This window comes from Streptomyces wedmorensis (genome assembly GCF_000716445.1).
Taxonomy (GTDB): Bacteria; Actinomycetota; Actinomycetes; order Streptomycetales; family Streptomycetaceae; genus Streptomyces; species Streptomyces wedmorensis.
Genome location: NZ_JNWK01000060.1, coordinates 1 through 98,806, shown reverse-complemented (window position 1 = coordinate 98,806; position 98,806 = coordinate 1). Strand labels below are relative to the sequence as shown.

Sequence of the window (98,806 nt, the reverse complement as noted above, 5' to 3'; positions counted from 1 at the left end):
ATGCCCACAACGGGCGGGCGCACGGGCCCACAGCGCACGGCGCATCCCACAACGAGGCGGGGCCGCAGGCGCGGGGGTGGGCACCGCCCCAGCGGAACGGGTGGGCACAACGGCGGGCGCAACCCGCGGCGGGGGCGCGGGTGGGCACCGCCCCGGCGGGACGGTGCCCACGACGGGCGGGGCGCAGCCCGTGAGGGGGTTAGGAGAGGTGGGGGTGGAGGGCGGTGGCGGCGGCGTGGCCGTAGGCCTTGGTGAAGCGGTCCATGAAGTTGGCACGCGCGAGCGTGTACTCCTGGGTGCCCAGCGTCTCGATGACGAGCGTCGCGAGCATGCATCCGAGCTGCGCCGCGCTCTCGAGCCCGACGCCCCAGGCGAGCCCGGTGAGGAAGCCGGCGCGGAAGGCGTCGCCGACGCCGGTCGGGTCGACCTTGGCGTTCTCCTCGGGGCAGGCGACCTCGATCGGGGTCTCGCCGACGCGCTCGATGCGGACGCCGCGGGAGCCGAGGGTGGTGATCCGGTGGCCGACGCGGGAGAGGATCTCGGCGTCGGTCCAGCCGGTCTTGGACTCGATGAGGCCCTTCTCGTACTCGTTGGAGAAGAGGTAGGTGGCGCCGTCCAGGAGGGTGCGGATCTCCTCGCCGTCCATGCGGGCGATCTGCTGCGAGAAGTCGGCGGCGAAGGGGATCTCCCGGGTCTTGCACTCCTCGGTGTGGCGGAGCATGGCCTCGGGGTCGTCGGCGCCGATGAGGACGAGGTCGAGGCCGCCCACGCGGTCGGCGACGGCCTTCAGCTCGATCTGCCGGGCCTCGCTCATCGCGCCCGTGTAGAAGGAGCCGATCTGGTTGTGGTCCTTGTCCGTGGTGCAGACGAAGCGGGCGGTGTGCAGGACTTCGGAGATGCGCACCGATCCGGTGTCGACGCCGTGGCGGTCGAGCCAGGCGCGGTACTCGTCGAAGTCGAAGCCCGCGGCACCGACGAGGACCGGGCGGCTGCCGAGCTGTCCCATGCCGAAGCAGATGTTGGCGGCGACGCCTCCCCTGCGCACGTCCAGGTTGTCGACGAGGAAGGACAGGGACACCGTGTGGAGCTGGTCGGCCACGAGCTGGTCGGCGAACCGGCCGGGGAAGGTCATGAGGTGGTCGGTGGCGATGGAGCCGGTGACTGCGATACGCACGGTGGGGTGCTCCTGCGGGAAGGCGGTAATGACAGTTCACGCTACCCGTTGGGCGGTGCGCTGCCGAACAGTGGAAACTACCCCAGAGTAGGGCTTTTCTCCGGAGTGGTGGGGTGCATACGGTGCGCCCATGACCACCTACCCCGCTCCCCGCGAGCGACACGAGTCCGAGTTCAGCCTCGCGCAGCTGTGCGGCGACGGCGCTCGGATGGCCCCGCACTGGGTCGCCCCGGTCTCCCCCGCTCCCGCGCCGGTCTCGCCCGCGCTGATCCACGGGGTGGTCGTGCCGGCTTCCTCGGCGCGGCTGATCGACGCCACCGCCGAGTACGGCGGCTGACGGACGGAACCGTCCGCGCCTCCGCTCCGTCCCACCCCTGTCCGATCGAGACGAGGGAGCGTTGCGGTGAGCGGTACGGAGAACGTGCGGAGGCGACGGAACGTCCTGGCCGCCTCGGTGGCGGCGGGAGTGCTGCTGGCCGGGGGCGGCGGGGTCTATCTCGCCGCGACGGCGTCCGGCGAGGCCACTCCGTCCGGGGCGGGCGCGAAGGTCGCGGACGCGGCCGGCCCCCCGCCGCCGCTGCGCCTGGAGGGCGGTAGCGGCGGCGGTCCCGGGATCGCGCCGGGTGAACCCGATCCGGGCGGCGGTCCCAACGGGACCGTCTACACAGCCAAGGGTCCGCTCCCCCAAGGGCCCTCCTCGGCCGCGGTCCACCGGCCCGAGGGCCTGGTCACCTCGGCGGAGGTGACCAGGCTGGCCGAAGCGCTGGGCGTCTCCGGCCGCCCCGCTCTGGAGGGCGAGGTCTGGACGATCCGTCCGGAGAAGGACGGCTCGGGGCCGCGGCTCGACGTGGCACGGAAGGCACCGGGGAACTGGACGTATTCCTGGTACGACGGTGGTCCGGTCGGCGACACCTGCCTCAAGGGCAAGGCGTGCCCGCCGCCGGGTGAGGCGAAGCCGTCGCGCGGCGGTTCGCCGGTGAGCGAGGCGGCGGCGAAGGCGGCGGCCGCCCCGATCCTGAAGGTGCTCGGTCAGGACGACGCGAAGGTGACCGCGACGCAGGTCATGGACGGCTCGGTGCGGGTGGTCAACGCCGAGCCGCTGGTCGGCGGGCTGCCGACCTACGGCTGGTCGACGGGGCTGCACATCGGGCCGGACGGGCGGGCGGTCGCCGGCAGCGGGATGCTCGAGGAGCCGGCCGCGGGGGCCACGTACCCGGTGATCGGGGCGGCCAAGGCGCTCGCAGGGCTGAACGAGAAGTCGAAGGGCACGGGTCCGGTGGGGATCGGTGGCTGCGCGACGGACCCGCCGGCCGCCACGGACGGCGCCGTGAAGGAGGGCGGCACCGCGGAGCAGCCGACCGCGCCCTGCCAGTCGATCGTGGACATGGCGCCGCCGACGCAGGTCCCGGTGACGGGTGCGGTGTTCGGTCTGGCGGCGCAGGACGTGGCGGGTGAGCGGGTGCTCGTACCGGCGTGGCTGTTCACCGCGGACCCGGCGGACGGCGCGCCGTACACGGTGGTGGAGACGGCGGTGGCCCCGGAGCACCTGGCGCCGCCGGTGACGGCGCCGCCGCCGGCCGAGGGTACGGCGCCGGTCCGGCAGGTCGAGTCGTACCGGACGGAGGAGAGCGGCCGGAAGCTGACGGTCACCTTCTGGGGCGGGGTGTGCAGTACGTACACGGTCACGGCGCAGCAGACCCCTGAGCGCGTCATGGTCCGGGTGTCGGAGGCTCCGGCCGATCCCGACCGGGTGTGCGTCGCCATGGCGGTGGAGGTCACGAAGACGGTGGCGCTGGAGGACCCGCTCGGCGCGCGGGCGGTGATCGACGCGGCGAGCGGGGAGCCGGTGCCGCGCCGCTGACGGCTCCGGAACACACGTGAGGGCGGCGGCCCGGGACCAGGTCCCGGGCCGCCGCCCTCACGCGCGTACAGGCTTAGCTGAACGAGTCGCCGCAGGCGCAGGAGCCCGTGGCGTTCGGGTTGTCGATGGTGAAGCCCTGCTTCTCGATCGTGTCGACGAAGTCGATCGAGGCACCCCCGAGGTACGGGGCGCTCATGCGGTCGGTGACGACCTTGACGCCGTCGAAGTCCTTCACGACATCGCCGTCGAGCGAACGCTCGTCGAAGAACAGCTGGTAACGCAGGCCGGAGCAGCCGCCGGGCTGAACGGCGACGCGCAGGGCCAGGTCCTCGCGGCCTTCCTGGTCGAGGAGGGCCTTGACCTTGGCCGCGGCGGCGTCGGACAGGAGGATGCCGTCGCTGACAGTGGTCTTCTCGTCCGATACGGACATCTGCTTCTCTCCCGGTGTGTACGGAGACTGCTTGCCGACGGTTGCAACCGGCGGTGTCCCGGATTCATTCCGGGGCGAGCGGTGTTTCTCCTTTCATGCTCGCACACCATGTCCAGGAGCGCGGACAGCGAATTCGTCACATCGACACTATGGACATCGTCAACGTGACGTGAAGCGGTTATGATAGATAGCGTCATTTAGACGAAAAGGTTTCCCCGAAGACCCGAATGAAAGGGTGCGTGACGTGACCACCGCCCAGCCCCTGGATGTGCAGCCGACGCCGCTCGCCCTGCTCCTGCTCGGCCGCGAGGCCGACCCGAAGAGCGAGCGCGGAGTGGAGTGTCCCGGCGATCTGCCGTCGCCCTCCGACCCGGACCTGGTGGAGCGCGCCCGCGCGGCCAAGGAGAAGCTCGGGGACAAGGTCTTCGTGCTCGGCCACCACTACCAGCGTGACGAGGTCATCCAGTTCGCCGACGTCACCGGCGACTCCTTCAAGCTCGCCCGCGACGCGGCGGCCAAGCCCGAGGCCGAGTACATCGTCTTCTGCGGCGTGCACTTCATGGCGGAGTCGGCGGACATCCTCACCGGCGACGACCAGAAGGTCGTGCTGCCCGACCTGGCGGCCGGCTGCTCGATGGCCGACATGGCCACCGCCGAGCAGGTCGCCGAGTGCTGGGACGTGCTGACCGAGGCCGGCGTCGCCGAGCAGGTCGTGCCCGTCTCGTACATGAACTCCTCGGCCGACATCAAGGCCTTCACCGGCAAGCACGGGGGCACCATCTGCACCTCGTCCAACGCCGAGCGGGCCCTGAACTGGGCCTTCGAGCAGGGCGAGAAGGTCCTGTTCCTGCCGGACCAGCACCTGGGCCGCAACACCGCCGTCCGCGACATGGGCATGTCCCTGGACGACTGCGTGCTGTACAACCCGCACAAGCCGAACGGCGGCCTGACCGTCGAGGAGCTGCGTGCCGCCAAGATGATCCTGTGGCGCGGCCACTGCTCGGTGCACGGCCGCTTCTCGCTGGACTCGGTGAACGACGTCCGCGAGCGCATCCCGGGCGTGAACGTGCTCGTCCACCCCGAGTGCAAGCACGAGGTCGTCGCGGCCGCGGACTACGTGGGCTCGACCGAGTACATCATCAACACCCTGGAGGCGGCCCCGGCCGGCTCGAAGTGGGCGATCGGTACGGAGCTGAACCTGGTCCGGCGTCTGGCGAACCGTTACGCCAACCAGGGCAAGGAGATCGTCTTCCTCGACAAGACGGTCTGCTTCTGCTCGACGATGAACCGCATCGACCTGCCGCACCTGGTGTGGACCCTGGAGTCCCTCGCCGAGGGCAACCTCGTCAACCAGATCCAGGTCGACAAGGAGACGGAGAGCTTCGCGAAGCTCGCGCTGGAGCGGATGCTCGCTCTGCCGTAACGGTTCTCCATCGCGTACGACGGAAGGGGCGCCCCGCGAAGACCCGCGGGGCGCCCCTTCCGTCTGCCGTCCGGACTCAGTCCAGGAGATCCAGCAGGCCGGCATCCAACGGCGTGACGTCCGGCTGCTCCGGGATGTCCGTCGCGTCGCCCTTCTTGCCCTTCTCGCCCTTCGTCAGGGTGCTCTCGGCCCCCCTCTTCGCCGCCCTCTTCTTCGCACGGCGCTCCTTGCGGAGCTCCACCATCGCGTAGAGCGTCGGGACGAGGAGCAGCGTCAGCAGCGTCGACGTGATCAGACCGCCGATCACCACCACGGCCAGCGGCTGGGCGATGAAACCGCCCTCGCCGGTGATGCCGAGGGCCATCGGCAGCAGGGCGAAGATCGTCGCCAGGGCGGTCATCAGGATCGGGCGGAGCCGGTGGCGGCCGCCCTCGATCACCGCTTCGACGACGCCCAGGCCCTGCGCCCGGTACTGGTTGATCAGGTCGATCAGGACGATCGCGTTGGTGACGACGATGCCGATGAGCATCAGCATGCCGATCATCGCCGGGACGCCCATCGCCGTGCCGGTGATCACCAGCAGGCCGATGGCACCCGTCGCGGCGAACGGGATCGAGACCAGCAGGATCAGCGGCTGGATCAGCGACCGGAAGGTCGCCACCAGCAGCATGAAGACGATCGCGACGGCCGCGAACATCGCCAGGAGAAGGTTGATCTGGGCCTCCTCCAGGTCCTCCGTGGCGCCGCCGACGGTGGCGGTGGCGCCCTTCGGCAGGTCGAGCTCGCCGATCCTCTGCTTGAGGGCGTTGCCCACCGCGCCGGTGTCGTCACCGGTCGGCTTGGCCGTGACCGTCGCGGAGCGGGCGCCGTCGATCCGGGTCATGGAGACCGGGCCCGGGACCAGCTCGACGGAGGCGATGTCGCCCAGCCTTGCCGGACCGACGGGCAGGGCCTTCAGCTCGGCCAGGGTGGTGGCCGGCTTCGCCGAGGTGATGAGGACGTCGCGCTCGCTGTCGTCGAGGATCGCCTTGGCGGCCGGGGTGCCGCGGACGGCCTGGGCGACGATCGCGCCGAGCGAGGTGGTGTCGAGGCCGAAGTCGGCGGCCTTGTCGTTCGCCTTCACGGAGATGCGCGGGACGGACTGCGAGAGGTCGCTCTGGACGTCGGTGACGTCCGCCAGCTCGGCGACCGCGGTGCGGACCTGCTCGGAGGCCTGCTTCAGGACCTCCGGGTCGGCGGCCTTCACGACCACGCTCAGGTCCTGGTTGCCGAAGCCGTCGCCCGCGGCGATCGTGGTGTCGCCGATGCCGTCGAGCGCGCCGAGCGCCGTGTCGATGGCGTCACGGGTCTTCTCGTACGAGGCGGACTCCTCCAGGCCGACCTTGTAGGAGGCCTGGTGGGAGCCGGTGGCGCCGCCGAAGGCCGCCATGAAGCCGGAGGAGCCGACGGTGACCTGGTAGTCCTTGACGCCGTCGGTCTCCGCGAGGACCTTCTCGATCTTCTTCGCGGCCTCGTCGGCGGCGCTCAGGCTGGTGCCGGGCTCCAGCTCCTGCCGGATGTTGAGCACCTCCTGGTCGCCGGGCTCGAAGAAGTTCGTCTTCAGGAGGCCGCCCATGCCGACGGTGCCGGCCAGCACGGCGAGCGCGATGGCCACGCTGGTGAGCCGGCGCCTGGTCGCGAACCGCAGGACCGGCACGTACGCGCGCTGGAGACGGCTCTTCTCCTCCTTCTCCTCGGCCAGGCGGCGGGCCTGCTCCGGGTCCTCGGACGTGCCCTTGGGCGCGCGCAGGAACCAGTACGAGAGGACCGGGACCACGGTCAGGGAGACCAGCAGCGAGGCCAGCAGGGCCGCCGTCACCGTCAGCGAGAAGGAGCCGAACATCTCGCCGACGATGCCGCCGACCAGGCCGATCGGCAGGAACACGGCGACGGTGGTGAGGGTCGAGGAGGTGACGGCGCCCGCCACCTCGCGGACCGCGGTGAGGATCGCGCTCTGGCGCTCCTCGCCGTAGCCCAGGTGACGCTTGATGTTCTCCAGGACCACGATCGAGTCGTCGACGACCCGGCCGATGGCGATGGTGAGCGCGCCGAGCGTCAGCATGTTCAGCGAGAGGTCGCGGGTCCACAGCACGATGAGGGCGAGGAGGACCGAGAGCGGGATGGATACCGCGGTCACCAGGGTCGAACGGATCGACGCGAGGAAGACCAGGATCACCAGGACGGCCATGACGAGGCCGAGCGCGCCCTCGGTGGTCAGCCCGGAGACGGCCTTGGCGACGGCCGGTCCCTGGTCGGAGACGATGGTGAGCTCGGCGCCCGTGCCGAGGTCGCGGCGCAGCTCGGGCAGCTTCTCCTCGACCGCGTCGGAGATGGCGACGGCGCTGCCGTCCTTGTCCATGGTGGCCATGACGGCGAGGGTGGGCTTGCCGTTGGTGCGGGTGAGGGAGACGCGCGGCGACTCCTCCTGCTTCACGGTGGCGACGTCGCCGAGGCGGACCGCCTTGCCCTTTCCGGGAACGGCCGCCGGGATGCGCAGGTCCTCGATCTGCCGCAGCGAGGTGTAGCCGCCGCCGATCCGGATCGTGCGGGACTTGCCGGCCTCCGAGAAGGCGCCCGCCGGCATCGTGGCAGCGCCGGAGCGCAGGGCCTCGGCGAGCCTCATCGTGGTGAGTCCGGCGGCGGCGAGCTTCCGCTCGTCGGGGGTGACGGAGACCTGGAGGTCCTGGACGCCGCTGACGGCGACCCGGCCGACGCCCTCGATGCCCTCCAGGGCGGGCACGACGGTCCGCTCCAGCTGGTCGGCGAGGGCCTGCTGGTCCTTGTCGGACGCGGCGGCGAGGACGACGGTCGGCATGTCGTCCGTCGAGCCCGCGATCACCTGGGGGTCGACCGAGTCGGGCAGCTGGGCGCGGGCGCGGTTCACGGCCTGCTGGACGTCGGCGACGAGCTGCTTCGTCGACTCGTCGCCGTAGTCGAAGGAGGCCATGACGACGGCCATGCCCTCGGAGGCGGTGGAGGTGACCGACTTGAGCCCGTCGACGGCCTCGAGGTTGTTCTCCAGCGGCTCGACGACCTGCTTCTCGACCACATCGGGAGAGGCGCCCTGGTACGGGGCGAGGACCGAGACCATGGGGAGCTCGATCGAGGGCAGCAGTTGCTGCTTCAGCTGCGGGATCGCGATCGCCCCGAACACGATCGCGACGATGGACATCAGCCCGATCAGGGCCCGTTGCGCGAGGCTGAATCTGGACAGCCAGGACATGGCGGGGTCTCTCTTCTGTGGCGTACTCGTCGGCAGGCGGGAGCAGCCAGGACCCCGGCTCGATCCGCCGGGGGCGCCCCCGCCTACACGATCGGCCATCGGAGGCCGGAAGTCCTCGGCCCCCGGGTGCACTTCCTTATCCCGCGCGTACCGCGTCTGGAGTACGCCGTGGTGTCGGGTCACTCCACCCGCGGCCGTACCAGTCCCGATTCGTAGGCGGTGACCACCAGCTGTGCCCGGTCGCGGGCGCCCAGCTTCGCCATGGTCCGGTTGACGTGGGTCTTCACCGTGAGGGGGCTGACGTCGAGCCGCTCGGCGATCTCGTCGTTCGACAGTCCGCCCGCGACCAGGACGAGGACCTCGCGCTCGCGGGCGGTCAGCGCGGCGAGGCGTTCGGAGCGGGCCCTGCCGCCCTCGCCGCCGATGTCCACGCCCGCGCCCTGGGCGAGGAAGGTGGCGATCAGGCCCTTGGTGGCGGCCGGGGAGAGCAGTGCCTCGCCGGCGTGGGCGATCCGGATCGCGCCGAGCAGCTCGTCCGGCTCGGCGCCCTTGCCGAGGAAACCGGAGGCGCCGGCGCGCAGCGACTGCACGACGTACTCGTCGACCTCGAAGGTGGTCAGCATGACGATCCGCACGTCCGAGAGCTCAGGGTCGGCGGTGATCATGCGGGTCGCGGCGAGTCCGTCCGTGCCGGGCATGCGGATGTCCATCAGGACGACGTCGGGGCGCTCGGAGCGGGCGAGGGCGACCGCCTCGGCGCCGTCGGGGGCCTCCCCGACGACCTCCATGTCCGGCTCGGAGTCCACCAGGACCTTGAACGCGCTGCGCAGCAGGGCCTGGTCGTCGGCGAGCAGTACCCGGATCGTCATGTGTCCTCCCCCGTGCGGGACGTCACCGGCAGTATCGCCTGGACGCGGAAGCCTCCGCCGTACCGGGGTGCGGCGGTCAGGGTGCCGCCGAGCGCGCCGACCCGCTCGCGCATGCCGAGCAGGCCGTGACCGCCGGAGGCTTCGGGCTGCGCGGCGCCGGTCCGCGGGGCGCCGTTGTCGAGGACGGTGATCTCGACCGTACGTCCGACCCGGACGACGCTGACCTCGGCCTCGGCGTCCGGCCCCGCGTGCTTGCGGACGTTGGTGAGCGCCTCCTGCACGATCCGGTACGCGGCCAGGTCGACGGTCGCGGGCAGCGGCTTGTCGCCGTCGGCGCGGGTCACGGCGACGGAGACGGGGAGGCCGGCCTTCCGGAAGCTGTCGAGCAGTCCGTCGAGGACGGCGAGACCCGGGGCGGGTTCGGTGGGCGCCTCGGGGTCGCCGGACTGGCGCAGCAGGCCGACGGTGGCGCGCAGCTCGTCGAGCGCGGAGCGGCTCGCCTCACGGACGTACGACAGGGCCTCCTTGGCCTGGTCGGGGCGCTTGTCCATGACGTGGGCGGCGACGCCCGCCTGCACGTTGACCAGCGCGATGTGGTGGGCGACGACGTCGTGGAGGTCGCGGGCGATCCGCAGCCGCTCCTCGGCGACCCGGCGGCCCGCCTCCTCCTCGCGGGTGCGCTCGGCCCGCTCGGCCCGTTCACGTATCGCGTCGACGAACGCGCGGCGGCTGCGCACGGCGTCCCCCGCGGCGGCCGCCATGCCGGTCCAGGCGAACACCCCGAGGTTGTCCTGCGCGTACCAGTGCGTCGGGCCGAAGGCCATGGCGGCGACGGTGAGCACCGCCATCGTGACCAGGCCGACCCGCCAGGTGGTGGGCCGGTCGGTGCGGGCGGCGACCGTGAACAGCGCGACGACCGCGCTCATCGCGATCGGCGCCGGCCTGTTGTCGCTGACCAGTTCGAAGAGGCTGATCGTCACCGTGAAGCAGAGCACCGCGAACGGGTTGCGCCTTCGCAGTACCAGCGCGGCCGCCCCGGCGACCATGATCAGCACGCTCCACACGTCCGGCGAGTGGTCGCCGAACGTCGGCCCGTCCGGACTCCCGTGCGGGTCGGTGAACGACCCGGCGATCATGGAGACGAGCACGCCGAACGCCAGCACCGCGTCGAAGGCCAGCGGGTGGGCACGGAACCCGTCACGCACACGCACGTACGGGGTCCCGTTGGAGGAGCCGGTGGGGGTCACGGGGCACAACGGTACGGGGCGGCGCGCCGCGGGGGTACGGGGCGGGGTGCGGGCCGCGACCGGGCGCGGGCCGCGCGGCGCGGGAGTACGCGGCGGGAGTGCGGGCCGCGATCGGGCACCGCGCTCGGGCCCGGGCCGCGCGGCGCCGGCCACGTGGTGCGGCGCCGGCCACGTGGTGCGGCGCCGGCCACGTGGTGCGGCGCCGGCCACGTGGTGCGGCGTCAGACGCGCGGTGCGGCGTCAGACGCGCGGTGCGGCACCGGACAGGCGTGCGGTGCGGCACCGGACAGGCGTGCGGCGCCCGACGCGCGGCGGTCCCGGCGCCCTGGGGGCGGCGGGACCGTCGGGGAAAGCGGGTCAGCCCGGGATGAGGCCGTCGCCGGAGAGCATGGCCCGGACCTCGTCGAGGCTCGCGTCGGGAGCCGGGAGGATGAGCTCCGAGGGCTCCAGGGCCTCGTCCGGGAGGGGCTCGCCGAGTCGCCGGACGGCGTCGAGGAGGTCACCCAGCGTGCGCCGGAAACCGTCCTCGTCCCCCGACTCCATCTCCGCGAGCAGCTCGTCGTCGAGCCGGTTGAGCTCGACGACGTGGCTGTCGGCCAGCGTCCGCTGGCCCTCCCCCATGATCCGTACGATCATGACGCGTCCTGTCTGTCGCCTACTTCTCGAAACGCGGGTGGGACTGCTGGGTGCGGTCCTGCGGCGCGGCCGCGCCACCGCCCTCGATGGCCTGCTGCTGCGCCGACGGCCCGCCGGCCAGCTCGGCCTTCATCCGCTGGAGCTCCAGCTCGACGTCCGTACCTCCGGACAGCCGGTCCAGCTCCGCCTGGATGTCGTCCTTCGCGAGCCCGGACTGGTCGTCCAGGGCGCCCGAGGCGAGCAGCTCGTCGATCGCGCCCGCGCGCGCCTGGAGCTGGGCGGTCTTGTCCTCGGCCCGCTGGATCGCGAGGCCGACGTCGCTCATCTCCTCCGAGATGCCGGAGAAGGACTCGGCGATCCGGGTCTGCGCCTGGGCCGCCGTGTAGGTCGCCTTGATGGTCTCCTTCTTGGTGCGGAAGGCGTCGACCTTGGCCTGGAGACGCTGGGCGGCGAGAGTGAGCTTCTCCTCCTCGCCCTGCAGCGTCTGGTGCTGCACCTCCAGGTCGCTGACCTGCTGCTGGAGGGCGGCCCGCCGGGACAGCGCCTCGCGCGCCAGGTCCTCGCGGCCGAGCGCCAGCGCCTTGCGGCCCTGGTCCTCCAGCTTGGCGGACTGGCCCTGCAGCTGGTTCAGCTGGAGTTCGAGCCGCTTGCGGGAGGTCGCGACGTCGGCGACACCGCGACGGACCTTCTGCAGCAGCTCCAGCTGCTTCTGGTACGAGTAATCGAGCGTCTCGCGCGGATCCTCGGCCCGGTCAAGGGCCTTGTTCGCCTTCGCGCGGAAGATCATCCCCATACGCTTCATGACACCGCTCATGGGCTTCGCGCGCCCCCTTCTGACGGACTTCGGCTCCAGCTCTCCAACAGGTCCACACTACGGGCCCTGTCTCCATTACCGCACTGTTCGGAGCGGGATGCGCTCCTCCCCAAGGACGACTGCGCGCGGTCCTCCCTCCGGCCCAGGGTGTAGAGGGGTCTAGGGGGAGTCCCGGCTCGTCGCCTGCACGTACCACCCAGGACGCAGTCTGTTAGCGGATCGTTCCCGCCCGAGCTGGGGTCCATGCCCACCACCCCGTACCCTTGGGTTTTGTGTTCCGTAGCCGTTCGAAGGACGAGAAGGCCCCCACCGACAAGGTGACGGCGGACCTCTCCACCAAGCAGCCCCGCGACCCCGAGGCCCCCAAGGGCCGCCCGACCCCGAAGCGGAGTGAAGCGCAGACCCAGCGTCGGCGTGCCGCGACGGTGCCGACCGACCGCAAGGAGGCCGCCAAGCGCCAGCGCGAGGCACGCCGCTCCGATCTGGCCCGTCAGCGCGAAGCGCTGGCCAGTGGCGACGAGCGTTACCTGCCCGCCCGCGACAAGGGTCCGGTCCGCCGCTTCGTGCGCGACTTCGTCGACTCCCGGTTCGCGATCGCCGAATTCTTCCTGCCGATGGCCGTGGTGATCCTCGTGCTGTCGCTGTTCGGCAACGCCAACCGGGCCCTGCAGAACATCTCCCTGCTGCTCTGGCTCGGTGTGATCATCCTGATCGTCATCGACTCGATCGGCATCTGGATCCGGCTGCGCAAGCAGCTGAACGAGCGCTTCCCGAACGAGCCGAAGCGCGGTGCGATCGCCTACGGCCTGATGCGTACGCTCCAGATGCGCCGACTGCGACTGCCGAAGCCGCAGGTCAAGCGCGGAGAGCGGCCCTGAGCGCCGACAGCTCGGACAGCGGCGAACACACCCTCGGCGAGGGTGCTTTCGGCGCGGCCACCTCGGAGGCGGGCGGCCCCGTGCTGCCCGCCGTCGCACAGCCCGCCGGTCCCGGCGGCCTGCGCGACACCATCCGCCAGGAGATCATCGCCCGCCAGCTCGACGAGCAGATATCCAGCCGCTACCCCGTAGGGCAGCGGCTGCGGATCCTCGACGCCGGCATGGGGCAGGGCGCGCAGACGCTCCGCCTCGCCCGCGCCGGTCACACCGTGACGGGCCTGGAGGCCGATCCCGAGCTCCTCAAAGCGGCGCGCGACTCACTGGCGACCGAACCCGCCGGAATCCGCGAGCGGGTCCGGATGATCGAGGGCGACGGACGCGAGACCGGCGTCCACTTCCTGCCCGGCAGCTTCGACGTGGTCCTCTGCCACGGCGTCCTCATGTACGCGGACGAACCGGACGCACTGCTCGCCGGCCTCGCCCGGATGCTGGCCCCCGGCGGCCTGCTCTCCCTGGTCGTGCGAAACGCCGAGGCGCTCGCCATGCGGCCCGGCCTCGCCGGCGACTGGTCAGGAGCGCTCACGGCCTTCGACTCCGACGTGTACACCGACGACCACGGCGTGAAGGTCCGCGCCGACCGGCTCGACGCGATCACCGCGACGCTCTCGGGCATCGCGGCGCCGCTGCACGCCTGGTACGGGGTACGCGTCTTCACCGACGGCGTCCCCGCCGGGGCGGGGCTGCCGGCCGCCGAAGAACTGGAACGGCTGCTTTCCGCCGAGGATCGGGCGGGGCGGGTGGAGCCGTATCGCGGCGCCTCCGCCCCCTGAGCCCTGACCCGCACCCATTGCTCGGCGCGCACCGGGTGCGGGTTCAGGCGCGGAAGCCTGGGCCCGGCAAGGGGCGCCGCCCGTTGTGCCCACCCGTTCCGCCCCGGCGGAACGATTGCCCACAACGAGGCGGGGCCGGGGGTTGCGGGTGGGCACCGCCCCAGCGGAACGAATGCCCACAACGGGCGGGGCCGGGGGTTGCGGGTGGGCACCGCCCCGGCGGAACGAATGCCCACAACGAGGCGGGGCGCAGGCCCGGGGGTGGGCGTCCGCTCCGTGGAGCGGGCGCCCACCGGGGTCAGGATTCGGCGTTGAGGGGCATGGGGCCGTAGATCTTGGTGCCGTCCTCGGAGAGGGTGACCTGGTCGGCGCCGCCGCCGAGGAGGTCACGCCAGTGCTCGCCGATCCAGCTTTCGGCGTCGCCCTGGGTGGTGAACTCCTCGGGGGTCACCACCGGCTCGACCTGTGTGCCGTCGGACTTCTCGAACCGCCACGTCCATGCCATGTCCGCCTCCTGGCGCTCACCGGATGATCGGTTTCCTGCCCGCAGCGTAGCCGGGCGCGCACGCCTCGCGGTGGCGCGGGAGGATCTGAGGGTGGAACTGACTCTGCTCGGCACCGGAGCCCCGCTCGGCCTGCCCCGCCCCGACTGCCCCTGCGCCGTGTGCGCGCTGTCCCGCGGTACCCGGGTGCGGGCCGCGACCGCGCTGCTCGTGGACAGTGCGCTGCTGCTGGACCTGACCCCGGGCGCCGCGCTGGCGGCGGCCCGTTCGGGACATTCGCTCGTGGGTGTGCGGCAGGTGCTGCTGACGCATCCGCACGACGGGCCGGCGGTGGAGGTGCCGGCGGGGCTGCCGACGGCGGGCCGGGTGCCGGACGGCCGGGAGCTGACGCTGATCAGCGGGCACACGGTGCGGGCGGTGTCGATGGACTCCCCCGGCACCGGGTACGAGGTGACGTCGGCGGACGGCGAGCGGCTGCTGTACCTGCCGCCGGGCGGCGCTCCGGCGGGGCTGCCGGAGGACCACGGGGTGCCGTACGACATGGTGATCGCCGATGTGACGGGCCGGCCGGACGGACTGGCGCGGCTGCGGGCGACGGGGGCGGTCGGGACGACCACCGAGGTGATCGCGGTGCACCTGGACCACGACGCGCCCACGGGGGCCGAGCTGGACCGGCGGCTGGCGGCGGCGGGCGCGCGGGCGGTGCCGGACGGGACGACGCTGTACGTGGGCGAGTACCACGAGGTGCCGGACGTGCCGCGGCGGACGCTGGTGACCGGCGGGGCCCGGTCGGGGAAGTCGGTGGAGGCCGAGCGGCGCCTGGAGACCTTCCCCGACGTGCTGTACGTGGCGACGGGCGGGACCCGGGAGGGCGACGCGGAGTGGGCGCAGCGGGTGGACCTGCACCGGGAGCGGCGGCCGGGTTCCTGGCGTACCGCCGAGACCTGCGACCTCGTGCCCCTGCTCGCCGGGGACGGTCCGGCGCTGCTGATCGACTGTCTGTCGCTGTGGCTGACCGATGCCATGGACCGGGTGGGCGCGTGGGACGACGAGCGGTGGGCGGCGGGCGGGCAGACGGCGCTGCGGGAGCGGACGGCGGAGCTGGTGGCGGCGCTGCGGGCCACGGGCCGTACGGTCGTGGCGGTGACGAACGAGGTCGGCTCGGGTGTGGTGCCGGGCACGGCGGCGGGGCGCAGGTTCCGGGACGAGCTGGGCCGGCTGAACGCGGCCTTCGCCGACGAGTGCGAGCAGGTCCTCCTCGTGGTCGCCGGACAGCCGTTGGTGTTGCGCGGGTAGGGTGCGATCACCGATGGCCACCGGACAGGCCCCAGCTGATTGTCACAAGGCGGAACCCGTGAACCTGGACGACTTCTCCGATCTGATCGAGCGCCCCGACGGCGGGATCCGCCGTGACGCGGAGGAGCGCCGGGAGCGGCTGATCGTGCCGCCCGGCGCGCTGGGGCGCCTGGACGAGCTGGGCGAGTGGCTGGCGGCGGCGCAGGCGACCGTCAAGGTGCGGGCGATCGAGCAGCCGCGGGTGGTGCTGTTCGCGGGCGACCACGGGGTGGCCTCGCTCGACGTGTCGGGCCGTGCCGCGGGTACCGCGCACGAGCTGGTGCGCGCGGTCCTGGACGGGGCGAGCCCGCTGGCCGTGCTGGCCCGCTCGATGAACGTGCCGGTGCGGGTGGTGGACGCGGGTCTGGACTGCGAGCCGGAGCTGCTGCCCGCCGAGGTGGTGCGGCGCCGGGTGCGGCGCGGCAGCGGCCGGATCGACGTGGAGAACGCGCTGACGGTCGAGGAGACGGAGGCCGCGGTCCGGCTCGGCGTCGCGATCGCCGACGAGGAGGCGGACTCGGGCACCGATCTGGTGGTGCTCGGGGACCTGAGCGTCGGCGGGACGACGCCGGCGTCGACGCTGATCGCGGCGCTGTGCGGGACGGACGCCTCGGTGGTGACCGGCCGGGGCGGCGCCGGGATCGACGATCTGGCGTGGATGCGCAAGTGCGCGGCGATCCGGGACGCGCTGCGGCGGGCCCGGCCGGTCCTCGGCGACCAACTGGAGCTGCTGGCGGCGGTCGGCGGGGCGGACCTGGCGGCGATGACGGGTTTCCTGTTGCAGGCGTCGGTGCGGCGGATGCCGGTGATCCTGGACGGTGTGGTGGGTGCGGCCTGCGCGCTGGTGGCGCAGCGGGCGGCGTTCCGGGCGCCGGACTGGTGGCTCGCGGGCCAGGTGAGCGGGGAGCCGGCGCAGGCGAAGGCGCTGGACCGGATGGCGCTCAACCCGCTGCTCGACCACGGCGTCCATGTGGGTGAGGGAACCGGGGCGTTGCTCGCGCTTCCCCTCGTCCAGGCCGCGGCGGCGTTCGCCGCGGAGCTTCCCGAGCGTCCGGATCCGGCCACGTCGGCCGCGTCGGACGACTCCGACGGGGAGCACTGAGGGAAGAGGGACCGCCCGGATCCGGAGCGGCGGCGCGCCACGCGCGCGGCCGCCTCCGGCGCCCGGGCGCGGCGAGCGGTGCCCCATATGATCGCTTTTCATGGGAGAGGTCCGCTTGTCCGCCGAAGCAGCGCCCCGGGGCAGCACCGTCCGTTCGCGCCGCGGCGCAGCGTTCGCCGTCTGGTACCTGCGCGTCGTCACGTTCATCAATTTCCTGAGCGCCGTCTGGGTCTCGTTCGGACAGGACCTGCGCCGGCACAACGAGGACGACTACTTCACGCCGTACATGCTCACGGCGGGCTTCGCCTCGGGGGTCTTCACCCTGTTCCTGGCGATCACCATGCGGCGCCGCAAGCGGGCCGCGTGGATCCTCAACATGGTGCTCGGCGGCCTCTTCCTGCTGCTCTTCGCGCTCGTGATGGTCTTCCCGGAGATCCGGCGGCACGCCCAGAACTGGATCTCGCTCACCCTGACCGCCGCCTTCGTCGTGGCGCTGCTGCTCGGCCGCAGGGAGTTCTACGCGAAGGGCGACCGTTCCAACCCGTGGCTGGCCGCGGCCGTGGCGGTCGGCGGACTCCTCGTCACCTCGCTGCTCGCCGCCGTCCTGGTCACCGTCACCAACACCTCCACCGGCCACTCCACCTTCCTGGAGCGCTGGCGGTACGGCGTGCTGCGGCTGATCACCCTGGCCGCCGACGACTCCCGCATGCCCGGCATCTCCACCCCCGGCTGGGTCGACGTCACCATCAACGTGATGTCCACGCTGCTCCTGTTCGCCGTCCTCTTCGCGGCGTTCCGCTCCCGGCGGGCCACCGACCCGCTGACGGAGGAGGACGAGGAGCGGCTGCGGGCGCTGCTCGACAAGCACGGCGACCGCGACTCGCTCGGCTACTTCTCGCTGCGCCGGGAGAAGAGCGTCGTGTGGTCGCCGAGCGAGAAGGCGGCCGTCGCCTACCGGGTGGTCGGCGGGGTGTCCCTCGCCTCCGGCGACCCGATCGGCGACCCCGAGGCCTGGCCCGGCGCCATCGAGCCCTGGCTGGCCGAGGCCCGCGAGCACGGCTGGATCCCGGCGGTGATGGGCGCGAGCGAGGAGGCCGGCACCATCTACGCCCGGCACGGCCTGGACGCCCTGGAGCTGGGCGACGAGGCGATCGTGGAGACCGACGAGTTCACCCTGGACGGCCGGGCGATGCGGACGGTCCGGCAGGCGTACAACCGGGTCAAGCGGGCCGGGTACGAGGTCCGGATCCGACGCCACGAGGACATTCCGGCCGACGAGACGGCCGAGCTGCTGCGCAAGGCCGACGACTGGCGGGACGGGGCCACCGAACGGGGCTTCTCGATGGCGCTGGGCCGGCTCGGCGATCCGAGCGACGGCCGCTGCGTGATGCTGGAGTGCACCGACGAGCAGGGTGAGCTGCGGGCCGTGCTGTCCTTCGTGCCCTGGGGCCCCAAGGGGCTCTCGCTCGACCTGATGCGCCGTGACCGGGAGTCCGAGAACGGTCTGATGGAGTTCATGGTCATCGAACTCCTCCAGCGGGCCAAGGAGATCGGGATCACTCAGGTCTCACTGAACTTCGCCATGTTCCGCTCCGTCTTCGAACGTGGCTCGAAGCTCGGGGCGGGACCCGTGCTGCGGATGTGGCGTTCGCTGCTCAGCTTCTTCTCCCGCTGGTGGCAGATCGAGTCGCTGTACCGCGCCAACGCCAAGTACCGACCCATCTGGGAGCCCCGATTCATGCTCTTCGAGAAGAGTGCCGACCTGCTGCGCATCGGCCTGGCGGCCGGTCGGGCCGAGGGCTTCCTGGAGGCCCCGGGCCTGCCGAAGTGGATGCACCGCAGGCATCTGGAGAGCGGGCGTTGAGCGGGGGCCTCGCCCGGTTCGCCCGCCGCGAGTGGGGGCCGCTGTTCGGCACCGTACGGGCCGCCCTCGTCACGTCGGGGTGGCGTGCGGTGCCGATGACGCTGGCCGCCGTCTGCCTGACGGCCGGGTTCCAGGTCGTGCAGAACCAGGACTGGGGCTACCAGCCGGTCCAGGACATCGGTTCCGTACGGGCCGAGGACCCGCTGTGGCTCGCGCTGCTGCGGACTCCGCTGTCGCTCTTCGTCCCCGCGCTCGACCTGCCCGTGTGGGGCGCCCTGGCCCAGGTGCTGCTGGTGTTCGGGATCGCCGAGATCTGCATCGGGCGGTGGCGGACGCTCGGCGTCGCCTACCTGGCGACGCTGGCCGGCACGCTCTACGCGCGCGTGGGCATCGCGCTCGGCCCTGACGGCCCGCTCGGGCTGCCCGCCACCGACGCGCAGGTCGTCGACACCGGCCCGTCGGCGGCCGTGGTGGGTCTCGCCGTGTACGTCTGCCGGCGGTACGGCGCCCGGTGGACGGGCGCGCTCGTCGTGCTGGCGATGGTGGTCGAGGTGGTGATCAAGCCGAACCTGGCGGGCAAGGAGCACCTCGCGGCGATCGCCGCCGTCCTCGTCCTGATCGGGGTCCAGGCCTGGCGCGGGCGCGGTCAGGACGACGGGGGCGTGCCCCGCCCGGGCACCCGCTCCTGGAAGCCGCCGATCACGTCCTGAAGGCGGCGGCGGACCTTGGTCCACCGTTTGTCGTGGCGGTACGCGCGGATCGCGGCCCGGGCCCTGGCCTTGTGGCGGCGGGCGTAGAGGTGCCGGGACCACCAGGAGCCCGGGCGGGCCAGGCGGACGGCGCCGACGATCGCCACGAACGGGATCAGGGTCCCGATCACGGCGAGCCGGACCTTCCCCTTCACCAGGGTGACCAGGACCAGGGCGAAGTTGAGCACGAGGGTGAGGATGAAAGTGGCCCGGTCCTGCCGCTCGTCCGCCGTCATGTCGTTGACGCCGAGCGGTGAGAAGCCGCTGAGCGCGAGTCCCACCAGGGCCGCGGTGAGGACGACCACCTCGACGCTCTTGCGGCCCTCGTCCGTCCAGTACACGTCGTCCAGGTGGAGGATGAGCGCGAACTCGTCGAGGACGAGCCCGGCGCCGATCCCGAAGACGACGGCGAAGACGGCGCCGCCCACGCCGTGCCGGTCGCTGCCCACCGCGCCGAATCCGCCGATGACGGTGAGGACGACGCCGGGTACGACGTGATGGATGTGGAGCCCTCCGGAGGAGACGTTCCGGAACGGGCCCTTCCCCGCCCGGATGAGCCGGGTGACGGTGCGGGTGACCAGGAATGTCAGGACGAAGGAGGTCAGAGCGAGCAGCATCGGGACCTTGCCCGGCTCGACGATGTTGCGGGAGAACCAGTGACCCATGCCACCCCGTTCCGATATGCGCGGTATGCGCAATCTACCGTCCGGAGGCGGCGATTACCCTGCCCGGATGGACGGCCTGCGTTTCGCCTTCGGCACCCTCACGGTGTTCCCCGCCCGCATCACCCGCTGGGACCGGGACGCGGCGCGCGCCGGCATGCTCTGCGCCCCCGTGGCCGGGCTGACCGTCGGGCTCTCCGCCGCCGCGCTCGGCGGCGCGTTCCTGCTGCTCGGTTCGGGCCCGCTGCTCGCGGCCGTCGCCGCCACCGCCGTCCCCGCCGTGCTCACCCGGGGCCTCCACCTCGACGGCCTCGCCGACACGGCCGACGGCCTCGGCAGCGCCAAGCCGGCCGAGGACGCGCTGCGCATCATGAAGCAGTCGGACATCGGACCGTTCGGCGTCATCGCCCTCGTCCTCGTCCTGCTCGCGCAGGTCGCCGCGCTCCACCGGCTGTACGAGCAGAGCTGGACGCACGGCACCGTCGCCGTCGCGCTCGCCGCCACCGTCGCCCGCCTCGCCCTCACCCACGCCTCCCGCCACGGCGTCCCCGCCGCCCGCCCCGAGGGCCTCGGCGCGATCGTCGCCGAGACCGTCCCGGTCCGCTCCGCCACCCTCGCCACCGCCCTCGTCCTCACCTCCTGCGCCGCCGCCGGCCTCCTCTCCTCCCCCTACGACGCCCTCCGCGACGTCCTCGCCGCCGGCGCCGCCCTCTGCGCCGCCGCCCTCCTCCTCCGCCGCTGCGTACGGCGGTTCGGCGGGGTCACGGGCGACGTCTTCGGCGCGGTGGAGGAGACGGCGGCGACGACGGCCCTGGTGGCGCTGACGCTGGGGTGACCGTTCCGTGACCCGGTGGACGGGCAACCATCGGGACGGCCGGCGGGTCACAGGACCATGATCAGAAGCCACGCCCGTACCGCCGCCGTCCTCGCCACGGCGTCCCTGCTCCTGACCGCCTGCGGCGGGGGCGGTGACTCCCCCGACGCCAAGCCCTCGTCCGCCGCGCCCACGGGGCATCCGGTCTTCGACCAGAAGCCGGACCGCCAGCTGTTCCACGCGATGCGCCGGACGCAGAAGGCGGGGAACGCACGCTTCGTCCAGACCCTGTCCTTCGGCTCGAAGGCGAAGGGCGACGCGGTCCGGACGACGACCGGGCGCATGGACTTCACCGGCGGGCGCGGCCAGGCCGACGTGGTCTGGAAGGTGCCCAAGGGGGTGTCCGGGGAAACCCGGGGCGTCCTGCTCGGCCGGACGCCCGGACGGGGGGACGGACCCGCCTCCGTCGGCTATCTGGTCGACGGTCAGCAGATCCACTACCGGGCCGCCTCCTCGGCCTACTGGATCCGCTACGCCTCCGGCGACACCACCCGGTCGAGGACGAGCGACGCCCTCGACCACCTGCGGGGCACCGAGGCGCCCATCGGCGGCACGCTCCTCGAAGGGGTGGGCGGAGCGGAGGCGACCGCGCAGAGCCCCGCGGCCGAAGGCCGTACGTACCGGGCGACCATGCCCTTCAGCGTGCTGCGGGCCGTGTTCCCCTCCGACCTGGGCGACGAGCTGACCGTCGACGAGTCCACGGGCCACGCGCAGCCGGGGGTGCCGCTGACGGTCACCGTGGACAAGGAGGGCCGGATCACCCGCGCCACGGCCGATCTCTCCACGCTCCTCCGGAAGGACGGCGCCTTCGCCGGGTTCACGACCCTGACCTCGGACCTCACCCTCACCGGGTACGGCACCTCGGCACCGGCCATGACCCCGTCCGGGACCGTCCGTACGGCGGCCGGGAACGTCCTGGCCATGTGGGACGTGAAGGACGGCGGCTGCGTCGACTTCGACTCCGGTCAGCGCCTCGCGCACATGGTCGTGACCGTGGACTGCTCCGGTCCGTACGACGCCCGCGTCTTCACCCGGATCCCCCTGCGCGAGGGCACTTCGCCGGAGGACACCCAGGAGCGCTCCGACACCGCCTGCGCCTTCGCCCACGACGTGCGGAGGCCCGTGTGGCTGCCGAAGGCGACCGACATCTGGGCCTGGTGGACCCCCGCGCCCAAGGGGCACCCCGGGAAGGACGGGGTGACCTGCTACGTGACCACGAAGCGCGGCGACTCCTAGCAGGGCTTGCGCCACACCCCGAGGTCGTACTTCTTGAGCATGGAGCTGAGGCCCAGCGCGCGGGCCTGGGGGCAGAACTCGTCGGTGTCCAACTCGTATTCGACGTGGAAGACGGCTTTGCCGGCGGTGACGAACGGGGTGAGGCGGCCGCATTCGTCGTATTCGGCGCACTGCTCGTTGACGGCGAAGTCGAAGTCGGGCAGGAGCTGGGGGATCTGGTCGAGGTCGTTCTTGAGGCCGACGGCGAGCCCGCGGTCGTGGGCGAGGCGGGCGATGAGGCGGTTGTAGCGGAGTTGGTCGGCGGCGGTGAGGGGGAAGCCGGTGGGATTGCGGTAGCCGTCCATGTTGTCGGGTTCGACGGCGTCGAAGCCCTTGTCCCGGCACATGTCGAGGCGCTTCGCCATGAGGGGTCCGAGGACGTCGGTGCGGCGGATGTCGAGCCAGCGCTCGCCGTCCCAGCCGTTGCCCTTGCCGAGCAGGGCGGCGGGGAACTTCGCCGCGTCGGGGCGGAAGTCCTCCCAGGCGCCGGTGGAGAGGTAGCAGATGACCTTCCGGCCGCGCGCCCGCAGGTCCGCGACGGTGGACGCGGAGTGGTCGAAGCCGTCGATGTCGTACACGGGTACGTCGACCGCCGGGTCGAGGCGGCCGCTGAGCTGCCACTGCCAGGCGAGGCCGGGCTTCGGCCGCCAGCGCCCGCCGTCCGTCGGCTTCGGGTCGGGCTCGGGCCCGGGGCTCGCCGTACAGGCCGTGGCGAGCAGCAGGAGGCCGGCGAGCAGGGGGATCGCGCGTCTCATCGGGCGGGCTCCAGGAGGTGCGGAAGGGTGCCCCACGGGTGGGCGCCGGTGCCGGGCACGGCGCAGTGCACCGGGGTGGCCGGGCGGACGCCGGGCGGGGCCGCGTAGACGAGGTGGCAGTAGTGCGGGGCGACCGGGAGGTCGAGCGCGCGGTACGTGTCCCAGGGACCCTCGAAGGTGACGAGGAGGTCGGCCTGGGCCTCGTATCCGGCGTCCGGGTGGGCGCCGTGGTTGAAGACGAGGGTGGCGGCCCCGGCGGCCCGCGCCGCGACCGCGATCCTGCGGTAGTGGACGAGCGCGCCGGGCGCGGTCGCGACCTGGTCGAGGAAGGCCCCGTCGGCGCCGTACCAGTCGCGGTGGCGGAGCAGGTCGGTGACGACCTCGCCGTGCGGGCGACGGCCGTAGGCGGTGTCCGCGTAGCCGAGGACCCGTACGCCGGCCGCCCGCAGGCGCCCGGCCGCGTCGGCGAACGCCGGGTCGCGCGCCTCGCCCGCGCCGTTCGCCGGGTTCAGGACGACGCCGTAGAGGAAGGGCGCCGCGTCGACGAGTGCCGTCCAGGCCTCGGGGCGCTCGGCCGGGTGCTCGTAGTACGGCACCAGGAGGGAAGGGGTCGTCACGGTCCGGGCCCCCTAGACGCGGTGGACGGTCGGTCGTACCAGCAGAACACAGCTCAGGACGGCCAGCAGCGCCGCCGCTCCCCCGGCCGCCAGCGGGCCCGCCGCCGGCACCGCGGTCTGGGCCGCCGCCGCGAGCAGGCAGACGCCGGCCGCGCTGAGGACCGCGCCGAAGGCCTGGAGCAGCAGGCCCAGCCAGAGCACGGTGCCGATCAGGAGCAGGGTGGCGATCCGCGGCGGCGTCGGCCACGACGCGTCCGGCCACACCAGGGTGGCGGCGAGCGTGAGGGCGAGCAGGACGGTGAGGTAGCCGCCGAGGCAGAGGACGAGGGTGCCGGTGACCGCCCGGCGGAACTCCCGCGCGGTGGTGAGCGTCCTCAGCCGGGTCAGGCTCTCGCCCCGGAAGCGGTACAGCAGCCACTCGGCGGGCCCCATCGAAAGGGTCAGCGCGATGACCGCCCCCGCCCCGCTCACCAGCGTGTCGCCCACGCCGGCGTGGAGGACCAGCAGGCCGCTCCCCAGGCCGAACAGGCCGTACGGGAGGGACGCGGCGGGCGCCGGCCCGCCGCGGCCCCTGGCGCCGCGCCGCGCGCCCGGCCTCACCACGAACGCGGCGCAGGCGACGGCCGCGGCCAGCGAGGCCAGGAGCAGCCCGGCGCGCAGCGCGTCGGGCAGGTCCCAGCGGAACGCGGGGAACGCACCGGCCAGCGGTGAGAGGGCGCGGAGCAGGGCCCGTTCGCGGCCCATCACCAGGAGGACGGTCGCGGCGGCGAGGTACAGCGACTGCCCCGCGGCGAACACGGCGGCCGGGGTCTCGCCGGGCGCCGCGACCGCGAGGGCGACGGCCGTCCCGGCGAGCGCTCCCGCCGGTGCGCCGACGAGCAGCGCGCGGGCGGCGGCGGCCCGCTCCCCGAGGCCCAGCCAGGTGTACGCGCGGTGCGACAGCGCCTGGTTCCACACCCATCCGGTGACGGCCCCGGCGAGGAGCGGGATCGTTCCGCCGGGCAGTCCGGCGCGGCCGCCCCCACCGGCCAGGAGCGGCGCGGCCAGGACGTACGCCAGTCCCGGCAGCGCGAAGACGAGCCCGCGCAGCAGGCAGCCCGCCAGTTCCGAGTGCCACGGCCCGTCCCGGAGCGCCGTCGGCTCCGGGTGGCGCCGCTCCACGCGCGCGTAGAGGTCCTCGGCGAGCGCGAAGGAGTCGGCCCTGCCGTAGGTGAGCCGGATGTGGTCGTCGGTCATCCCGTCGGACTCGAGGATCGCCGCGATCTCGTCCGGGTGCACCGCGACGGCGACGAACCCGTCGAGCCGTTCGGCGAGTTCGTCCATCGGATCGGCGGCGGGCCGCTCGTCGGCGGGCGGGGGGCCGGGGTCCGCGGACGGGTCGGCGTGGCCTTCCGCCGGCGGGGGTGTGGCCCGTGTCGCCGGGTGCTCCCGGCGGGGGCGGGGGACGGCGGGGAGGGGGGTGGCCGTCGTCGGGGGTTTCAGCCAGAGGGAGCCGCTCATGCCGGGGTGCCTCCGGGGACGAGGGCCGCGGAGGCACGGCGCGGGGCGGGGATGCTGAGGCGGAGGGGGGCGAGGGGCGGGGCGGGGCGCGGAGTGCGGGCGCCGGCCAGTTCGCGGTAGATCTGGCGGAAGCCGTCCACCGAGCGGTTGAGGGTGAACCGGTCGATGACGCGTTGCCGGGCCAGGCGGCCGAGTTCGGCGCGCCGTGCGCCGTCGCGGAGGAGTTCGGTGACGGCGGCGGCCATGACGGCCGGTTCGCGGGGCGGCACGACGATGCCGGTGTCGCCGACGGCCTCCCGTACGCCGCCGACGTCGGTGGAGACGGTGGCGCGGCCGCAGGACATGGCCTCGATGAGGGAGAAGGGGAAGCCCTCGCTGATGGAGGAGAGCATGACGACGCTGCCGGCGGCGTAGGCGGAGGGGACGTCCGAGACGCGGCCCTCGAAGGACACCCCGTCGGTGACGCCCAGTTCGGCGGCGAGCTTCTCCAGCCGGGTCAGGTAGTCCTCGTTGCCGGCGGGGACCGGGCCGAACAACCGGAGCCGGAGTTCGGGCAGTTCGGCGCGGCAGATCGCGTACGCCCGGACGAGGGTCTCCAGGTCCTTGATGGGGTCGACGCGTCCGCACCAGCTGAGGGTGGGGGTCTCGGGTTCGGGTCCGGCCTCGGGGAAGAGGGCGGGGTCGACTCCGTTGTAGACGGTGCGGATGCGCTCGGTGGGGGCGCCGCCGCGTTCCTCCCAGCGCCGGTTGTACTGGTTGCAGGGGGTGATCAGGTCGGCCTTGACGTATCCGAGGGTGTTGAGCTCGCGGTAGAAGCCGAGCATGAGGGCCTTGACGGGCCAGCGTTGCGCTTCGGTGCGGTAGCCGAGGTAGCGCTCGCGGAGGTAGATGCCGTGTTCGGTGAGCAGGAAGGGGACCCCTTCGAAGTGCTGCGCGGCGAGTGCGGGCAGCGTGGCGAGACCGCTGGAGACGGCGTGGGCGACGCTGCCGTCGGCTATCCGGGCGGCGAGCGGCCGCAGGGCGTGTTCCAGCAGGTCGGTGGCGGTGAGCGCGTCGTGGACGGTGGGCCGGGCCGCGAGCGTCGGCAGGTGCGGCATGGTCCAGATCCACATGAGGGAGCGCAGGGCGGGCTCGGAGCGGAGCGCGGTGGTCAGCCGCCCCTGCCGGGCGAGTGCGGCCAGTTCGTACAGGCCGGTGCCGAAGTCCCGGTCCGAGTCGGGGTCGAGGAGGGCGAGCAGGAGCCCCTCGTACGCGTCGAGGAAGCGGCGGCGTTCGCGCCCCCGCAGGGGCCGGCGCGCGCGTACGGGCGCGGCCGGTCCCTGCGGAAGTCCCCAGAGGGGGTACGCGGTGTGCCGGGTGACGTTGGACGGCAGCTCCCAGGTGACGGGTTCGCGGCCGCTGCCGGTGAGGGCGAGGATCTCGAAGTCGACCTCGGGCATGCCGCGGACGAGCTGGTCGCACCAGGTGCTGACGCCGCCGTGGACGTGCGGGTAGGTGCCTTCGGTGAGCATGGTGACGTGGCGGCCACGGCTCGGCATGTACGGTTCCCCCCAGAACGTGCTGGTCAGGCGGTCGGCAGCGTGAGTGTGACGGTGCTCTGGAGCAGTTCGGGCGCGGTCCAGGCGGAGCGTGTTCCGGCGTAGGGCGAGCCGAAGACGGCGCTGCCGAGGAGGAGCCGCTTGCGGGTGCCCTCGGGGGCGGTGACGGGCGCGGTGACGCCGGCGGGTGCCTTGACCGTGACCGTGCCGCCGATGCGGTAGGCGGTGACCTTGCCGGCGGCGAGGGCCTGGTCCCACGCGGTGCGGCGGCTCAGTTCGGTGCCCACGTCCCGCTGCGCCGGGTTCACCAGCGGCGTGTTGGCGGCGAACAGGGCCCGGTAGTCGGCGAGCACCCGGTCGAGGACGGGGTAGAGGAGTCGTTCCTCGGCGAGGTTGGACTGGTGCACGTAGTGCGGGCGGGGGTCGTTGCCCAGGACGTGGGAGAGCGCGGTGCGGGCCTCCTGCGGGACGATCCGGTCGGCGTAGCCGGTGGCGGTGTCGAGCGGGGCGGGCAGGCAGGTGGAGGCCGGGTTGGACTCGCAGATGCCGCTGCCGCCGTCGGCGCGCGAGGTGTAGACCCAGTTGTACTCGTCGGCCATCTCGGCGGCGGTGCCCACGTTGTAGTACACGTTCATGGGGTGGCGGGGCACGGTCTTCGCGGCGCCGACCGCACGCTGCTGCGGTTCGCGGGAGTTGTCGCTCGCGGTCCACTTGACGCCGTTGTCCGCGAGGGCGCCGGCGAGGTTGGGGTTGTCGACGGGCTGCTGGGGCAGGGTCCTCAGGCCGGAGTGCTCGCCGGTGACGAGTTCGCCGCGGTCGACGGAGATCCCCTTGCTCACGGCCCAGTTGTGGTTGTCGCGGATCTGGGCGGAGAGCTCGGAGCGGCTGACCCAGAGGGTGTTCCCGGCGGTGTCCTTCGCGCACTGCCAGGGGACGACGGTGTTGTCCTGGACGCATCCGAGGAAGGGGTGGGTGTAGGTGTGATTGATCCACCGGTACTGGGCGCGGTCGGCGACCAGCCGGTCGGTGAGCGGGTCGGTGCCGCCGTGCTCGGTCTTCCACTGCTCGCCCTGGCCGCCGTTGTAGACCATGTCGAGGGTGAAGCCGGAGGCCTTCTGCCAGGCGGCGGCGTACTGCGCGTCGGCGACGGTCATGCGGATCGGGTTCGCGCCCTCGCCGTCGTCGCCGACGCAGTCGAAGTCGCCGGGGGTGCAGTTGAGCGTGGCGTCCCAGCGGGCGTCGGGGGCGAAGACGTCGTCGACGTGGACGGAGAGGTAGTTGCGGCTCTGGCCGAGGTGGACGCCCTGGGTGAGCCATTCGACGATGCCGCGGGCGAGGGACCGGAACTGTCGCTGGTACTGGTTGTAGGCGAAGGTGACGACGAGTTCGCGGCGGCCGTCGGCGGCGTACTCGCCGACGAGGCTGGCCCGGCCGCCGTCGACGGGGATGTCGACGTAGCTGGTGTAGCCGGCCCGGGGGCGGCCCGCGTAGCCGTAACTCTCGGCGATCGCGGGGTCGTTGTCCTCGAAGGCGAGGGATCCTGCCAGGTAGCGGAAGGGGCCGGCCTTTCCGGCGGCGGTGACACCGGCGGTGGCTCCGTCGAGGACGCCGGAGTAGCCGCCCTGGTCGGTGTAGTCGAGGCCGACGCCGGGGTGCGACCAGGTGTAGGCGTCGACCTGCGGGATGCCGAAGGTCCGCTCGTACGCCTGGAGGGCGGTGTGCTCGGCGGAGTCGGGGCCGAAGGCGCTCTCGTGGGGCAGGACCACGCCCTGGTACTTGGCGCGGGGGCGGCCGTCGACCGTGTCGCTGAGGAAGGCCGCGTCGAGGACCGGCCGGTTCGGGTCGTCGAGGTCGATCCTGCGGTACGGGACGCCGGAGCCCTTCAGCTCGGCGGTGATCGCCTCGACCGCGCTGCCGCCGTCGTCGACGACGAGGACGGTGAGGTCGATGCGGGGCACCGTCGCGGCGACCGCCTGCGCGGACGGCACGACGGTGGCGAGCAGCGCGGCCGCGGCGAGCACCGCGACACGGGCGCCGCGGGGTGTGCCGGTGCGGGCGCGGTGAGCGGTTCTGGGCGCACGGATTCGGCCGGATTCCATCGAGTGTGTCCCCCCTCGCCAGGTCCGCCCGGAGCCGTCGCGGGATCGGGGGGACCTGTGGAGATGATGCAGATGATGCAAAGGCGACGGCGTCGTCCTTGCGTGAATGAGGCGAGTGTGGAGCAGGTCTCCGAGCCGGGAAGGTAAACATGAAAGAGACACCACGGATGAGTGAATCGCAGCCCCCGTGAGCGAACCGGCTGAGCGAGCGTAGGCTCGTTCTCGGCCCTCTTCGGGCCGAAATACGATGAGGCGGGCACGGTCGGCCCATCCCTCGACCAGCACAGAACTCAATGAAAGCGAGATTTCACCACCGTGACTGCTCTCACTCTCAGCACCGCCGGCGCGGCGACGCTGCGCGCCGACGTTGTCGTCGTCGGTGTCGCGAAGTCCGGCAAGACGCTCGTCGTCGCCCCGGGCGCCGAGGCCGTCGACACGGCCTTCGAGGGCCGGCTCGCCGCCGTCCTGGAGACCCTGGGCGCCTCGGGCTCCGAGGGTGAGGCGACCAAGCTGCCCGCCCCCGCCGGCGTGAAGGCCCCGGTCGTCCTGGCCGTCGGCCTGGGCACCGCCCCCGAGGACGGCGAGGCGTACGGCTCCGAGGTCCTGCGGCGTGCCGCCGGCACCGCGACCCGCACGCTGACCGGTGTGAAGAAGGCCGCGTTCGCGCTGCCGATCACCGCTCCCGAGGACGCCGCCGCCATCGGCGAGGGCGCGCTGCTCGGCGCGTACGTCTACACCGCGTTCCAGGACACCACCGACGCGAAGAAGCCGCTGGGCGAGGTCGCCCTGCTCGGCGCCAAGCCCCGCGACAAGGCCTACAAGGCCGCCGCGGAGCGCGCCCTGGCCGTCGCCGAGGAGATGAACCGCGCTCGCGACCTGGTCAACATGCCGCCCAACGAGCTGACCCCGGCCACGTTCGCCGCCGCCACCCAGGTCGCCGGCAAGGAGCACGGCCTCAAGGTCCAGGTCCTCGACGAGAAGGCGCTCGCCAAGGGCGGCTACGGCGGCATCCTGGGCGTCGGCAACGGCTCGGTGAACCCGCCGCGCCTGGTCCGCGTCGCCTACACCCACCCGAAGGCGGAGAAGACCCTCGCCCTGGTCGGCAAGGGCATCACCTACGACTCGGGCGGCATCTCCCTGAAGCCGGCCGGCCACAACGAGACGATGAAGTGCGACATGGCCGGCGCCGCCGCCGTCCTGTCCACCGTCGTCGCCGCGGCCCGCCTCGGCCTCGAGGTCAACGTCACCGGCTGGCTGGCGCTCGCCGAGAACATGCCGTCCGGCTCCGCCACCCGCCCGGGTGACGTGCTGAACATGTACAGCGGCAAGACCGTCGAGGTCCTGAACACCGACGCCGAGGGCCGGCTCGTCCTCGCCGACGCGCTGACCAAGGCGTCCGAGGAGCACCCGGACGCGATCGTCGACGTGGCGACCCTGACCGGCGCGATGGTCCTGGCCCTGGGCGACCGCACCTTCGGCATCATGGCGAACGACGACGACTACCGCACCGCGATCCACGAGATCGCCGAGGAGGTCGGCGAGCAGTCCTGGCCGATGCCGCTCCCGGCGGACCTGCGCAAGACCATGGACTCCCCCAGCGCCGACATGGCCAACATGGGCGTCCGGATGGGCGGCGGCCTGGTCGCCGGCCTCTTCCTGCAGGAGTTCGTGGGCGAGGGCATCCCGTGGGCCCACCTGGACATCGCGGGCCCGGCCTTCCACGAGGGCGCCCCGTACGGCTACACCCCCAAGGGCGGCACCGGCTCCGCGGTCCGCACCCTGGTGAAGCTGGCCGAGCGCACGGCGGCCGGCGAGCTCTGACCGCACCCGTGACAGGGACGGCCCCGGGCTCCGCGCCCGGGGCCGTCACCCTGCCCGGCCGACGGTCCCCCGCGACGGAATCCGTAGGTTCGTACGCCGTGCCGACCCCGCCGTACGGACGATCGGCCGTCTCAGAGCACGGCCCCGCGTCCCGCCACCCGCCAACAAGTGCGAAGATGGGTTCTCGGCAGGACAGGGCCCCCACCACAGGGCCGAAATAAAGCGGCCGAACACCAGCCGCCGCCCGGTCATCGAAGACCGGCGACGAGCGCACATGCATGGAGGACGTGACGTGGCGAACGACGCCAGCACCGTTTTCGACCTAGTGATCCTCGGCGGCGGTAGCGGCGGTTACGCCGCGGCGCTGCGCGGAGCGCAGCTGGGCCTGGACGTCGCACTGATCGAGAAGAACAAGCTCGGCGGCACCTGCCTGCACAACGGCTGCATCCCGACGAAGGCCCTGCTCCACGCCGGCGAGGTCGCCGACCAGGCGCGCGAGGCGGAGCAGTTCGGTGTCAAGGCCTCTTTCGAGGGCATCGACATCAAGGCCGTGCACAAGTACAAGGACGACGTGATCTCGGGCCTGTACAAGGGCCTCCAGGGTCTCGTCGCCTCCCGCAAGGTGACCTACATCGAGGGCACCGGCCACCTGTCCTCCCCGACCTCCGTCGACGTGGACGGCCGTCGCGTCGAGGGTCGTCACGTCCTCCTGGCCACCGGTTCCGTGCCGAAGTCGCTCCCCGGTCTGGAGATCGACGGCAACCGGATCATCTCCTCGGACCACGCGCTGACGCTGGACCGGGTCCCGGAGTCCGCGATCATCCTGGGCGGCGGCGTCATCGGCGTCGAGTTCGCCTCGGCGTGGAAGTCCTTCGGCACCGACGTCACGGTCATCGAGGGCCTGAAGCACCTCGTCCCGGTCGAGGACGAGAACAGCTCGAAGCTTCTTGAGCGCGCGTTCCGCAAGCGTGGCATCAAGTTCAACCTCGGCACCTTCTTCCAGTCCGCCGAGTACACCGACAACGGCGTCAAGGTCACCCTGGCCGACGGCAAGACCTTCGAGGCCGAGGTGCTGCTGGTCGCCATCGGCCGCGGCCCGGTCTCCGCCGGTCTCGGTTACGAGGAGCAGGGCGTCGCGATGGAACGCGGCTACGTCCTGGTCGACGAGTACATGCGCACCAACGTGCCGACGATCTCGGCCGTGGGCGACCTCGTCCCGACGCTCCAGCTCGCGCACGTCGGCTTCGCCGAGGGCATCCTCGTCGCGGAGCGCCTGGCCGGCCTGAAGGCCGTCCCGATCGACTACGACGGCGTGCCCCGGGTGACGTACTGCCACCCCGAGGTCGCCTCCGTCGGCATCACCGAGGCCAAGGCCAAGGAGATCTACGGCGCGGACAAGGTCGTCGCCCTGAAGTACAACCTCGCGGGCAACGGCAAGAGCAAGATCCTCAAGACCGCGGGCGAGATCAAGCTCGTCCAGGTCAAGGACGGTGCCGTGGTCGGCGTCCACATGGTCGGTGACCGCATGGGCGAGCAGGTCGGCGAAGCACAGCTGATCTACAACTGGGAGGCGCTGCCGGCCGAGGTCGCGCAGCTCATCCACGCCCACCCGACCCAGAACGAGGCGCTCGGCGAGGCCCACCTGGCCCTGGCCGGCAAGCCTCTGCACTCCCACGACTGACGCTCACGTCATCACAGGGCGCGACGACCACTTTCCGCAATTCGTTAGGAGCAACTGAAACCATGTCGGTTTCCGTAACCCTGCCGGCGCTCGGCGAGAGCGTCACCGAGGGCACCGTCACCCGCTGGCTCAAGGCCGAGGGTGAGCGTGTCGAGGCCGACGAGCCGCTGCTCGAGGTCTCGACCGACAAGGTCGACACCGAGATCCCCGCCCCCGCCTCGGGCATCCTGGCCTCCATCAAGGTCGCCGAGGACGAGACGGTCGAGGTCGGCGCCGAGCTGGCCATCATCGACGACGGCACGGGCGCCCCGGCCGCCGCTCCGGCTCCGGCCGCCGAGGCCGCTCCGGCTCCGGCCGCCGCCCCGGCGCCGGTCGCCGAGGCCCCCGCCGCCCCGGCCCCCGTGGCCGAGGCTCCGGCCGCCGCCCCGGCCGGCGGCGCCTCCGGCACGGACGTCGTGCTGCCCGCGCTGGGCGAGTCCGTCACCGAGGGCACCGTCACCCGCTGGCTGAAGTCGGTCGGCGAGACCGTCGAGGCCGACGAGCCGCTGCTCGAGGTCTCCACGGACAAGGTCGACACCGAGATCCCGGCCCCGGTCTCGGGTGTCCTCCTGGAGATCGTCGTCGCCGAGGACGAGTCCGCCGAGGTCGGCGCCAAGCTGGCCGTCATCGGCGCCGCGGGTGCCGCTCCGGCTCCCGCCGCCGCCCCGGCCCCGGCCGCCCCCGCCGCGGCCCCGGCTCCGGCCGCCCCGGCCCCGGCTCCGGTCGCCCCGGCCCCGGTGGCTCCGGCCGCCCCGGTCGCGGCTCCGGCCCCGGTCGCCGCCGCTCCGTCGATCGCTCCGGCCGTCGTGACCCCGGTCCCGGCGACCCCCGCCCCGGCTCCGGCCGAGGACGGCGCGTACGTGACCCCGCTGGTCCGCAAGCTCGCCACCGAGAACGGTGTCGACCTGGCGGCCGTCAAGGGCTCGGGCGTCGGCGGTCGCATCCGCAAGCAGGACGTCCTCGCGGCCGCCGAGGCCAAGAAGGCCGCCCCGGCCCCCGTCGCCGCCGCCGCTCCGGCCGCAGCGTCGAAGGCCCCGGCCCTCGAGGTCTCCCCGCTGCGCGGTCAGACCGTCAAGATGACCCGCATGCGCAAGGTCATCGGCGACAACATGATGAAGGCGCTGCACGGCCAGGCCCAGCTGACCTCGGTCGTCGAGGTCGACATCACCAAGCTGATGAAGCTGCGCGCCCGCGCCAAGGACGCCTTCGCCGCCCGTGAGGGCGTCAAGCTGTCCCCGATGCCGTTCTTCGTCAAGGCGGCGGCCCAGGCGCTGAAGGCCTTCCCGGTCATCAACGCCCGGATCAACGAGGACGAGGGCACGATCACCTACTTCGACACCGAGAACATCGGTATCGCGGTGGACTCCGAGAAGGGTCTGATGACCCCGGTCATCAAGGGTGCGGGCGACCTCAACATCGCCGGCATCTCGAAGAAGACCGCGGAGCTGGCCGGCGCCGTGCGCGCCAGCAAGATCACGCCGGACGACCTCGCCGGTGCGACCTTCACCATCTCCAACACCGGTTCGCGCGGCGCGCTGTTCGACACGATCATCGTGCCCCCGAACCAGGTCGCCATCCTGGGCATCGGCGCCACCGTGCGCCGTCCGGTCGTCATCAACCACCCGGACCTGGGTGAGACGATCGCGATCCGCGACATGACGTACGTCGCGCTGTCCTACGACCACCGTCTGGTGGACGGCGCGGACGCCGCCCGCTACCTGACGGCCGTCAAGGCGATCCTGGAGGCCGGCGAGTTCGAGGTCGACCTCGGCCTCTGAGCCTCGGCCCCAGTCAGTCCCCGAGGCGCAACGTAACGAGCCTCACCTGCGGCGCCCCCGCCCGGAAGTGTTTCCGGGCGGGGGCGCCGCCGTATTGTCTAAGGGTCAACACTCCCCGAGGAGCCTTCATGACCGTCCCCGTCGTCCACTCGCTGCGCGAACAGATCCGCGAGCACATCGTGGAGGGGATCGTCAGCGGCCGCTGGAAGCCGGGCGAGCGGATCGTGGAGCGCAGGATCGCGACCGAGCTCGAGGTCAGCCAGACGCCGGTCCGCGAGGCGCTGCGCGAGCTGGAGTCGCTGCGGCTGATCGAGTCGGCGCCCAACAAGGGCGTGCGGGTCCGCAACCTCACCGCGGCGGACCTGGAGGAGAGTTACCCGGTGCGGGCCGGTCTGGAGCAGATCGCGGCCGAGCTGGCCGCGACCCGGCTCGCCACCGACTGCTCGGCCCTGGAGCCGCACGTGGCGGCGCTGTACGAGGCGGACGCGACCTCGGACGGCACGGCGCAGGTGCGGCACACCGTGGCCTTCCACCGGGAGTTGGTGAAGGCGGCCGGGAACGGCGTCCTGCTGCACACCTGGGAGACGCTCGGCATCGAGGTCTTCACGGCCCTGTCGATCCGCTGGCTCGGCACGGTCCAGAAGTCGTACGCGGAGGAGCACCAGGAGCTCGTGGAGGCCTTCCGGCGGGGCGACCCGAACATCGGGGCGCTGGTGAAGGCACACGTGCTGGGCTGCGCCCCGCGAGCCTGACCCACGGTTTTGCGCACAGTGAGCGGGTCCATCCGCCGATGGGCCCGCTCATTCGTGCGAGTACCCCCTCAGACAGCGGCTCTCACCTGCGGAAACGGGGCGAAATCGCGGCACCGGGTGCCCTTTCCCCTGGCACCCTGTGCCGACTTTCTCGATCTGAAGAGGTTTTCCCCTTCAACCCTTTGATCGATCATCGATCGCCGGTTTACAGTCTTCGGCGGGCCGTCACCCGGCCCTTCGCCCTGTCCTGCCAGACAAGGCCCCCTTATCTCCACCCCCATCTGTCCGGAAGGCGGCGATCATGACCGATCCCGTAGGCAAGATTCCGAGCGAGCTCGACCAGCTCCCGGACCGTGACACCGAGGAGACCGCCGAGTGGGCGGCCTCCCTGGACGCCGTCACCAAGGCCGCCGGCCCTCACCGGGCCGCCTACCTGATGCGCCGTACGCTCCAGCACGCCGAGGGCGCGGGCCTCGCCCTGCCCAAGTTGCTGGAGACGGACTACGTCAACACCATCCCCACCTCCGCGGAGCCCTCGGTCGGCGCGTTCGGCGGCGACGAGGAGATGGAGCGGAAGATCACCGCCTGGAACCGCTGGAACGCGGCCGCGATGGTCACCCGCGGCTCCAAGTACGGCGTCGGCGGCCACATCGCCACCTTCGCCTCGGCGGCCTGGCTCTACGAGACCGGCTTCAACCACTTCTTCAAGGGCAAGGAAGCCGACGGTTCCGGCGACCAGCTCTTCATCCAGGGCCACGCCTCCCCCGGCATCTACGCCCGCGCCTTCCTCGACGGCCGCCTCACCGAGGCGCACCTCGACAAGTTCCGGCAGGAGTCCGGCGGCGAAGGCCTGCCCTCCTACCCGCACCCGCGGCGCCTCCCCTGGCTGTGGGAGTTCCCCACCGTCTCCATGGGCCTCGGCCCGCTCTCCGCGATCTACCAGGCGCGCTTCAACCGCTACCTGACGAACCGCTCCATCAAGGACGTCTCCGCGTCCCACGTGTGGGCGTTCCTCGGCGACGGCGAGATGGACGAGCCCGAGGCCACCGCGGCGCTGGCGCTCGCCGCCCGCGAGGGCCTGGACAACCTGACCTTCGTCATCAACTGCAACCTGCAGCGCCTCGACGGCCCGGTCCGCGCCAACTTCAAGATCGTGCAGGAGCTGGAGGCCCAGTTCCGCGGCGCCGGCTGGAACGTCGTGAAGTCGCTGTGGGGCAACGCCTGGGACGAGCTGTTCGCGCTCGACACCACCGGCGCCCTCGTCCGCCGCCTCCGCGAGGTGCCGGACGCGCAGGTCCAGACGTACCAGACCCGCGACGCCGCCTACATCCGCCAGGACTTCTTCGGCAAGGACCCCGCGCTCGTCGCGATGGCGCAGCTGCTGAGCGACGACAAGATCCTGGAGTGCTTCCACCTCTCCCGCGGTGGCCACGAGCCCCGCAAGGTGTACGCCGCGTACAAGGCCGCCGTGGAGTTCAAGGGCGCGCCGACGGTCATCCTCGCGCAGACCGTCAAGGGCTTCACCCTCGGTGAGGGCTTCGCGTCGAAGAACGCGAACCACCAGATGAAGAAGCTCACGACCGACGAGTTCAAGAACATGCGTGACCTCCTCGAGCTGCCGATCTCCGACTCGCAGTTCGTCGACGGCCAGGTGCCCTACGGCCACCCGGGTGCCGACGCCCCCGAGGTCCGCTACCTCCAGGAGCGCCGCGCGGCGCTCGGCGGCCCCGCCCCGGCCCGCCGCACCCACGCGATCGCGCCGCTGCCGGCCCCGGCCGACAAGTCGTTCGCCGCGTTCGACAAGGGCTCCGGCTCGCAGTCGATGGCCACGACGATGGCGTTCGTACGCCTCGTCAAGGACCTGGTCCGCGACAAGGAGACCGGCAAGCGCTGGGTCCCGATCGTCCCAGACGAGGCCCGTACCTTCGGTATGGAGTCGCTCTTCCCGTCGCTCGGCATCTACTCGCCGAAGGGCCAGACGTACGAGCCGGTCGACCGCGACCAGCTGATGTACTACAAGGAAGCCAAGAACGGCCAGATCCTCAACGAGGGCATCACCGAGGCCGGCTCGATGGCCGACTTCATCGCCGCGTCCACCGCGTACTCCACGCACGGTGAGGCGATGATCCCCTTCTACATCTTCTACTCGATGTTCGGCTGGCAGCGGACCGCCGACCAGATGTGGCAGCTCGGCGACCAGCTCGGCCGCGGCTTCCTCGTCGGCGCCACCGCCGGCCGCACCACCCTGACCGGTGAGGGCCTCCAGCACGCCGACGGCCACTCCCCCGTCATCGCGGCCACCAACCCGGCGGCGCTGACCTACGACCCGGCGTTCGCCTACGAGGTCGCGGCCATCGTCAAGGAGGGTCTGCGCCGGATGTACGGCGAGGCCGCCGAGGGCGAGGACCAGAACGTCTTCTACTACCTCACCGTCTACAACGAGCCGATGCCGCAGCCGGCCAAGCCGGCCGGGATCGACGAGGGCATCGTCAAGGGCCTCTACCGCTTCAACACCGCCGAGTCCGCCGGCATCGACGTGCCCGCGAACGCCTCGCGCATCCAGCTCCTCTCCTCCGGCACGGCCATCCACTGGGCCCTGGAGGCGCAGAAGCTGCTCGCCGCCGAGTGGGGCGTGGCCGCCGACGTGTGGTCCGCGACCTCCTGGACGGAGCTGCGGCGCGACGCCCTGGAGGCCGACGCGGCGCTCCTGCGCGGCGAGGAGCGGGTGCCGTACATCCGCAAGGCACTGGAGGGCATCGACTCGCCGGTCCTGGCGGTCTCCGACTACAGGACTGGAGCAGCAGGACCAATTTGATGAGGCGGGGGGGAGGGCCGGATTCCTCCCTTCTGCCCCCCCCCCCGCCCGGGGGGGGGCGGTCGCACGGTGTGAGCGTGCGCCCCTCCCCCCCCGCCTCATCAAATTGGTCCTGCTGCTCCAGTCCCGTCCGTCGATGACGGCGGCCGAGCTGGCCGCCGAGCTCGAGGTGTCGGAGCGCACCGTCACGCGGGACGCGCTGGCGCTGTCCGAGGCCGGGGTGCCGGTGTACGCGGACCGGGGCCGGGCCGGCGGGTACCGGCTGGTCGGCGGCTACCGCACGCGTCTGACGGGCCTGGCGCGCGGCGAGGCCGAGGCGCTGTTCCTGTCCGGACTGCCGGGCGCGCTGCGGGACATGGGCCTGGACGACGCGGCCTCGGCGGCCCGCCTGAAGGTCACCGCGGCGCTGCTGCCCTCGCTGCGCGACGCCCCCGCGAGCGCGGCGCAGCGCTTCCTGCTCGACGCGCCGGGCTGGTACCAGGAGCCGGAGACCCCGGAGTTGCTGCCGGCGGTCGCGGAGGCCGTCTGGGACGACCGGATGCTCGTCGCCCGCTACCGGCGCGGCGACCGGGAGGTGGAGCGGGACCTCGCCCCGTACGGTCTCGTCCTGAAGGCGGGCGTCTGGTACCTGTGCGCGCGCTCCGGAACGGCCTTCCGCACCTACCGGATGGACCGCTTCACGGCCGTCTCCCCCACCGGGGAGCACTTCGTCCGCGACGAGGCCTTCGACCTGCCGGCCTTCTGGGCCGAGCGCGCCGCGGAGTTCGCCCGCTCGATCCTGCGCGCCGAGGTCGTCGTACGGCTGTCGGACGCGGGGGCCCGCAGACTGCCGTACGTCACCGATCGCGCGGCCGCCGAGGAGGCCCTGGCGGCCGGGACGCGGGACGCGGAGGGCCGGTTGACCGCGACGCTCCCCGTCGAGAGCGAGGAGGTCGCCCTGTCCCAGCTGCTCGCCCTCGGCCCGGACGCCGAGGTGCTGTCCCCGGCCTCCCTGCGCGAGCGCTTCGCCGAGGCGGCGCGAGGACTGGCCGCGCTGTACGGCTGACACCCGGCGCCGCGCCGCCGGACGAACGGGCCCCGCCGGACGAACGGGCCCGCCGGTCGGGCCGGGTGACCGGAGGGGCCGGAACGGGAAGGAGCCGGAGGGGGCCGGAGGGGGCCGCCAGGGCGGACAGGGCGACAGGCCGACAGGCCGACAGGGCCGACAGGCCGACAGGGAGTGCCCTAGCGGTAGTCGGCGGCGTCGGGCTTTCCCGTCTCGCCGGCGATGATGAAGCCCCAGGCGTCCGGCCGTGACCCGTCCGCGTCGGTGAAGCCGTACTCGCGGGCGAGCTCCGCGCTGGAGGTCGACCGGCCGTTCCAGCGGTGCCTGTCGGGGTCGGCGGCGAGGGCGGCGACGGCCCGGCCCACGTAGACCGGGGACTCGGAGATCGCGAAGTCGGGGGTCTCGGCGAGGGCGTCGCGCCAGTTCTCCTCGGTGACGCCGAAGGCTGTCAGCATCTGCTCGGATCGGAGCCACCCCGGGGTGAGGGCGACCGCCGTGCCGCCGTACTCCTCCAGCTCCTTGCCGAGGCCGAAGGCCATCCGCAGCGGGGCGTTCTTGGCGAGGTCGTAGAAGAGGTTCTCGCGGAAGCGGGTGCCGTTGTACTCGGCGGTGCCGTCGGTGACCTCGACGACGAGTCCGCCCCGGTGACGGATGAGCAGCGGCAGCGCCGTGTGGGAGGTGATGGCGTGCGTCCGCACGCCGAGTTCGAGCATCCTGAGGCCGCCCGTGAGGTCGTTCTCCCAGGTCTTCCGGCCGAAGGAGAGCAGGTGCTCGCCGCCCCAGACGTCGTTGACGAGGACGTCGAGGCGTCCCTGCTCGCGGTCGACGCGCTCGATGAGGGCCTGGACCTGCCCGGGCTCCAGGTGGTCGGTGGGGACGGCGATGCCCTCGCCGCCGGCCGCCGTCACCAGTTCGGCGGTCTCCTCGATGGTCTCGGTCGCCCGGCCGACCTCGCTCAGCCGATCGCGGGTGGTGCGCCCCGTGACGTAGACGGTGGCCCCGGCGGCCCCGAGCTGGACGGCGATGGCCCGTCCGGCCCCCCGGGTGGCGCCCGCGACCAGGCAGATCCGTCCTCGCAGTGGTGTGGTGTCAGTCGTCATGGTGCCCAGGCTGACAGGAAATGACGACATCTTCTGTCCGGATTGATTTCGGACTTTCCGGGTGCGTCGCACTCGCCGGGGCAGGATGCTGGTCCCGTGATGGACGAGACCGAGTTCTGGGAGATCATCGACGCCAGCCGCGAGGCCGCCGAGGGCGACCCCGAGGAGCAGGCCGAGCTGCTCGTGGAACGGCTGACGCGGCTGGACCCCGACTCCGTGCTCGACTACGCGCGCCATTTCGAGGCGCGCTTCAACCGCGCGTTCCTCTGGGACCTGTGGGGCGCGGCTGCCGTGCTGTTCGACGGAGCGGGCGACGAGACGTTCGACTCGTTCCGGTGCTGGCTGATCGGCCAGGGCCGGGAGGTCTACGAGGGTGCCGTGCACGATCCGGACGCGCTCGCGGATCTGCTCGGCGACTTCGACGTCGAGATCGACGGGGACGGCGAGGAGATCGGCTTCGCGGCGGACGAGGCGTACGAGGCGCTGACCGGCGCCGAGACCCCGGAACTGGGGATCCCCGTGCCGGACAAGGAGCCGCTGGGCGCGCCACTGGACCTGCTCGACGACGACGTGCTCGCGGAGCGCCTGCCCCGGCTGTGGGAGCGCTTCGGGACGGTGTGAGGGCGGATCCAGGACGGCGTGGGCGGATCCCGGAGGAGGGGGTCCCGGGATCCGCGTCCGTGGGCCGGAGGCCGGCTCAGAAGTGGGTGCCGCCGTCGATGCGGACCTCGGTGCCGGTGATGAACTTCCCGTCCTCGCTCGCGAGCATCGCGACGACGCCGGCGACGGTCTCCGGGCCGGCGAAGCCCTGGCCGAGGGCGGGCGCGAGCTTGGTGAAGAGGGAGAAGTCGGTGTCCTCGGGCAGGCCGGGGCCGACGCTCTGACGGCTGGCGCCGGTGCCGTCGGTCATGCCGGAGGAGATGGAGCCGGGCTGGACGGCGGTGAAGCGGATGCCCTGCTTGGCGTACTCGGCGGCCAGCGCGTGGGTCATGGACTGGATGCCGCCCTTGCTGGCCGCGTAGGCCGCCATGTAGGGGTGCGCGAACATCGCGGAGGTGGACGAGAAGTTCACGACGGCGGAGCCTTCGCCCGCGAGCAGGGCGGGGATCGCCTCGCGGATCACGAGGAAGGTGCCGGTGAGGTTGATCCGGATCACCTGCTCGAAGGAGTCGAGGCTCGTCTCGTGGGTATGCGAGGAGCGCAGGATGCCGGCCGCGTTGACCAGGACGTCCAGGCCGCCGAGCGCCTCGACGGCGGCGGCGACGCCGGCCCGTACGGAGTCCTCGTCGGCGACGTTCAGGACGACGGTGGTGAGGCGGTCGGCGGCGTCGCCGGCCTTGGCGAGGGTGTCCTTGAGGCCGTCCTCGCTGATGTCGGCGGCGACGACCCGGCCGCCCTCCGCCAGCATGCGCAGGACGGTGGCCTGGCCGATGCCGGAGCCGCCGCCGGTGATGAGGGCGCGGCGTCCTTCGTAACGGGTCAGCTGGTTCATGGCGGCAACCTCTCGATGTCAAGCATGCGGAAGAACGCTGCCACCGTACGCCCGGGTGGCACGTTTTGCCACATCTGCACAACGTGCACTTCCGGCGTCCGCGGGCGTACGCTTCGTACGGTGAGCACCAAGCCCCCCTCCCCGTCGCTGACGGAGCGCCGCAAGGCCGCCACCCAGCTGGACATCGCCCGTGCCGCCGCCGAGCTCTTCACCGAGCGCGGCCCCGACGGCACCACGGCCGAGGACATCGCCCACCGGGCCGGGGTCGCCCTGCGCACCTTCTACCGGTACTTCCGCTCCAAGCAGGACGCCGTGGCCCCGCTGCTCGCGGGCGGCGCCGACCGCTGGCGCGAGCAGCTCGCGGCGGCCGGCCCCGAGCCCGGGACCGGCCTCCCGCAGCTCCTGGAGCGCTCGATCGCCGCGTCGCTCACCCCCGCCGACGAAGCGGGCGCCGAAGGCCTGCGCTGGACGCGCGGACTGCTGCGCGCCGCCGCCGAGGACCCCGCCCTCCGCGCCGTCTGGTACCGCGTCAACCAGGAGTCCGAGGAACGCCTCCGCGAGGTCGTCGCCGCGCTCGCCGGACCCGGGGCCGACCCGCTGGAGGTACGACTCGCGGCCGCGGCGGCCACGGACGCCATCCGGATCGCGCTGGAGAGCTGGGCGGAAACGGAGACGGAGACCGGGGCGACCGGGCCGGACGCCGAGGGGTCGCCGGCCGCCCTCGCGGTCCGGTGCCTGCGCGAACTGACGGGCGGGATGCGGCTGTTCGGCCCGGGCGTCAGCGAATGAGGGACCGGCCCATGAGGACGTCGTCCACGTACTCCCCGTCGATGAGGAACTCCCCCGGCAGCACGCCCTCGACGACGAAGCCCTCGGCCGCGTAGAGCGCGCGGGCCGGAGCGTTGCGGCCGAGCACGCGCAGCGTGATCCGGGTGGCGCCTTCCTCCCGCGCCCGGTCCATGGCGGCCCGCAGCAGCGCCCTGGCGACGCCCTGCCCCCGGGCGGACCCTGCGACGGCCAGGCCCTGGACCTGCCGGACGTGGGCGTTGACGGCGAGCGGGGTCGGCGCGACCACCCGCACGTAGCCGACGAGCACGTCCCCGCGCACCGCGACCAGGTAGTCCCCCGGCGGGTGACGCTCGTCGAAGAAGGGCGCGTACGGCTCCACCGGTGCGGGCTGCACGGCGTGGAGCGTCGACCAGGCCGCCCGGTCGAGCGCGGCGAGGGCGTCCTCGTCGTCGGGGCCTGCGGTACGTATCTGCGTCTCCGGCACGATCATGACGGCCACTGTGCCACCCGGCGGGCGATAAGGGCAGGATGGTGGCCATGCAGCGTTCCGCAACCCGCAAGCGTGTCGCCGTCACCGGCGCCTCCGGGCTCATCGGCTCCGCCCTCGTCCGCTCCCTGCGCGCCGACGGCCACGACGTCCTCCGCCTCGTCCGCCGCCCGGCCGAGACCGCCGACGAGGTCGAATGGGACCCGAAGCGGCTGTACGTCGACGCCGCCGGACTCGTCGGCGTCGACTCCGTCGTCCACCTGGCCGGCGCCGGGGTCGGCGAACGCCGCTGGAACGAGGCGTACAAGAAGGAGATCCGGGACAGCCGCGTGCTCGGCACGACGGCGATCTCCCAGGCCCTCGCCTCCCTCGCGAACCCGCCGGAGAGCCTCGTCTGCGGCACGGCGCTCGGCTGGTACGGGGACACCGGCGACCGCGCCGTCGACGAGAGCGCACCCCCCGGCACCGGCTTCCTGCCCTCGGTGTGCGTCGAGTGGGAAGCCGCGGCCGCCCCCGCCGAAGAAGCCGGCATCCGCGTCACGTACGCCCGTACGGGCCTGGTCGTGGCGCGCGAGGGCGGGGCGTGGGGACGGCTCTTCCCCGTCTTCCGCGCCGGGCTCGGCGGGCGGATGGGCGACGGCCGCCAGTACTGGTCCCACATCTCCCTCCACGACGAGGTCGCCGCCCTCCGCCACCTCGTCGACACCCCCTCCGTCACCGGCCCGGTGAACCTCACGGCCCCCGAACCGGTCACCAACCGCGAGGTCACCGCCGCGATGGGCCGCGTCCTGCGCCGCCCGACCTTCTGCACCGTCCCCGCCGCCGCCCTCAAGATCGTCCTCGGCGACTTCGCCCAGGACGTGCTGGGCAGTCAGCGCGTGCTCCCCGCACGCCTGTTGGAGTCCGGCTTCGACTTCGCCTTCCCCACCATCGACGACTCCATCCGCGCGGCAACCGGCTGACCTGGGGGGGGGTGGGCCACGGCCCCGGCCGGGCGCGCGGGGGCCGTGCCCGCACTCCGCCGCCGTCGACGGCACCGTGGGCCCCGGGACCGCGCGCCCTGGGGGCCGCAGGCCCCGGCGGCCTGGCAACGGCCGGCGTGCGCCTCGGCCGCACGCCCCTGTGCTCCCCCGTGCCGCAGGCACCCCGGTGCGCGCGGCTGGCACGCGTGGGAGCGCTGCCTAGGCTCGACCCGAACGGCGAACTCGGGCATTCCGGAGGCTCGTTGGGGGCATAGGCCTCCCACCGGCCGCGCCGACCTGGGGAGGGGCACGTGCTCAGCAGCGCAGACAGTGCAAGGACCGCACAGCGTACGGACGTCGTGGAGACCGTCGACGTCGTGATCGTGGGAGCCGGCATCGCGGGGCTCGCGGCCGCCCACCGGCTGACCGGCGCCGGACTCTCCGTCGCCGTCCTGGAGGCCGAGCCGCGGATCGGAGGCCGGCTGGCGACCGATGACGTCGACGGCTTCCTGCTCGACCGGGTGGGCCCCCTGCTCACCCTGTCCTACGAGGAACTGCGGACGATGCCGGGCCTCGACGGCCTCGCACTCCGCCCCTTCGGCCCCGGGGTGCTCGTGCACACCGACGGCCGCTACGCGCGATGGGGCGCGCCGCACCCCCGCCGGACCCCCGGCGGGGCCCGGAACGGAGGCCACCGGAGCGTGGGGGGAGCGTTCAGCGTGGCGCGCGCCCTCGCGAGCGCCCCCCGGCATCCGGCCGCCTCGCTCGACCAGGCGCGCCTCGGCGCGTCCCTCGTCCGGCTCGCCGCGACCCCGACGCAACGGCTCCTCGCCCGCCCGGACCGGACCGCCCGCGAGGCACTGACCGCGCGACTGCCCGCCCGGACCGTCCAGGGAGTGCTGCGACCCCTGCTCGCGGCGCTCCTCGCCGACCCGGACCTCGGCATGTCCAGCCGTCAGGCCGACCTCGCGCTCCGCGCCTTCGCCCGCGGCCGGCTCTCCGCGCCCGAGGGCGGTTCGGCGGCGCTCCCCGAGCGGCTCGCCGCCGCGCTGCCGCCCGGGACGGTCCGTACCGGCGTCCGGGTCACCGAAGCGTCCGTCTCCCGGGTCACGACCGCGGAACACGGAGTGTTCGGCTGCCGCTCGATGATCCTCGCGACCGGCGCCCGCACAGCCGCCGAACTGCTGCCTGGTCTTCGGACCCCCGCCTTCCACCCGGTCACGGTCCTCCACCACACCGCGCCGGTGGCACCCGCCTCCGACCCCACGCTGATCCTCGAATCCGACCCCGGCGGACCCGTCGCCCACACCGCCGTGATGAGCGCGGTCGACCCCGGTCGCGCCCCGGCCGGGCGGGCCCTCGTCACCTCGACGGTGCTCGGCACGCCCCCCGACGACACCGAGCGTCGGGTCCGCAAACACCTCGCCACGCTGTACGGCACCTCCACCGACGAATGGGAGCTCCTCGCCCTCCGCCACACCCCCGACGCCGTCCCCGCGATGCCGCCGCCGCACGACACCGGCCGCTCCGTCCGCCTCCTCGCCGGTCTCTACGTCTGCGGCGACCACCGCTCCGCCGGCACCGTCCGCGGCGCCCTCTCCTCCGCCCACCGCGCCGCCCACGCCCTCCTCACCGACCTCGGCCTCCCCCTCCACACCCCCGAAGCCGCCTGACCCTCCGGGGGGGATCGCCGCGTTGTGGCCTGCGCCCCTCGTTGTGGGCAATCGTTCCGCCGGGGCGGTGCCCACCCGCGCCCCCCGCCCGCCCTCGTTGTGGGCAATCGTTCCGCCGGGGCGGAACGGGTGGGCACAACGGACGGCGCCCCTTGCCGGGCCCAGGCTTCCGCGCCCGAACCCGCACCCGGGGTGCGACGCCGACCGGTGCGGGTCAAGGCGACAGGGGCGGAGGCGCCGCCAAGGGGCGCCGTCCCGTGCTCACGCGGGGGTGGGTGGGGATGCCGTCCCGTGCTCACGCGGGGGTGGGTGGGGGCGCGGGCACCACCCCGGGGCGCGGCCCGCGCCGGGGTGGGGGGTCAGCCCAGGGCGGCTACTCGGTCGCGGTAGGTGCGGGCGGCGGCGGCGTCGCGGTAGGGCTCGAGGCGGCGCTCGAAGTCGCGGACGTATTCGACGGCGCGGGCGGAACGCATCTCGGAGGCCTGTTGGGCGGCCTCGGCGCCGAGCGCGCAGGCTTGGTCGAGTTCGCCGAGGGCGAGCCGGGAGGTGGCGAGGACGACCCGGCAGAAGAGGCGGCTGCGGGCGAAGCCGGGGGCGCGGAGTTGGAGGGCGCGTTCGGCGTGCTGTGCGGCGGGCCGGTACTGCTGGAGGTCGCGGTGGCAGTGGCCGAGTTCGTCGGCGAGCTGGGCCTCGTCGAACATGCGGGCCCAGTGGGGGACCTCGTCGCCGGGCCTGGAGGCTTCGAGGGCCCGCTCGGCCCGGACGAGGGAGGCGCTGCAGGCGCGGGCTTCGCCGAGGACCGCGTGTCCGCGCGCCTCGATGGCGTTCAGCATGGCCTGGACGACGGGTGGCGCGGCGGGGCCGACGCCCTGCTGGGCGACGCGGGCGAGTTGCACGGCCTCGCGCCCGTGGCCGAGGTAGACGGCCTGGCAGCTCATGGTGAGGAGCACGTACGAGCCGTAGGCCCGGTCCCCGGCGGCCTGGGCGAGGCGCAGCGCCTGGACGAAGTAGCGCTGGGCGAGGCCGTGGGCGGCGATGTCGTACGACGTCCAGCCGGCGAGCCGGGTGAGGTCGGCGGCGGCGGCGAAGAGGCGGCGGCCGACGGACTCGCCGTAGGTGCCGCGCAGCATCGGCTCGGCCTCGTGTTCCAGGTAGCGGACGAGTGCCTGGCGGGCGTGGCCGCCGCCGTAGGCGTGGTCGAGGGTGCGGAAGAGCTCGGCGACGGAGCGGAGCGCGGCGATGTCGCCGCTGGAGACCCGCTGACCGGGGCCCCGGTCCGTACCGCGCTGGCGGGGCACGGAGAAGCGGCCCTGGGGTGGGACCCGGAGGTCGTTCGAGGGCGTGGCGGCGGGGGGCCGGGGGTCGGCCGGGGCGGGTTCGCCGCGCGCCACCCGGTCGTCGGCGCGGCCGATGAGCCAGTCACGGCTGGGGACGACGAGGCCCGCCGGGGTGAAGGCGATCTTGCGGAGTTCGGCGTGGCTGCCGGAGTCCTTGCGCCAGAGGCCGCTGACGATGTCGACGGCTTCTTCGGGGGTGGCGGCGAACTCCAGGCCCGCGTAGACGGGCGCGCAGGCGTCGAGGCCGAGGTCCTGGGCGGAGAGCCGGCGGCCGAGGCGGCGGGTGAAGACCTCGGCGATGAGCGCGGGGGTGGTGCCGCGCGGCTGCTGTCCGCGGAGCCAGCGGGTCACGGAGGTCTTGTCGTACCGCAGGTCGAGGCCGTGTTCCAGACCGAGCTGGTCGACCCGTCTGGCGAGGCCCGCGTTGGAGAACCCGGCTTCGGCGATGAGCGAGGCGAGCTGGCGGTTCGGGATGCGCTGCGGTGGTCGTTCCGTCATCAGCTGTGCGGTCTCCTGCCTTCCGGGTCCGGGCGGCATCCCCGTCGGACCCTCATGGAACGGCGCGAATTTAGCGGTCTCCACGGCCCGTACCGCCACCTTCGCCCCACATTCATCCGATCGTGTGAGGATTGACGGCATCGCTGACGTAGGTGTCCCCGGTCACCTGGCGGAGGGGTGTCCGCGTCGCCGCCGTACAGTGGCATGGGCGCGAATGACGCATGGTGCCGTTCCGGCCCGGGATGATCCCCGGTCCCCGGTCCGCGGCACCCAGGAGGAGGCATGGCCGTGAGTGAGCTGCGATTCGTCCGCCTTGGGTTCGGCGCGGAAGCCGTCGAGTACCAGGTGGCCTGGGACAAGCAGCGCGAGGTGCACGCCGCGCGGTTCGCCGACGAGATCGACGACACCTGTCTGCTCCTGGAGCACCCGCCGGTCTACACGGCCGGCCGGCGCACGGCGGAGAGCGAGCGCCCGCTGGACGGGACGCCGGTGGTGGACGTGGACCGCGGCGGCAAGATCACCTGGCACGGCCCCGGCCAGCTGGTCGGCTACCCGATCATGAAGCTGCCCCGCCCGGTGGACGTCGTCGCGCACGTCCGCCGTCTGGAGGAGGCCCTGATCCGCACGGCCGCCGAGTTCGGCGTGGAGACCTCGCGGGTCGAGGGGCGCAGCGGGGTCTGGGTCCTCGGCGACCCGGTCGAGCAGCGGCCGTCGTTCGGCGGGCTGTCGCTCGACTTCGACCCCCGGCTGACGGACGAGGAGTTCGACCCGCGGCTGAACGGCCCCGAGTACGCGCCGTCCAACGCCGGCCAGCGCCGTGAGGACCGCAAGCTCGCGGCCATCGGCATCCGGGTCGCCAAGGGCGTCACCATGCACGGCTTCGCCCTCAACGTGAACCCGGACAACACCTGGTTCGACCGCATCATCCCGTGCGGCATCCGCGACGCGGGCGTGGCCTCGCTGGCCAACGAGCTGGGCCGGGACGTCACGATCGAGGAGGTGCTGCCGGTGGTGGAGCGCCACCTGCGGGAGGTCCTGGAGCACGCGGAGCTGAAGCCCCGCGAGATCGAGCGCCCCGTGGAACCGGCCTCGGCCTGAGGACCCCGGGAGGAATCCCGAGGACCCCCGGGGAGGAATCCGGCGGACCCTCTGGAGGAATGCAGGGCCCTGGCCAGAGGTTGGCCAGACGTAGTAAGGCATGGGAACCAACGGCGTACCCTGGTGTGCGCCGAAGAATCGAAGCTACAGGAGCCGATGTGTCCGCAGTCGCCCCCGACGGACGCAAGATGCTGCGCCTGGAGGTCCGGAACGCCCAGACCCCCATCGAGCGCAAGCCCGAGTGGATCAAGACCCGCGCGAAGATGGGTCCGGAGTACACGAAGATGCAGGGCCTCGTGAAGAGCGAGGGCCTGCACACGGTCTGCCAGGAGGCGGGCTGTCCCAACATCTTCGAGTGCTGGGAGGACCGCGAGGCCACCTTCCTCATCGGCGGTGACCAGTGCACCCGGCGCTGCGACTTCTGCCAGATCGACACCGGCAAGCCCGAGGCGCTGGACCGTGACGAGCCGCGCCGCGTGGGCGAGTCGGTCGTCACGATGGACCTGAACTACGCCACCATCACCGGCGTCGCGCGCGACGACCTGGAGGACGGCGGCGCCTGGCTGTACGCGGAGACCGTGCGCCAGATCCACCAGCAGACCGCGGAGCGCGCCGACGGCCGCACCAAGGTCGAGCTGCTCGCCCCCGACTTCAACGCGGTGCCGGAGCTCCTCAAGGAGGTCTTCGACTCCCGCCCCGAGGTCTTCGCGCACAACGTGGAGACGGTCCCGCGGATCTTCAAGCGGATCCGCCCCGGCTTCCGCTACGAGCGCTCCCTCGACGTCATCACCCAGGCCCGCGACTACGGTCTGGTCACGAAGTCGAACCTGATCCTCGGGATGGGCGAGACCCGCGAGGAGGTCAGCGAGGCGCTCCGCCAGCTGCACGACGCGGGCTGCGAGCTCATCACGATCACCCAGTACCTGCGCCCCTCCGTCCGGCACCACCCCGTCGAGCGCTGGGTGAAGCCGCAGGAGTTCGTGGAGCTGAAGGAGGAGGCCGACCAGATCGGCTTCTCCGGCGTGATGTCGGGCCCGCTGGTCCGCTCCTCGTACCGCGCGGGACGCCTCTTCCAGCAGGCGATCGAGAAGCGCGGCGCGGTCGACAACGCCACCCAGGCGGTCTGAGGCGCCAGGCGCGACGCCACCGGCGTCACACGGGCCTTCCGAGCACCGTGTGAATCCGAGCACAAGTAGTTACTGGCCAGTAGTGGCCGAATCCGGTGCGGCCGGTACGGCCCCGCAGCTCAGCGGGGGCGTACCGGCCGCACCGGCGTTCCCGCCGTGACCCATCCGGCCGCATCAACGTTTCATCAGTGTTTGACCGCCGGGTCACGCCCTGGTAACACCGATCTGTGAGCCTGGATTCACTCACCGCCACCACCCCCTCGCATCCCCCCACCTCGTCTCACCCGCCATCGAGAGAGGACCCCGACATGCCAGCCGCATCGACGCACGTCCGCGTCACAGCGATCCCGTCCGTCACCGACGCCCTGAAGGCCGTGGAGGCACTGCTCCTCGGCGCCGGACAGCGCACCGCCCGGCGCAACGCCTGGAACTCCGTCCTGGAGGACCGCCGCCGCGCCAAGGACCGGGTCGAGGCCCAGCATGTGATGGAGGCCGCGTCGGGCCGCACCTCCCGGGCCACGTAAACTTCAGGACATGGCGAGGAAGGCAAACACGGGCAGCGCTGACGCTGCGACTCCAGGGCGACTGAAGCAGATCGCCCTCACGTACCAGATGACCCGGAAGGCCGACCCCAAGGTCGGTCTGGTCGTCGCGGGCGTGGGCATCGTCGTACTCGGTGTCCTCCTCGGGATCGGCTTCCTCATCGGTCATCCGGTCTATCTGGGCATCCTGGGCTTCGTCCTGGCGCTCCTGGCGGCGGCCATCGTGTTCGGACGGCGCGCCGAGCGCGCCGCCTTCGGACAGATGGAAGGCCAGCCGGGCGCGGCCGCGGCGGTGCTCCAGAACGTCGGACGCGGCTGGACCACGACCCCCGCGGTCGCGATGAACCGCAGCCAGGACGTCGTGCACCGCGCGGTCGGCCGGGCCGGCATCGTGCTGGTCGCCGAGGGCAACCCGAACCGGGTCAAGACCCTGCTGGCGGCCGAGAAGAAGCGGATGAACCGCGTCGTGGTGGACGTGCCGGTGCACGACATCATCGTCGGCGACGGCGAAGGCCAGGTGCCGCTGAAGAAGGTCCGCACGACCATGCTCAAGATGCCCCGCGTACTCACCGGCCCCCAGGTGACCTCCACCAACGACCGGCTGCGGGCCATGGGCGACCTGATGAGCAACATGCCGCTGCCGAAGGGCCCGATGCCCAAGGGCATGCGGATGCCGCGCGGCGGAAAGATGCGCTGACACGACCCATCCCATGAGGAAGGCCCCGGACCGAGCGGTCCGGGGCCTTCCTCATGGGCGTGACGGGGTGGGTTCAGATGCGGACCTGGACGGCGCCGGAGAGCCGGTCGTGGAGGCCGCGGCCGTCGCGGTCCCAGATGAGGGCCGGGAGGGCGAGGCAGACGAGCAGGGAGCGGACCGCCACGCGCCCCGGACCCAGCCGGCCGCCGCTCGCGGAGACGACCCTCAGGCCGAAGAGACGCTTGCCCGGCGTCGAGCCGACCGTGCCCACCGTCAGCACGCTCAGCACGAGGAGGATGCCGAGCGCCCAGTTGCCCGTCGCCTGGCTGTAGCCGTCGGTGACCAGGCCGTATGCGATCAGCATGCAGAGGGCCCAGTCGACGGACAGGGCGCCGATCCGCCGCCCGGGGCGGGCGATCGAACCGGGGCCCTCCTCCGGCAGCCCCAGCTGCTGACCGCGGTAGCCGAAGTCGACGCCTGCGTCCTCGGCCGCCGCGCGCGGGCCGGAGAGCCAAGATCCGAGTGCTTGCCTGTTGTCCACCCGACCACGGTACTGCGCCCGTTTTCGATCACTTCCGCCCGGGTACGCGTACGGCCGCGGCACGCACATCGGCACCCACCTCGGTTAACTTCGACGAAACAAATGGGTCATGCTTGAGAAATCCCGTCTGCCTATGGTCGGGTCCAGCGTGTGCCACCGCACTGGCCGCACGACCGAGCTGCAACCCCGCCCCTCCCCGGGCCGGGAGTAGGAGGAGTTGGATGTCCGAGAAGCACGGGTTCCAGAACGCCGACGAGGTCCAGAAGTTCATCAAGGACAACGACGTCAAGATGGTCGACGTCCGTTTCTGCGACCTTCCGGGCGTGATGCAGCACTTCACGATCCCCGCGACGGCCTTCGACCCGTCCGAGGAGCTCGCGTTCGACGGCTCGTCCATCCGCGGCTTCCAGGCGATCCACGAGTCCGACATGGCGCTCCGCGCCGACCTGTCGACGGCCCGCGTGGACCCCTTCCGCCGCGACAAGACGCTGAACATCAACTTCTTCATCCACGACCCGATCACGGGCGAGCAGTACAGCCGTGACCCGCGCAACATCGCGAAGAAGGCCGAGGCGTACCTCGCCTCCACCGGCATCGCCGACACCGCCTACTTCGGCCCCGAGGCGGAGTTCTACGTCTTCGACTCGGTGCGCTTCGAGACCTCCGCGAACCAGGGCTTCTACCACATCGACTCCGAGGCCGGCGCCTGGAACACCGGTGCGGAGGAGAACAACCGCGGCTACAAGGTCCGCTACAAGGGCGGCTACTTCCCGGCCCCGCCGGTCGACCACTTCGCCGACCTGCGCTCCGAGATCTCCCTGGAGCTGGAGAACGTCGGCCTCCAGGTCGAGCGCCAGCACCACGAGGTCGGCACCGCCGGCCAGGCCGAGATCAACTACAAGTTCAACACGCTGCTCGCCGCGGCCGACGACCTGATGCTCTTCAAGTACATCGTGAAGAACGTCGCCTGGCGCAACGGCAAGACCGCGACCTTCATGCCGAAGCCGATCTTCGGCGACAACGGCTCGGGCATGCACGTCCACCAGTCGCTGTGGGCGAACGGCGACCCGCTGTTCTACGACGAGACGGGCTACGCGGGCCTCTCGGACACCGCCCGCTACTACATCGGCGGCATCCTCAAGCACGCCCCGTCGCTGCTCGCCTTCACCAACCCGACCGTGAACTCGTACCACCGCCTGGTCCCGGGCTTCGAGGCGCCGGTCAACATGGTGTACTCGCAGCGCAACCGCTCCGCGGCCATGCGCATCCCGATCACCGGCTCGAACCCGAAGGCCAAGCGCGTCGAGTTCCGCGCGCCGGACCCGTCCTCGAACCCGTACCTCGCCTTCTCGGCGCTGCTCCTCGCGGGCCTCGACGGCGTCAAGAACAAGATCGAGCCGGCGGAGCCGATCGACAAGGACCTGTACGAGCTGGCTCCCGAGGAGCACGCGAACGTCCAGCAGGTCCCGACCAACCTGGAGGCCGTCCTCAACGCCCTCGAGGCCGACAACGAGTACCTCCAGGCCGGCGGCGTCTTCACCTCCGACCTGATCGAGACCTGGATCGACTACAAGCGCACCAACGAGATCGCCCCGATCCAGCTGCGCCCCCACCCGCACGAGTTCGAGCTCTACTTCGACCTCTAAAGCAGATCCGACCTGCGGGTAAGCAGGTCGAGCCGCTCACACGGAGGGGCAGGCCGGTGATCCACCGGCCTGCCCCTCCGTCGTGCTATCCCTCCACAGGTTCCGGGATCCGCCAGACGATCGGGAAGCGCTCCGCGTCCGGCAGGCCGAGCGGGCCGGGTGGGCCGATCTGCTTGATCAGGTAGCCGAAGACCATGTGGTGGGCGTCCTCGGACACCTCGTCCCAGGTCTCCGGCGACACGATCATGACCTCTCTCATCAGGCTCAGGTCCGACTCATTCTCGAGCATCTCCGCCCTGTCGTGCCGGTCCATCGTGTCGTCGGCCCGCATCGCGCGGATCGACTCGGCAAGGAGGTTGGGTTCCTTTCCGAGCCGGCGGCGGACTTCCCGGCATCCGTGGAGGAAGGCCCCGCGCGCGTCCATCGCCTCCCGGTCCATGTCCCGGTAGCCGTACGGGGCGCCCTCGGCGGCTCCGATGTAGTCGCCCTTCAGCGTGTGCAGCAGGACCCTCAGCGCGTGCTCGGCCCCCTGCTCCTCGACGAACCTGGCCATCGCCTGGACCCACATGTCCTCGGAGATGGCCGGTTCGTGCGGGGCCGCGAGCGCGGGGGCGATCTCGATGGCGCTGAACGGGTTGACCAGGATCCCCATGACCATCTCGGGCGTCCACGTGCCGTCCTCGCCGCCCCAACCGCTGTTGGCCAGTTCCTGGAACGACTTCAGGGCGCCCTTCTCCCCTTCACCGGCCGCCCGCCACAGCAGCAGGAAGCGCCCCGTCTCCGTCTCCTCGTCCCGGGGAGGGGTGCACAAGCCCGCCAGTACCAGAACGATGTCGTGCACCGTCTCCCAGCGGGGCATCTGCCTTCCGTTGAGCGTGGACCGCACGGTCTCGTGGCTGGCTCCTGAGCGCCCGTCCTCCCGCTCGCGGATGAGCGAGCTCACCGTCCGGAAACTCGGCCAGCCCGCCGCCCGGCGCAGTTCCTGCAATGCGTCGACCAGCTCCTGGTGATGGCCCGCCATCTGGGATTCGTCTCGGGTGCCCGCCACTCGGGTCCTCCTGATCGAAGCCGGCGGCAGGCGCCGGCCGGTGTCAAGTTTCACCGCCGCCCCGTGCGGCGCAGTCAGCTTCCGTCAAGTTTGGCACCGTGCCCGCGTATTCCTGACTAGTGGCCGAACGGCCAGGTGAGCATGGAAGGAAGGCCCGAGGACGACACCCGAGGAGTTCACCGCCCGTGCACATCCCTGTCTACGCACACGGCACTATCCGTGCCGCCGTACCCGCCCTGCCCACGGTCCGGCAGTTGGAGAGCCTGGACTGCTGCGTGTGCGGGGCTCCGTTCGGCCGCGACCTCGGGGCCGTCCCCCTCGGCCCCGACCCCGGGTCCGGGCCCTCCGGATGCCGCCCCTGCCTGAGGCGGCTGGTCACCCGCGCCCGGGAGGCCAGGGACGCGGCCCTCGCGCAGGACGCCGACCGGATCCGTCAGGATGCCGAGGCCTGGGAATCCGCCCGTGCGCATCACATCGCCCGCCTCGAAGCGGTCAGGCGGGCGGCGGAGGAGGTCGCGGAACTGGCCGGGAACGAGGAGATCCCGCCGCTGCGGCTCGCATGGCTGATGATATCGCTGGAGTCGGCCTGCGCCTGGATCCCCGACGCCCCGGAGTCGCCGCCCTCGGTCGATCAGGAGGACCGCCTGCTGTCGAGCGCGGAACTGCAGTTGGGCAGTGCCATGATCACGGTCCGCGAAGCCACGGCCGACAGGCTCGCCTATCACCTGATCAACGAGGCGCAGCCCGACGAGCCGGAGATGTGCGGGGAGATGGAGTGCCCCGAGGAGTGCACCGGGCGGCACGACACCTCGCACATCGACTGCGGGCCGGATGCCGTCTTCGAAGAACTCCAGGAGCACGGCATCACTCTCGATGCCCCGGGACCGGGCCCCCTGTCGCCCCGGCTTGCCGCGCTCTTCGCCCCACCTCCCCAGAAGGAATCCCCCTTGCTTCCAGGGCTGGAGGAGCGTGCCGGACCGGCACTCGCCGCACTGGGAGTCGATACCGACGATCCGGAGGCCCTCCTGAGCGCGGCGGCAGCCGGGCTGGTCGCCGATGTCCTGGCGAGCGGACCGCTGGACGCGATCCGTGAGGCGCCCGGCGGCCCCGGCGCCGGCGATGTCCTCGCGCAGAGCGTCGACTTGCACCGTCGGGCCCGCAAGGCCCTTGTCGCCGCCCGCGACGGCGGACCCGCACGGCTGGCCGCGTTCACCGCCGTCGCCACGGATCTGGACCTCCCGTGGGCCGGGGGTTCCCGTTTCACCCTGCGGTCCGCGTCCGGTCCCGTGAGCGAGTTCGTCCGGAACGTCGAGAGAGAGGTCTGGGTGACCGAGGAACTGGTACGTCGACAGGGCTGGCGCGATGCCCTCCTGCATCGGGCACTCTCGGCCTCCTCCATGGCCGCACACCGTTTCGGCATGCCCGGCTGGCCCGCCGCCGTCAGCGCCTCGATGGAGCGTCTCGCCTCGCTGGACCGGCAGGCCGCGCCCAAGGAGCTCGCCGATCTCCACGCCGTGGAAACCGCGCTGCTCCAGGGTCCTGACCGGCTGGGAGTGGAAGCCCTCGGATGGCTGGACCGTCATGCACCCCTCGGGTAGCGGCCCACGGCCGCTCAAGCGGACGTGCCGGCGGATGGAACGGAACGTGGAGGTCGGGCGGTGAGCTGGGATCGGGTGAGCCTGATCGTTCTCGCGTCGTTCGGTTGCGCCACCTTGCTGCTGACACAGATCAACGAGGTGCTGTCGAAGGTGCCTCCGATCATCCGCGCTTGGCGACGGGTCCAGAACGAACTGCGCCGCGGCCGCCCTGGCCGTTCGACTGCCGACCGGTCCGAACCGGAGGAGCCTGTGGAGGCACGGGACGAGCACTGAGCCGGTGAAGGCCGCCACTCCGGAGTTCCGGGGTGGCGGCCTTCGCCCTTCTCAGCCTCGGGTGAGGGTGAGGGGGGTCGTGTCGTACCGGGTGAGGGTGGCCGGGTAGTCGCGGTCGTCGACGGTGCTGTACGTGTTCAGGGTCGCGGCCCCGGGCTGGAAGGTGGCCGTCGGGTCGATGTTGCTCGGGAAGGACGTGGTCCACGGGACCGGGGCGCCCGGCCCGCAGGGGACGATCAGGTTCTCGTGGGAGCCGGTGGCGGCGGCTTTCTTCTGGGTCTGCTGGGCGCTGACGTTGAAGGTGACGTAGGCCGTCTTGTTGCAGGTGACCGTGCCGCCGACGGTGATCTCGCCGGTGCGGGTGTCGACCGTTCCGGCGGGGTTCAGGGCGATGTCGACCGCGAGGACCGGGGGCGGCTCGGGCATCCGGGCGTGGAGTTCGCCGCGTACGGGGAGGGTGGCGCCCGCGCAGGTGCGCTCGAAGGTGGCGTCGATCTCGCGGATGTAGCCGTAGGGGCCGTACTCGATGTGGGAGACGGTGAAGGATCCGGTGCCGCTCTCGCAGTAGCGGTCGCCCACGCTGAACTGGAGCTGCGGGTCCTCCGGGCGGGCCTCGGGCCAGCTGCGGGTGTCGGTGTACGTGAAGCCCTCCTGGAGCTTCTGGCCGTACGGGGCCGACATGGCGAGGTACCAGCGCTCGCCCTCGGGGGTGATGACCGTGGCTCCGGCGCCGGACTGGGAGGTGGGGCCCGAGATGTCGAACAGGTCGGTGTTCTCGGGGGTGAGGGTGCGGGTCTGCCCGTCGGAGACGTACTCGCCGGGGTCGCCGGAGAAGGTGAGCGATCCGGTCGCGGCCTCGTGGGCCTGCGCCGTGCCCGTCAGCGGGGCCGCCGTCACCGCGAGGGTCACCGCCGCCGTGAGGACGGCCGCCGCGCGGGCGAGGCGGGGGATACGGGTGGTGGTCATGGAGTGGTGCTCCTTGCCTTGTTTCCGTGTCTGGTGCGTGGACATCGGTGGCTGCCGCGGCACACCTGTCAGGTACCTGACAGGTGTGGGCCTGAGGGGGTGGCGGAATGATCTCCTTGGCAACACCCCGGAAAGCTAACAGGGGGCACTGACAACGGCCGCCACCCCCTCCTCTTGGGGGCGGCGGCCGTCGGTCGGTCCGGGCGCGGCCGGGGTCAGCGGCCGTAGCGGATCAGGGCGCGGACCATGCGGCAGGTGGTGTCGGAGGGCGGGTGGATGCCGATGGTCTCGGCGGTGGTGCGTATGGTCGTGTCGGTGGCCTTCGACGGGAGGTAGACGCCCGCGTCGAGGAGGGCGATGGCGAGGCGCATGGCCTTGAGGCGCCGGTTGTGCGTGACGTACCACTCGCGGGGGCGGCCCGCGGGAAGGGGCTTCCGCTGGAGGGGCTTCCAGGGTTCGATGGACGGCGTGCGGATCACGGCGAGAGCCATGGGCTACCTCCTGGCGAACGGTGGGATGGGGGCCCTCCCCGGGACCCTCACCTTCACCCCTTATTTTAGTGCCCCCCACTGACAATCGCCCCTGGCCAGATGGGGTTTAGGGGGTGGTGGAGGGAGGCGTGGGGGGTACCGTGTGGGGCATGGAGATCTGGATCAATCCCGCCTGTTCCAAGTGCCGCAGCGCCCTCACCCTGCTCGACGCCGAGGGCGCCGACTACACCGTCCGGCGCTACCTGGAGGACATCCCCTCGCCGGACGAGATCCGGCGGGTGCTCGACCGGCTCGGGCTCGAACCCTGGGACATCACGCGCACGCAGGAGGCCGCCGCCAAGGAGCTCGGCCTGAAGGAATGGCCCCGGGACGCGGCCGACCGGGACCGGTGGATCGAGGCGCTGTCCGCGCACCCCAAGCTGATCCAGCGGCCCATCATCACCGCCGAGGACGGCACGGCCGTCGTCGCCCGGACCGAGGACGCCGTACGGGACGCGCTGTCCCGCTGACACGGAACCACGACGTCGTGCTCGGCAACGATCTGCATCTGGACCTCGCCGCCGCCGGGAGCCGCCGCGCGGCGCTCATCGGGGCGCTCCGCGAGGCCGTACGGGACGGGCGGCTGGCCCCCGGGACGCGGCTCCCGCCGTACCGTTCCCTCGCCGCCGACCTCGGCATCGCCCGCAACACCGTCGCCGACGCCTACACCGAGCTCGTCGCCGAGGGATGGCTCACCGCCCGCCAGGGATCGGGGACCCGGGTGGCCGAAGGGGTCGCCGAAGCATGGCTCACCGCCCGCCGGGACCGCCCCGGAACCGGCGCGGCCGACACCCGAACGCTCCGAGCCGACGCCCCGGCGGCGGTGCCGTACGACCTGGTCCAGGGCAAACCCGACCCCGGCGCCTTTCCGCGCGGGGCATGGCTGGCGTCGGCGCGGCAGGCGTTGACGAGGGCCCCGCACGAGGCGCTCGGGGTCGGCGATCCGCGCGGCCGGATCGAACTGCGGAGCGCGCTGTCGGCCTATCTCGCCCGGGCGCGGGGAGTGCGGACCGGGCCGGAGCGGATCGTGGTCTGCTCGGGCACCGCGCACGCGCTGCGGCTGCTCGCGCGCGTCGTGCGGACGGGCACATGGGCGGTCGAGGAGTACGGGCTGCCGTTCCACCGGGGGCTCCTCGCCGAGGCCGGGGTAAGCACGCCGCCCGTACCGGTGGACGACGAGGGGGCGCGGGTCGGCGAGATCCCCGCCGGGGCGGGCGCGGTACTGCTCACGCCCGCCCACCAGTTCCCCACCGGAGGGCCGCTCCACCCCGAGCGGCGGGCCGGTGTCCTGGAATGGGCGCGACGCTCCGGCGGAATCGTCGTGGAGGACGACTACGACGGCGAGTTCCGCTACGACCGGCGGCCGGTGGGCGCCGTCCAGGGGCTCGACCCCGAGCGGACCGTGTTCCTCGGCTCCGTCAGCAAGAGCCTCTCCCCCGCGCTGCGGATCGGCTGGATGTGCCTGCCGACGGCCCTCGTGGACGGTGTCGTCGCGGCGAAGGGCGAACGCGAGCCGTACGCCTCCGCCGTCGAGCAGCTCACCCTCGCCGACTTCCTCGACTCCGGCGCGTACGACCGCCACGTCCGCCGCATGCGGCAGCGGCACCGGCAGCGCCGCGACCGGCTCGTGACCGCGCTCTCCGAGCGGGTGCCCTCGGTACGGGTCACAGGCATCGCCGCCGGACTGCACGCAGTCCTGGAACTGCCCGCCGGCACCGAGACCGCCGCGCTCGCCGCGGCGGCCCGGCACGGGGTCGCCGTCGAAGGCCTGGCCTCCTACCGCCACCCCGACACCCCGGACCCCACCCACCCGGACGGCCTGGTCGTCGGCTACGCCACCCCACCGGAACGTCTCTACGGCGCGGCCCTGGACGCCCTCTGCTCGGCGCTGGCGGAGGCCGTCGGCCCTCGGGGGTGACGGGTCGAGCAGGTCGGCTCGGAGGGGGGCGGCGGCGTGGTCGGGTGCGGGGTGGTCGAGTGCGGCGCGGTCAGGTGCGAGCGACGGTGCTTGGTCGGGTGCGGGCGGCGGCGCGGTCAGGTGCGGGTGGCACCGGCGCGGTCTGGTGCGGCGCGGTCATGTGCGGTCGGCGGCGGCGAGGTCAGGTGCGGGTGGCGGCCCGGTGCTCCGCCTCGGTCAGAATCTCGGTCAGCCGGAGGCCGAAGCGGGCGTCACAGGCGTGCGGCTCCCCGGTGCGGGCCGCGGTGACGAGGGCGTCGACGGCCGCGCCGAAGGCCCCCACCGCGCCGTCCCAGCGGGGCAGTTCGGCGCGGCCTCCGGTGCCGTACAGGGTGAGGGCCGCCTCCGCCGCCTCCGGCGGGGCGCTGAGGGTGAGCGTGGCGGTGCTGCTCGCGCCCGACGCGTGCCGCAGGACCAGGTGGTGGGTGTCGTCCGGGCCCGGGACGGCCGTGATGTCCGTGACGTCGCCGAGGATCGGCAGGTAGACCGAGAGGACGTGCGGGCCGACGTCCCAGAGGCCGCCCTTCTCCCGCCGCCAGGGGGAGGCCGCGTAGTCGCTCGTGGAACCCGGGCCGTAGAGCGAGCCCAGCCAGTGCGCCTCGCCCAGGAACCAGCCGCCGTCCGCCGCCCGCTCCTCGATCCAGCGGGCCGTCGGCTCCGCGAACCGCAGCGTGCAGAAGACCACCGAGGCGACCCCGGCCGCCTCGACCGCCTCGGTCACCGCGCGGGCCCCGGTCACCGTCGTGGCGACCGGCTTGTCCAGGAGCACATGACAGCCGGCCTCCGCCGCCCGCACCGCCAGCGGCGCCTGGACATCCGGCGGAAGCGCCAGGGCCACGGCGTCGCTCGCCTCGAAGAGCGCGTCCACGTCGTCGTACGCGCGGACGCCCGACGCGGCCGCGAGCCCGGCCGCCGCCTCGGGGCGTCTCCCCCACACCCCGCTGAACTCGACACCCGCGTGCCCGGCCAACGCGGGCGCGTGCGTCCGGGCGGCCCAGGGGCCGGTGCCGAGGAGTCCGATACGGGGCTTCGCGCCCACCTTCTTCGCCATGGCCCCAGTCTGCCGGTCCCCACCGACAACCGGACCGGCACCCCGTACGACCGGGTCGGGACCCAGTACGACCCGACCGGCACCCCGCACGACGGGACCGGGACCCCGTACGACCGGGTCGGGACGCCGTACGACGGGACCGGCACCCCGTACGACCCGACCGGCACCCCGCACGACCGGTCGGGACCGAGCCTCCCGCCGCGTCCCCTCGGCGAAATCCGATGGCGGCCCTCCCCCACGCCGGTGTTAGCGTTCCTCCGCCGGCCGCGGGACTCCGGTGCGACTTCCGGAACTGCCTCTGAAGCAACGTCTTCGCTGTTCGCGCCCTCATTCCCCGGCCGGCGTCCAGGAGAGGGGGAGCACCGTGTCCGAGCTCGTCGCCGCCGAGGACGTCCTGCTCTTCGTGAACGCCGCCGTGACGGCGACGGGTCAGCGGGAGTTCCGTTCGTCCGCCGAGGAGCAGCGGTTCTCGCTGGGGTTCCTCCACGAGTACGTACGGGTCAACTACCGGCCCGTGTACGCGGCCGCGCTGGCCCTGGACGTGAACCACCACAACGCCGCGCTGATCGTCGAGGGGCTGCTGCGCACCGCCGGTGAGGCGGGCGGGGCGGAGGAGAAGCGGGCCGAGGGCCGGCTGATCGCGGCGCGGCTCGCGATGCTGCCGCCGCAGCGGGTCTACCGGCTGTTCCGCGCGCTGCGGGCGGCCGGGGTCAACAACCGGCGCACGCGCGCGATCGTGCGCGGGTGGCTCGCGGCCCGCCCTGATCCGGCGCTGGACGCGGTGAAGTACCGGACCGGGGTGAAGGCCGCCGTGCGGCACGTCCACGGCCGGCCGACCGACCCGGAGACCGGTGACTTCCTGTTCGCTCCCGGCCGCCGCGTGCGGTACGGCAACGCCCTGCTGGACGCGTACCGCCGGGCGCACTACGAGCAGTCCGCGGTGTACGAGCTCCCGTTCACGGTCGCCGAGGGGTTCGCGGCGAAGCACGGGGTGCCGCGTGCGGTGTTCCTGGAGCGGATCGCGCCCCGGATGACCCGGCTCGAACGGCTCAGGACGGAACGGGCGTCGGGCGCGGGGGCCGAGCTGGCCGTGATGCCGCTGACCCGGCTCGCGCTGTACGTGCTCGCGCTGCCGTTCGGCGAGCGGGTCGAGCGCCGGGCGGAGCTCACGGCTGCGCTGCGCGCCTCCGCGCGGCGGGCGGCGGGACCGTACGCCGGGAGCTGGGGGCGGTTGACGGCGGTGCTCGACGACAGTTTCTCCTCGTCCGGTTCGGCGGTGAAGCGGCGCCGGCCGCTGGCCGTGGCGCTGGGCTGCCACTTCCTTCTGGAGGCCCTCGCGGCACCGGGGGCGTACACGGCGCTCTGGACCTCGGGCGGGGACGATCCGCTGATGGTCCGGCCGTACGGGCCGACGCCGCTGGGGACGCGGATCCTGGACGCCCTGGAGACGGAGCCGGAGCGGCTGGTGATCGTCTCGGACGGCTGGGACAACGCGCCGCCGGGGCTCGCGGGCGAGGTCCTGCGGGTCTGGCGCGCGCGGCTCGACCCGGGGCGGGGGACGAGCGTCGTCCACCTCAACCCCGTATACGACGCGGACGGCTTCGACGTGCGCCGGCTCGCGGCGAGTGTGCCGACGGCCGGGATGAGGGACGCGGAGGACCTGGCGGCGCTGGTGGAGATCGCGCAGTTCGCCGAGGGGCGGACCGGCTTCACGGAGCTGCGGGCGTATCTGGACCGGCGGGTGGAGCACTTCCTGACGGAGGCCGGGGCGTGACGGGGATCGATCTGACCGGCCTCGACGTGCGTCCCGCGCAGGTGTGGGGCGGGGTGCGGCTCGTGCCGCTGGTGCGGGCCGAGCCGGTGGCGGGGCTGCGGCTGGGCCGGGAGGTGTACGAGGGGTGGGGCGAGGCCTCCGTCGCCGTCGGCGACCGGACCGCGTACACCTCGTACATCCCGCACGGCTTCGTCGCCGACTGGACGGGGACGGGGGAGGAGCGGGCCGCGTACGGGACCCGGCTCGGCGGCGAGGGGGCGCCGCCGGGGATGGCCGTGCGCCGTCCGCAGCGGATGGCCAAGCGGCGCCGGGGCGAGCGGAGGCTGAGGTTCCTGCCGCTGCACCTCGCCCTCGAGGGATATCTGGCGCTGCACTTCGGCGGGCCTTCGGTGGTCTGGGACGACTGGTCGCGGGAGGCGCTGAGGCGCGGTCTGTCGCCGCGCGCGGAGGCGGCGTACGCGGGGTGGTCGGTGCCGGGGCTCGCCGAGGCGCTGCGGATCTTCGAGCTCCACCCGGGGCAGTGCGGCCTGCTCCTGTACGTGGCCGACGCGCTGGCCGCGGCCTTCGTGGTGCCGCACCCCGAGGACTACCGCCTGCTGCACCCGACGCTGGTGGAGGACCTGTACGGGGAGCTGGTGCACCAGTACGCGCACTACGGCGCCCCCGTGCCCGAGTTCACCGCGCGGATCCGGGACGGGGCCGGCGGCATCCGCACCCTCGCGGACCTGCGGGCGGCGGCGCGTGAGCAGGAGCGGGCCTGGGCGGTGGCGCACGACGGGCTGATGGCGCGGGACCTGCTGGAGACGCCGTACGCCTTCGAGCGGGTGTACCGGATGGGGTCGTTCGACCTGTACCGGTTCCTGCCGCCGTTCCTGCGGGGAGGGCAGGAGCAGCACATCGGCGAGCTGATCACCGACCACAAGGGGCGGACGGCGTACCTGAAGAGCTTCCGGCTGTCCGAGAACCAGATCCGCAAGGGCCATCTGCTGCGGCGGCTCGCCGCCGAGGACTGGCACCTCGGGCGGACGGCCGAGGCGCTCGGCACCTCGTACGAGGAGGTCGTGCGGCGGATCCGGGCGGCGGGGCTGGGCTCGCTGCTGGACGCGCACGTCGTCGCACAGCGGATCCGCGAAAATCAGGAAGGCTGAGTAACACGGGGTTCACAAACGGGCAACCGACGGGAAATCCCGTGTTGCGAAGCTGCGGTCGAACACAAACAGCGCAGTCAGCGCAGACACCGCAGCTTCTCGCAGTGCCGCGAGCCGCGACGGAACCCCGCAGCAGCACGCCAAAGGATGAGACCCGTGACCTTCAAGGCTGAGTACATCTGGATCGACGGCACCGAGCCGACCGCGAAGCTTCGTTCCAAGACGAAGATCATCGCCGGTGAGGGCCTCGCGCTCGACGAGCTGCCGATCTGGGGCTTCGACGGTTCCAGCACGAACCAGGCCAAGGGTCACGCGTCGGACCGCGTCCTCAAGCCCGTCTTCGTCTGCCCGGACCCGATCCGTGGCGGCAACGACGTCCTGGTGCTGTGCGAGGTCCTCAACACGGACATGACTCCGCACGAGTCCAACACCCGCGCCGCGCTGGCCGAGGTCGCCGCGAAGTACGCCTCCCAGGAGTCGATCTTCGGCATCGAGCAGGAGTACACCTTCTTCGACGGCACCCGCCCGCTCGGCTTCCCGGTCAACGGCTTCCCGGCCCCGCAGGGCGGCTACTACTGCGGCGTCGGCGTGGACGAGATCCACGGCCGCCCGATCGTCGAGGCGCACCTCGAGAACTGCCTCAAGGCGGGTCTCGGCATCTCCGGCATCAACGCCGAGGTCATGCCCGGCCAGTGGGAGTTCCAGGTCGGCCCGCTGTCCCCGCTCGAGGTCTCCGACCAGCTGTGGATCGCCCGCTGGCTGCTGTACCGCACCGCCGAGGACTTCAACGTCGCCGCGACCCTCGACCCGAAGCCGGTCAAGGGCGACTGGAACGGTGCCGGCGCGCACACCAACTTCTCCACCAAGGCGATGCGCGAGGGCTACGACGCCATCATCACCGCCTGCGAGTCCCTCGGCGAGGGCTCGAAGCCGCTGGACCACGTCAAGAACTACGGCGCCGGCATCGACGAGCGCCTCACCGGCCTCCACGAGACCGCCCCGTGGGACCAGTACTCCTACGGCGTCTCGGACCGCGGCGCCTCGGTCCGCATCCCGTGGCAGGTCGAGCAGGACCAGAAGGGCTACATCGAGGACCGTCGCCCCAACGCGAACGTCGACCCCTACGTCGTCACCCGCCTCATCGTCGACACCTGCTGCGAGGCCCTCGCCAAGGCCGGCCAGGTCTGATTCCCCGGATCCCCGGTCCGGTCCGCGGCCTGATCCGCGCCTGACCCGACCCTGATCCACGCACTCCGGAAGGGGCGCCCACCGTTCCACACGGTGGGCGCCCCTTCCGTCATGTGGGACGTCCGACACGGAGTCCGCTGTCGAAAGGCTCGTCGGAGGCATTCCCTTCTGGTTCAATAGGGATATGGCCAACATGAAGAACGACACCGCGACGGGTCGTCACGACCTCGAGCCGTTCTGGCCGTCTCGGCAGCATGACGACTTCGACCGGGTGTGTTGCCGCGCGATGAACGCGTCGGCCCTCTAAAGCCCTGATCGGTACGGTCCGATCCACGGCCTTCGGCCCGCGCGCATGACGACTGACGTACGACGCCTGTCCGTCCCTTCTCGCGCGAAAGAGCTGAGACCTCCATGGTGCACACCCAGATCGCTTCCACCGCTCCTTCTCTGACCCCTGTGCGGCCCGGTCGGCACCGACTGCGGGCCGTCGATCCGAACGAGGTCGTCGACCTGTCGCAGGTGGCGAGTTTCCTGCCGCCGGGGGCGACGCTGCTGCCGGCGCCGCAGCACGCGCTGCCGACGCTGCCGGGGCGGCCGCCGATGGTCGGGTACCTGGTGCTCGTACCGGCGGACCAGCAGGCGCAGTTGCCCGTGGCGCCGGTTCCCGCGCAGGCCGCCGGCGAGGCGGCGCAGGAGGGGCCGGTGAGCATCGACGACGTGCGGCGGATCGCCGTCGTGGACGGGGAGGCGCTGGACCTGACGTACTTGGAGTTCGAGCTGCTGGCCCATCTGGTGGCGCATCCCCACCGGGTGCACACCCGGGACCAGTTGGTCACGACGGTGTGGGGGTACGGGCACGTGGGCGACGGGCGCACGGTCGACGTGCACGTGGCGCGGCTGCGGCGGAAGCTGGGGGCCGAGCACCGCCACACGATCCAGACCGTGCGGCGGGTCGGCTACAAGTACACGCCCTGATCAGGCGGTTCGGCTGGACCTCGCCTTCATCCTGGCCACCAGGGCGAGGGTGAGGTCCACCGCGAGGAACAGCAGCAGGCTGAGGCCGAGCAGCGGGACGAACCAGCCGACGACGGCGGTCGCCGCGGCGAGCGGCAGCAGCAGGGTCACCGGGACCTTCCGCCAGGCGCCGCGCGCCACCGGGCGGCCCGGGCGGCGCAGCCACCACATGCGGTAGCCCCAGAGGATCAGCAGGATCAGGGCGAGCGCGAGGGCGGCGAGGGCCAGCTGGTTGAACAGGCCCAGGAAGACGCCGGTGTGGGCGTCGATGCCGATGCGGGTGAGCTTCGCGAGGAGCGGGTAGTCGGCGAAGGCGAGGCGGTCGAGGACCGTGCCGTCCGCCGGGTTCACGGCCACCGAGTCCAGCTGGAGCGGGAACTGGGTGTCGGTCTCCTTGACCACGTACCCCTTGCCCTCGGCGGGCAGGACGACCGAGATCCGCGGGCTGTCGATGCCGGCCGCGCGGGCCGCCGCCACCGCCTTGTCGAGGCCCATGTCGGCGCCGGGAGCGGTGGGGGCCGGGGTGTGGCCGGCGCCGTGGCCCTCGTGCTCCGAGGAGCCGCCGGCCGCGCCGTCGAGGGTCGCCGACAGGGTGGGCGTCGCGCCGCCCAGACCGTCCTGCACGGTGCCGATGTTCTCGCCCGCGTAGCGCGACCAGGTCAGGCCCGTGGCGGACAGCAGGACGAGGCCGGTGACCGCCCACAGGCCGACCGAACCGTGCCAGGAGAGGGTGCGGCGGCGGGACTTCGGGCCCCGCTCGGGCAGGAGGAGCGCGCGGCGGTTGCCGCGGCGCCGGCCGAGCCAGAGCAGCAGGCCGCCGAGCGCGATCACCCACAGCCAGCTCGCGGCGAGCTCACTGTAGTTGCGGCCGAACTCGCCGAGGTGCAGATCGGCGTGGAGGCCGTCGATCCAGGTGCGCAGCGGGAGGGCGCCGGAACTGCCGAAGCTGGGCAGCTGTCCGCGTACCTCGCCGGTGTACGGGTCGACGAAGACGGCGAGCGAGGTGCCTTCGGGGACGTCGGGGTCGGCCATCAGGACCCGGGTCGTCGCGTCGGGTTCAGCGCCGGGCCAGACGGCGGTGACGGTGCCGTTCGGGTTGGCCTCGCGGGCGATGTCCACCTGCCGCGAGAGCGGCAGGGTGGCGTCGCCGACGGGGACCTCCAGCTCGTGGGCGTAGTAGACCTTCTCGGCCTGGAAGGAGAGCGCGTAGAGCAGGCCGCTGACGGCGGCGACGAGGAGGAACGGGGCGATGAGGACGCCCGCGTAGAAGTGGAGGCGCATCACGAGGGGGCGCAGGGCGCTCCAGGTGCCGCCGGAACGACGGGGGGTGGGGGTGGGCTCCGCCGGTGGCGCGTCGGTGGTGTCCGGGCGCACGGGATCGTCGATGGTGGTCATGACGTGGCTGTCCTAGGAGTCGGGTGCAGACAGGGGAAAGGGACCCCCGGTCAGACGTGTGCTCCGAGGGCCGTGGCGCGGGGTGCGGACAGCCGGGGCGGGCCGCGCCGGGACAGGGTCTGCGCGAGGACCACGGCGTGCGGGCGGCGGGCGTTGCGGCGCCGCCCCCGGATCGGTCGACGCGGGGCGTCGGGCACCCGTACGCGCGCGAACAGCGGGCGCAGCGGTGTGAAGGCGTACGCGAGGGCGGTTCGGGCGAGGGTGAAGAACGCGGCCTCGCCGTGGGCCAGCCAGAGGCCGCACAGGAGTGCGGCGAGGAGGTGGACGGCGAGCATGCCGGCGCCGGAGGCCGGGTGGGCGGTGGCCGTCTCGGACGCGGCGGACATGGCGGCGGCGGACGTGGCGGCGGACGCCGTGTGATCGGTGGCCATGGCGGCCATCGCGTGCGCGTGCTCCATGCCGGGCATCGCGTGCGCGTGCTCCATGCCGGGCATCGCGTGCGCGTGCGGGAGGCCGTCGGGGGGCGTGTCCGTGGGCCGGGTCGCGGGGTGGGCGCCGGTGGTGGAGAAGGTCAGGTGGAGGGCGCTCTGGAGGACGAGGAGGGCGCCCGCGATGGCCGGTGTGCTCCTGCGGCGGCCGGCGGCGGCCCAGGCGAGGGCGGTCGTCGCGGCGAAGGCGGCGAGCAGGGTGGAGGCCGGGAGGTGGTGGGCAGACATGGACGAATGCCCCACAGCTGCCAAGGCGACGCACACCACCGCGAAAAGTGCGGCTCGCAGGGCGCGCAGGGGCGACCGGGCATCCGTCATCGTCCGCCATGGTGCCATCCCGGCCGGATGGCCGGATCGGCGCCCTCGGGAGCCGGTCCGGGCGGCGTCGTTTCCCCGGCGCGTTCCGTCGCCCTCGCTTCCCCGGCGCGTTCCGTCGGCGGCGTTCCGCCGGTGTCGCCCCCCCGGCCGCGCTCCCCCACCGCGTTCCGCCGGTGTCGTTCCCCCGGCGCGCTCCCCCAGGCGCGTTCCGTCGGCGGCGTTCCTCCCGTGGCGGAATCCTCCGGGAGCGGAACCCTCTCGTCTGGGTCGGCGCGGCCGGGCAGGCTTCGGGGCATGAGATTGCTGATGCTCGGAGGTACGGAGTTCGTCGGCCGCGCGGTCGTCGAGGCGGCGCTGGGCCGGGGTTGGGAGGTGACGGTGTTCCACCGGGGACGCCACGAGCCCCCGGCGGGGGCGGTGTCGCTGACCGGGGACCGGACCGCTCCGGAGGGCCTCGCCGCGCTCGGGACCGGCTCGTGGGACGTGGTCGTGGACACCTGGTCGGCGGCGCCGTCGGCGGTACGGGACGCGGCCCGGCTGCTCGCGGACCGGGTCGGGCGGTACGCGTACGTGTCGAGCCGGTCCGTGTACGCGTGGCCCGCGGCCGCCGGGCTCGCGGAGGACGGGCCGCTGGTGGAGGGTTCGCCGGACGACGGGGACGTGCCCTACGCGGAGGCCAAGCGGGGCGGTGAGCTCGCCGCCACGGCGGCCTTCGGACCGGAACGGACGCTGCTCGTCCGGGCGGGGCTGATCCTCGGCCCGTACGAGAACGTGGGCCGGCTGCCCTGGTGGCTGACCCGGATCGCGCGCGGAGGCCAGGTCCTGGCTCCGGGGCCGCGCGCCCTGACGTGCCAGTACATCGACGCCCGCGACCTGGCCGAATGGACGCTGGACGCGGTGGCGGCCGGGCTGTCGGGGCCGTACAACCTCGTGTCGCCGGGCGGGCACGCGACCATGGGCGAACTCCTCGACGCCTGTGTGCGCGTCACCGGCTCGGACGCGGAACTGCGCTGGGCCGCGCCGGACGAGCTGCTCGCCGCCGGGGTCGCGCCCTGGACGGAGCTGCCCGTGTGGCTGCCGCCGGGCGAGATGTACGACGCGATGCACACCGCGGACGTCTCCCGGGCGGTCGCGACCGGGCTGCGCTGCCGGCCGGTGGCGGAGACCGTCGCCGACACCTGGGCCTGGCTGCGGTCCGTCGGCGGGACCGCGCCCCAACGCCCGGACCGGCCGCCGGTCGGCCTCTCGCCCGAACGGGAGGCGAAGGTCCTGGCGGAGCTGGCCGCGTCCGGGGAGTGACCCGCCCGCTCGGACGGACCCGCTCCGATCTGCCCGTATCGGGGCGATCCACTACGGTCGACACGAACGTGTGCGAACCGGAGGAGTCGATGTCATGCCCGCCATCCCCGCCACCTCCGTAGCCAACCTCCGTGATCTCGGCGGACTGCCGGTCGGCGACGGGCGGGAGGTCCGCGCCGGGCGGGTCCTGCGCTCGGCGCAGCTCGACCGGCTGGATCCGGACGAGCCGGCGGTGGCGGCCCTGGGCATCCGTACGGTGGTCGACCTGCGGACGGAGAGGGAGCGGGCGGAGCGGCCGGACCGGCTGCCCGCCGACGCGCGGCTGCTCGTCGCGGACGTGCTGTCGGACCAGCTGACGGGCAGCGGGCTGCCGCCCGCCGCGCGTCTGAAGAAGCTGCTGGCCGATCCGGCCCTGGCCGAGGAGCATCTGGGCGGGGGCCGGGTGCGGGCGGCCTTCGAGCGGACGTACCGGACTTTCGTCTCCGGGGACTCCGCCCGCGCCTCGTACCGCGCTCTGCTGGGCGAGCTGGGCACGCCGGGGGCCGGGCCGCTGCTCTTCCACTGCTCGGCGGGCAAGGACCGGACGGGCTGGGCGGCGACGGTGGTGCTGTCGCTGCTCGGCGCGGACGAGGAGACGGTGCGGGCCGAGTACCTCGCGGTGAACCCGGCGGTGAGGCAGGCGTTCGCGCCGATGGTCGAGGGGTTCACCGCGCAGGGCGGCGACCCGCAGCTGGCGCTCGACCTGATCGGGGTGCTGCCCGAGTACCTCGACGCGGCGCTCGACGAAGTGGCGGTGCGGCACGGTTCGATGGAGAAGTACGTACGGGAGGGGCTCGGCGTCCCGGACGAGGTGACGGAGCTGATCCGGGAGCGGTTGACGGTCTCTCCGGCCTGAGTCCGCGCCCGGCGCCCCCGCACCGCACCGCCCGGGGCCGGGGTGACCATCGGAAGAATCGCTCGTTCTGCTGAACGTGAGCACCCAGGATCTCGTTCCCTCGCCCGTGGGTCCCGTCGACGTCGAGCAGGCCGAGGCCGCGCTCGTCGAGCGCTATCCGCGTCTCGTCCGCATCGCCTATCTCGTGCTGCCGCCGTCGCTCGGCCGCAACCGGCGGGTGCTGACCGCGCACGCGCTCGTGCAGCGCTCGCTGCCGCGCCGCCGGGTGCCGGGCCCCTCGGTGCCGGAGCCGCGGCGCGCGGAGGACGCGGTCGATCCCGGGTACGCGTACGTACGGGGCGAGGTGCTGCGGCAGGCTCTCGTCGCCGGGCAGCCCCTGCGGCGGTTCGCGCTGCCCCGGCGGGCGCAGTTCCCGCCGCTGCTCCCGCACGTGTGGGGCCTGCGGCTCTTCCCCCGGGTCGGCGGCGCCGACGAACTCGCCCTGGACCAGCAGCTTTCCCGGCTCTCGGGCCCCGGCCGCGCGGCCTACGTCCTGCGCGGCCTGGAGCGCCAGGGCGATCCCGAGGTCCTTCGCGTGCTCGCCGCCGCCGGTGTCGACGACCTCGCGTCCGCCCTGGCCGAGGCGGACGCCCTGGACACCCTGACCGCCCTGGCCGGTCCGGCCGCCGGGGCCGACGGCGACTACTCCGCGACGGGACCCGCGTCCAGGGTCGTCCCGGGCGGGTCCGGCGAGCGGGTCGGGGAGCAGGCCGGTCCGGGACGGGGCCGGGGCAGCGGGCACGGGCCCGGGACGGCGGACGTCCCCACCGGTGGCCCGGGGACGGCGGACTCCCCCACCGGCGGCCTCGGGCCGCTCGGCACCGGCAGCGGCCTCGGGCCGCTCAGCACCGGCAGCGGCCCCGGGCCGCTCGGCGCCGGCGGCGGTTACGGCCCGCTGGGGGCCGGTCGTGCCGGGCGGGTCAGTGGGGCGGCGCTGCTGGAGTCGGACGAGTTCGATCCGTGTGCGTTGCAGGCGAGGCCGACGGATCTGATGCGGCGGCGGCAGCACGGGCGGGCGGCGGCGGTGGCGGTGGCGGCGCTCGTGGTCTGCGGGATGCTGCTCGGGCTGCCGGGGGACGGCTGGGGAAGAAACGGTGCTGCTGCGCCGTCGTACGCGCGCAATCCGGCGGCCGAGGCGGCGCTGGACCCGGGAGCGGTCAAGCGGGTGCCGCCCGGGGCGTGGCCGGGTTCGACGCGGCAGGACTTCTCGGTGTGGCCCGCGCGCGGCGGCCTCACCGGGGACGGGACGCTGTTGCGGCGGGCGCTCGCCGTGTGGGCGCGGCCGGGGCTCTCGGTGCGGTCGTCGGCGACGCCGGGGACGCCGGTGGGGCCGCCGATGGGGCCGCCGCAGCTGCTGTTCGCCGGGGTGGTGGACGGGGCCCGGGTGGTGCTGTTCCACGACGGCCTGCGGGTGGTGCGGTACGCGGAGCCGACCGGTGGCGCGGCGGGGGCGGCGCTGGACTTCGCGCGGACGGACGGGGCCGACACGGTCGGTTCGGCGGCGCTGGTGGTGTCCAGGGCCTCGGGCAACGTCCGCTATCTGACGGCCCCCTGGGTGCGGGAGGCGGCGGTGCGTGACCTGCTGGCGCCCGCGAAGGAGCCGTGGCCGCTGGCCCGGGACGCGTACGGGGTGACGGAGCCGCTGCCGAGTCCGGCGGAGGCGAAGGGCTGCGCCCGCTGGAACACCCTTCAGGTGCGGGACGGTTCGGGGCTGCGGCTCCTCACGGACCTCGGCGAGCTGGCACCCGCGCGGCTGCTGTGGGGCTCGCCCGCGGCGCCGGTGGACGCGACGGGGCATGAGGCGCGGGAGGCGTGGGCGCGTACGGCGTGCCGGCTGACGGCGGTACGGGCGCACGGGGTGCGGTCGGTGAACGCCTGGCGGTTCGCGCGGCAGCAGCTGCCCGAGGGCGCCGGGCGCGGCACCTGGCTGTGCACGCGTGCGGAGACCTGGCGGGGTACGGGCGGCCGGGTCCTCGCCCAGTTCCTGGTCCCGTCGGCGAAGGTGCCGGCGGCGCTCGCGGCCCGTTCCGAGGGTTCGCCCGCGTGCGGGGTGCGGGATCCCCGGGTTCTGGCGGGCGTGTTGTGGCAGGCCCCGGGCGGCGGCTGGTACGTCCTGGCCGCGGGCAGCCCGGAGTTCACGGCCCTGGAGGTCTCGGGAGGGGTGAAGGGCCGTTCGCACGGCCCGGTCCTCGCCGTACGGGCGGAGGCGGGGGCGCGGGCGGACCTGGACGGCACCCTCGAGGACGGGAGCCGGCGGCGCGCCCTGCGGTGACCGTGCCATGGGGCGGGGGGAGGCGGACGTGGGGAGCGCGGGCGCGGCGCACGACGCACGGGCCGGCCGGGGCGGGCCGGGTCAGGGCACGCCGGGACCAGGGCCGTTGGGGCGACGCAGGCGCGGGTTCCGGGCCGGAGAGCCGCCGCGCGGTCGGGCGGGAAAAAGGCGGTGCAGGGGCCTGTCGCCGAGCCCTACCCCTCAGTACATTGACGTCATGTCTAATACGCAGCCTGCCCCGGTGGCGTCTGAACACGTCGAGCTCAAGGCCCGGAAGGTCTCCTTCGACTGGGAGGAGACCCCGCTCCACTGGGTCCCCGGCGACCCCTTCACCACGCACACCATCAACGTGCTGCACCTGCTGCTGCCGGCCGGTGAGCGCTGGTTCGTGCACGTCTACAAGCAGGCGCTGCCGCACATCACCGACGACCGGCTGCGCGAGGACGTCATCGGGTTCATCGGGCAGGAGGCCATCCACTCCCAGGCACACGACGACGTCCTCCCCCACCTGCGGAAGCTGGGCCTGGACCCCACGCCGTACACCGCGCAGGTCGACTGGTTCTTCGAGAAGCTCCTCGGGGACAGGACCCTGCCGCCGGGCCGACCGCGCCGCTGGTGGCTGATGGAACGGGTCGCGATGATCGCCGCGATCGAGCACTACACCGCCTTCCTCGGCAACTGGGTGCTCAACGCCGACGAGCTCGACCGGGTCGGCGCCGACCCGACGATGCTGGACCTGCTGCGCTGGCACGGCGCGGAGGAGGTCGAGCACCGCTCGGTCGCCTTCGAGCTGTTCATGCACCTCGACGGCGGCTACCGGCGCCGCGCCCGCACCTGGGCGCTCGCCTTCTCCGCGCTGGTCTTCCTGTGGCAGCGGGGCATCCGCTTCTTCATGGAGAACGACCCGAGCCTGCTCGACCCGAAGGCCTCCTTCGCGGACTTCGTACGCAGGGGCCGCAAGGGCGTACTGCCGTCGACCCCGGACATGCTGCGCTCGATACCCCGCTACCTCTCCCGCGCCTACCACCCCTCACAGGAGGGCGACACCGCGCAGGCCATGGCCTACCTGGCCTCCTCGCCCGGCGCCAACGGAGGCCGCTGATGCCCCGGTTCACCACCGTCGCCCTCGCCGCCGGCGCCGCGCTGCTCGTCCGCCGTGCCGTCCGCAGCCGGATGACCACGGCCCCGCTCTGGCCGATGCCCGCCCTCGACGAGCCCGTCTCCGGATACGGCCGGGGCAGCACCGTCCCCCGCAAGGTCCTCGTGACCGGCCGGGCCACGCCCGCCGAGGGGGTCGTCGAACTGCGCCTGGAAGGTGCGGGACTGCCCGCCTGGCAGCCGGGCGCCCACATCGACCTCGTCCTGCCATCGGGCCTCGTCCGGCAGTACTCGCTCTGCGGCGACCCGGCCGACACCGGTGCGTACACGGTGGCGACCCGCCTCATCGAGGAGGAGCAGGGCGGCCGGGGCGGCTCGCGCGAGGTCCACGAGCAGCTCCACGACGGCGTGGAGGTCGAGATCCGGGGGCCCCGCAACCGCTTCCCGCTGATCGACTCCCCCGCGTACGTGTTCGTCGCCGGCGGCATCGGCGTCACCCCGGTCCTCCCGATGGTGCGCGCCGCCGAGGCGGCCGGGGCGGAGTGGCGGCTCGTGTACTGCGGCCGGAGCCGGGCCACCATGCCGTACCTGGACGAGGTCGAGCGGCTCGGCCGCGACCGGGTGACGGTCGTCGCCGAGGACGAGTCCGGCCGTCCCGATCTGGGCTTCCTCGGGGAACTGCCGGACGGGACGGTCGTCTACTGCTGCGGCCCCGACGGGCTGATGGACGCGGTGGGCGCGGCGATGCCGGAGGGCAGGGCCGCGCGCTTCGAGCGGTTCTCGGCCGCGGCCACGACCGGCGGCACCGCCTTCGAGGTCGAACTGCGCCGGTCCGGGCGGACGGTGGCGGTGGCGGCCGACCAGTCGGTGCTCGAAGCGGTCCGCGAGGAGCTGCCGGGCATCACGTACTCCTGCCGGCAGGGCTTCTGCGGCACCTGTCAACAGCGGGTACTGGAAGGCGAGATCGAGCACCGGGACGAGCTGCTCACCGATGCCGAACGCGGCGACTCGATGCTGATCTGCGTCTCACGCTGCGCGGGGAAGCGGCTCGTCCTCGACCTCTGAGCGGGGCGTCACGGCAGGATCAGCCAGTCGAAGGCCAGTGCGGCGGCCAGGCCTCCCACCAGGAGCCATGTGGCCAGCCGTGTACGGCCGTTGCGGGACAGTTCGATCACGACGCCGCAGAGGATCATCGCGAGGCCGTACACGCCGACGACCAGGACGGACGTACGGCTCGCGAGGCGGATCACCAGGACCACGGCGAGGGTGACGAGCAGGACGGAGGCGGCGGCGACGCGGAGGCGGCGCGCCTGCTTGGGGGTGAGCCCCGAAGCGGAGTCGTCGTCGAGCTCGTCGAGTTCTCCGTCCTCGCCGGCCTCTTCGTCGTCCTCGTCGTCGTCTTCGTCGTCTTCGTCGCCCTCGTCGAGCGCCCCGTTCCCGGCGGCCTCGGCGGCCTCGTCGAGCTCTCCGGTCTCGTCGGTTTCGGCGGGTTCGGGAGCCTCGTCGGTCTTCGTGGCCGCGGGGGCCTCGGCTGCCGGGGTGTCCTGGTCGGAAGCGCTCATGGAGCAGGAGCGTAACGGACCCCGTTAGGCTGTTCGTATGACGACCGGGGTACGCCGCAGGATGGGCGTCGAGGAGCGCAAGCAGCAGCTGATCGGGGTGGCCCTCGAACTCTTCAGCCACCGCTCTCCCGACGACGTGTCCATCGACGAGATCGCCGCGGCCGCCGGGATCTCACGGCCGCTGGTCTACCACTACTTCCCCGGCAAGCAGAGCCTCTACGAGGCGGCGCTGAGGCGGGCGGCCGACGAGCTGGCGGCCAGGTTCGTGGAACCGCCGCAAGGTCCGCTGGGGGCGCGGCTGCTGCGGGTGATGGGCCGGTTCTTCGACTTCGTCGACGACCACGGGCCCGGATTCGCGGCGCTGATGCGCGGCGGGCCCGCGGTGGGCTCCTCCACGACGAACGCGATGATCGACGAGGTCCGGCAGGCCGCGTACGAACAGATCCTCGCCCACCTCGAGGTCGAGAAGCCCTCGGCCCGCCTTGAGTTGGTCGTCCGCTCCTGGGTGTCGCTCGCCGAGTCGACGGCGCTGCTCTGGCTGGACGGCCGGCGCGTCCCGCGCGCCGAGCTGGAGTTGCAGCTCGTGCACGACTTCGCGGCGCTCGCCGCGGTGAGCGCCGCGTACGACCCGGACATGGCGGGGATCCTGGTCGGGATCCTGGCCGACGAGCCGGCCGACGGCCCCTTCGCGGACCTGGTGGCGCGGCTGGCCGCGCTGGTCCCCGCGGTCGGGGCGACGCCGCCCGTCGTGCCCGATCAGCGCTTGCGGTAGGACAGGTCGAGGTCCCGGATCTCGGCGGTGAGACGGACTCCGTCCGCCGCCTTGAGGTAGGCGGGCAGCAGGTCGAGGACGGCCTCCGCGAGCTTCGCCTTCACCTCGTCCGTACGGCCGGGCAGCAGGGCGATCTCGACGTGTACGAGCACGTCGTCGGTCGCCCCGTCGGCCACGACCAGCTCCTCGACCTCCCGGAAGCGGGTCTTGCAGGCCTCGACCGTGGTGTCGACGGTCTCGGCGACGAGCGGGTGCAGGGCCAGCGCGAAGCCTCGCCGGTCGAGGGGCGCGGAGTAGTCGACGGTGATCTGCGGCATGGGGGTCACTCCTGGTGGGACGGATGTCTGGCCACACCTTTACGGTGATCTCCGTGACGACACAAGTGGCCTTCCGGCGTGCGGACGAGCGCGATCTGGACGTTCTGGTGGGGCTGTTCGACGGGGCGGCGCGCTGGATGGCGCGGAACGGGATCGACCAGTGGAAACCGGGTGGTAAGGACGCGGAGCACTTCCGGGCGCGGATCGCGGGCGGCGAGGTGTGGCTGGCGTCCCACGGGGGCCGGGTCGTCGGCGCGTACGAGCTGTGGTGGGAGGACCGGGAGGTCTGGGGGCCGCAGCCGCCGGTGGCGGGGTACGTGCACCGGCTGATGACCGACCGGGAGGCGGCTCCCGCCGGTGCCGGGCGGGCGCTGCTCGCGCACGCGGAGGGGCGGATCGCCGCCTCGGGCCGGACGCTGGCCCGGCTGGACCGCGAGACGCGCAACGCGCGCCTGGGGACGTACTACGAGGGCGCCGGGTACACGGCGCTCGCCCCGCTCCTGGAGAAGGTCGGCGCGGACGGCCGGCGGTACACGGTGACGCTGATGGAGAAGGCCCTGGCGTGACGGGTGTCACGCCAGGGCCCGCGGTCTTCGGGCTCTAGGAGGCCTTGAAGACCGCGACCGTGCGGGCCGGGACCGTGAAGGTGCCCGACGTCGGGTCGTACGCGGCCGCCTTCACGACCGGGTCGGAGCCGCCGGCCTGGACCGGGTGCAGGCGGTAGCCCTTCCCGGCGAGGTCGCCGACCTGCTGCGAGGTGCTGCCCGGCGTCGCGTTGAGGACGACGACCAGGTCGCCGAGGCGCATGGTGATCACGCCCGGGGTCTCGGCGGTGCCGGAGAGCGGGAAGGACAGGGCTTCCTGGACCCGGTCGGTCGTGGCCAGGGAGAACACCGGCTCGGTGGTACGGATCTTCTGCAGGTCCTGGTAGGCGGCGGAGGCGCCGTCGATCTGCTCGCAGCCGACCGTGAGGTTCGGGTTGACGAGCAGCGGCTTGCCGTAGGTCCACTTGGCCTTGTTGTCGGCGGCCGGGGGCAGGCCGCGGCCGAAGCCGTTGCCGTCGCCGCAGTCCCAGTGGATGGCGTTGAACCAGTCGCCGCTGTCGAAGGAGTTGCGGTCGAGGGACTTGGACCGCAGCAGGTCGGAGCCGGCCTGGGAGAGCGCCGGTCCCTGCGAGAGGGTGGCCGTCGCCATGGCGAGGACCTGCATGCGGGCGCGGTCGGCGGGGCTGGTGCCCGCCGGGAGCTTGAAGGCGAGCGCGTCGTACAGGGACTCGTTGTCGTGGGCGTCGGCGTAGGCGAGGGCTTCGCCGGGTGCGGCGGCGTAGCCGGCCGGGGCGCCGTTGTAGTCGACCTCGGAGCCCTTGACCGTGCGCCCGGAGGTGTCGGTGAAGGTGTACGAGGCGAGGTTGCCGCTCAGGCCGACCTTGATGAGGTCCTGGTAGTGCAGGAGGCGGGCCTTCTGCTGTTCCGGGGTGCCGTTGGCGGTGGAGGTGTTGGGGTCGGTGTAGAGGCCGGAGGCGAAGCCCTGGACGCCGGGGTCCTCGTCGAAGGGGCCGCCGCCGCGGACGGCGTCGCGGGCCCGGTCGGAGAAGGTGGCGATGCCGGTGCCGGCCATGTTCTTCTGGGTGGCCTGGACGAAGCGGGCGTCGTCGGCGACTTCGCCGAAGTTCCAGCCCTCGCCGTACAGGATGATCGCCTTGCCGTCGACGCCGTCCTTCTCGACGGTCAGGGCGTCGAGGGCCTTGCGGACGGCGAGGATGTTCTCCTTCGGGTGGTGGCCCATGAGGTCGAAGCGGAAGCCGTCCACCTTGTAGTCCTTGGCCCAGGTGACGACCGAGTCGACGACGAGCTTGCCCATCATGGCGTTCTCGGTGGCCGTGTTGGCGCAGCAGGTGGAGGTGGCGACGGAGCCGTCGGCCTGGAGGCGCTGGTAGTAGCCGGGGACGATCCTGTCGAGGACGGACTTGTCGGACTGTCCTGCGGCGACGGTGTGGTTGTAGACGACGTCCATGACCGTGCGCAGGCCGTCGCCGTTGAGGGCCTGGACCATCTGCCGGAACTCGACCGTGCGGCGGGTGCCTTCGGGGTCGGTGGCGTAGGAGCCCTCGGGGACGGTGTAGTGCAGCGGGTCGTAGCCCCAGTTGTAGGCGTCCTTGGCCGCGGCGGCCGCGACGCAGGCCTGCTGCTCCTCGGAGTCGGGGGCGTAGACCTTCAGGTCGCAGGCGGGGGTGGTCTGCGCGGACTTCTTCTCGGGGATGGTGCCGATGTCGAAGGCCGGGAGGAGGTGGACGTAGGAGGTGCCGGAGGCGGCGAGCGCCTTCAGGTGCCGGGAGCCTTCGCTGGCCTTGTCGGTGAAGGCGAGGTAGGTGCCACGGTGGTCGGCGTTCGCCGTGGGGTCCGCGATCGAGAAGTCGCGGATGTGGAGTTCCTGGATCTGGGCGTCCCGCAGCGGTACGGCGGCGGGCTTCTTCAGCTCCTTCCAGCCCTTGGGGGCGAGGCGGGAGTCGGTGAGGTCGACGGCGAGGCTGCGGGCCGAGTCGGTGGTGAGGGCGGTGGAGTAGGGGTCGGTGACCTTGTTCTCCACGATCTTCTGGACGGTGGGTGCCCAGACCTCGACGACGTACCGGTAGGGCTTGCCCGCCCAGTCGCGGGGGCCGGTGACGGACCAGACGCCGGAGCCGGCGTCGCGCCGCATGGGCACGGTCTTCCCGTCGAGTTCGAGGGCGACCGTCCGGGCGGTCGGGGCCCAGAGGGAGAGGGTGGGGCGGCCGTCGCGGAAGACCGGGCCGAGCTTCGCCTTCGTGGCCTTGGCCGCGTACAGGTCGTCGAGGACGCCGGCGGTCTGGACGCCGGTGGCGGCGAGGAGGGCGCCGTTGGCGGCGCGCTGGGTGGCGATGAGCTGACCGCGGAGGGAGTCGCGGACGCGGTCGGCGTCGCGCGGGTCGACGGTGAAGGCGGGGTACGCGGCGAGGTGCGGGTACTTCGCCTTCTGGGCGTCGCTCAGGGAGGAGGGGGTGAGCCGGAGCCACTGGCCCTCGGTGTTCAGGGCGCCGTCGGTGACGGTGATGCCGCCGTCCTTCGCGTACACCAGCTGCTGGCTGGTGGCGTCGGTGGTCTTCACCTTCCAGACGACGGTGTTCCGGTCGATCCACTGGGCCTCGGCCTTGGCGAGGTCGAGGGCGGGGGTGCCACCGACGGTCGGGAGCAGGTACTTCTGCTGTCCGGAGAGCGCCCAGATCTGGTGGCCGTAGGTGGCGAGGTCGAGGGACTGGTCGGTGGGGAGGTCCTTCTGGTCGCCCTTGTGGAGGATGTACGAGAGGGAGGTCGCGCCCTCGGTGAGCGGCACCTCGTACACGGCGCCGTAGGCGTCGAAGCGGGCCGGCATGAGCGGCCGGGACCAGTCGGTGGGCTGGGCGGCGCCGGTCCAGGTGTGCAGGCCCCAGCCGTCGTAGTTCCCGTCGGGCCGCTGGTAGTGGATGACGGCCTTGGTCTTGTCCTGCGGGGCGGGGGCCGGGTTCGTGTCGGACTGGCCGTCCTGGCCCTGGGTGATCCAGACCTCGCCGGTGCGGCCGAGGACGATGCTGCGCTGCGGGCCGTCGGCGGTGCCGTCCTTCTCGACGGTGTAGGCGAGGGCGGACGCGCCTTCGGGGACCTTGACCCAGGCGAAGGCGCCGTGGGCGTCGCGGCCGGTGAACGCGGCTTCCTGGCCGGCGGCCTTCAACTTCCAGCCGTCGTAGTTCCCGTCCTCGCGGCGGTAGTGCACGACGGCGTGGGTCCGCTCGACGGCGACCGGCTTCTCGGGGGCCGGGGGCGCTCCGGCGGTGGTGGCGGCGGTGGCGCTCGCGGTGCGTCCGGCGGCGTCGACGACGACGGCCTTGTAGCGCAGGGGGGTGCCGGCGGGGGCGGTGACGTGCTGGGTGACCTTGTAGGGGGCGTGGTCGGCGGTGCCGAGGGTCTGCCAGCGGCCGTTGCCGACCTGGGCGGCGAAGACGACCCGGTTCAGCTGTCCGCCGGTGACGTCGGCGGTGAGCTCGACGGTGCCGGTGGATCCGGCGGCCGGTGCCTTGAGGCCGAGGGCCGGTGCGGCGGCCGGTGCCGGGAGGGCGCGGTCGGCCTTGAGGACGAGGGAGGAGAGGGCGGGGACGGTGACGGTGACCTTGCCGTTCTCGGCGGTGACGGCGCCCTGACCCCCGTACAGGGCACGGAAGCCGGCGGAGTCGACGGGGACGGTGACGGTCCGCGCGGTGGTGGCGCCGTTGGTGGCGACGAGGTACTCGGTGCGGGTGTCGGCGTCGGTCCGGGTGAAGGCGTAGACGGAGCCTTCGGCGTACCGTTCCTGCTGGACGCCGTCGCGGAGGGCGGGGTGCTCGCGGGTCAGCTTCGAGAGCGCGGCGATCGACCGGTACACCGGGTGGGCGGTGTCGTAGGCGTCGGTGGCGTGGGTGCGGTCGGTGCCGAGCTGGTCGTCGTCGAGGTAGTCGGCGGCCCGGGAGGCGAAGAGGGGCTGGCGGGCGTCCTTGTCGCCGCCGGCTCCGGTGAAGCCCTGCTCGTCGCCGGAGTAGATCACCGGGTTGCCGCGGGAGAGGAACATCAGCTCGTTGGCGAGCCGGGTCCGCTGGACGAGTTCGGCGTCGGAGGCGTTCGGGTTGTCCTGCTTGAGGAAGGTGCCGAAGCGGCCCATGTCGTGGTTGCCGAGGAAGGTGACCTGCTCGTAGGCGTTGGCCTTGTCGGTGGTGTACCGGTAGTCGTCGGCGAAGACCCTGGCGAGGCGGTCGGCTCCGGCGCCCTGGGAGGCGAAGGCGCGGGCGGCGTCCTGGAAGGGGAAGTCGAGGGTGGCGTCGAGCCGGCCCCGGGTGACGTACGGGGAGGTGACGGTGGTGTCGGCGGAGTAGACCTCGCCGAACATGAAGAAGTCCTCGCGGCCCTGCTTCTTGGCGTACGCGTCGAGGGCGGTGGCCCACTGGGTCCAGAAGTCCAGGTCGACGTGCTTGACGGTGTCGATGCGGAAGCCGTCGATGTCGAAGTCGCGGACCCACTTCTCGTAGATCCTCTTCATGCCCTCGACGACCTCGGGGCGCTCGGTCCACAGGTCGTCCAGGCCGACGAAGTCGCCGTATTCGGCGGACTCGCCGACCCAGGTGGAGTCGCCCCGGTTGTGGTACATCGTGGGGTCGTTGAGCCAGGAGGGGACCTTGGCGTTCGCCTTCTCGACGGGGGTGTACGGGAAGGAGTCGGCGTCGACCTTTCCGATCGCGGTCCGGTCGTCGAAGGGCCGGCCGTCCTCGTCGAGGTACGGGTAGGCGCCCTTGGGGCGGTAGCCGTACTTCTGCTCGGCGTAGTCGACGGTGTCGGCGGTGTGGTTGGTGATGACGTCGAAGAAGACCTTCATGCCCTTGCGGTGGGCGGCGGCGATCAGCTTCTCCAGGTCCTCGTTCGTCCCGAAGTGCGGGTCGACCTGGGTGAAGTCGGTGATCCAGTAGCCGTGGTAGCCGGCGCTGGCGTCCTTGCCGGTGCCCTGCACGGGCCGGTTCTTGAAGATCGGCGCCATCCAGATGGCGGTGGTGCCGAGGCCCTTGATGTAGTCGAGGCGCTGGGTGAGGCCCTTGAGGTCGCCGCCCTGGTAGAAGCCCTTGTCGGTGGGGTCGAAGCCGGTCTGCGTCCGGCTGCCGGTGAGGCCGCCGCGGTCGTTGGAGGCGTCGCCGTTGGCGAAGCGGTCCGGCAGGACGAAGTAGAACTGCTCGCGGGTGAGGTCCTGGCGGGACGGCTGGGCCGCGAGCGAGCGGTCGGACGGCGGGGCGGGGGGCCGGGGCGCGGCGGCGGCGGGGACGGCGGGCACGAGGGCGGCGCACAGGGCGGCGGCCAGTGCGACCGCCGTTCTCTTGCGTGTCACGGGGTGCTCCCTGGAGGTACGGGAAGAGGGGGCCGCCCGGCGTGCGGCCGGGGCGCCCTCGTAGCGGAGCTACTGGGGCGTTTCGGCCGTGCGGCGAGCGTGCGTGCCGGGCGGGCCGGACCCGACGGGAATTTTCGGACAGGGCCTAGCTGCGGAAGGCGTCGTTCAGGACGATCTGGCCCGAGGCGGGGACGGTCGCGGTGCGGTTGGCGCCGGATTCCCAGGTGACGTTCCCGGCCGCGTCCTTGCGGATGTACTTGTACTCGAAGGACGTTCCGGCGGGCAGGGAGACGGTCAGCTTCCACACGGGGTAGGCGGCCGGGTCGAGCTTGAGGGCGGAGGCCGGGGCCCAGTTGCCGAGCTCGGCGCGGTTGCCGGTGACGTAGATGTTCTGGCCGACGACCGTGGTGGCGTTCACGTTGAACGAGGCGCCCGCGGTGGCGGGCGGCGGGGTCGTCGTGGGCGGCGTGGTGGGGGTGGCCCCGCCGCAGTTGGTGGCGTTCACGTGGAGGGCGACCGCGGTGTTGGCGGCGAGGGTGGCCGTGAACTGGCCGGAGGCGTTCACCGTCACGGCCGTGTTGCGCTGCACGTCGCAGTAGGAGCCGGCGGGCAGCGAGGTCTGGAAGGTGCGGGTGAGCGCGGAGGACTCGTGGTTGATCGCCACGTAGGCCTTGGAGCCGCGGCCGAACGCGATCGCGTTGTTGCCGTTGTCCCACCAGCCGGTGACGGCCTGGCCGCGGGCGGTGTTGCGGAAGGCGACCATGGAGGAGATCTCGCGCCAGGCGTGCTGGCACTTCCAGCCGTCGGTGTAGCAGGCGTTCACCTGGCCGCCGTTGGGCGGTCCGGCGTCCTTGTCGGTCCACTCGTAGCCGGAGTGGACGTCGGGGGAGCCGTAGGGCCAGGCGAGCATGAACACGGAGGCGAGGGTGTAGTCGGCGCCGTCCTTGTAGGACAGGGTGTCGCCGCCGCGCTCGGTGTCGTGGTTGTCGACGAAGACGCCGGACTGGCCGGAGGGCATGTGGCCCCAGGCCTCGCCGAAGTTCTTGAGGTAGGAGAGCTTCTCGCCCTGGAGGACGCGCTTGAGGTCGCGGGCGTAGCGGAACTCCTGGACGTCGCCGGTGCCGAGGTACTCGCTCGGGGAGACGGCCTCGCCGGCGCCGAAGATGGCCTCCTGCTTCCAGTAGGCGTTCGGGTTGGTCAGCCGGGACTTGATGTTCGCGAGGTCGGCGGCCGGCATGTGCTTGGCGGCGTCGATGCGGAGGCCGTCGACGCCGAGCGAGAGCAGGTCGTTGAGGTAGCCGGCTATCTTGCCGCGGACGTGGTCCTCGCCGGTGTCGAGGTCGGGGAGCTGGACCAGTTCGCAGTTCTGGACGTTGCCGCGGTCCTGGTAGTTGGAGATGGAGGAGCGGCAGTCGTCCATGTCGGAGCCGGAGTAGAGGCCCGGGTAGTCGTACTTGGAGAACGGGGTCCCGCCCGTTCCGGTGCCGGATCCGTTCGCCATGTGGTTGATGACGGAGTCGGCGACGACCTTGACGCCCGCCGCGTGGCAGGTGTCGATCATGTTCTTGAAGGCGGCGCGGTCGCCGAGACGTCCGGCGATCTTGTAGCTGACCGGCTGGTACGAGGTCCACCACTGGCCGCCCTGGAGGTGTTCCTGGGGCGGGGAGACCTGGACGTATCCGTATCCGGCGGGGCCGAGGCGGTCGGTGCACTCGCGGGCGACCGAGGCGAAGTTCCATTCGAACATCACCGCGGTGACGTCCTTCTCGCCGGGCGGGGTTGCCTGCGCCGGGGCGTTTCCCGTGACGGCCACAGCGGCGGCTCCCGCCACGAGGGCGAGTGCAGCGGCCACGGTTCTTCTGGCCATGCTTCCTCCTGTACGACATCGGTGTCGCAAGAAGTTGCCGAAAACTTCAGCAACTGTTTTCAGCCGTGACCGTACGAGTGCCCCGGCGCCCGGTCAACCCTCCGGACGCCGCAACGCAAGTTGTTACGAAAGGACTTGCGGCTCCCTGCCGGGCGGCTGCGCCGTGGAGCCGCGTACCACCAGCTCGGGCTGGAACACGAACTCCGTGCGCTGCACCGGGTTCCCCTCGATCTCCTCCAGGAGCGCGCCGACGGCGGCCGTCGCCATCGCCTGCACCGGCTGGCGCACGGTGGACAGCGGCGGGCTGGTGAAGGCGATCAGCGGGGAGTCGTCGAAGCCCACGACGGAGACGTCGTCGGGCACCTCCAGGCCACGGGCGCGAACCGCGCGGATCACGCCGAGCGCCATCAGGTCGGAGGCGCAGACGATGCCGGTGCAGCCCTCGCGGAGCAGGATGTCGGCGGCCGCGTGCCCGCCCTCGACGCCGAAGAGCGTGGGCCTGATGAACCGTTCGGCGTCCGCCCGCTCGATGCCGAGGAGCTCGTACAGCTCGGCGGCGAAGCCCTCGGCCTTGCGGCGCGAGGGCACGTAGCGGGTGGGGCCGATGGCGAGCCCGATCCGTTCGTGGCCCAGCTCGACGAGGTGGCGCACGGCCATCCGGGCGGCGGCCCGGTCGTCGGGCGAGACGAAGTTGGCGTCGATGTGCTCGTTGTAGCCGTTGATGAGGACGTACGGCACGCCCCGGGCGCTCAGCCGGGCGTAGCGGGCCGGGTCGGCGCTGGCGTCCGCGTGCAGCCCGGAGAGGAAGACGATGCCGGCCACCCCGCGCTCCACCAGCTGTTCGACGAGCTCGTCCTCGGTGGCGCCGCCGGGCATCTGGGTGCAGAGCACCGGGGTGTAGCCGTGCCCGGCGAGGACCTGTTCGACGACCTGCGCGAAGGCCGGGAAGATCGGGTTGGTCAGCTCGGGCACGACGAGCCCGACGAGGCCCGCGCTGCGGCGTTTGAGCCGTACGGGGCGCTCGTAGCCGAGCACGTCGAGCGCCGCGAGCACCTTGTGCCGGGTCGCGCCGGCCACCCCCGCCTTGCCGTTGAGGACGCGGCTGACGGTGGCCTCGCTGACGCCGGACTGGGCCGCGATGTCCGCGAGCCGCGGGGCGCCGTTCCCGGCGCCCCGCGGCAGGGGGATCGTCACACCGCCCACCAGACGGTGGTGTCGGCGGGCAGCTCCGCTTCGTCGTCGACGACGCGGATCTCCTCGCTGGAAAGGAGGTACCGGCCGGGCAGCGGGACGGAGATGGCCCGGCCGGTGGTGTTGGCGGTGCAGACGAAGCCGTCGCGGCGGAAGGAGAGCACACCCTCGGGTGCCTCCAGCCACTGGACGTCCTCGCCCGCACCGAGTTCGGGGCGCTCGCGGCGTACGGCGAGCGCGCTGCGGTACAGCTCCAGGGTCGAGCCGGGGTCGCCGGTCTGCGCCTCGACGCTCAGCCCGCTCCAGGTCGCGGGCTGCGGCAGCCAGGAGCCGCCGGCCCCGAAGCCGTACGACGTGCCCTCGACGGTCCACGGGATCGGCACGCGGCAGCCGTCGCGGAAGCCGTCCTGGCCGCTGGCGCGCCAGAACGACGGGTCCTGGCGGACCTCGTCGGGCAGGTCGGTGACGTCGGGCAGGCCGAGCTCCTCGCCCTGGTAGACGTACGCCGAGCCGGGCAGCGCCAGCATCAGCAGGGTCGCGGCGCGGGCGCGGCGCAGGCCGAGTTCGCGGTCGCCGGCCTCGCGGAGCTGGGTGCCGAGGCCCGCCGGGTTGGCGAAGCGGGTGGCGTGCCGGGTGACGTCGTGGTTGGACAGCACCCAGGTGGTGGGGGCGCCGACCGGGCGCATCGCGTCGAGCGAGGCGTCGATCACCGCGCGGAGCTCGGCCGCGTCCCAGTGGGTGCCCAGGTACTGGAAGTTGAAGGCCTGGTGCATCTCGTCGGGGCGCACGTAGTTCGCGGTGCGGTCGACGGTCGGGGTCCAGGCCTCGGCGACGAGGACGCGCTCTCCGTCGTACTCGGCGAGGACCTTGCGCCAGGTCCGGTAGATCTCGTGGACGCCGTCCTGGTCGAAGAAGGGCATCACGTCGTTGCCGAGCAGCTTCAGCTGGTCGTGGGCGCCGATGTCGGGCAGGCCCGCCGCCTTGACCAGGCCGTGGGCGACGTCGACGCGGAAGCCGTCGACACCCATGTCCAGCCAGAAGCGCAGGATGGAGCGGAACTCGTCGCGGACGGCCGGGTGTTCCCAGTTGAAGTCGGGCTGCTCCGGGGCGAAGAGGTGCAGGTACCAGTCGCCGGGGGTGCCGTCCGGGTTCTCGGTACGGGTCCAGGCGGGGCCGCCGAAGATGGACTCCCAGTCGTTGGGCGGCAGTTCGCCGTTCTCGCCCTTGCCGGCGCGGAAGTGGTAGCGCTCGCGCAGTACGGAGCCGGGCCCCTCGCGCAGGGCGCGCTGGAACCACTCGTGCTGGTCGGAGGAGTGGTTGGGGACCAGGTCGACGATGATCCGCAGACCCAGTTCGTGGGCCTCGCGGATCACCGCGTCGGCGTCGAGGAGCGAGCCGAACATCGGGTCGATGGCCCGGTAGTCGGCGACGTCGTAGCCGGCGTCGGCCTGCGGCGAGGCGTAGAACGGGGAGAGCCAGACGGCGTCGACGCCGAGGTCCCTGAGGTACGGCAGGCGGCTGCGGATGCCCTCCAGATCGCCCATGCCGTCGCCGTTGCCGTCGGCGAAGCTGCGGGGGTAGACCTGGTAGATCACGGCGTCTCTCCACCAGCCCGTGTGCGTGCCGGTGGTGGGGGCGTCGGCCGGGGTGGCGAGATGCTGGGTCATGTCTTCCCTGGAAGGTAAGGAGGTGCGTTCGGGCGGGGTGCTCAGGGCCGTCAGCCCTTGACGGCACCGGCCGACATGCCGGTGACCAGGTGCCGCTGGGCGAAGAGGAACACCAGGGCGGCGGGGACGGCGATCAGGACGGACGCCGCCGCCATCGGGCCCCACTGCGCGCCGTACTGGTTGACGAACTTCTGCAGTCCGCCGGCGAGGGTCAGGTTCTCGTCGCCGACCATGAAGGCCGAGGCGTAGGCGACCTCGCCCCAGGCGGTGATGAAGGAGTAGAAGGCGGTGACGGCGATGCCCGGCTTGGCGAGCGGCAGGATCAGCCGCCAGAAGGTGCCGAAGGGGGTGAGGCCGTCGACGTATCCCGACTCGTCGATCTCGCGCGGGATGGTGTCGAAGAAGCCCTTCATCATCCACGCGCAGAACGGGACGGCGATGGTCAGGTACGTGATGACCAGGCCGACCGGCTGGTTGAGCAGGCCCATCGACGACATGATGTTGTAGATCGGCACGATGAGGACGGCGACCGGGAACATCTGGGTGATGAGCAGCGTCCACATCAGTCCGCGCTTGCCGGGGAAGCGGAAGCGGCTGACGGCGTAGCCCGTGGTGGCGGAGATGAACACGCCGATGACGGTGGTGAGGCCGGCGACGAGCAGCGAGTTGGCGAACCAGGTGAGGAACGGGGTGTCCTTCAGCAGGTTCGTGTAGTTCTCGAGCGTCGTCTCCTTGAAGAAGTCCGTGGTGATCGCGTACTTCGCGGGCTTCAGCGAGGTCAGCAGCACCCAGAGGACCGGGAAGACGGCGATCACGGACGCCACGATCAGCGTCACGTGCAGCGCGACCGAGGCCAGCGGCGAGCGGCGGCCGCGCATCGGGGTGTTGGTCACGGCCTGGGGGGTGGGGGTCGTGGTGGTCACCAGACTTCTCCCTGCTTGCGGAGGACTCGCCGGTAGACCGCGGCGAAGAGCATCAGGAGGACCAGGATGAGCACGCCCCAGGTGGACGACTGGGCGAAGTCGCGCGGACTGACCTCGAAGGAGAACTTGTAGGCCTGGGTGACGAGGATCTGGGTGGCCTCGCCGGGCCCGCCCCGGGTGAGCAGGAAGATCACCGGGAACATGTTGAAGGTCCAGATGGTGGAGAGCAGGATCACCGTCGTCGACACCGAGCTGAGCCCGGGCATGGTGATGTGCCGGAAGCGCTGCCAGGCGTTGGCGCCGTCCATCTCGGCGGCCTCGTACAGCTCGCCGGGGATGGACTGGAGCCCGCCGAGGAGGGCGACCATCATGAACGGCACGCCGAGCCAGACGTTGGTCGCGATGACCGAGACCTTGGCCCAGGTGGGGTCGTTGAGCCACGGCACGGCGTCGATGCCGCCGCCGGCGAGGATCTTGTTGAGGAGGCCGTTGTCCTGGTTGTAGAGGAAGCGCCAGGCGAAGACGGAGACGAAGCCGGGCACGGCCCACGGCAGGATGAGCATCAGCCGGTAGACACCGCGTCCGGCGATCTTGCGGTTGAGGATGTTGGCGAGGGCCAGGCCGAGGGCGAAGGTCACCGACACACAGGACACCGTCCACACCAGCGTCCAGCCCAGGGTGGAGAGGAACTGGCTGCCCGTCAGCGCGTCGGCGTAGTTGTCCAGGCCGACGAACTCGTAGCTGGCCGGGATGTGGTTGACGCCGATGGAACGCTCGACGTTCCGCTCGTTGGCGTCGGTCAGCGACAGGAAGATGCCGCGGACCAGCGGATAGCCGATGATCACGGCGATCACGACGGTCACCGGGGCGACCATCGCCCACGCGTACCAGTGGGTGGAGAAGGAGCGCTTCGGCGCGCCCCGACGCTTGCCAGTTCCGCGGCTCCGGCCGCGGGCGCTCTCGCCCGCGGCCTTCACCACCGACTGGCTGGGGGTGTCCACAGCCATCAGCCGGCCTGCCTTCCTTCCTCTTCCTGCTACTTCCAGTCCTTCAGGAGCTTGCGGTAGCCGTCACCGGTCGCCTTGGCTCCCGCCTCCGGGGTGGTCTGGCCGGTGAGGACCTTGGTGTACTCGGTGACGAGCGGCGCGAAGAGGCTGCCGGTCTCCGGGATCCAGGGGCGCTCGACGGCCTTGTCGACGACCGGCTTGAAGAAGGTGATCATCTCGTTGGTCGCGACGTCCGACTTGATGTAGACGGACTGGCGGGTCGGGAGGAGGCTGAGCTCCTTCGCGATCGTCGCCTGGGTCTCGGCCGAGGTCATGTACTCGGCGAAGGCGTAGGAGGCGTCGAGGTTCTTCGAGCCCGCGTAGACGGCGAGGTTGTGACCGCCCTGCGGGGCGCCCTGGCCGGCGGAACCGGCCGGGACCGGGGCGATGCCCAGGTTGGCCTTGTCCGTGAACTCCTTGCCGGCGTAGGTGTCGGCGACCGCCCACGGGCCGTTGATCATCATGGCGACCTTGCCGTCCTTGAAGGCCGTCTGCATGTTGTTCCAGCCGTCGGTCGCGTCGGTCTTGGCCGCGCCCGAGTCCACCAGGTCCTTGACGGTCTTGAAGGCCTTCACGCCCGCGGGGCTGTCGACGGTGATCGTCTTCTTCTCGGCGTCGACGAGGTCGCCGCCCTCGCCGTACAGGAAGGAGAGGAACCAGTAGGCGTCGTCGCCGCGCAGGTAGAGGCCGGTCTTGCCGGTCTTCTGCTTGATCTTGGCGGAGACGGTCTTGAGCTCGTCGATGGTCTTGGGGACCTCGACGCCGGCGTCCTTGAAGATCTTCTTGTTGTAGAAGATGCCCATGGAGTCGATGACCTGCGGGACGGCGTAGGTCTTGCCCTTGTACTGGGTGGAGGCCGACGCCTGCTTGAGGAAGTCGTCCGCGTCCTTGAGGGCGGGGGTGCCGTCGAGGGGGGCGAGGTAGCCGAGGTCCGCGAACTCGGGGGTCCAGGCGACCTCGGAGCGGATGACGTCGGGCGCACCGGAGCCGGACTGGGCGGCGTTCTTGAACTTGTTCTGGGCCTCACCGAAGGGCACGTTGACGTACTTGACCGTGACCTTGGGGTGCTTCTTCTTGAAGTCCTCGGCGACCTTCTTGAAGACCTTGTCCTCGGAGCCGACCGTGGAGGTGTCCCACCAGGTCACGGTTCCGGAGAGCTCGCCCGAGCTCTTCGCGCCGCCGTCGGAACCGCTGTCGCTTCCGCCGCACGCCGCCAGGGTCACGCCCAGGGCCGCGACCAGCGCGGTGGCCGCTATGCCACGCCGCATGTGAACTCCTTCAGTGATCCCGGGGGGACGAGGGGCTGGAACCTTCCTCATGCGACCGCTCCCTCGCGGCGCTCCGGGTTGCCAGGAACGTAACAGGGATGAAAACGAGCCGAAAGAGCTTGCGGCGATTTTCTGCAAGGACCGGCGATCGTTACATCCGCGTGTCCCTAAGGTTGCCGATGGGCCGCTTGACAGGGGCGCGTATCGGGCATCTCGCACCCCGAACGGCCCCACAGGCCCCCGTCTCGCCTGCGAAAGACCCCCGCAAGCACTGCAAGGCCTTGCGAAACGGCTCGAATCCTGCGGTCCGGTCCGGGTGCGGGGGAACCGGTGGGAAATACGCGCTGTGACCGGTACAGTCCCTTCTCATGACCGCGCGGCTCTCCGACATCGCAGCCCAGGCGGGGGTCAGTGAAGCCACAGTCAGCCGCGTGCTCAACGGCAAGGCCGGCGTGGCGACGGCCACCCGCGAGTCCGTCCTCGCCGCGCTCGACGTGCTCGGATACGAGCGTCCCGTACGCCTCCGCCAGCGCAGCGCGGGTCTCGTCGGCCTCATCACCCCCGAACTGGACAACCCGATCTTCCCCGCGCTCGCGCAGGTCATCGGGCAGGCCCTGACCCGGCAGGGGTACACGCCGGTCCTCGCGACCCAGACCCCCGGCGGGTCCACCGAGGACGAGCTCACCGACATGCTGGTGGAGCGCGGCGTCGCCGGCATCATCTTCGTCTCCGGGCTGCACGCCGACACCACCGCCGACATGTCGCGCTACGACCGGCTGCGTGGCAAGGGCGTCCCGTACGTCCTCCTCAACGGCTTCTCCCCCAAGGTCCAGGCGCCCTTCGTGTCGCCCGACGACCGGGCGGCGATGGTGCTGGCCGTGACGCACCTGGCCGCGCTCGGCCACACCCGGATCGGCCTCGCCGTCGGACCGAAGCGGTTCGTGCCGGTGCTGCGCAAGATAGAGGGCTTCCAGAAGGGCATGGAGGAGCGGCTCGGTCTCGCTCCCGAGGAGTCCGAGCAGCTGATCCAGCACTCCCTGTACACCCTGGAGGGCGGGCAGGCGGCGGCCTCGGCACTGATCTCCCGCGGCTGCACGGCCGTCGTGTGCGCGAGCGACATGATGGCGCTCGGCGCGATCCGGGCCGCCCGCCAGCAGGGCCTCGACGTGCCGCGTGACGTCTCCGTCGTCGGTTTCGACGACTCTCCGCTCATAGCGTTCACCGACCCGCCGTTGACCACCATCCGCCAGCCCGTGCAGGCGATGGGGCAGGCGGCGGTCCGCGCGCTGCTCGAGGAGGTCGGGGGCACCCCGGCGCCGCACTCCGAGTTCGTCTTCATGCCTGAGCTGGTCGTTCGCGGTTCGACGGCTTCCGCGCCGTCCCCCGCGCGCACTCCTTCCTGAGACGGAGGGGGTGCGCCCCGAACCCGACCGGGGGATGATCGGTCGGGGGGTAGGGATCTGGCAGACTCTCTCCCTATGGGTGAAACGACCGTGAAGAGTTTGGACGACCGGACGACCCCGTCGTCACCCACAGTGGCCGACGGCAGGTTGTCGCGCCTGCGTGCGCGCACGCCCCGGCGCCCCACGATCTGGTTCGAGATCCTGCTCATCGCGGTGAGCTACTGGACGTACTCCCTCATCCGCAACGCGGTGCCGGAGCAGAAGGCCCAGGCGCTCAAGAACGCCGACTGGATCTGGCAGGCCGAGGAGTCCCTCGGGCTCGCCTTCGAGCACGCCGTGAACCACGCCGTGAACTCGGTGACGTGGCTGATCGTGTCGATGAACTACTACTACGCGACGCTGCACTTCGTCGTGACCATCGGTGTGCTGGTGTGGCTGTACCGCTGGCACCCGGGCCGTTACGCGGCGTTCCGCACGGTCCTGTTCGCCACCACCGCTGTGGCCCTGGTCGGTTACTACCTGTACCCGCTCGCGCCGCCTCGGCTCATGAACGGCCAGGACTTCATCGACACGGTCCTGGTCCACCACACCTGGGGCTCGATGGCCTCGGGCAACCTGAAGCACGTGTCGAACCAGTACGCGGCGATGCCGTCGATGCACATCGGCTGGTCCCTCTGGTGCGGGGTGACCATCTTCCTGCTGGCCAAGGCGCCCTGGGCGAAGATCCTCGGCCTGCTCTACCCGACGGCCACCCTCGTCGTGATCGTCGCCACCGCCAACCACTTCTGGCTGGACGCGGTCGGCGGCATCATCTGCCTGGCCTTCGGCTTCGGCGTCTCCTACTGCTGGTACGGCTCCCGGCCGCACCGGCTGCCCCGCCTGGTCGAGCCCGCCGGCGCCGTCGCACGCGGTGGCCCGCCCGTGGCCGCCGGAGCGAAGGCGAAGGCGGACGCCGACCACGAGACCGACGTGGAACGGCCGGTCGGCTCCTCCAAGTGAACCGGCCGGTGGGCGGGCCTATCCTGAGGCTGTGGACCTTGGGCTTCCCACGGCTCCGGCGGCACCCGCACGCACCTCACCCCGAGGCGGGAGGCACAGGATGCGATACCACCGGAAATGGGCCGCCGCCCTGACCACCGCGGCCCTCCTCGCGCTCGGCACCTCCACCGTCACCGCCGCACCGGCCGCTCCCGGCCCCGGAGTCCTCGTCGCGGGGTACGCCCCCGCCGAGACGGCCGACGACCTGACCGAGCAGACGTTCCTGGAGCAGAACGAGGTCCTCGAAGGTGCGGCCGCCCACGCGAACGCCCTGATCGGACTTCCGCAGGACGTGCCGGTGATGGCCCTGAGCTGCGGCGAGATCAACGCCTTCTGGGATCCCGAGAGCCAGGGCATCGGCTACTGCTACGAGCTGGTCGGGTACTACCGGAGCGTCTTCGACCAGCTGAACACGACCGGCACCGAGGCTCAGCGGAACCGGGCCACCGAGGACGACCTCATCGGCATCTCCAACAGCGTCGTCTTCCACGAGCTCGCGCACGCCCTCATCGACATCTACGACCTGCCGGCCACCGGCCGCGAGGAGGACGCGGCCGACCAGCTCGCCACCCTGCTCCTCGCCGGCGACACCGTGCACCAGGAGTACGCGGTGAGCGCCATCGAGGCCTGGGGAGCCCTCGCCGCCGCCGCGGAGCAGGGCGACATCGACGAGCAGCTCCCCGACGAGCACTCGCTCGACGCGCAGCGCTACTACAACGCCATCTGCTGGCTGTACGGCTCCGACCCGAGCTCCTTCCAGGGCGCCGTGCAGACCGAGGCCAACCCCGACGGGCCGCTGCCCGCGAGCCGGGCCGAGCGGTGCCCCGAGGAGTTCCAACAGATCGACGAGGCGTGGAGCACCCTGCTCCAGCCCTATCTGAAGGGCTGACGCGGGCCGCCGGACGTCGCTACGCCCCGTAGAAGAGCTCCTCCACGACGGCCCTGGCCCGGCGGGTGATGCGGCGGTAGTCGTCGACCATCTCGCCGACGTGACCGGGGCCGTAGCCCAGGTACCGCCCGACCGCGGCGAGTTCGCGCGGGTCGGAGGGGAAGGTGTCGCCGGCCCGGCCCCGCACCAGCATCACCGCGTTGCGGACGCGGCTGGCGAGGACCCAGGCCTCGTCCAGGGTCTGGGCCTCCTCGGTGGGGATCAGGCCGGCCGCGTGCGCCGCGGCGAGCGCCTCGCGGGTGCGGGTCGTCCGCAGTCCCGGCTCCGCCCAGCCGTGCCGCATCTGGAGGAGCTGGACCGTCCATTCGACGTCGCTGAGGCCGCCGCGGCCGAGTTTGGCGTGGAGCGTCGGGTCGGCGCCGCGCGGCAGCCGCTCGGACTCCATGCGGGCCTTGAGCCGGCGGATCTCGCGGACCGCGTCGTCGCCGAGGCCCTCGGCGGGGTAGCGCAGCGGGTCGACGAGTTCGATGAACCGGTCGGCCAGGTCCCGGTCGCCCGCCATGGGTGCGGCGCGCAGCAGTGCCTGGCTCTCCCAGACCAGGGACCAGCGGCGGTAGTAGGCCTCGTACGACTTGAGGGTGCGGACCAGGGGGCCGCTCTTGCCCTCCGGCCGCAGGTCCGCGTCGATCAGCAGCGGCGGGTCGGCGGTGGGGAGCTGGAGGAGCCGGCGCATCTCGGCGACCACCCGGTTCGCGGCGCGGGCGGCCTCCTGCTCGTCGACGCCCTCGCGCGGCTCGTGCACGAACAGGACGTCGGCGTCGGAGCCGTACCCCAGCTCGTGACCGCCGAAGCGGCCCATGCCGATGACCGCGAAGCGGGTGGGCAGCATGTCGCCCCACTCGGCGCGCACGGCGGCCCGCAGGGCGCCGGCGATGGTCGCCGCGTTGAGGTCGGTGACGGCCTCCCCGACCCGGTCGACCAGGGCGCCCGGGTCGGATTCGCGGGGATTGTCCTCGGTGCCGTACGAGCCGATGAGGTCGGCCGCGGCGGTGCGGAACAGCTCCCTGCGGCGCACCCCGCGGGCCGCCGCGACCGCCTGCTCGGCGTCTCCCGCACGGCCCACGGCCGCCAGGACCTCCTGCTCCAGGTGGTCCCGGCCGCGCGGCTTCAGGCCCTCGGGGTCGCCGAGGAGCGCGACCGCCTCGGGGGCGCGGAGCAGCAGGTCGGGGGCGAGGCGTCCGGCGGAGAGGACCCGTGCGAGGTTCTCGGCGGCGGCGCCCTCGTCCCGGAGCAGCCGCAGGTACCAGGGGGTCTTGCCGAGGGCGTCCGAGACCTTGCGGAAGCCGAGCAGGCCGGCGTCCGGGTCGGCCGAGTCCGCGAACCAGCCGAGCAGCACCGGGAGCAGGGTCCGCTGGATCGCGGCCTTGCGGCTCACCCCGGAGGCCAGCGCCTCCAGGTGGCGCAGGGCGGCGGCCGGGTCGTCGTACCCGAGCGCCTCCAGGCGCTGCCCGGCCGCCTTCGGGCTGAGCCGGATCTCGCCGGGGGCGAGCTGGGCGACGGCGTCGAGGAGCGGCCGGTAGAAGAGCTTCTCGTGCAGGCGGCGGACGACGGACGCGTGCCGCTTCCACTCCTTGTTGAGTTCGGCCACCGGGTCGGTGCGCAGGCCGAGCGAGCGGCCGAGGCGGCGCAGGTCCTCCTCGTCCTCGGGGACGAGGTGGGTGCGGCGCAGCCGGTACAGCTGGATGCGGTGCTCCATGGCCCGCAGGAAGCGGTAGGCGTCGTCGAGCTGGGCGGCGTCGGCCCGGCCGACGTAGCCGCCGGCGGCGAGCGCGGCCAGCGCGTCGAGGGTGGTGCCGCTGTGCAGGGTCGCGTCGCTGCGGCCGTGCACGAGCTGGAGGAGCTGGACGGCGAACTCGACGTCGCGCAGTCCGCCGGGGCCGAGCTTGAGCTCGCGCTCGACCTGGGCGGCGGGGATGTTGTCGACGACCCGGCGGCGCATCTTCTGGACGTCGGGGACGAAGTTCTCGCGCTCGGCGGCCTGCCAGACGAGCGGGGAGACGGCGTCGATGTACTGCGCGCCGAGCTCCGGGTCGCCGGCCACCGCGCGGGCCTTGAGGAGTGCCTGGAACTCCCAGGTCTTCGCCCAGCGCTGGTAGTAGGCGAGGTGGGAGGAGAGGGTGCGGACGAGGGGGCCGTTGCGGCCCTCGGGGCGGAGGTTGGCGTCGACCGGCCAGATGGTGCCCTCGACGGTGGTCTCCGAGCAGATCCGCATGAGGTGCGAGGCGAGCCTCGTCGCCGCCTGGATCGCCTTGCCCTCGTCGGCCCCCTCGACCGGCTCCCCCACGAAGATCACGTCCACGTCGGAGACGTAGTTGAGCTCGTTGCCGCCGCACTTGCCCATCGCGATCACGGCGAGCCGGCACTGGGCGGCGTCGGCGGGCTCGGCGGTACGGGCGATGGCGAGCGCGGCGCGCAGGGTCGCCGTCGCCAGGTCGGCGAGCTCGGCGGCGGCCTGGGCGACGTCGGTGGTGCCGCACACGTCACGGGCCGCGATGGCGAGCAGGCAGCGGCGGTAGGCGACCCGCAGCGAGACCGCGTCGGTGGCCTCGGCGAGGCCCCGCTCGAACTCGGCGACCCCCGGGTGCAGGTCGGCCGCCTCGTAGGTGACGAGGGACTCCCAGTCGCGGGCGTGCCGGGCCAGGTGGTCGGCGAGCGCCTCGGAGGCGCCGAGCACCCCGAGGAGCCGGTCCCGGAACGGCTTGGCGGAGAGCAGCGTGGCGGTGAACGTCTGCCGCTCGGTCTCGGGCTGCGCCTCGGCCAGCCGGACCAGGCCGCGCAGGGCGAGGTCGGGGTCGGCGGTGGCGCCCAGGGCGTCCATGAGGACGGAGTCGTCGCGCAGCGCGGACAGCTCGGGCGCGTCGAGGAGCTGTTCGGCTCCCGAGGGGTCGGTGAACCCGTGCCGCAGCAGACGTGAGAACGTGCTGCTCCTGCGTCCCGGCACCGTCATTCCACAGCTCCCTCCGAGCAGGTCAGCCCCAAGGGCCGAGCCTATCCGCCGCGGGGGCCGGGGGCTCCCCCGACCGCCGGTCACGTCGTGCCGGACGAACGGCCGGTCGGCGGGTACGTGGCGCATCACACGGTGCCTGGCGCGTGAGATCCCGCACAAAGATCCCTTTCGGGGCGAATGAACCGTAAATCTGGAACATCCGTCTTGATGTACTGGGACGCACCCGCTCGTTCACGCGTGCGGGGACTTCCCCGTACGCCGAGCCGTACCCCTGCGGCATGCCCGCGGGACCCGGCAGATCCGGACGCCTGAGGCACTCCCGCAGGACCCGCCGAGCCGTACCCCCGCCCTGCGGCGCTCCCGTGGGGCCGGGCACAGCCGTACCCCCGCGGCGCCCCCCGCAGGACCCCGCCCCGCCCCGTCCGTCCGTCCGTCCGTCAGTGAAAGCGCCGCCGAACATGCCTGTCCGTCTCCGCCGTCCCTCTCGTCGCAGAATCGTTTCCGCGACCGCCGCGACCGCCCTGGTCGGCGGCACCTTCGCCGGGCTCCTCTCGGTGACGCCGGCGAAGCCGCACACGCCCCGCGTGCCGTCGCAGGCACACGAGGCGAAGGCCCCGGGGAAGGCCCCAGCGAAGACGGCGGCGCAGCCCGTGCGGGCCCCGCAGGCCGCCACGTCCGTGATGCAGATCGTGGCGCACCCGGACGACGACCTGTTCTTCATGAACCCGGACGTCTCCCAGTCGCTGCGCTCCGGCAGCCCGCTGACCTCCGTGTACCTCACCGCCGGCGAGTCGGACGGCGTCAACGCGCGCCCCGGCGACGCCGCCGGCGCCGAGCCCGACAAGGCCGGCTACGCCGAGGCCCGCCAGAACGGCATACGCGCCGCGTACGCCGAGATGGCGACCGGCAGCCGGACCGGCACCTGGGACCGGACGTCGATACCCACGGCCGGCGGCGCCGCCGCCGAGATGGACACCCTGCGCGCGAAGCCCCAGATCAAGCTGGTGTGGCTGCAACTGCGCGAGGCCGGCTCGATCAGCGGCGACCGCCCGCAGAGCCTCAACGGCCTCTGGCACGACCGGATCCACGCGCTGGACTCCCAGCGCGCCACCGGCACCCCCGTCGCGGCCGACTTCACCTACACCAAAGACCAGGTCGTCGCGACCCTCACCGGGCTCCTCGACCGCTTCCGGCCGACCTTCGTCCGCATGCAGGACCCGACCCCGGGCACCTGGCCGGAGACGAAGCACGGGGCGGAGACGAACCACCACGCCGGGACGGAGGCCGGGACGAAGGCCGGGGCGGGATCCACGACGGAGACCGGGACGGAGGCCGGGGCCGGATCCGCGACCAAGGCCGGGCCGGACCACGGCTCGGAGACGAACCACCAGGCCGGGACGGAGGCCGGGGCGGGATCCGCGACGAAGGCCGGCTCCGGGTCGGGGGCCGGGGCGGTGAAGCTCCGGGACCATCAGGACCACCTCTACGGGGCGCGGTTCGTCCAGGCCGCGCTGGCCCGGTACGCGGACATGCCCGGGCATCCGCACGTCGGCGTGCAGAACTACCTCGGCTACCCGACCAGCACGCTGCCCCACACGCTCGACCCCGAGACGGCGGGCGCGAAGCTGCGGACCCTGAAGACGTACGCCTGGACGGACGGGGTCAACGACTGCGGGACCGTCGCCGGCTGCGGCGACCTGAAGGTGGCCGCGCGGCCCGGCGGCCGGGGCTGGACGCAGACCGTCAGGTACGCCCGCTCCACCTCCACCTCCTGGGTCCAGCGCGACCCGGACGGCGGGCTCCACGCCTTCTCCGTCCTCGACGGACGGCTCGCCGCATGGCACAAGCCCGCCGGCGCCGGAGCGTGGCAGGGACCCGTGCTGCTGCCCGGCGGCGGTCTCGACAGCGGCGTCACCTCCGTCGCGCTGCCCGACGGCCGCACGGCGGTCTTCGGCACGCGGACGACGCTCGGCGACAGCGCCTCCGCGTACGGCCGCGAGGTCGTGACCACCACGCAGACCACGCCCGGCGGCGCCTTCGGCCCGTGGCGTTCGCTCGGCACCCCCGAGCGGGACGACGCCGACGGCACCTCGGACATCAGCGCGCCCGCCGTGACCGTGGACCGCGCGGGCCTGGCGACCGTGCTCCTGCGGGACAGCGGCCACCGCCTCACGGCCCGCGAGCAGCGCGCCGACGGCGGCTGGGGGCCGTGGCGGACGCTCGGCGGCAAGGACGTGTACGGCGACCCCGTGGCGGCGACCGACGGCGCCGGCCGCGGCTACGTCTTCGCGAGCACCCCGAGCACCGTCCTGACCTGGGCCCAGCAGCGTCCCGGCGGCCCGCTGGCCGGCCCGGTGCGGACCGGTCTGCCGCCGACCACGCTGGCGCTGAGCGCGAGCCCGGCACCGGACGGCGACGGGGTACGCCTCTGGTTCCGCAAGCCGGCCTCCGGCGACCTGCGGAGCGCCGACTTCTCCGGCGCGGGCCCGGTCTCCCCCGTCACCGAACTGCCCGGCTCCGGCGTGGCGGGCTTCGGCCCGGTCAGCGGCGGCGACGGCCTCCTCGCCGTCCGGTCCCGGACGGGCTTCCTGGCGACGGCGCCGCACGGCCGGGCAGCCGGGGCGCCGCCGGTGTGGACGCTGGAGAGGTTCCTCTTCGCGGGCGCGCCGGACGCGGGGACCGACGGGGTCGCGGCGATCGGCCTCGACGGCCGGCTGCACTGGACTCCCGCTGCCCGCTGACCCGTTCCGGGTGCACGAGGCCCGTTCGTACGGGAGGGTGGCCCCCATGAACTGGACACTGGAAGTGGTCCCCGTCCCCGTCACCGACATGGACCGGGCCAAGGAGTTCTACGGCGACAGGTGCGGCTTCAAGATCGACCTGGACGACGAGGTGGCTCCCGGCATGCGGATCATCCAGGCGACGCCGCCCGGCTCCCGCTGTTCGATCGCCCTGCTCGACGGCATGCCGACGATGCCCGGCACCAAGGAGATGGCCCCCGGCACGCTGCACGGCCTCCAGGTCTGCGTGACGGACATCGAGGCCGCGCGGGCCGAGCTCGTCGAGCGGGGCGTCGACGTCTCCCCGGTGATGCACGTCGGCGCGACCGGCTGGGAGGACGGCAAGGGCGACACCTGGAACTCCTTCATGACCTTCGAGGACCCCGACGGCAACGGCTGGGTCGTCCAGGAGGCCCCGTCGGAGCTCTCGGAACGCTGACGCCGCCCCGGGCCCACCCCGGAGGTTCCGCCCGGCGCCGCGCCCCTGGCCGGACCCGACGGGAATTTTCAGACAGGTCCTAGTCTTCTGAGTCAGGAATTCTGTTCAGATATGAGGCGAGGCGTTCGAGGATCTCGTCTGCGGTCTTGGTCCATATGTAGGGCTTGGGGTCGGTGT

80 protein-coding genes and 1 pseudogene are annotated in these 98,806 nt (G+C 72.6%); 46 read left to right on the top strand and 35 right to left on the bottom strand.

Annotated features, from left to right (window positions below):
• Positions 1-199 precede the first annotated feature (199 nt).
• A complete protein-coding gene (locus OO54_RS33910; RefSeq protein WP_033210191.1) occupies positions 200-1,174 on the bottom strand; it encodes a carbohydrate kinase family protein in 975 nt (324 codons plus the stop codon).
• Between the two features lie 130 nt (positions 1,175-1,304).
• On the opposite strand from OO54_RS33910, the gene OO54_RS33905 reads away from it, so the two are divergent.
• Together OO54_RS33905 and OO54_RS33900 are read left to right on the top strand one after the other, a co-directional pair.
• Positions 1,305-1,511, top strand: coding sequence for a hypothetical protein (locus tag OO54_RS33905; RefSeq protein ID WP_017238862.1), 207 nt, complete (start codon positions 1,305-1,307; stop codon positions 1,509-1,511).
• A gap of 66 nt (positions 1,512-1,577) precedes the next feature.
• On the top strand, positions 1,578-3,035 hold the full coding sequence (locus OO54_RS33900; RefSeq protein WP_033210188.1) for a hypothetical protein: 1,458 nt from the start codon (positions 1,578-1,580) through the stop codon (positions 3,033-3,035).
• Between the two features lie 73 nt (positions 3,036-3,108).
• On the opposite strand, the gene OO54_RS33895 is transcribed toward OO54_RS33900, so the two are convergent.
• Positions 3,109-3,465 carry a HesB/IscA family protein gene (locus tag OO54_RS33895; RefSeq protein WP_015033024.1) on the bottom strand — a complete coding sequence of 119 codons (357 nt, stop codon included), beginning with the start codon at positions 3,463-3,465 and terminating at the stop codon, positions 3,109-3,111.
• A gap of 244 nt (positions 3,466-3,709) precedes the next feature.
• Between OO54_RS33895 and nadA the strand changes: the two genes are divergently transcribed.
• On the top strand, positions 3,710-4,888 hold the full coding sequence (gene nadA / locus OO54_RS33890) for a quinolinate synthase NadA (protein ID WP_033210186.1): 1,179 nt from the start codon (positions 3,710-3,712) through the stop codon (positions 4,886-4,888).
• A gap of 76 nt (positions 4,889-4,964) precedes the next feature.
• On the opposite strand, the gene OO54_RS33885 is transcribed toward nadA, so the two are convergent.
• The 5 genes from OO54_RS33885 to OO54_RS33865 all read right to left on the bottom strand — a co-directional run bounded on the left by OO54_RS33885 (position 4,965) and on the right by OO54_RS33865 (position 11,716).
• Positions 4,965-8,150, bottom strand: coding sequence for an efflux RND transporter permease subunit (locus tag OO54_RS33885; protein WP_033210183.1), 3,186 nt, complete (start codon positions 8,148-8,150; stop codon positions 4,965-4,967).
• A 179-nt stretch (positions 8,151-8,329) separates the two neighbouring features.
• Entirely contained in the window at positions 8,330-9,019 is a 690-nt protein-coding gene (locus tag OO54_RS33880) for a response regulator (protein WP_033210179.1), read from the bottom strand.
• Positions 9,016-10,266, bottom strand: a complete 1,251-nt coding sequence (locus OO54_RS33875; protein WP_033210171.1) for a sensor histidine kinase — start codon at positions 10,264-10,266, stop codon at positions 9,016-9,018. The genes OO54_RS33880 and OO54_RS33875 overlap by 4 nt, the downstream gene beginning before the upstream one ends.
• 357 nt (positions 10,267-10,623) lie before the next feature.
• Complete coding sequence (gene pspAA / locus OO54_RS33870) at positions 10,624-10,902, bottom strand: PspA-associated protein PspAA (protein ID WP_033210168.1); 279 nt, start codon at positions 10,900-10,902, stop codon at positions 10,624-10,626.
• Positions 10,903-10,921: 19 nt separating this feature from the next.
• Entirely contained in the window at positions 10,922-11,716 is a 795-nt protein-coding gene (locus OO54_RS33865) for a PspA/IM30 family protein (RefSeq protein ID WP_017238869.1), read from the bottom strand.
• A 272-nt stretch (positions 11,717-11,988) separates the two neighbouring features.
• On the opposite strand from OO54_RS33865, the gene OO54_RS33860 reads away from it, so the two are divergent.
• Positions 11,989-12,594 (top strand): DUF3043 domain-containing protein, encoded by a 606-nt coding sequence (locus OO54_RS33860; protein ID WP_033210165.1) that lies wholly within the window; start codon positions 11,989-11,991, stop codon positions 12,592-12,594.
• A gap of 80 nt (positions 12,595-12,674) precedes the next feature.
• Complete coding sequence (locus tag OO54_RS33855; RefSeq protein WP_209440907.1) at positions 12,675-13,424, top strand: class I SAM-dependent methyltransferase; 750 nt, start codon at positions 12,675-12,677, stop codon at positions 13,422-13,424.
• A 298-nt stretch (positions 13,425-13,722) separates the two neighbouring features.
• On the opposite strand, the gene OO54_RS33850 is transcribed toward OO54_RS33855, so the two are convergent.
• On the bottom strand, positions 13,723-13,929 hold the full coding sequence (locus tag OO54_RS33850) for a hypothetical protein (RefSeq protein WP_017238872.1): 207 nt from the start codon (positions 13,927-13,929) through the stop codon (positions 13,723-13,725).
• A gap of 91 nt (positions 13,930-14,020) precedes the next feature.
• On the opposite strand from OO54_RS33850, the gene OO54_RS33845 reads away from it, so the two are divergent.
• From OO54_RS33845 to OO54_RS46890, 4 genes are all read left to right on the top strand, one after another.
• Complete coding sequence (locus tag OO54_RS33845; RefSeq protein WP_033210162.1) at positions 14,021-15,223, top strand: bifunctional adenosylcobinamide kinase/adenosylcobinamide-phosphate guanylyltransferase; 1,203 nt, start codon at positions 14,021-14,023, stop codon at positions 15,221-15,223.
• 58 nt (positions 15,224-15,281) lie between these two features.
• Positions 15,282-16,364, top strand: a complete 1,083-nt coding sequence (gene cobT, locus OO54_RS33840) for a nicotinate-nucleotide--dimethylbenzimidazole phosphoribosyltransferase (protein WP_033210160.1) — start codon at positions 15,282-15,284, stop codon at positions 16,362-16,364.
• 100 nt (positions 16,365-16,464) lie between these two features.
• Complete coding sequence (locus OO54_RS33835; RefSeq protein WP_033210158.1) at positions 16,465-18,228, top strand: phosphatidylglycerol lysyltransferase domain-containing protein; 1,764 nt, start codon at positions 16,465-16,467, stop codon at positions 18,226-18,228.
• Positions 18,225-18,938 (top strand): hypothetical protein, encoded by a 714-nt coding sequence (locus OO54_RS46890; protein ID WP_033210156.1) that lies wholly within the window; start codon positions 18,225-18,227, stop codon positions 18,936-18,938. The genes OO54_RS33835 and OO54_RS46890 overlap by 4 nt, the downstream gene beginning before the upstream one ends.
• Here the strand turns inward: OO54_RS46890 and OO54_RS33825 are convergent.
• Positions 18,875-19,642, bottom strand: a complete 768-nt coding sequence (locus OO54_RS33825) for a hypothetical protein (protein WP_033210154.1) — start codon at positions 19,640-19,642, stop codon at positions 18,875-18,877. The two genes, OO54_RS46890 and OO54_RS33825, sit on opposite strands and share 64 nt — an antisense overlap.
• A 25-nt stretch (positions 19,643-19,667) precedes the next feature.
• Between OO54_RS33825 and OO54_RS33820 the strand changes: the two genes are divergently transcribed.
• Together OO54_RS33820 and OO54_RS33815 are read left to right on the top strand one after the other, a co-directional pair.
• Positions 19,668-20,474 (top strand): adenosylcobinamide-GDP ribazoletransferase, encoded by an 807-nt coding sequence (locus OO54_RS33820; RefSeq protein WP_033210152.1) that lies wholly within the window; start codon positions 19,668-19,670, stop codon positions 20,472-20,474.
• Between the two features lie 57 nt (positions 20,475-20,531).
• Positions 20,532-21,749, top strand: coding sequence for a hypothetical protein (locus OO54_RS33815; RefSeq protein WP_051787466.1), 1,218 nt, complete (start codon positions 20,532-20,534; stop codon positions 21,747-21,749).
• On the opposite strand, the gene OO54_RS33810 is transcribed toward OO54_RS33815, so the two are convergent.
• The 5 genes from OO54_RS33810 to OO54_RS33790 are packed head-to-tail and all read right to left on the bottom strand — an operon-like array spanning position 21,746 to position 28,297.
• A complete protein-coding gene (locus OO54_RS33810) occupies positions 21,746-22,543 on the bottom strand; it encodes an endo alpha-1,4 polygalactosaminidase (RefSeq protein WP_033210149.1) in 798 nt (265 codons plus the stop codon). The two genes, OO54_RS33815 and OO54_RS33810, sit on opposite strands and share 4 nt — an antisense overlap.
• A complete protein-coding gene (locus tag OO54_RS33805) occupies positions 22,540-23,160 on the bottom strand; it encodes a spherulation-specific family 4 protein (protein ID WP_017238879.1) in 621 nt (206 codons plus the stop codon). The genes OO54_RS33810 and OO54_RS33805 overlap by 4 nt, the downstream gene beginning before the upstream one ends.
• A gap of 12 nt (positions 23,161-23,172) precedes the next feature.
• A complete protein-coding gene (locus OO54_RS33800; RefSeq protein ID WP_033210146.1) occupies positions 23,173-24,660 on the bottom strand; it encodes a hypothetical protein in 1,488 nt (495 codons plus the stop codon).
• Entirely contained in the window at positions 24,657-26,198 is a 1,542-nt protein-coding gene (gene pelF, locus OO54_RS33795; RefSeq protein WP_033210143.1) for a GT4 family glycosyltransferase PelF, read from the bottom strand. Before pelF ends, OO54_RS33800 begins: the two co-directional genes overlap by 4 nt.
• 26 nt (positions 26,199-26,224) lie before the next feature.
• Positions 26,225-28,297 carry a hypothetical protein gene (locus OO54_RS33790; protein WP_033210139.1) on the bottom strand — a complete coding sequence of 691 codons (2,073 nt, stop codon included), beginning with the start codon at positions 28,295-28,297 and terminating at the stop codon, positions 26,225-26,227.
• Positions 28,298-28,612: 315 nt separating this feature from the next.
• Here OO54_RS33790 and OO54_RS33785 point away from each other — a divergent pair, with 315 nt between their 5' ends.
• The 6 genes and pseudogenes from OO54_RS33785 (at position 28,613) to OO54_RS33760 (ending at position 38,228) form a co-directional block, all read left to right on the top strand.
• Positions 28,613-30,118 carry a leucyl aminopeptidase gene (locus tag OO54_RS33785; protein WP_033210136.1) on the top strand — a complete coding sequence of 502 codons (1,506 nt, stop codon included), beginning with the start codon at positions 28,613-28,615 and terminating at the stop codon, positions 30,116-30,118.
• A 292-nt stretch (positions 30,119-30,410) separates the two neighbouring features.
• Positions 30,411-31,799: a dihydrolipoyl dehydrogenase gene (gene lpdA, locus OO54_RS33780; RefSeq protein WP_026058145.1), complete on the top strand. Its 1,389-nt coding sequence runs from the start codon at positions 30,411-30,413 to the stop codon at positions 31,797-31,799.
• A 62-nt stretch (positions 31,800-31,861) separates the two neighbouring features.
• Complete coding sequence (gene sucB, locus OO54_RS33775; RefSeq protein WP_033210129.1) at positions 31,862-33,616, top strand: 2-oxoglutarate dehydrogenase, E2 component, dihydrolipoamide succinyltransferase; 1,755 nt, start codon at positions 31,862-31,864, stop codon at positions 33,614-33,616.
• Positions 33,617-33,744: 128 nt separating this feature from the next.
• Positions 33,745-34,368 (top strand): GntR family transcriptional regulator, encoded by a 624-nt coding sequence (locus tag OO54_RS33770; protein ID WP_017238885.1) that lies wholly within the window; start codon positions 33,745-33,747, stop codon positions 34,366-34,368.
• Positions 34,369-34,669: 301 nt separating this feature from the next.
• A pseudogene (gene aceE, locus OO54_RS33765) lies at positions 34,670-37,156 on the top strand (pyruvate dehydrogenase (acetyl-transferring), homodimeric type); the annotation flags it as partial.
• Between the two features lie 127 nt (positions 37,157-37,283).
• Positions 37,284-38,228 (top strand): WYL domain-containing protein, encoded by a 945-nt coding sequence (locus OO54_RS33760; RefSeq protein WP_033210126.1) that lies wholly within the window; start codon positions 37,284-37,286, stop codon positions 38,226-38,228.
• A 179-nt stretch (positions 38,229-38,407) separates the two neighbouring features.
• Here the strand turns inward: OO54_RS33760 and OO54_RS33755 are convergent, their stop codons facing one another.
• Positions 38,408-39,328: an SDR family oxidoreductase gene (locus OO54_RS33755; RefSeq protein WP_033210124.1), complete on the bottom strand. Its 921-nt coding sequence runs from the start codon at positions 39,326-39,328 to the stop codon at positions 38,408-38,410.
• Between the two features lie 99 nt (positions 39,329-39,427).
• Between OO54_RS33755 and OO54_RS33750 the strand changes: the two genes are divergently transcribed.
• Positions 39,428-39,949: a DUF4240 domain-containing protein gene (locus tag OO54_RS33750; RefSeq protein ID WP_033210122.1), complete on the top strand. Its 522-nt coding sequence runs from the start codon at positions 39,428-39,430 to the stop codon at positions 39,947-39,949.
• Between the two features lie 76 nt (positions 39,950-40,025).
• Here the strand turns inward: OO54_RS33750 and OO54_RS33745 are convergent, their stop codons facing one another.
• Positions 40,026-40,820: an SDR family NAD(P)-dependent oxidoreductase gene (locus OO54_RS33745; protein ID WP_200146640.1), complete on the bottom strand. Its 795-nt coding sequence runs from the start codon at positions 40,818-40,820 to the stop codon at positions 40,026-40,028.
• A 120-nt stretch (positions 40,821-40,940) separates the two neighbouring features.
• On the opposite strand from OO54_RS33745, the gene OO54_RS33740 reads away from it, so the two are divergent.
• On the top strand, positions 40,941-41,609 hold the full coding sequence (locus tag OO54_RS33740; RefSeq protein ID WP_033210120.1) for a TetR/AcrR family transcriptional regulator: 669 nt from the start codon (positions 40,941-40,943) through the stop codon (positions 41,607-41,609).
• Here the strand turns inward: OO54_RS33740 and OO54_RS33735 are convergent.
• Positions 41,599-42,099, bottom strand: a complete 501-nt coding sequence (locus OO54_RS33735) for a GNAT family N-acetyltransferase (RefSeq protein WP_033210205.1) — start codon at positions 42,097-42,099, stop codon at positions 41,599-41,601. The genes OO54_RS33740 and OO54_RS33735 overlap by 11 nt on opposite strands.
• 38 nt (positions 42,100-42,137) lie before the next feature.
• Between OO54_RS33735 and OO54_RS33730 the strand changes: the two genes are divergently transcribed.
• Positions 42,138-43,058, top strand: a complete 921-nt coding sequence (locus tag OO54_RS33730) for a TIGR01777 family oxidoreductase (protein ID WP_033210117.1) — start codon at positions 42,138-42,140, stop codon at positions 43,056-43,058.
• Positions 43,059-43,369: 311 nt separating this feature from the next.
• Positions 43,370-44,731, top strand: a complete 1,362-nt coding sequence (locus tag OO54_RS33725; protein ID WP_078905476.1) for an NAD(P)/FAD-dependent oxidoreductase — start codon at positions 43,370-43,372, stop codon at positions 44,729-44,731.
• A 359-nt stretch (positions 44,732-45,090) separates the two neighbouring features.
• On the opposite strand, the gene OO54_RS33720 is transcribed toward OO54_RS33725, so the two are convergent.
• A complete protein-coding gene (locus OO54_RS33720; protein WP_033210113.1) occupies positions 45,091-46,566 on the bottom strand; it encodes an NsdA family TPR-like regulatory protein in 1,476 nt (491 codons plus the stop codon).
• Positions 46,567-46,854: 288 nt separating this feature from the next.
• On the opposite strand from OO54_RS33720, the gene lipB reads away from it, so the two are divergent.
• From lipB to OO54_RS33700, 4 genes are all read left to right on the top strand, one after another.
• Positions 46,855-47,664: a lipoyl(octanoyl) transferase LipB gene (gene lipB / locus OO54_RS33715; RefSeq protein ID WP_033210202.1), complete on the top strand. Its 810-nt coding sequence runs from the start codon at positions 46,855-46,857 to the stop codon at positions 47,662-47,664.
• A 158-nt stretch (positions 47,665-47,822) separates the two neighbouring features.
• Positions 47,823-48,791 carry a lipoyl synthase gene (gene lipA / locus OO54_RS33710; protein ID WP_017238897.1) on the top strand — a complete coding sequence of 323 codons (969 nt, stop codon included), beginning with the start codon at positions 47,823-47,825 and terminating at the stop codon, positions 48,789-48,791.
• Positions 48,792-49,099: 308 nt separating this feature from the next.
• On the top strand, positions 49,100-49,315 hold the full coding sequence (locus OO54_RS33705) for an SCO2195 family GlnR-regulated protein (RefSeq protein ID WP_017238898.1): 216 nt from the start codon (positions 49,100-49,102) through the stop codon (positions 49,313-49,315).
• A gap of 10 nt (positions 49,316-49,325) precedes the next feature.
• Positions 49,326-50,030, top strand: a complete 705-nt coding sequence (locus OO54_RS33700) for a DUF4191 domain-containing protein (protein ID WP_033210111.1) — start codon at positions 49,326-49,328, stop codon at positions 50,028-50,030.
• 73 nt (positions 50,031-50,103) lie between these two features.
• On the opposite strand, the gene OO54_RS33695 is transcribed toward OO54_RS33700, so the two are convergent.
• Entirely contained in the window at positions 50,104-50,571 is a 468-nt protein-coding gene (locus tag OO54_RS33695) for an RDD family protein (protein WP_033210103.1), read from the bottom strand.
• Between the two features lie 221 nt (positions 50,572-50,792).
• Here OO54_RS33695 and glnA point away from each other — a divergent pair, with 221 nt between their 5' ends.
• Entirely contained in the window at positions 50,793-52,217 is a 1,425-nt protein-coding gene (glnA, locus tag OO54_RS33690; protein WP_033210100.1) for a type I glutamate--ammonia ligase, read from the top strand.
• An 85-nt stretch (positions 52,218-52,302) separates the two neighbouring features.
• Here the strand turns inward: glnA and OO54_RS33685 are convergent, their stop codons facing one another.
• Positions 52,303-53,265: a hypothetical protein gene (locus tag OO54_RS33685; protein WP_234439633.1), complete on the bottom strand. Its 963-nt coding sequence runs from the start codon at positions 53,263-53,265 to the stop codon at positions 52,303-52,305.
• A gap of 185 nt (positions 53,266-53,450) precedes the next feature.
• On the opposite strand from OO54_RS33685, the gene OO54_RS33680 reads away from it, so the two are divergent.
• Both OO54_RS33680 and OO54_RS33675 read left to right on the top strand, forming a co-directional pair.
• On the top strand, positions 53,451-54,863 hold the full coding sequence (locus OO54_RS33680) for a hypothetical protein (protein ID WP_033210097.1): 1,413 nt from the start codon (positions 53,451-53,453) through the stop codon (positions 54,861-54,863).
• A gap of 60 nt (positions 54,864-54,923) precedes the next feature.
• Complete coding sequence (locus OO54_RS33675; protein WP_051787462.1) at positions 54,924-55,136, top strand: hypothetical protein; 213 nt, start codon at positions 54,924-54,926, stop codon at positions 55,134-55,136.
• Between the two features lie 51 nt (positions 55,137-55,187).
• Here OO54_RS33675 and OO54_RS33670 read toward each other — a convergent pair whose 3' ends face one another.
• On the bottom strand, positions 55,188-56,102 hold the full coding sequence (locus OO54_RS33670) for a hypothetical protein (RefSeq protein ID WP_033210096.1): 915 nt from the start codon (positions 56,100-56,102) through the stop codon (positions 55,188-55,190).
• Positions 56,103-56,317: 215 nt separating this feature from the next.
• Positions 56,318-56,593, bottom strand: coding sequence for a hypothetical protein (locus OO54_RS33665; RefSeq protein ID WP_017238903.1), 276 nt, complete (start codon positions 56,591-56,593; stop codon positions 56,318-56,320).
• Between the two features lie 149 nt (positions 56,594-56,742).
• On the opposite strand from OO54_RS33665, the gene OO54_RS33660 reads away from it, so the two are divergent.
• Together OO54_RS33660 and pdxR are read left to right on the top strand one after the other, a co-directional pair.
• On the top strand, positions 56,743-57,102 hold the full coding sequence (locus OO54_RS33660) for an arsenate reductase family protein (protein WP_033210093.1): 360 nt from the start codon (positions 56,743-56,745) through the stop codon (positions 57,100-57,102).
• 17 nt (positions 57,103-57,119) lie between these two features.
• Complete coding sequence (gene pdxR / locus OO54_RS33655) at positions 57,120-58,550, top strand: MocR-like pyridoxine biosynthesis transcription factor PdxR (protein WP_033210091.1); 1,431 nt, start codon at positions 57,120-57,122, stop codon at positions 58,548-58,550.
• Between the two features lie 181 nt (positions 58,551-58,731).
• Here pdxR and OO54_RS33650 read toward each other — a convergent pair whose 3' ends face one another.
• On the bottom strand, positions 58,732-59,640 hold the full coding sequence (locus OO54_RS33650) for a Gfo/Idh/MocA family protein (RefSeq protein WP_033210088.1): 909 nt from the start codon (positions 59,638-59,640) through the stop codon (positions 58,732-58,734).
• Between the two features lie 364 nt (positions 59,641-60,004).
• On the opposite strand from OO54_RS33650, the gene OO54_RS33645 reads away from it, so the two are divergent.
• From OO54_RS33645 to OO54_RS33630, 4 genes are all read left to right on the top strand, one after another.
• Complete coding sequence (locus tag OO54_RS33645; RefSeq protein ID WP_033210085.1) at positions 60,005-61,414, top strand: hypothetical protein; 1,410 nt, start codon at positions 60,005-60,007, stop codon at positions 61,412-61,414.
• Positions 61,411-62,562 carry an ARPP-2 domain-containing protein gene (locus OO54_RS33640; protein WP_033210082.1) on the top strand — a complete coding sequence of 384 codons (1,152 nt, stop codon included), beginning with the start codon at positions 61,411-61,413 and terminating at the stop codon, positions 62,560-62,562. The genes OO54_RS33645 and OO54_RS33640 overlap by 4 nt, the downstream gene beginning before the upstream one ends.
• Positions 62,563-62,718: 156 nt before the next feature.
• Positions 62,719-63,750 carry a glutamine synthetase gene (gene glnII / locus OO54_RS33635; protein ID WP_033210079.1) on the top strand — a complete coding sequence of 344 codons (1,032 nt, stop codon included), beginning with the start codon at positions 62,719-62,721 and terminating at the stop codon, positions 63,748-63,750.
• Positions 63,751-64,161: 411 nt separating this feature from the next.
• Positions 64,162-64,725, top strand: a complete 564-nt coding sequence (locus OO54_RS33630; protein ID WP_017238910.1) for a winged helix-turn-helix domain-containing protein — start codon at positions 64,162-64,164, stop codon at positions 64,723-64,725.
• Here OO54_RS33630 and OO54_RS33625 read toward each other — a convergent pair whose 3' ends face one another.
• Positions 64,726-66,159: a PepSY-associated TM helix domain-containing protein gene (locus tag OO54_RS33625; RefSeq protein ID WP_033210072.1), complete on the bottom strand. Its 1,434-nt coding sequence runs from the start codon at positions 66,157-66,159 to the stop codon at positions 64,726-64,728.
• 50 nt (positions 66,160-66,209) lie between these two features.
• Positions 66,210-66,875 carry a hypothetical protein gene (locus OO54_RS33620; RefSeq protein ID WP_033210070.1) on the bottom strand — a complete coding sequence of 222 codons (666 nt, stop codon included), beginning with the start codon at positions 66,873-66,875 and terminating at the stop codon, positions 66,210-66,212.
• 384 nt (positions 66,876-67,259) lie between these two features.
• Here OO54_RS33620 and OO54_RS33615 point away from each other — a divergent pair, with 384 nt between their 5' ends.
• From OO54_RS33615 to OO54_RS33595, 5 genes are all read left to right on the top strand, one after another.
• The gene (locus OO54_RS33615) at positions 67,260-68,264 is read left to right on the top strand and encodes an NAD-dependent epimerase/dehydratase family protein (RefSeq protein WP_200146791.1); all 1,005 of its coding nucleotides are present in this window, start codon (positions 67,260-67,262) and stop codon (positions 68,262-68,264) included.
• A 94-nt stretch (positions 68,265-68,358) separates the two neighbouring features.
• Positions 68,359-69,159: a tyrosine-protein phosphatase gene (locus OO54_RS33610; protein WP_033210066.1), complete on the top strand. Its 801-nt coding sequence runs from the start codon at positions 68,359-68,361 to the stop codon at positions 69,157-69,159.
• Positions 69,160-69,235: 76 nt separating this feature from the next.
• The gene (locus OO54_RS33605; RefSeq protein ID WP_033210060.1) at positions 69,236-71,470 is read left to right on the top strand and encodes a hypothetical protein; all 2,235 of its coding nucleotides are present in this window, start codon (positions 69,236-69,238) and stop codon (positions 71,468-71,470) included.
• Positions 71,471-71,687: 217 nt separating this feature from the next.
• Complete coding sequence (locus tag OO54_RS33600) at positions 71,688-72,572, top strand: metal-dependent hydrolase (protein ID WP_033210058.1); 885 nt, start codon at positions 71,688-71,690, stop codon at positions 72,570-72,572.
• Entirely contained in the window at positions 72,572-73,633 is a 1,062-nt protein-coding gene (locus tag OO54_RS33595) for a PDR/VanB family oxidoreductase (protein WP_033210057.1), read from the top strand. The genes OO54_RS33600 and OO54_RS33595 overlap by 1 nt, the downstream gene beginning before the upstream one ends.
• An 8-nt stretch (positions 73,634-73,641) precedes the next feature.
• Here the strand turns inward: OO54_RS33595 and OO54_RS33590 are convergent, their stop codons facing one another.
• Positions 73,642-74,130: a hypothetical protein gene (locus tag OO54_RS33590; protein ID WP_033210054.1), complete on the bottom strand. Its 489-nt coding sequence runs from the start codon at positions 74,128-74,130 to the stop codon at positions 73,642-73,644.
• 37 nt (positions 74,131-74,167) lie between these two features.
• Between OO54_RS33590 and OO54_RS33585 the strand changes: the two genes are divergently transcribed.
• Positions 74,168-74,902 (top strand): TetR/AcrR family transcriptional regulator, encoded by a 735-nt coding sequence (locus OO54_RS33585; RefSeq protein WP_033210051.1) that lies wholly within the window; start codon positions 74,168-74,170, stop codon positions 74,900-74,902.
• Here the strand turns inward: OO54_RS33585 and OO54_RS33580 are convergent.
• A complete protein-coding gene (locus tag OO54_RS33580) occupies positions 74,887-75,219 on the bottom strand; it encodes a 5-carboxymethyl-2-hydroxymuconate Delta-isomerase (RefSeq protein WP_033210046.1) in 333 nt (110 codons plus the stop codon). The two genes, OO54_RS33585 and OO54_RS33580, sit on opposite strands and share 16 nt — an antisense overlap.
• Positions 75,220-75,242: 23 nt before the next feature.
• On the opposite strand from OO54_RS33580, the gene OO54_RS33575 reads away from it, so the two are divergent.
• Positions 75,243-75,785 (top strand): GNAT family N-acetyltransferase, encoded by a 543-nt coding sequence (locus OO54_RS33575; protein WP_051787458.1) that lies wholly within the window; start codon positions 75,243-75,245, stop codon positions 75,783-75,785.
• Positions 75,786-75,819: 34 nt separating this feature from the next.
• Here the strand turns inward: OO54_RS33575 and pulA are convergent, their stop codons facing one another.
• The 7 genes from pulA to OO54_RS33540 all read right to left on the bottom strand — a co-directional run bounded on the left by pulA (position 75,820) and on the right by OO54_RS33540 (position 89,073).
• Positions 75,820-81,111 carry a pullulanase-type alpha-1,6-glucosidase gene (pulA, locus tag OO54_RS33570; protein WP_033210043.1) on the bottom strand — a complete coding sequence of 1,764 codons (5,292 nt, stop codon included), beginning with the start codon at positions 81,109-81,111 and terminating at the stop codon, positions 75,820-75,822.
• A gap of 145 nt (positions 81,112-81,256) precedes the next feature.
• Entirely contained in the window at positions 81,257-82,978 is a 1,722-nt protein-coding gene (locus tag OO54_RS33565; RefSeq protein WP_033210042.1) for a carbohydrate-binding module family 20 domain-containing protein, read from the bottom strand.
• A 123-nt stretch (positions 82,979-83,101) separates the two neighbouring features.
• Positions 83,102-84,181 (bottom strand): LacI family DNA-binding transcriptional regulator, encoded by a 1,080-nt coding sequence (locus OO54_RS33560; protein WP_033210041.1) that lies wholly within the window; start codon positions 84,179-84,181, stop codon positions 83,102-83,104.
• The gene (locus tag OO54_RS33555) at positions 84,169-85,836 is read right to left on the bottom strand and encodes a glycoside hydrolase family 13 protein (protein WP_033210039.1); all 1,668 of its coding nucleotides are present in this window, start codon (positions 85,834-85,836) and stop codon (positions 84,169-84,171) included. Before OO54_RS33555 ends, OO54_RS33560 begins: the two co-directional genes overlap by 13 nt.
• 50 nt (positions 85,837-85,886) lie before the next feature.
• A complete protein-coding gene (locus OO54_RS33550; protein ID WP_106970148.1) occupies positions 85,887-86,714 on the bottom strand; it encodes a sugar ABC transporter permease in 828 nt (275 codons plus the stop codon).
• A 41-nt stretch (positions 86,715-86,755) separates the two neighbouring features.
• Positions 86,756-87,766 carry a carbohydrate ABC transporter permease gene (locus OO54_RS33545; protein WP_026058159.1) on the bottom strand — a complete coding sequence of 337 codons (1,011 nt, stop codon included), beginning with the start codon at positions 87,764-87,766 and terminating at the stop codon, positions 86,756-86,758.
• Between the two features lie 29 nt (positions 87,767-87,795).
• On the bottom strand, positions 87,796-89,073 hold the full coding sequence (locus OO54_RS33540) for an extracellular solute-binding protein (RefSeq protein WP_033210037.1): 1,278 nt from the start codon (positions 89,071-89,073) through the stop codon (positions 87,796-87,798).
• A 368-nt stretch (positions 89,074-89,441) separates the two neighbouring features.
• Here OO54_RS33540 and OO54_RS33535 point away from each other — a divergent pair, with 368 nt between their 5' ends.
• The 3 genes from OO54_RS33535 (at position 89,442) to OO54_RS33525 (ending at position 92,403) form a co-directional block, all read left to right on the top strand.
• Positions 89,442-90,476 carry a LacI family DNA-binding transcriptional regulator gene (locus tag OO54_RS33535; protein ID WP_033210035.1) on the top strand — a complete coding sequence of 345 codons (1,035 nt, stop codon included), beginning with the start codon at positions 89,442-89,444 and terminating at the stop codon, positions 90,474-90,476.
• 75 nt (positions 90,477-90,551) lie between these two features.
• Positions 90,552-91,475, top strand: coding sequence for a phosphatase PAP2 family protein (locus OO54_RS33530; RefSeq protein WP_033210034.1), 924 nt, complete (start codon positions 90,552-90,554; stop codon positions 91,473-91,475).
• A gap of 100 nt (positions 91,476-91,575) precedes the next feature.
• Complete coding sequence (locus OO54_RS33525) at positions 91,576-92,403, top strand: DUF4344 domain-containing metallopeptidase (protein WP_033210033.1); 828 nt, start codon at positions 91,576-91,578, stop codon at positions 92,401-92,403.
• 19 nt (positions 92,404-92,422) lie between these two features.
• On the opposite strand, the gene OO54_RS33520 is transcribed toward OO54_RS33525, so the two are convergent.
• Positions 92,423-95,410 carry a bifunctional [glutamine synthetase] adenylyltransferase/[glutamine synthetase]-adenylyl-L-tyrosine phosphorylase gene (locus OO54_RS33520; protein WP_033210032.1) on the bottom strand — a complete coding sequence of 996 codons (2,988 nt, stop codon included), beginning with the start codon at positions 95,408-95,410 and terminating at the stop codon, positions 92,423-92,425.
• Between the two features lie 458 nt (positions 95,411-95,868).
• On the opposite strand from OO54_RS33520, the gene OO54_RS33515 reads away from it, so the two are divergent.
• Positions 95,869-98,151: a PIG-L family deacetylase gene (locus OO54_RS33515; RefSeq protein WP_033210031.1), complete on the top strand. Its 2,283-nt coding sequence runs from the start codon at positions 95,869-95,871 to the stop codon at positions 98,149-98,151.
• Between the two features lie 46 nt (positions 98,152-98,197).
• On the top strand, positions 98,198-98,629 hold the full coding sequence (locus OO54_RS33510) for a VOC family protein (RefSeq protein WP_017238933.1): 432 nt from the start codon (positions 98,198-98,200) through the stop codon (positions 98,627-98,629).
• Positions 98,630-98,806: the final 177 nt, after the last annotated feature.

Excerpts from the sequence above, each read along its gene's own strand:
- OO54_RS33590 (WP_033210054.1), bottom strand. The coding sequence starts at position 74,130 with ATGAGCGCTTCCGACCAGGACACCCCGGCAGCCGAGGCCCCCGCGGCC.
- sucB (WP_033210129.1), top strand. The coding sequence starts at position 31,862 with ATGTCGGTTTCCGTAACCCTGCCGGCGCTCGGCGAGAGCGTCACCGAG.
- OO54_RS33700 (WP_033210111.1), top strand. The coding sequence starts at position 49,326 with ATGGCGAGGAAGGCAAACACGGGCAGCGCTGACGCTGCGACTCCAGGG.
- OO54_RS33575 (WP_051787458.1), top strand. The coding sequence starts at position 75,243 with ATGTCTGGCCACACCTTTACGGTGATCTCCGTGACGACACAAGTGGCC.
- OO54_RS33820 (WP_033210152.1), top strand. The coding sequence starts at position 19,668 with ATGCGCAATCTACCGTCCGGAGGCGGCGATTACCCTGCCCGGATGGAC.
- OO54_RS33525 (WP_033210033.1), top strand. The coding sequence starts at position 91,576 with ATGCGATACCACCGGAAATGGGCCGCCGCCCTGACCACCGCGGCCCTC.
- OO54_RS33880 (WP_033210179.1), bottom strand. The coding sequence starts at position 9,019 with ATGACGATCCGGGTACTGCTCGCCGACGACCAGGCCCTGCTGCGCAGC.
- OO54_RS33515 (WP_033210031.1), top strand. The coding sequence starts at position 95,869 with ATGCCTGTCCGTCTCCGCCGTCCCTCTCGTCGCAGAATCGTTTCCGCG.
- OO54_RS33790 (WP_033210139.1), bottom strand. The coding sequence starts at position 28,297 with ATGGAATCCGGCCGAATCCGTGCGCCCAGAACCGCTCACCGCGCCCGC.
- OO54_RS33520 (WP_033210032.1), bottom strand. The coding sequence starts at position 95,410 with ATGACGGTGCCGGGACGCAGGAGCAGCACGTTCTCACGTCTGCTGCGG.
- OO54_RS33580 (WP_033210046.1), bottom strand. The coding sequence starts at position 75,219 with ATGCCGCAGATCACCGTCGACTACTCCGCGCCCCTCGACCGGCGAGGC.
- OO54_RS33730 (WP_033210117.1), top strand. The coding sequence starts at position 42,138 with ATGGTGGCCATGCAGCGTTCCGCAACCCGCAAGCGTGTCGCCGTCACC.
- OO54_RS33625 (WP_033210072.1), bottom strand. The coding sequence starts at position 66,159 with ATGACCACCATCGACGATCCCGTGCGCCCGGACACCACCGACGCGCCA.
- OO54_RS33850 (WP_017238872.1), bottom strand. The coding sequence starts at position 13,929 with ATGGCATGGACGTGGCGGTTCGAGAAGTCCGACGGCACACAGGTCGAG.
- OO54_RS33885 (WP_033210183.1), bottom strand. The coding sequence starts at position 8,150 with ATGTCCTGGCTGTCCAGATTCAGCCTCGCGCAACGGGCCCTGATCGGG.
- OO54_RS33665 (WP_017238903.1), bottom strand. The coding sequence starts at position 56,593 with ATGGCTCTCGCCGTGATCCGCACGCCGTCCATCGAACCCTGGAAGCCC.
- OO54_RS33615 (WP_200146791.1), top strand. The coding sequence starts at position 67,260 with ATGAGATTGCTGATGCTCGGAGGTACGGAGTTCGTCGGCCGCGCGGTC.
- OO54_RS33585 (WP_033210051.1), top strand. The coding sequence starts at position 74,168 with ATGACGACCGGGGTACGCCGCAGGATGGGCGTCGAGGAGCGCAAGCAG.
- OO54_RS33720 (WP_033210113.1), bottom strand. The coding sequence starts at position 46,566 with ATGACGGAACGACCACCGCAGCGCATCCCGAACCGCCAGCTCGCCTCG.
- OO54_RS33750 (WP_033210122.1), top strand. The coding sequence starts at position 39,428 with ATGGACGAGACCGAGTTCTGGGAGATCATCGACGCCAGCCGCGAGGCC.
- OO54_RS33815 (WP_051787466.1), top strand. The coding sequence starts at position 20,532 with ATGATCAGAAGCCACGCCCGTACCGCCGCCGTCCTCGCCACGGCGTCC.
- OO54_RS33865 (WP_017238869.1), bottom strand. The coding sequence starts at position 11,716 with ATGAGCGGTGTCATGAAGCGTATGGGGATGATCTTCCGCGCGAAGGCG.
- OO54_RS33650 (WP_033210088.1), bottom strand. The coding sequence starts at position 59,640 with ATGGCGAAGAAGGTGGGCGCGAAGCCCCGTATCGGACTCCTCGGCACC.
- OO54_RS33595 (WP_033210057.1), top strand. The coding sequence starts at position 72,572 with ATGCCCCGGTTCACCACCGTCGCCCTCGCCGCCGGCGCCGCGCTGCTC.
- OO54_RS33540 (WP_033210037.1), bottom strand. The coding sequence starts at position 89,073 with ATGCGGCGTGGCATAGCGGCCACCGCGCTGGTCGCGGCCCTGGGCGTG.
- OO54_RS33835 (WP_033210158.1), top strand. The coding sequence starts at position 16,465 with ATGGGAGAGGTCCGCTTGTCCGCCGAAGCAGCGCCCCGGGGCAGCACC.
- OO54_RS33770 (WP_017238885.1), top strand. The coding sequence starts at position 33,745 with ATGACCGTCCCCGTCGTCCACTCGCTGCGCGAACAGATCCGCGAGCAC.
- OO54_RS33660 (WP_033210093.1), top strand. The coding sequence starts at position 56,743 with ATGGAGATCTGGATCAATCCCGCCTGTTCCAAGTGCCGCAGCGCCCTC.
- OO54_RS33535 (WP_033210035.1), top strand. The coding sequence starts at position 89,442 with ATGACCGCGCGGCTCTCCGACATCGCAGCCCAGGCGGGGGTCAGTGAA.
- OO54_RS33755 (WP_033210124.1), bottom strand. The coding sequence starts at position 39,328 with ATGACGACTGACACCACACCACTGCGAGGACGGATCTGCCTGGTCGCG.
- OO54_RS33620 (WP_033210070.1), bottom strand. The coding sequence starts at position 66,875 with ATGTCTGCCCACCACCTCCCGGCCTCCACCCTGCTCGCCGCCTTCGCC.
- OO54_RS33565 (WP_033210042.1), bottom strand. The coding sequence starts at position 82,978 with ATGGCCAGAAGAACCGTGGCCGCTGCACTCGCCCTCGTGGCGGGAGCC.
- OO54_RS33610 (WP_033210066.1), top strand. The coding sequence starts at position 68,359 with ATGCCCGCCATCCCCGCCACCTCCGTAGCCAACCTCCGTGATCTCGGC.
- OO54_RS33905 (WP_017238862.1), top strand. The coding sequence starts at position 1,305 with ATGACCACCTACCCCGCTCCCCGCGAGCGACACGAGTCCGAGTTCAGC.
- OO54_RS33895 (WP_015033024.1), bottom strand. The coding sequence starts at position 3,465 with ATGTCCGTATCGGACGAGAAGACCACTGTCAGCGACGGCATCCTCCTG.
- OO54_RS33530 (WP_033210034.1), top strand. The coding sequence starts at position 90,552 with ATGGGTGAAACGACCGTGAAGAGTTTGGACGACCGGACGACCCCGTCG.
- OO54_RS33735 (WP_033210205.1), bottom strand. The coding sequence starts at position 42,099 with ATGATCGTGCCGGAGACGCAGATACGTACCGCAGGCCCCGACGACGAG.
- pelF (WP_033210143.1), bottom strand. The coding sequence starts at position 26,198 with ATGCCGAGCCGTGGCCGCCACGTCACCATGCTCACCGAAGGCACCTAC.
- OO54_RS33550 (WP_106970148.1), bottom strand. The coding sequence starts at position 86,714 with ATGCGCGGCCGCCGCTCGCCGCTGGCCTCGGTCGCGCTGCACGTGACG.
- OO54_RS33800 (WP_033210146.1), bottom strand. The coding sequence starts at position 24,660 with ATGAGCGGCTCCCTCTGGCTGAAACCCCCGACGACGGCCACCCCCCTC.
- OO54_RS33825 (WP_033210154.1), bottom strand. The coding sequence starts at position 19,642 with ATGGGTCACTGGTTCTCCCGCAACATCGTCGAGCCGGGCAAGGTCCCG.
- glnA (WP_033210100.1), top strand. The coding sequence starts at position 50,793 with ATGTCCGAGAAGCACGGGTTCCAGAACGCCGACGAGGTCCAGAAGTTC.
- OO54_RS33600 (WP_033210058.1), top strand. The coding sequence starts at position 71,688 with ATGTCTAATACGCAGCCTGCCCCGGTGGCGTCTGAACACGTCGAGCTC.
- OO54_RS33510 (WP_017238933.1), top strand. The coding sequence starts at position 98,198 with ATGAACTGGACACTGGAAGTGGTCCCCGTCCCCGTCACCGACATGGAC.
- OO54_RS33705 (WP_017238898.1), top strand. The coding sequence starts at position 49,100 with ATGCCAGCCGCATCGACGCACGTCCGCGTCACAGCGATCCCGTCCGTC.
- OO54_RS33670 (WP_033210096.1), bottom strand. The coding sequence starts at position 56,102 with ATGACCACCACCCGTATCCCCCGCCTCGCCCGCGCGGCGGCCGTCCTC.
- OO54_RS33745 (WP_200146640.1), bottom strand. The coding sequence starts at position 40,820 with ATGAACCAGCTGACCCGTTACGAAGGACGCCGCGCCCTCATCACCGGC.
- pspAA (WP_033210168.1), bottom strand. The coding sequence starts at position 10,902 with ATGATCGTACGGATCATGGGGGAGGGCCAGCGGACGCTGGCCGACAGC.
- OO54_RS33545 (WP_026058159.1), bottom strand. The coding sequence starts at position 87,766 with ATGGCTGTGGACACCCCCAGCCAGTCGGTGGTGAAGGCCGCGGGCGAG.
- OO54_RS33555 (WP_033210039.1), bottom strand. The coding sequence starts at position 85,836 with ATGACCCAGCATCTCGCCACCCCGGCCGACGCCCCCACCACCGGCACG.
- OO54_RS33810 (WP_033210149.1), bottom strand. The coding sequence starts at position 22,543 with ATGAGACGCGCGATCCCCCTGCTCGCCGGCCTCCTGCTGCTCGCCACG.
- OO54_RS33630 (WP_017238910.1), top strand. The coding sequence starts at position 64,162 with ATGGTGCACACCCAGATCGCTTCCACCGCTCCTTCTCTGACCCCTGTG.